Consider the following 112,687-nt stretch of genomic DNA (forward strand, 5'->3'; position numbering starts at 1 on the left):
GGCCGCGGCATGCGCGCAGCCTGAGCGGCCGCAGGTGCATGCCACGGCCGCCTTGGCCGTGGCTGCACCTGGCGAGCCCTCGGGCGCTTGCGCAGCCGGCAGTAGCCCGGCGAGCTCCTCGGACGCCGGGCCGCCGCGCAGCAGGGCGTACAGCGTCAGCGGGCGCTTGCGCAGCTGAGCCAGTACAGCCTCGCGCTGCGCTTCGCTTAGTCGCGCGGGCGTTCCCGTGACCGTGAACATGCCTGCGGCTGATCCGGTCTTGCCCTTAGCAGCGGAAGCGGAAACGGAAACTTCCTGATCCGCATCTGCTGCTGTATTTACTTCTGCTGTCCATCCACCGGGGGACATATGCAGCTCGATCTTCCATTTTTCGCTCACAATAATCCCCCTTTCTCATCATTTATATTCCTCTGAGTGTTCAAGGTCACAGCCACGTCTCACCCTGAAGAGAAATCAGGCCACGCAGCTCATCATCCGACATCTCGGTCAGCCAATTCTCACCCGAACCAACGACCTGCTCGGAGAGTGCCTTCTTACTTTCGATCAGCTCATCAATCCGTTCCTCCAGCGTTCCCTGACAGATCAACTTGTGCACCTGCACGTTGCGATTCTGTCCAATTCGGAATACACGGTCCGTCGCCTGGTTCTCAACCGCAGGATTCCACCACCGATCATAGTGAACAACATGACTCGCCCGTGTCAGATTCAGACCTACACCTCCAGCACGAAGAGATAGAACAAACATGGATGGTCCCTCTCCTTTTTGGAAAGTCTCCACCATATCGTCTCTTTGCGACTTCGATACACCGCCATGCAGGAAATAAGGTTCTTCCTCGTATCGCTGTTTCAACCTCGACACTAACAGATCTCCCATGGCAACATACTGAGTGAAGATCAGGGCAGATTCCCCGTTATCACGGATGGCGTCCAGCAGTTCAAGCAAACGCTCCATCTTACCAGATGCCTCAGCCTTGCCATGGTCTTTCCGAGTGCTGTCCGCCAGCACCGGATGATCACAGATCTGCTTGAGCTTGGTCAGAGAGGACAGAACAATTCCCTTACGGGCGATGCCATTTCTGCCATCCAGACCACCCATCAGATCGTCCACCACACGCTGATACAACACCGTCTGCTCCGGGGTCAGAGAACAATAGGATTTCAGTTCAAGCTTCTCTGGCAGATCCTTGCGAATATCCGGATCACTTTTCAGCCTGCGCAGCATGAATGGAGATACCAAACGATGAAGCTCACGCAAGGATGCGGCATTTTCTTCAGATGGTCCCAGTCCCGTATAACGCTGACGGAACGATGAAGCGGTGCCCAGATACCCCGGATTGAGGAACTGAAAAATGGACCAGAGTTCACTCAGTCGGTTCTCTACAGGCGTTCCTGTCATCGCAATACGATGAAGTGTAGACAGACGCATCACGCTTTGTGCTTGCTTGGTACGGTAGTTCTTAATATATTGTGCCTCATCCAGCACAATGGTGGACCAGTGCAACGAAGCCAGATCCGGGCCATCTCTGCCTGCCAGATGATAGGTCGTCAGTACAATGTCATGCGTCTGCGCTTCTGCCTGGAATTCGTTCCCGTGCAGCCGTTGTCCGCCATGATGAATATATAGCGACAGATCCGGGGCAAACCGCTTCAGCTCACGCTGCCAGTTGCCAAGCAGCGAGGTAGGACACACAATAAGTGCAGGCAGATGAACAGGCCGCTCATTCGTGTGCTGATCCGCCGGGAATGCATCATCTGATCCATTCAGCAGCTCATTCTCACGGGCTTCCTCTTCAGCCGCCTGGCGTTCCTCGTGTTTGTGGTCCAGCAGACAGGTAATTACCTGAATCGTCTTCCCAAGTCCCATATCGTCCGCCAGACATACGCCAAAGCCCAGCTCACGCATCGCGGATAACCATTGGTAACCTCGTTCCTGATAAGGTCTGAGTTCACCATGCAATTCTGCCGGAACCTGCCGAGGCTCAATGCTGCGAAGCACCTGTCCATCGAGCAGAAAAGCAAGCATCCCATCAGATTCGGCACCAAAGACGGAGAGGCCCTTCCATGCGGAATCCTCCCCTTCATCCGCTGCCAGATGCAGCCATTCGGAGAGAGGCATATATTGTTCTTCTTCTTTTTTCATATAACGCAGGACTTGGCGAATCTCTTTTGTATCCACTTCAATCCATTCGCCACGGAACATAACATACGGAACTGTGGATTCAGCCAGTGCTGCCAGTTCCTCCGCCGTGACCGGTTTCCCATCCAGCATAGGCTCCGCTTTGAAAGCAACCAATTGTTCCATGCCCAGTGCCGATGTGGCTCCAGGCAACCGCTCTGTTCCCCGATTCAACATCTGCAGACGCAGTCCCGCACGACGTTTCCCGGCACGACTCCACCTTGAAGGCATGAGAACGGTTATCCCAGCCTTCTGTAAACGTGGAACCGCATGCGTGAGAAACTCAAAGAAACCCTGCTGCTCCAGCTTAATTTCCTCCGGACGAGCGATAAGCAGCGCCGTCTCCAGTTCAGGTGCCATTTCTGCTGCTTGCCCGAGTGCCATCAATAATTGCTCTGCCGCCGAGGTATATAACACCTTCCCTCGGTCCAGATCTCGCTCTGGATGTGCCCAGATCGTCCGTGCAGGCAACCTCAAGCTTGGTTCCTGCTCACTGTCCGCCCAAAAGCTGATCCCCCAGATCGTTTCATGTTCGCCCAGCGGCGGCTCCAAACGGAGCACCAGCTTCAATTGGCCTTCAGCAGGCGCCAACTCTTCTGCTCCCACGATCGGCATCGACGTTCCACCAACTTCTTGCAGCGTATGAATAAACGCTGTCATATCGTCCGTCGGCCCTTGCACCGTCACAGGACGGAACATTGAGATCAGACTATTCCACCAGAGTTCGGCTACTGGCGAAGATCCGCGTCGATATGGCGTGCGGTAACGGGACAGTTCACTGTCCATGCTCTCCAGTTCACTTGTCACTACAGCATGAATCATGCCACTCATGAATGAAAATAATACCGCAGCCCCTGCTTCTTCACGCGTTTCCGGTTCCAATGAAGCATAAGCTCCAGGAGCAGAAAGTCCAATCGGAGGCATTGCTTCAGCAAGATCGCGGAAGCGTTCAATGTCCTCCTCCTGCTGCAAACGTGGCCGCCATACGCCTGTTAATGTCTCTTGCCCGGTCCGTCGCCGTGCTCCGGTTTTTGCTGCGAATTCAGCCGATGGAGCAATTGCTCCCCGCAACAGCAGCTCCTGTGTGAACTGCGCCGCCTTGATCCAGTAACGCATCTCTTCTCCAACCTGAATTCCGGCTGCATTTAACAAACGGTCATCCCATTGCAGCAGCAACCTGAAAGCATCCTTAGGCGAGACTGCTAATCCTTCCAATGTGCGCCCCAGCAGTTGACGCCGCTTCGTGTTCTTGGCTTCAGCCGTGTTCCTCAGCGGATTCGGCCAGCGCAGCTCCGCAAGACGCAGAGCGGCAGGCTGAAACAGACGACCCCCGTCGCCAAAATTCAACCTTCTTACCACGTGGCTCCATGCATCCACACGCGGTTCCGATGTTTCACCGGAAAAACAAAAAAATACGTCACCAAGCCATACTCCATACAGCGATTGCATCATTAAAGTCTCCCGTCATCCCTTCGCATTGTTACTCTCCATCATATACGAAAATGACCGGATTTAAAAACCTTTGCCCATAAAAAGTGGTTATTTCGAGGGTTAGGGCGTGTCTGAAAACGCCCTAGCGGCACAAAAAAATGTCCCTTCTCCCGAAAAGCGGATGAGGAACATTTGGGTAAACCGAAGGATAATACTGAATATTGAAAGAATTACGGATCGTTATCTTACTATGATCTGATCAAGCTCCCCAGCAATACATCCAGGTTCAAAATGCCTGCACGATGATCTTCACAGAACCCGATTTTGTCAAAAACGCCAAGCATGAAACGGCGGTGTTCCTCAGCTGGTTCCTCGAAACGATCGTAACTTACGACAGAATCGACCATATCCACGATCAGCGGTACAAATCCACCTTTGTAAGGCACCACAATAATACGTGTAGAAGAGGTATCCTCCTGGTCCGGCATGCCTAACAATACACGAAGACTCACCACCGAAACGACCTTACCGTACAGCGAAGCAAAACCTCTGATCTCCGGACTTCCAAATGGAACTGTTGTTACCTGTACCATTCTGATGATCTCATGAACTTCATCAATTCGAAGTGCAAAGATCTGGTCTCCTACCGAAAAATTAATATATTGCATTCCCTCGTCCATAGTTATCCCCATATCCTCTCATTCCGTATAATCAGATCATTATAAAATATTAAAACAAAACCATAAGAAGGGCACTTTATTGGGCTAAGTGACCTGCTTGTGGTTCGCATTCACCAAGTCACCACAGGTACTTTCGTCCCATTAGATGTTACTTTGGTGTATCGGTTATTTTTGATCAAATGTTTAGTCTTCAGATCAATTTTGCCAACTTCAACAGACGTTGCATTACGGTTGCTATCTCCGCTCTGCTCATTTGCCCTGTTGTGGAGGATGGTGGAAGTCAGTCGTTTTAGTATTGAGCGTAAGTAACCTGACATTGGATTGAAAAATTATATTCAAAAAAAATACCAAAGATCAGCTTTATGCCGATTTTTGGTATTTTTTATCCCCATATATTATGGATCTGTTTCTATGTTTTCAAATACTTGGAACAAAAAAGCGATATTCCTGTGGATAACTTGTTTCATTACTCCAAAACGACTGTTTTATCGCATGAAAACACGAGTTATACCTGATTTGTGGATAAGTTGTGCACATATTGCACACATGCTGTGGATATCTTTAGCATTTCATGTGGATATTCATTAATTTAATGTGGACATGTTGTGTATTTGTTTGTAAATCTGACGTAAAACCTTAATTTTCACTTCAGTTATCCAATACTGTGGACACGTTGTGGACATGCCCAATTTTCTTCACTGTATTTATTCGACCAATTCACCCTGACGCATGATCAGCTTGTCATCGATGTACACGTCCGGCTTTTGTACAACTGCATCAATATGAACACCCGCGGCAATCGTTCCACCAACTCTCCTGTCTTTGGTTCAGCTCTCAAAAGTCGACTTGACCCTTTCGACAATTGGCATGGGATTCCTGCATGTCCAAACCTGAACTCACCTCAAGGTATCGGCCCATTCGGCGAGGATTGCAGCTGTTTCCTTATACTGAAACGTCGGAAAGTAATGTCCATAGGGCACATCTATCCGTTTGACCTGTGAGTTCATATCCTGGGGATAGTGATATTCCTGATCTTGATTGGCCCATACCACTAATACATTCTTGGCATAATGCTGACTTTCCATTTTCGCCCACAACGTTGATCTGGCGCCTTTCCTCTGACCCGAGTGGATCCAGCGCAACAAGTCTGCATGTGCTCCTGCAATGCGAGGGGACTGGAGACTGGAGCGTATTCTCTTGCCCATGGTATCGGCCATAACACCGCTGTCGCCTACGCCGCTATGTGAAATGAACATTTGATTCCAACTTTTCTCCGATCTGCCACGCAGCAAGGAGCGCATCACCCCTCTTGGCAAACGGGAAACCCATCTTAGGACATTCGGATTCGAATTGTTGGCAACTGGCTGGAGCAATCCCAGCCGAATGTCTGTCCGCCCGCTACGCATCTGTGCCGCAGCTGCAATAGCAGCACCGATCGAATGACCAACCAGCTTCACCGGACCTTCAAACTCACCAAGAGCCGTAAGCAGTGCATCCACCTGACCTTCAAACGCTTCATCTCCCTGATGCACCGGGGACCGTCCGAATCCAGCTAGATCGATTAACCATACCGGGTTCCCGGTCCGGTCCCTAAGCTGTTTTCCTAACGGTAACATCTCATCTGCAGATTGAAGCAAACCATGTACAATAATCCAAGGCTCTCCCTCGCCCTCCCAACCAAGCATAGCCATATTTCCGCTCCGCGACCGAATATAATCTGTCGGAAAACCCTCAGGTAACGGCGTGTACCGAAAACGATAGTCCAGATCGGCTGTAACCAGCGGAAGCTGTTCCCGGATGTCCGGCCAGGATTGCCCCATACGTGTGAACAGAGCCTCCGTCTCTTCAACCGGGAATGACCTGTTGGTAATAAAAGCAACCGACTCCGCTGGAACACCACTGATGCGTGAACCACCTGATTTCATGATCCATTGAATCCATGGTAGTGGCACAGCCCCTTTGGGCTTGGGTACGTCCAATTGCTGCGCCAAGAGTTGCAGCAGTTCGTTCATATTGGGACTGTCTTCCCTCCGCGCCAACAGTGGATAAGTTCCTCCGACTGGAGCAGCTTCCCTGGATAGAAAAACAAGCGTCTGTGCAACAAGGTCATTCTCCACAAGCGGTAACCAATAGGATGAACCTCCCGGTACTACCGGCATAAGCCCTTTCTGAATCACCTGAATGAGCAGCCCAATCCCACCCGTTTGCTCGGTTTCACCTGTGGGACGTGGTCCAACCACTGTACTCGGATTTACAACGGATAAGGGATAGTGATGCTGTTCAGCATGCTCGCGAATATGCAGATCGGCATGAAACTTCATCTCTTCATACGCACTTTCATTGTTATCCACATGCTCAACCTGTAGATAATTCCCCTGTTCATTCCGCTCTCCATAAGGACTCATATAACCAACAACGTGGATAAAGTGTCTCAATCCATGAGTACGGTGGATTTCCTGTGCTAGCTGTGCCACTTCTCTGGCCCCGTTCATGAATATCTGCTCGGCTACTTTTCGTTCCAAAGTGACGTCCATCGTTCCACCCGCATGAATGATCACATTCGCTTCAAGAGCACTCTCCCGGTCCGCTGCGGTAAGTCCAAGACCCGACATGGACAAATCACCTGTAATAAAGGTAATTCGGTCGAAATCCTTCACTCCATAAGCCTTCAGCACAGTTCTGGCTCGCTGTTCCGAACGAACCAGCAAGAGCAATTGTGCGTCTCCCTGCGTGAGTTGTTTGACCGTTTCTTTGCCGATAAAACCTGTACTTCCTGTCATAAAAATGGTCGTGTCTGCAATATCAGACTTGCTTATTACCTGATTCATGTTTGTTGAATTTGCTGCTGTGTTTTCTTCATTGGATACACGGTTAGGATGTACAATCATTCTGTTACGGCTCCCTTTAGTACTATATAGTACTAGTTATATTCAAAAAAAGAGCTTCGATTAACGAAGCATCTGACAAAACGTGCGCGCCGATTGTTCTATAATCCCTACATCACGGGCAGTTCCCGCTAGGATTAGTGAACCCTCCAGTGCTGCAATAAACAACAACGCAGCCGGTCCTGGCTCAATCTCTTTGCGAAATTCACCGCGATCCAAACCTTGCTGAAACAACTTCTCCACCATAGGTCTAAGCTCACGAAAGAATCTGGATATGCTTTCCTTCACTTGGGGTGCACTGTCCGGTGTCTGCATATATAACGTAACAAAAGGACAGCTCCCTTCGTAATTTCGGCCCTCAATACCTGCCGACAGCAATGCCATAAATGAGTAAATACGCTCCTCCACTCCTCGCTCACGCTGACTGAGCAGCAGATACAGCTCCGACTCATACTGGGCAATCCAGTATTGTACCACCGCCTGGAGCAGTTCCTCCTTATTTTTAAAATGATAATAAATATTCGACTTCGATACCCCACTCACTCGCACGACCTCATCCATGCTGACATAGCTGTACCCGTGACGCAGAAATAATTGCGCTGCAACTTCGATCGCCTTGGTCCGGTTCACCGGATTGGAACTCTTGGATTTGGCGGGTCCCGTGTTCATTTTTGGATTTGTCATATTTAGAACTATACAGTACTAGTAAGTTGAAAACAAGTATTTCTGTTAACAAAAGAGGACCTCCCACTCCAACTACTCCATACTTGTCCACATTTAGAGTGTTATACACACAGGATATCCACATATAGTATTGACTCTGTGTTAAATACGTCATGAGATCGTTAAACTGCTTTGGGGTTATCCACATTTCAGGGATATAGCTGACTTTGAACTTTTCAGAGAGCGTTATTGGCTCCTCGGAAAAACAAAAACAGGCCAACCAGAATAAGATCTCTGGTTGGCCCGTTTCAATTAACTTATATATCCGATAGACTAACTTTTCTATCAGAAAATTTCTGAACAGTTTTCGGTAACCTGTGGATACCATCCATGATCCGGATTATTTTTTCAGACTATCCCAGTTCTGTTGCAATGCGTCGAGCAATCCGACTTTATCCGATTTGCCTGCAACGTAAGCTTGAATCGTGCTGCCATACTCTTGTGGAACCCCTTCAGGGAAACGGTTGAAGTTCCAGCTGAGTGTTTTGTTTTCCTGGCTATACTTCATGATCTCTGTGGCGAGGTCACCCAGATCCTCTTCGGATGCCGTGATGGAACTGAACGCTGGAATGAATTTGAATTCTTTTGTCATGTATTGTTTCCCGATATCCGAAGTTACGAGCCACTCCAGAAACTCTTTCGCTTCCGTTTTCACTTGGGAATTTTTGTTCACAACCCAGTAGTTCGGCACGCCGACAAACAATTTGTCATTCGGTTCATTGTTAATTGGCATCGGCAGGATACCCAGATTCAGATCCGGATCGATTCCATCGATCTGTACTTGAGTCCAGTTCCCTTGTTGCATCATCGCCGCTTCTCCACTCGCAAACAACGTAACTTGAGTATTGTAATCGGTTGTCAGCGGGTTTTTGTTGCTGTATTTCAACGTTAAGTCGAGCAAGTTGATCCAGTCGGCGAACACTTGGTTGCCAGGAATCTTCTCCGTACTTTCGTTGAGTCCTTGGATGAATTTCACCGGATCTGCCTGATTTGCAAATGCGACGTTTACATTATGATTACCCAGCACCCACCACTCCTGATAACCGTTCGAGAAAGGCGTAATACCTGCAGCCTGAAGTTTCTGTGCAGCTTGATCCAATTGTTCCAGTGTCGTTGGAATTTCGGTAATACCAGCTTTTTGGAAGAGGTCTTTGTTATAAATGAAACCATAACCCTCTAGCGCCAGCGGCTGTCCATAGAGCTTGCCGTCTTTGGTCATTGGCTCTTTGGCTACTTCAAGTGCATCCTTGGCCCATGATTCTCCAGACAGATCTTCCAGATATTCAAGCCATGTATCCAATTCACGATAACCACCTACGTTGAAAATGTCCGGTTGTTCTCCAGCCGCAAACTTGGCTTTTAATGCAGCACCGTAGTCACTGCCGCCACCTACGGTCTGAATGTCCAGTTTGATGCCTGGATGGGAGGATTCATATTCCGCTTTGAGACGATTGAGCGCTTCCGCAATTTCGACTTTGAATTGGAAGATTTTAATGGTTTTATCTCCAGCAGCAGCCTCGCCACCACCTTGAGCATCCGTATTGACCGGACTGCCACTCTTGTCTCCATTGCCACAACCCGCGAGCATTACCGAAAAAGCAATCAGCATAAGCAACGTCAACTTTGTCATTCTTTTCATACATACACTCTCCCTATAGTAGTTTCAGTATAACAGTTCCACTAAAGCATATTTACACTGGCACTCCGATGACAGAATAACCTTCCCTTGAAGCGTGTTTTCATTCTAACGAACCGAGCCCACGTTATTCACTCCTATTTGCACAGGTTTCCATTCTAACGAATCACAGAGACGCTATTTCGTTGTTTTGGTCGAATTTTAAGGCTCTGACGCCGTTTTGTACCCGAATAACGTTGCTGAGATTCGTTACAATTTGTATTCCTTGATTATCCACCTCTTAAGATGCGGTGGGTTCGTTAACGCTTTGAAAAAGGAGCTTACCATCACTTCACTCTGTAGAAGAATTCCCTGGCTATACAAGCTTCTTTCATGATCATTTCCCTTTATTAATCTTTTCCCCAGGAGTCATGCCCAGGCTATTCGAACTTCCCTAGGAGTTATGCCCAAGCTATGCGGGCATGACTCCCTTTGCACACCTCCATGCGAGGTGGGAGCAAAGGGATCAGGATGCGATGTAGGAGCGGAGCGTTCGCCTTTGATACTCGGTGGTTTCCTTGCCCTAATACATTCAGGCCACCGAGGAGCAACAGCGACCGAAAGCGCAACTTGATCCCGCAGCGACCTTGTGCTCGCACTCCGCCACAGCGACCCTTCCCTCGCACTTACCCTTTAACTGATCCAGCGGTAATCCCCTGAATGATATACTTCTGCATCAGCAGGAAGAAGATAATGATCGGCATGATGCCGAGCACAAGTGCCGGCAAAGCCAGATCCCATTGCTTCGTATATTGACCGAAGAGTGCAAAGGTCGCAATTGGGATCGTACGCAGGTTGGAGCTTTGCAGGATCAGGGATGGGAGAAGATAATCATTCCAGATCCAGAGTGTGTTCAGAATGATGACGGTTACATACATCGGTTTCATGAGTGGAAATACGATCCGGAAGAACACCCCGTAGGCAGAGCTTCCATCCACTCGGGCCGCTTCCTCAATCTCCAGTGGGACGGATTTTACGAATCCGTGGAACAGGAAGACAGACATGGGTGCCCCGAAACCGAGATAACAGATGATGAGTCCGCCAAGGCTATCGATCAGTCCAAGATTACTGGTTACAGTAACGAGTGGAATCATGATAGACTGGAACGGAATCACCATGGCGGCAATGAACATGCCGAACAAAATCCGGTTGAACCGGGTATTGCTGCGGACCATTCGGTACGCGGCCATGGAACTGATCAGCACAAGCAACAGATTGCTGACCACAGTAACGATAAGCGAGTTCATCAGCGCAGACGGGAAGTTAATTTTCTCCCAGGCATTCGCATAATTGCCCCACTGGAATACTTCCGGCCATGCAGCCGAATTGGTGAGCAGATCACCGAAAGTTTTGACCGAATTCACAAACAGGAAGTAAAACGGAACCAGGAATAAAAGACCAAGGAGTACCATGACAATCTCGGTTAAAATGGTACTGAAGCGGTAATTTTTTGACGTTTCCATCTATGCCTCCACCTCCTTGCTCTTCGTCAGACGTACCTGAATCATCGTGATAATGGCAACGATTACGAAGAACACGAGTGCTTTGGCGGTTCCGATGCCATATCTGTTATTCACAAAGGCTTCATTGTAAATATTAAGTGCAACCGACTCTGTTGATCCGAACGGTCCACCTTTGGTTAGCGACAGATTGAGATCGAACATTTTGAACGACCAGGAGATCGCCAGGAACAGACAGATTGTTACACCCGGCATAATGAGCGGAAGAATGATGCTCCGCAGTACCTGCCAGCGACTTGCGCCATCAATCTCGGCGGCTTCCAGCAGATCAGGGGATACATTTGTCAGAGATGAGATGTAGATGACCATCAGATATCCTGCGGTCTGCCATACAAACACAATCACGATTCCCCAGAAGGCGGTCGGTTCGTCTCCCAACCAAGGAAGGTTGAAGAAGGACCAGCCGGTTACATCGCCTACTGCTGAAAACCCTTTCACAAATATGAACTGCCAGATAAAGCCGAGCAACAACCCACCGATCACGTTAGGCATAAAAAAGATCGTACGCAGAATGTTTCTCGTCTTAAGCGGTTTGGTCAGGAAATACGCCAGGAAAAAGCCAATCACATTGGTCAGTACTACACCAACCACGGTGAAGCGCACCGTAAACCAAAACGCCGTTTGGAACTTGGGATCATTCACAAAAACATGCACGAAGTTATCAAACCCTACCCAATTAATGTTCTCGGATACCCCGTTCCAATCCGTGAATGAATACACCATGCCAAGCAGGAAAGGGACCACGATGATGAGAATAAAAAACACGATGGAGGGACCCACGAACACAAGCTGCTGTAACAGCTGTGAAGATTTGCGATGCTTCATATCGTTCTCCCCTTCTATAGATGGATGAAATTGGTCTCTTTTTCTATTAAACCCCATTATCGCCGAGGGAAACACCGACCCTTGTGAACAGTTGGGGGTAAAATATTGTCCTCTCTTAACCTGCAACCAGAAGGGGTGTTCCAATGTCCAAATACTACAGTATACGCACCAAATTGATTGCCTTTATGCTCATTTCTACCACCCTTCCGCTGCTCGCTTCAATCAGCATGACGTTTATTCAGACCAAGACGGCCTTGCGTGAACAGGCTGTTGAAGAAAACAAACGCCTGATCTACCAAGCGTCCACCAATCTCAACAATTATGTGGATAACGTGGCCAGAGCGTCGCTCGCTGTGTATAACGACCCGAACTTTCTGCGTAACTTAGCAAAAATTCCTGGTGATTATCGTGCGGTTGCCGAGGTGTATACCACTTTGCAGACCATCCGCGCGGCTGTGCCGGATGTATTCCAGCTGTATTTGCACTCTTTTGCCGCCAATCAATCCACCTTAATTACAAATCCCTTTCCGAAGCGGGAGGAACGCAAACAGGCCTATTCCGGCTCGCTCCATGGAAAAACAGGCGGTGACAGCCCGGACATCTGGGTGGAATCGGCACATATGAGTCACACGTACGGATTCAAGGCCGCCTCCCCCGATGACCCTGCCAGAACGGTCATTACCCTGCATCGGGTGATCAAGGATATTCCGTCCACCGAGCGTCTGGGTGTACTCGCCATTGACTTGAATATGAATACCATTGCAGCAATCTGTGGCAGGCTGTATGATCCGGCTAAGGAACAGATCTATGTGGTGGATGGTCAGAATCAGATCATTTACCAAGGACGTTCCGAGGTCAATCATACGGATGCACTACGAGAGGAAACCGCTAGTGAACTGAATATCGCGCGATCTAGCGAAGGTACAGCCCAGAATGTCGCAGGGCATTTTGAACAGGATCGATCCATGTATGTATACCAACAACTTGGCAGCACATACGCCGACTGGACCATCGTCAAACAGATCCCGAATGAGACGTTATATGCCAGAGCCACCACACTGACGTGGAATAATGCGATGATTGCCATTGCGGCACTTGTATTGGTCATTGTTGCAACCTTGTTCATCTCCATCCGAATCACCGGTCCACTCAAGCAACTCATGCGGTATATGAACCAGATTCAAGCCGGGCGTCTGCATGTGGATATCCATCTATCCAGCCGAGATGAATTCGGGGTACTCGCTCGTCATTTCCGGGATATGATGGATACGGTGAATAATCTGATTCTACGGGAATATCGACTGGAAATCGCCAATAAGACCAATCAACTCAAAGCGTTGCAAGCGCAGATTCATCCGCATTTTCTGTATAACACACTGCAATCCATCGGTACACTTGCCCTTCAACAGCAAGGACAGCGGGCGTATACCCTACTCTCTTCCCTATCGAAAATGCTGCGCTACAGCATGCGGGATCAGACCTGCGTGACCTTACGCGAAGAGGCGGAGCATGCCCGCTTATATCTGGAACTGCAACAGGAGCGGTTCGGAGACCGCCTTGAGGTCGATTTGGATTTTGCCGAAGATACCCTGTCTGTCGAAATGCCAAGAATGACGTTACAACCTTTAATTGAGAACTATTTCAAACATGGAGCAGATATTCAGCCAGGCAAAGGCCACATCTCCCTATCCAGCCGCCTGATCGATGATCATTGGATTGAAATAGAACTGAATAATAACGGACCTTCCATACCTGAAGATAAATTACTGGAGATCCGAGGATGGCTGCATCAAAGTCATACAACAACCGGGTTATCCACACAAGAATCCGATGAGTCCGAGTCCATCGGTCTACGAAATGTGATGCGCAGACTTCAATTAAACTCACATCCCGGTCACTCTGCCAGACTTGAGATCAGCAATCGGGAACCCCATGGTGTGAAGATCAGGGTTAAACTATACGCGGGAGAGTGAACAACATGAAGGCACTGCTTGTAGATGATGAAAAACCTGTCCGCGATGCCATAAGGTTGCTTGGTCATTGGGAAGACTTTGGTATTGATACATTACTTGAAGCAGAAGACGGGGATGAAGCTATCGCCGCCATCACGGCACATCAACCTCAAATCATACTCAGTGACATGCGTATGCCGGGCAAGGACGGTATGGCATTACTTGAATGGATATCGGCTCATGCCCCACACAGCAAGGTGCTGGTTATTAGTGGATATGACGATTTTGAACTCGTGAGGCATGCAATCAGGCATGGTGGCATGGACTACCTCCTGAAACCTGTGGAAGCAGATGAGCTGAATGCCTCTCTATTAAAGGCCGTTACAGCTTGGAAAGAGGAAGACGCCATTCGGATACAATCCACCAGACAATCCATTGTCGTTAATCGAATGCGCCCCCACTACCAGGATCGTCTGCTCACCGAACTGGCCGTCGGAAGAGGCAGCAGCCCATCACACATGCAGCGATTGCAGGATGAGTTAAATCTCCCCTGTCTAATCCCTGTCTGTAGTGTCGCTGTCACCAGCCTGTCCCATCTGGATGCAGATTGTCTGGCGAAATACCGCAGTCAACCGGACCTGCTTGTGTTCTCGGTGCTCAATATCTGTGCCGAGATGTTATCCACACCAGACGAAGGCGTAATGTTTCGCCAGTTGGATCAACCGGACGAGATTGTTCTGCTGCATTGGGGCCCATCCACTTCATTGGAACATATTCTGGACAAGGTCAATCATGGATTGGAGCAGACGATTCAGCGCCGGCTTCATTTTGGTATCTCCATCTGTGAGTCCTACCCTGGCGGAATCTCAGCGGCCTATCTGGAAGCAAGTTCAAGGTTGTGGCGACGTAATGCTGTGCAAATTAAACAGCGGACCCATGCTTCAGTGGAATCATCAAATGGGAATAAAATCAGGCGTTTAACCGCCCATGAAGAACCCCTGCGTATGGCAGCCATGAGTTGCCGGGCTTCCAGTGTAGCTGCTGCGGTCGCCGAGTGGCTTGACCCGATTACTGATCTTGAGGTTGTCAGTGCTGAGCAGATCCAGCAATGGATCGACGAGCTGGAATGGATGCTGAGCCGCTGGCTTGATGATACGGCAGGTTCGTCATTCAATGAGGAAGAAGTGACGGAGGAACAGTCTATTCCATTTGCCGAGTTACCTTTGGACTATGAAGGACTGTTATCCTTCCCCCTCCTTCGTTCATTATTGGAACAACGACTGCTTGCCGCAGGAAAGGCGCTCACCGCTCATCACCACGCCAATCCTGATCCCATGAGTGAGATTGCGCGTTACATGGACGCCCATTATCAGGAGGACCTGTCCTTGCAGCAGATTGCCGCGCGTTTCTACCTGAGCCGGGAGTATATTTCACGAAAATTCAAACAGCAATTTGGTCTGAACTGGTCGGAATATCTGGGCAAACTGCGAATTAACAACGCCAAGCTACTACTCCAAAATCCTTCTCTGCGAGTCGCCAAAATCTCAGAGATGGTTGGATTCCAGGATGAGAAGTATTTCAGCAAAGTGTTCAAAAAGATGGAAGGCATCACGCCAGCGGAATATCGTAAAACAGTATTGCAGGCTGGTACGTAATGGCTTCAACCCAAAAAGGACCCCTGATGGAGTCCTTTTTTTGCACTTTATTTACCACGAAGATAGCATAGGTCATGACGACTTGTTGGCTCTTTCTTTTCTAAGATAGAATACGATCCGAAAGATTGCGGCTACAGCTATCCCCAGGTAGAGATAATAAACTTTATTTCCCGTTGTATGAGCTGCTATGGGAAAAAAGACTACGATGAACAGAACCAGTGCAATATCCAGGTAGAACATGATCTTCCGATAAGTAAGAACTCTCATCTCCCCCCTTTGATTTACCAAAAATGGTTTTATTAATTATATTAAATCATAACATAGATACGTCCTAGTCCGCTCACCGATCCCGCAAAATCACCGCAGGTACAAGTCGAATGTAGATTAGCTCCCCTGCAAGCTCCACCATCGTCTGTGTAACGATGACTGCCGCAGCTATAGTTGCCCATTCTGGTGGGAGTGCCAGTGCTAGCGGCAGAACAACCAGCGAATTCCGTGTGGCTGAACTGAAAATCAACGCCCGCCCTGCACCCGGATTCAATCGAAATCCATTAGCAATGATCCGAGATAACCAGGGCATAATGATCAGAAAAGCGACGTAGATCGGGATCACGTTCACGATGATCGCCATATCATTGTAGACTTTGCCAATTTGGGAAGCGACAACCACGATCAGCGCGAGTGCCATCATCGGAACTGGCAGCCATACCGTCGCATTTATGACCCGCTCCCCGCTCGCTTTACCTCTAGAGAGAACTTGTGTAACAACAGCAAGCAGCAGTGGAATAACGATCAGGAACAGAAAAGCCTCTACAAACGGCCCTACCTGCATGATCTGTGCCATCTCGGTACCCAACAATAGCCATAAATAAAACGGCAACAGGATCATTTGTATAACAAATAAAAGAGGTGTTGCGGCGAGCATCAGTTTCTCATTGCCCCTGCCGAGCTGTGTGAACACAATGACGTAATCAATACAGGGCGTTAACAGTACCAGATAAACTCCAATCAGAACGCCTGGTGATTGTGGAAAGACCAGTGTAAGCAACCATACGACTATAGGGACAACGATAAAATTAGCCACTAGTAACGCGCCCATAAATCGCAGGTTGGACCAGGACTCTTTTAACTGTAGAAAGGGAATCTGTACGAACATGCTGTATAACAGAATGGCAAGTATCGGAGACACGGTGTAATGCAACATGTTTCCCCATGCCGGGCTGCTTAGTCCTATCGCTGCTCCTACGAACAGTGCAACTACATAGAACCAAGTCTGCTGTTGCTCCATCGTTTCTCTTGTGAGCATTCTCTTCCTCCTCTTCTAGTGGGACATCGTGGGCATGGACATATTTCTGCTTCGTTTCGCGTATATTGGGACAGAGTGCCGTTCCAACATAGCGGCTGAGCACAAGGATCTGAAAAATCAACTTGTGAATTTTTTGCGGCTGTTATTAGAATGTGCAAGAACTGGGTATATTCATTGTAGACTGACCCGTGGTTCATTCATTCGTTAAACCAAGGAGGAAACACAATGTCACGTAACAATCCGTACAAGTGGTTAAACGCCATTGGTTTTATCGCTGTAATTATCGTGAACTACCTCTCCAACGCTCTGCCGATCGGGGGCAAGACCAATAAAGAAGTATCGGATATGTATCCTGTGCTGCTCACACCTTCTGGATATGCCTTCTCTATATGGGGTCTGATCTACTTGCTGCTGGCAGGATTTGTGATCTATCAGTTCGTACCCGCTTCCTGGAAAAGGGATTCGATTACCCGTCTCGGGTATTGGTTTCTGGCAAGTTGTGCCTTCAACGTAGCCTGGATTTTTGCTTTTCAAAACTTGCAGACCGGTCTCGCTTTACTGATTATTGTACTGCTTCTGTTGTGCCTGATCATGCTGTATGTAAAAACACGTACCATTACGGTTCCAACCACTGCTGAGATCTGGCTTGTGAAGCTGCCATTCAGCATCTATCTTGGATGGATTAGCGTGGCAACGATTGTCAATGCAGCGGTACTATTATATAAAATAGGCTGGGATGGTTTTGGTATCAGCGAACCGACCTGGACGATCATTATGCTGATTGTCGGTATGGTGCTAGCTGTACTCGTTAGTTTCCGTTATCGGGATAGCATATACCCACTTGTATTCACATGGGCATATATCGCCATCGCACTTAAACAAAAGGATGTCACTTCCGTATATTATACGGCAATCATCATTGCAATCGTACTGGCCATCTATGCGGTATGGCTGTTCTTCGCCCGGAATCAGGATCGCGATTGAAATTTCCCCTTCTATATAGCGCTTAAATATTACGTAAAAATGCAAAAAGCCGATTCTGGTCATTCGACCTGAAATCGGCTTTTTATGTATACCCGAACGAATGAAGGTTGTCCTATTTCAGGGCAATAACTTCAATCTCCACCAGTGCATCTTTCGGCAAACGAGCAACTTCTACTGCACTTCGTGCAGGGTACGGCTGTTCAAAGAACGTGCTATACACTTCATTCACAGGAACAAAATCGTTCATGTCCTTCAGGAACACTGTCGTTTTCACGATTTTATCCATACTTGTACCTGCTGCTTCAAGAATAGCCTTCACATTGCTCAAGGACAGACGTGTCTGCTCTTGTACATCTGCACCGAATTCTCCCGTTTGAGGATTCAGGCCAAGCTGTCCGGAAGTGTAGATGAAATCGCCTGCATCAACGGCTTGACTGTATGGACCAATGGCGCCTGGCGCCTGATCGGTAGAGATTGGTTTTTTCATGGACGAGTTCTCCTTCATGTTCGTTATCCTGCTGCCGCATGGAGTCAGGGTTCGAACTCATTTTTGTTGCCTATTATACCACGATCTACCTCAAGCGAGAAACGCTCATCACTAGCCACATGAAGCAAACAGCTCGTTCAAAGGTTTCTTAGCCCCCGTCCACACCAAGGACATGAATGACTTCATTTGAATACACATGGTTTCCCTCGGCTTGCACCAGTGCAATATTTGTCATGGCCTGTGCAATGGTTGCGGCGTGGACCGCCCGGTATTTGTCCGCTCTGCCTTTCATCCAGCGATCCAGAAACTTCATGGCATAGGCAGCCATCTGCTCACCGAACCGCTTCTCGTTTCGATCTCCCAGAATTAAGGAAGGGCGGAAGATATGCAATGACGGAAAACCGATATCGGACAATGCACCCTCCATTTCCCCTTTGGTCCGACTGTAAAAGACACGGGAACCTGCACTCGCTCCCATGGAGGAGATCACCAGCATCTGTGATACTCCATGCTGCTTCGCAATGGTAGCTGCACGAACCGGGTAATGGTAATCCACCTGACGGAAACTCTCCTGACTGCCTGCTTTTTTGATCGTTGTACCCAAACAACAGTACAGGTCATCGATTCCATCGAATAATTGATCTTGGCTCTCCAGCTGTTCCCAGTCCACTACATGCTGTTCCAGTTTGGGATGTTGCAGCTCAAGTGGACGTCTAACCAAAACGCGAACCAGGCTGTATGCCGAGTGCTCCAGCAGATGATGAACCAGTAATCCGCCTACAAGCCCCGTGGCTCCAATCACCATGGCTTTCCGTTCGAGACGATTCATATACATCCCTCCACTTCGCCATCGTTATATTAAGTCATGCGTCATAGTTTCTATTTTAACAGTACACGACGTCCAAGGGTAAATGTAAGAATCAGCATTACTACACCAACCCCTACCTGAAATCCGTAGGCAGAGACCCAGGCCAATGCATCGGACCAGGTTTCCATCTTTTCATACAACCAGCCACCCATCAGCGGCCCAAGAAATGAGGTCACTCCCGTCAGAGCCGAATACACCGCGACAAACATCGGTCTTTCACTTTTGGGTGTATCTCCGATCGTAAAGTTAAATGCCAGCTGATTGAATCCACCTACACCGATCCCAAGGAAGATATGAGATAGAAATAGTGCGATCAATACGGGCATGAACGACATTAACCCCCACGACAGACAGGAGAGTGCAATGACTGGCAATGTCCAAAATAGGAGGGTTTTGTTGCTGAATCTGGCATTCAGATTGCCCCAGACATAGAAACCGACCATCATAACCAGCGTCTGGACTACCGTGATCAGGGATACAGTCTGATAATTAATGTTCAATAAGTCCAGCATAACATAGGAATAGAGCGGAACAATCAAGGTCTGGATCAATAACCAGACAGCCAGGAACAGCGTTGCTTTCAGGAAAGAACGATCCTGGAACGGCTTGATGAACATCCGCCAGAAAACCTTTTCGGTAGAACGTTCAAAGGGAACGTCCGGATAGAAAAAATAGATGACTGTATTGGCAATCGCACATATCCACACCGGAATAAACAGGATTAGAAAACCCATTTCTCCGGGGTAACGGTCCAAAACAATACCGCCTGCGAATAAGCATACGCTTCCAAGAGCATTCAGAATCGTATTTCGAATACCGAAATAGCGTCCCCTGACCTTGGCAGGTACAATGTCTCCAATCAATGAAGTCCAGATCATACCGCCGATGGTATTCGATATAAAAGCAACCGTATATACAGCAATATATACGCTTACCCACCACTCTTTGGGAAAAATAAACGGGATCAGTCCCGTTGCACTCCATAAGATGCGATGAGTGCCCACAAATAACAGCAGCATGCGTTTTCGGCTGCGAATACGCTGCATCCAGTAAGCTGCTCCGATCTGGGCAATGTTTACGAACGTCGTAATCGCGAGCACAAAGCCGATATGTCTCGACCCGGCCCCAAGGTACAGCAGAAACCCGGTTAAGAACGGGCCTCCCAGCAATGTCTGTAAAATAATTGCCGGTACACCCTCCCATGTTGCAATCGATAAGTTAGTGCGTTGTGTCGAACCCTTGCGCCGTGGTTTGCTATCTAACGGGGGAGGGTTAACGTTGACCGTCTTCTGTATGGGGATACACTCCTTAGACCGGGTTTCGAATGCCGGCCGATGCTAGTTGTCATCCCAAATTGTACTCACGGCGCGAAGGTTGTCAACTCATTTTTTCCCGGTTCAACGGGAGATAGAGATGGAAGGTGCTTCCTTTACCTTCAGTGCTCTCAAGTTCAATCGATCCCCCCAGTAATCTCGCTAAATCCCGACTGATCGACAGGCCTAGTCCGGTACCGCCAAATTTTCGACTAATCGACCCGTCAGCCTGCTGAAATGCTTCAAATATGGAATGATGCTTGTCCTCAGAAATGCCAATGCCTGTGTCCTGAACGGAGAAAATAAGCCATCGATTCTGAATACCTGCATTCTTAGTCTGCTTGGTGCTTACGGTCAGCGTGACCTTCCCCCGGTGAGTGAACTTGATGGCATTGGACATCAGATTCCGCAAAATCTGTTGAACCCGCTGGGGATCAGACCAGAGCGTCTCGGGCAGTCCCTGTTTTTTGTCCAGAACCAACTGAATTCCCTTTTTCTCAGCACCGAGCTGAAAGTGGCTCATGGCATCTTCTGTAAGTTGTGCGACACTGATATCCTCCAGTACAATATCCAGCCGCCCCGCTTCTACTTTGGAGAGATCCAGAATATCGTTAATGAGCGTGAGCAGTTCCTGCCCGGAGTGGTCGATCATATTGGCAAAACGTACAATATCCTCCTGATCCATCGTGTCAGCGTTCTCGCTGATCATCTGGGCAAAGTTAATGACACTGTTCAGTGGTGTACGCAGTTCATGGGACATATTGGCGAGAAATTCGGATTTGTACTGTGAGGCAATCATCAATTGTTTCGCTCGATCCTCCAGTACAATCTGGGCTTTCTGTAACTCTTCCTTTTGCACAGACAATAGCCGGTTTGTACTCTGGATCAGCAAAATTCGATTCTGTTCATTCTGAAAATCACGTAAAATAAATGCAAAAATAAGGCTTAATAGAATGCCTGTAGGGAGTGTATAAGGCATAATATGTGAAAAAAAGTATGTAGCCGGGATCACGCCAACGATAGCAATGTTTACACTATTGACCACATTGACGATAACTGTAACAAGGATTCCTTTAATAATCAGCCTGTAGTTGCTGCGTCTCATCCATATATTCAGACCTGCACATATCACGCCCAAAATAGACATGTTAAGTACTGCCGCCAATGTAGCATCCGTGATGCCAAAAGTCAGCCTCGACAGCCCAATTCCAATACCCACGATAATTACGCTATAGGGTTGTCTATACGTTAGAACAGCAACAATTAAAGGAACATATCGAAGATCAAAGACCACTTCATCGGTGAGTTGAAACCCAAAAACCGTACTGATCCAACCTGCAAAAATAAGGACAAGCACGGAACTGATCTGTTTCACTCGGGAAGAGGTACGTATTACGACATATTTATAGAACACACTAGCAAGATATGCAATGGTAATAAGCATCCCCATATTCAATACGAACATTTTTGAAAATTGCATTCACTCACTCCTGTTGTACCGACTTTACTGGCCAAATTGCCTTCGTCCGTATGTGTCTCTATCATATCATGCCCATTGAAGCTTCGGCATTCCTTCTTCGTCAAAAAAATACACAAAAATACACAAATCAGGATTCAATTTGTGCGCTGGTCGTAGTAGAATATATTGTTGTTTAAATTTAAACTACTATATAAATTGAACTAAAGAATAATTACACTTGCCACTCCGATGACAGAACAACCTTCTGATCGCTGTTATCCCCAGATTTTTTCGATTCCCTTTTCTGAAAGGGAAAATCCGTGGATAAAGGCGAACGCTCCGCTTCTTCAGGTTATTTCTGTCCTCTCCGTTCTCGTGTAAATGAATGTATAGTGCAACTTATATAGTTATTTGCTGGGGTCATGTTCGTCGGAACATGAATGAAAGGAGAAAAAATGTTGTGCAATTGTTAAAAAGCAAATCCTATTGGCTGTCACTGAGTTTAATGCTGTCTTTGGCCGTCATGGGGCTCTTCTATGATATTCTTAATAGTCCAGAACGCGGGTTCGTAGTACTTGATTCCCCGCTCGACCGGATTATTCCCTATGTACCCGCTATGTCCATTCCATATTTGGGTTGGTACCCGTTTGTATTCGGTGTGCTCGCTTACCTGTGTGCCAAGGATCGACTGACGTATTACCGTGTCTTGTTATCCATGAATATCTGTGTCTGGATATGTTATCTCATCTACTTCAACTTTCAGACCATGGTACCGCGCCCGGAACTGACGGGTACAGGCCTGGGAGCATCTGTTCTTGGATGGCTCTACAGCCAGGATCGCCCTTATAATTGTTTCCCAAGTATTCATTCTCTTCACTCTTATCTGGTTATGCGTGCCGTTCTCTCAATTCCAAGCATTCGCAAACCCGTCAAGCTGTTGGTGGTTGCCGGGGCAGCAACCATTATAGTATCCACGCTAATGATCAAACAACATGTGATCTATGACGCCTTGGGTGCAGTCATACTCGGCGAATGCGTTCTCACCATCATAACAGGCCTCGCTCTACACCGGAGACGCAGAAAAGAATCGAAGTGGACAGAGGGGATCAATTGAACCCTCACTTCGATCGTTTCTGAAGATGCTGTTGTCGTCTCCATTCATCAATAAACAAACCTGCAAAATAGGGGTCCCATTGGGTCCCTTTTCCTTCTTCCAAAATCATTAGCGCTTTCTCGTGACTCATCCCATTCCGATAGGGTCGATCCGACGTCATGGCATCAAAGGCATCCGCTACCGCAATGATGCGGCCAAAAAGGGGAATATCATCACCAGCCATCCCATCCGGGTATCCTTTGCCATCATATCTCTCATGGTGAGATCGTACACCTGGCAGAAAATCGGCCATGGCATCAATAGGCTCTATCTGTAACAAAATACTCTCTCCCTGCACGGGATGTGTACGAATAATCGCGAATTCCTCATCGCTTAGTTTGCCATCCTTCAGCAGTACCTCATCAGGTATGCCGATTTTCCCGATATCATGAAGCAGGGCTGATTTGTACAATAAATCCGCCTGTTCCTCATTCATTCCGCTCAGCTTACCAATCATCAGCGAATACTCTGCCACACGCATGGAATGTCCTGCCGTGTACTTATCTCGGGCGTCCAAAGCAGCAGCCAGTGTAGAAAAATAACTTTGCAACAGCTGTCGATTGCGTTCCTGTCTCATCTCCAGCCGATTAATCATCATATTAAAGCCGGAGATCAGTGCCGAAAACTCATCCGCATATAGATCCGGAGCTCGTCTGCCAAGATCTCCCCCCTGAATTCGGTTCATCTCATGCGTCAGTTCAGCAACTGGATCACGAACATCACGAATCAACAGCCAGCTTCCCACCAGCGCAAACCCCGCGCCCAGAACAACGATGAGAAGTCCCCACAGTATGTACTCTTTCGCAAATTCACTGTCCATATACTGAAGTCGGATATATGTAGCCAGGAAAAATAGAAATAGAGGAAATAAGCCAATCAGTGCCGTACTTAGCTGAAATTTACGCTGGATCGATACCAGGATGCGCCCTCCCAGTGAAGGTTCCATCCCGTATTGGACTTTGCCTCGTTGTCGAATCTCAAGTAACAGGGGTCTAATCGCCCGCACCGTTAGGTAATACTCTATCAGCGCATGCATGATGGCAATCAGAAAGGCACACGCAGCGGCCACGACAGTATAGAAGTAAGGAAATTCAAGCCACCCTGTGGATATCATCCATATTGTTAATCCGGCTGCCGGAAGTGAGAAACCAAGCATGTGTGGACCCATGATCCGATATATGGTCTGTCCCGGGAAACGATGAATTTTCTCATACATGTAGTTCAATTCGTCTCTCTCGTGATGCTCGGAAGTGAAAAATTGTCTTATGGGGCCAAGCTGTACCCACAGCGTAATTAATTCTGCAACCAGCATGAACAAGAGTGAAATCAGTACAATGAAGATGAGTCGAACAAATTGAATATTGGGTATTTGCAGAGTAGATACCATAACTACTGTACCGACAACAAAAACAGCTGCCAGTGAACCGATCAGATAATTGCGTATCAGGCGAAAGATAAATGAACGGTATGCTTCCAACTGAACCCCTCACTCTCTATGTGCAACCAGTTCTCCCTTGAGATACAGGGAGATTAAGGGTATTGCCTTCTATTTGTTTATCGGTTGCTCCGACTAAAAAAATTAATAAAATCCAATGGATGGGCATCAGAACTGGAAAACACAAAAAGGCTGCTCCACAACGGAGCAGCCTTTGGTGTTATGTCCTATATTTATCCTTTAATCTTGGCAGCCAGAATCATCGTACCGCGCGGCTCATCTCCCATTGCATCCGGTTCAAGCGTGATGGCAACCGTATCATAGTCGTTGGCCGAATCCAATGTGTAATATACCGCTCCCGTTCCGTCACGACTAAGGAAAGTACCCGCATTCTGAGGGGTATCTCCTTTGATCAACCAGACCTGAAAAGCCTCGTTGCCTTCCAGGTTCGGCAGGTTCTCAGCCTGCACAACCAGATGGGTGCCTTTGCTGTCAATAACGATGGTTGCGAGACCCTGAGCTACAATGTCCTGCGTTGCAGGATTCAGCTTCACTGCCTCGCCAGTCTGCATGCCCTGTGCAGGCTTCAGAGCTGATGCCAGCTGCTCTTGCAGCTGTGCATTCTGCGCCTGTGCCTGCACCAGTTGCTCTTGCGTAGCGGACGAGCCCGCCGCTTGCTGCGTCAGCGAGTCGATCTTGCTCTGCAGCTGCGCCGTGTACACGCCCAGTAACAGTGCCGCAGCCGCAAGGCCGGCACTGGCTATGCGCCAGGCGCTGCTGCTGCGCGCACGCGCGCGCGCTTGTGGCTGCCATGGCTGTGCCTGGGCAGCCTCTTCCACCCGGGCCGCAGGCACCGCCGTTACCGGCGGCAAGCCTGGCCCGGGCTGCGCCGCACGTTCGTGCTGCGGCGCAAGGTCCTCCTGAAGCACCACGGGTGCTTCAGGCTCTGCAGGAGCCGCCGGCTTCGCCTCGGCGCTCTCCTGCCCATGTCCGAGCACGTTGCCCAGCACACGTGCTCGCATGCCTGGCGGCGGTGCTACAGGTTCCGCCGCAAGTGGCAGGAAGCCAGTCACTTCCTGCAATTCCCTCACCTCCTGGCGACAAGGTTCGCAAGTTGCCATATGCGCTTCAAACGCCGCCACTTCCTCTGCTTCCAGTCCGCCCAGCACATACATCGGTGCCAGATCAGACCACTCCTCATGTCGTTCTATCATGGATGTATGCCCTCCCTTCCCGCGTCCGGATGCAATTCAGCATCGGCCAGCAACTTTTGGAGCTGTCGCATGGCAAGCCTGACACGGCTCTTTACGGTACCCAGCGGAATCCCGAATCGGCTGGATACTTCCTGCTGGGTTAATCCCGCATAATAAATCGATTCTATAACTTGTTGCTGATCACCGTTCAATTGGGACAACGCCTCTTTAATCCGGGTACCTTCCCATTTTCGCTGCACTTCTTCTTCCGTGTTCGTATGCTCATCGGCATAGGCCACCAGTGTCTCGTGTTCAACTGAAGTAACCGCTGCCCCTTTTGATTTCCGCCTCAGCATGTCCACTGCAATGTTACGCGTAATCGCAAACATCCATGTGGTCAGCTTCCCCTGTGAGGCATCGTAACGTTCAGCATTATTCCAGACCCGCATAAAAAGTTCCTGAACGGCCTCTTCTGCCGTCATGGGATCACCAACGATCCGATAGGCAAAAGAATACACAGCTCGCTCATAACGGTCATATAAAAGCTCCAGTGCGGAGGCATCACGTTCCGCGATCTGCCGCATTAACCTGCTGTCCTCCATCGATTCAGTCATGCGAGGGCCCCTTTCTGTTTCTTCCCTCTTATTATAACCTACGCAGAATCTTTTGAAGAGGATTACCCCTATGAAGAAATATTTTGAAAATATTTCTGTATCTTTCAAACTAACCTTTCACTTTTTAACATACAAACAGTCCGAATACATGTTGCTTTGGTCGCGCTTTCCTTTTTATTGCAGAAAAATACAACCTGTGGTATACTATAAAAGTTGTATTAAACAACCTCATATGATTTCTGTCTTCTTTAAACCCCGGAATATTTTCTTCATGCTGCGACCGCAGCAAACTTTAAGCACAATTAACCTATGAAGATTGAAGAACCTGAATCACAATAACCCGGTAGTACAGAGTTTCACAAGATGTTCCCATTCACACTGGCGCGGTCATCGGAGCCGCAAGGACAAAAGAGAGGTAGGGCTTTTGTTGTTTTGGATATCACTTATTCTTGAGAAGATTGAAAACATACACAAAGCACCCGGAATTGGGTTCCGGGTGTTTATCCATGTCTACATATCCAATTTAGCAACATCTACAGACAATCGCCGCCCCCACCAATGAGAAAAGTCTTCCTTTCACTTATCAGACTAACCAGATAAATTCGGCTCTGCTTTTAAAACTTTTCCGTTCTCCCACTGACTGCACTCCTGAATACGTACTTCCTTACTTCTCCAATTGTGCAAATAACCCCGGCTCTTAAAGCAAATGTTTACGCTCGCCAGACGCTAACGAATCCTGCACACCTTATATTGAGGATTTCTGTGCTATGTAAAATCTAACGAATCTCAGCCACGTTAATCCATGTCACTTCATGAATATAGGCTCCAAACATGCCCAGATTCAGATAATAAGATGTCTACGATTCGTTAAACTTTTGAAATGGCAGAAATGCATGGAATAGCGTCTGTGGAGTTCGTTAAAGAAAGTAATCCCGAAGTAAGAAAGGGACACCGCAGGATGGAACCCTACGCTGTCCCTTTCTGAATCATAGGTACGTTATGCCCCAACATCGAACTCAAACTCGGAGTTTATTTGGAGCACCTACTGTAACGATCCACGATCAGCAAAGTCTCCTTGCACTCACAAATACTTAGATAAACATCGTTTTGGAGATGATGACCAGCAAGATGAACAGTACAAGGATCGTACCCATGGAACCCCAGCTTCCGCCGCCATGACCATAGGATACTCCACAACCCTGTTGATAACCGTGCATCATTGGAGCCTGATTGGCATGGTGTCCGTATCCATAGCCATATCCCATTGGCATTGTTCCACAACCATATCCATACCCATGCATTTCATGACCTGTGTATTGGTATCCTTGCATATGCTCATACCCTCCCATATGTCCGTATACGTGTCCCTGTCCGTTCGGTGAATTCGGTTTTACTTCGCTCATTGTTCATTCCTCCTTAACATTTGCCTACACCCCTAAGCTATGTATTCAGCCTACCTCTGGACCGGGCTATCGCCCTCAATTTGACAAAATGGGCGTTTAGCCATTAGGTACCTTCCCCATTTTCGAAGCATACTCCGTCCCTCCATTTCTTAAATCCCACCAATTCTTCCGTTCAATCACAAGCTATCTCATCTCCCTGGCTCTCCACTACGCTTGTCCTCTAGAAAAAAAACCCCACCGGTTGCCCGGCAGAGCTCGCCATATTATACCCAGAAAGATTTAGTGATGATTACGAGAAGAATGAACAGAACCAGGATTGCTCCAGTCGATGTCCAGCCGCCGTATCCTACGCCTTCCACTACATTGCTCATGCAGAACCCTCCTTTACGAATATATTAGGGTCCAAGCGGTTTATTAGATCAAGAATGCTTTAGAGATGATGACCAACAAGATAAAGAGAACCAAGATCGCGCCAGTCGATGTCCATGCGCCGCCGTATCCACCTACTACTCCACTCATGTAAACCCCTCCTTTGATTTGAGGTACAGTTCACTATATGCACCAATCACACATGGGACCGGGCTCAGGTCGAAAAATGGGCTGTTTTTTTTACCGACTATTCGCTAATTGCACCTACATAAAGGGTTAGTTCTTAAGTCGGAATGTTATGTTCAAATATGTTTAAGTCATACATAAATCCCACGGTTATATGAACCAAATGTATGTACTATCGTTCAAAATGGATACCCATACGGTATATTATTAGTTTCTAACTTGTTAAATACAGATAAATTACCTTTTTAGTAATTATGAATACTGAAATCTTTATTTATGTTATTATTTTACTAATAAAGTAGAAAGGAGTTTCTATGCTCACCACCTAAACTAGATTATCCCAAACGAAATGATGACCTTAGAAAAAATCCCAACCGATGGGAAGCACATTAGGAGAAATTAGACATAATGAAGAAACTTATTACGATTTTGGCATTAGCCACATTGCTTACTGCTTGTGGTAATACAGAAACAAACACAACAACCAATAGCCAAGCGTCAGAAGCATCCAAGGCAACTGAAACTGTCTCAACAGAAGCAAAAGCTACGAAATACACTACATATAGTGGAGAAGGATTTTCTTTTGCATATCCTGAATCCTGGAAAAGCGTAGATACAAGTCAAATGAATGCTCCATCCATTAAAGCTGCTTTTTCAGACCAATCTTCATCAGTCACATTTGCAGATAATATGAATCTGACGATTGAGGCCAGTTCAACCGGTTCAATTAATCCTGAAGAATACGCCAATAATATAGTGGATTATTACACACAAAGCGGTTCAAGCATCGGCATTTCCGATTATAAAAAAACCAGCTACACAAACAAGTCTTATAAAGAATATAGCGCTGGTGTCTTGGAAGGAGCCTATAAGCATTCCTCGGGTACAGATGTTATCCTTGTGCAGTATCTGATTCCGACCAATACAGAACTCTATACCATGACGTTAACCTACGCCAAGGAAACTTATAATCAGGATGAGATCAAAGATATCCTTGATTCCCTAAGCATTACTGCTTCTCTGGAGCAAACAGCACCAACTGCAACGACTGGAAATTCATCTGTTACGGCATCAGCTGCGGATTTCTTTAATGAGTTAACTCCGTACATTACAGAAGACACAGCCTTTATGGAGCAGGCATCTTATGATTTCTTTGGTAAACATAACGATGTATTCCCGGCCATTACGGCAGAACTAAGCAAAAAGGTACAGGGGCTCGTTGACTCCAATGTAACGACCCGTCATCTGAATAAAAATGTAGCCAACTATTACAATACTTTCGTACAAGTTAACGGGGAAGTCATTTCCGTTGAAGAAGATAGCTCTCTCGGAGCAACTTTCTCTGTCGTTCATGTCATGGATGAGAACGGAAACGATATTATAGCGTTATATCCTGCAACGACCGGAGATTTGCTTGATGGTGATTATGCCACGGTTATCGGTGCTCCAATAACCAACTTCTCTTTTGAAAATGTTGGCGGTGGTTACACCAACGCCACGTTGATTGGAGCCTCATTGGTAGTTGCAGATTAATTAAAATGTTAAATGAGTATACAAAAAGACCAACTTAATGAACGTTAAGCTGGTCTTTTTTGTCTTTCTGTTTATAGATGTCAGAAATTCACGTTAACTACACAGACAGACACAATCTAACCTTTAATTAATGACTTATAACATACCGAATAACCGTATATACGGATGTTTATACTAAACCATCAATTAGGTCTTGCCTGAAGTGACGTCAGCTTATCCTGAACCGATTGTAACTTCTGTATACTTGAGGCATCCGGTTTATCACGACGGTCGTCAATCTTGACGGATGTGGAAACGCGCTGAGCTCCTGACAAAAACGGCGCTTCATGCAGAGCCGCAATTGCTGTAAAGATCTCGTTAAGCGGTCCCTCAATAATGGTGCTCATGGAAGTTAACTGATATGTAATGCCCCGTTGATGTTCCAATACCTTTTGCATGTCCGCCACATAACTGCTTAGACTGGTTGTACCCGTTCCGATTGGAATTACAGTCACTTCTGCTATTGCCATTTTGCTCCGCCTCCTCTGGGCCCCGTGAACAACCGCTGCCGCTTATTTTAGTCGATTTTTGACTATTTTTATTCTACCAGTTGAATGCGTTACAATTCAAACTGACGTGATGACGTCATTCAAATTAGTCAAAAAATTTTTTTGATAAATCTTCAAATCTTCCAGTCCTTTTCCTTTGCGGAATCCTGGCTTAAATGGTATACTCGGAATTACGTTTTACTGGTTCTACCCACTTTACAAACACAATATGTTGGGTTACAGTATGTTGACAGCTACAAAATGTAGTAACACTAGATTTCTCCGCTTCTAATAGTCACCTTCTGCAATCTCGCGAAAAACAGGATGAAATCACCTCCAAAGGCACGTCCCTGTAGGTGTAAATCGCTTTCTCGAAACAGAGTTGACACGGAGGTTAACGGGGCTGTTTGGACTGCATCCGGTATCCTCAATCTACAGGCACATCTGCAATAGACCAAAGCTTACATAAGCACCCTTTTCTGTCGATATCCTGAACCTCTAAGACAGTAAGGAAGCCAGAGCATCCATGGGCATTTTCAGCCGCGAGGCGGGAGAATGCTTTTTATATGAGCATGTTCTGCATTGTGCTGCTTTGTGCACCTCAAGTTGAGCGATTTAAGACATGAACTTGTCACCGCCGTTTCAGTCCGCAAAACGTAACCTATTTCTTTTTCTCACCGTAAGAAGACACTCAATTCTTTATATAAAGAATTTCTCCAATTTATCTCTTAAACATGCGAAAGCGAGGAATATTCATGCCACAAGTTGTGACCAAGCCGAACAACCGCCAGCTTGCCTTTGATGATATGCGCATCTCGGTATATGCCGACCGTATTCTGGAAGGACTGGACATGCTCGACAAGGAACGTCTGGTACGCGGGGTAAACAGCAAGCTCCGCCGTGATGAAGTTACCGGAGACGAAATCAGCAACGCTTTTATCATGAGCGCACTGGAACTGGTAACTAAAGAGGAGCCTAATTGGAAATTTGCAGCGGCACGCTCCCTGCTCACTTCCCTTTACAAAAAAGCGGCTACCAACCGCAGATACAAGTCTTACCCGGACGAGCCTTATGGCGCATTCCATCCCCTTCTTGTAGATCTCGTGAAGAAAGGTATCTACCGCGAAGAATTGCTGGAATGTTACACCAAAGAACAGATCGACGAACTTGCTGAGTGCATTGACTACCGCAACGATCTGCTCTTCGATTACATCGGCTTGCTCACACTGGCAGAACGTTACCTCGCACACGATTTTGATGGAAAAGTAATGGAATTGCCGCAAGAGCGTTATATGGTTATCGCCATGTTCCTAATGCACCAAGAGCCTGCCGAGAGACGTATGGATCTCGTCAAGGAAGCTTACTGGGCAATGAGCAACATGTACATGACCGCAGCTACCCCTACGATGTCCAATGCTGGTAAAAAAGTAGCCGGACAGCTCTCCAGCTGCTTCATTGATACGGTGGATGACTCACTCGAAGGCATCTTCGATTCCAACACGGATGTAGCTCGTCTGAGCAAAATGGGTGGCGGCATCGGCGTTTACCTCGGCAAAGTCAGAGCTCGTGGTTCGGATATCCGTGGTCACCAAAATACAAGTTCCGGTGTAATCCCTTGGATTCGCCAACTGAACAATACAGCGGTCAGCGTAGACCAGCTCGGTACGCGTAAAGGTGCCATTGCCGTGTACCTGGACGTTTTCCACAAAGACATCCTGGCCTTCCTCGATCTCAAGCTGAACAACGGTGACGAGCGTATGCGTGCGCATGACGTATTCCACGGCATCTGTCTGCCTGACTTGTTCATGGAGCGGGTATCCACTCGCGGCGAATGGAGCCTGTTCTGTCCGCACGAAACGAAGAAAGTGATGGGCTGGAAGGACGAGAATGGTCGTGCACTCGGACTGGAAGATTTCTATGATGAGTCCTTTGGCGCAGGTGCGTTCCGTGATAAATACGAAGAAGCAGTGAATCACCCGCTGCTGTCCCGGATTACAGTACAGGCGATTGACATCATGAAGCGCGTACTGAAATCCCAACTGGAGACAGGTACGCCATACATGTTCTACCGGGATACGGTTAACCGCTCGAATCCTAACCGTGCACACGGTATGGTATACTCCTCCAACCTGTGTACCGAAATTATGCAGAACCAGTCTGCCACTGTGATTGAAAAGGAAGAACTCGTAACCAAGGATGGACAAACTCGCATCGTGATTTCCAAAGTGCCTGGCGACTTTGTTGTCTGCAACCTGAACTCCATCCATCTGGCACGTGCTATACCTCATAATGTATTGGAGCGTCTCGTTCCAATTCAGGTGCGCATGCTGGACAACGTTATCGACATTAACAACATTGAAGTGTTGCAAGCCCAATATACCAACAGCCAATATCGCGCAGTCGGTCTGGGAACGTTTGGACTTCACCACCTGCTTGCTCTTGAAGGCATTCATTGGGAGTCTGACGAAGCGGTAACGTATAACGATAATCTTTATGAAAAAATTAACTACCTGCTCGTGAAATCCAGTATGGAGCTGTCCAAAGAAAAAGGACATTATCCGAAGTTCAAAGGTTCCGATTGGGAAAGTGGTCATTACTTCGACCAACGCGAGTACACATCAGGTGAGCGCGTAGGTGAATTCGTGACAACCGAACAGTGGAAAGAACTGCAAGCCGAAGTACGACAAAACGGTGTACGTAATGCCTGGTTGTTCGCCATTGCACCTAATGGTTCCACGTCCATCATAGCCGGTTCAACGGCTAGTATTGATCCGCTCTATGAGCTGTTATCTTATGAAGAGAAAACAACATACAAAATTGCCAATCCGGCTCCGGATCTGTCCGAAAAAACAAGCCCTTATTACCAAACGGCGTTCCAGGTGGACCAACATGCTTCCATTAATATGGCGGCTGCCCGTCAGCGCCACGTCGATCAGGGACAAAGTTTCAACTTCTACGTTCGACCAGATATTAAAGCAACAGAATTCCTGGAATTGCATCTGCACGCCTGGAGAGCCGGCATGAAATCAACTTATTATGTTCGTAGCCGGGCATTAACGATTGAAGAATCTTGATTTTTGCGCAAGTTACGTTTTATCCATGGTAGAGAAGATTTACTAGATTCGAGGTGACCACCAGGGCATCCTGTTTTGATTGCAAAATGGCGTTGCCCTGGTTCTTTTTTGCCTAAAACACGATCACAGCATCGCAAGATGTTGATATAGATGCCACATTATACAACCCTAATATATAAAAGAATTAATGATTACACGATAACGAAGAGGACAGAACAAAGCTGAAGAAGCGGAGCTAAAAGCTTTCTGAAAGAAAGCTACTTCGGAAGCATACACTTCGCCTTTATCACCGGATTTTCCCCTTTGAAAGAGGGAATCAAAAAAATCAGGGGATAACAGCGATCGGAAGGTTGTTCTGTCATCGTAGTTATACAGTGTAAATTCATTCAAGGAGTGAACGGAACAATGCAAGTACAGAAAATTTTCAACACCGAAGCCCCTAACCAATCGACCCGTATTATTGAAGGTGAATGCTCCGGTATCCTGAACTGGAACGACATTCGTATGCCTCATATGTACAAATTGTACAAAGTACTGCTGCTTAACCACTGGATCGCAGACGAGATTCCAATGTCCAAAGATGCTTCCCAGTTTGCCCAATTGGACGAGGAAGAACAACGTACGTTTAAAATCAACATCTCCCTGCTCGCGGTACTTGATTCCATGCAGACGATGTTTGTTGGTGACGTAAAACGTTACTTTACCGATTCTTCACTCGAAGCGATCTCGGCTATTATCGGACAACAGGAAGTCGTTCATAACCAATCCTACTCTTACGTCCTGTCTTCCATCGTATCTGATCGGGAGCAAAAGGAAATTTTCGAATACTGGAAACATGATCCAGTCCTGCTTGACCGTAACCGTTTCATCGCAGACATTTACCAAACATTCCGGGACGAGCCGTCTCCACAGACGTTCTTCCAGGCTATGGTAGCCGATCTGGTACTCGAAGGTATCTTCTTCTATAGTACGTTTGCCTTCTTCTACAATCTGGCCCGTGACCAGAAAATGATGGCAACCAGCCAGATGATCTCGTATATCCAGCGGGATGAAAACCAACACTGCTACTTCTTCGCTGAAGTGTACAAACAGTTGCTGGTAGACTTCCCTGAACTGAACACACCTGAGAACATGGACTACGTATACAAAACAATCCATCGTGCTGTTGAGCTTGAAACCAACTGGGCACATTACACACTCAGCAACGTGCGCGGTATTGACCTGAACGAGTTGGAAGATTACATCAAGTACATCGCCAACAAACGTCTGCGTCTGATGGGTATGGAAAAAGCATATGAAGGTGTGGATGTAAACTGCATGCCTTGGATCAAACCATTCTCTGATGATGCACTAAATGCAACAAAAACCGACTTCTTCGAAGCCAAATCCCGTAACTACGGTAAAGTTGGCGACGATAATGGATTTGACGATTTGTAAAAAAGAATAGACTATAAAAAAACAACACTCCCTGAATGGTGGCTATAATGCCTAAGTTCAGGGAGTGTTGTTTAATTCGTATGTACAAACATCATATCAGCGTTGAACTATTATAATTTAATAGAGATATTTCTTAATTTAATAAATTCAAGAATCGTATATAATTCTTGAAATTTTTCATTATTCAATCTTCTCTCATTTGCCGTATGAATATGAAACGGGTCATACATCGTGATATTAGCAGGTGTTTCATCAGGATGATAATGAGCATGGAATTTCATAATCAACTCTTTTTGATCATCATACCAATCATACCAATCATACCAATCATACCAATCATACCAATCATACCAATATAACTCGATGAATCCCCCGTTTCGATCTATCTCCTCTACACAGTACATCTTCGATAAATCATTAAAGACAATTGTTTTCCGAATAGTTCTAGCACTGCTTGGAAGACCCTGGGCACCATCTCGAATCTCCATAATAATATCTGAAAAATCATTCTCAATAAAACGAAAATTACTTTTCGGTATCTTTAAAGCCAAGACGCTGCCTCCCCAAATGGTGTTTCCAAACTTGTGCATCGGTTTCTTCTTCAGGTGTTAAGTTCAATTTAGTTCCGAGTGTCCGTTCGAATTCCCCTTTGTATTTATCTTCATATAAGGCAATTTGCCCCGTGTGGTAATCCAGGTCACTGACTTCTACTGTGGAGGGGTGTTCTGCCTCTTCCTTTTTCCACATAGTCACAATCTCTTTAATCGTCGTTCTCTTACCTGATCCATACACATATGTAGTAACGTCTGGGATGAGATTATGTTTGTTGGACCCGGCTCTTTGAATCCCCATAAAACGGCCTTGATCAATCCAGTTGAAAATCGTCGTAATACTTACTCCAAAAAATACAGATAATTCTTTAGGAGTATAAGAACTTACAGCTTCAATAGAAGGAACACCACTGTCTCTAATTCCTGTCGGTACATCCACTGCTTGACTTAACGCATGTTTGAGAAGAGTAACATACTTTTCTCTAAAAATATCAGCATCTTCAAAGATAGATTCATCCAGGCTACGAACAAATTCAGCATTATTTTTGACTGCAAGTGCCAGCACTTTGAACAGTAAAATACTATTATCCGAATTACTCAAGCTCTGAACTAACTCAGAAGCAATCTCATCCGTGTTCTGACTAAACATATTCTTCTCAACTCTTGTGATTCCCATATCCATCTCACCTCACACTCCTAGTATAGGATAGTAAAGTTTAACTTTCAACATCATACTTAAATAAAGTTAAACATAACTTAAACTTTATAGACTAAACTTAAAGTATACTTAAACAGTATGCTACGAAGAGCTTGATTTATACATTCTCCAACCAACACATACTTATTATATAATGAAAGAGATTCATACCCCTCCTACGGAAGTGAGGCCTATTCATGGAAAGAGAACTGCTGGAACAAATCAACTTGTGGCATGAGCAGGACCAATTCAGTCTCATTATTGAACATATTGAACGGATCCCCGTCTCAGAGCGGGATTATGATCTGATTGGTCAACTCGCTAGAGCCTATAACAATGACGCACGTTACCGCGAAGCCGTTCAACATTTATTGTCTGTACATGAGCAAGGAGCAAACGATCCCCTCTGGCAATACCGCTTGGGGTACGCCTACTGTTATATCGCCAACTATGAACAAGCACTTTTGGCTTTTGAAAGAGCGGACGAACTCATGCCGCACGATGAATCTACCTTGGAATTCCTTCGTCAGGTTCGTCCCGAAGCGGATAAGATGCGTCGAGATCGCCAGCGTCATGAAGAGGAGCTTGCCGCATTCGAGCAGAGCGGTATACAGAACCATCTAAGAGCCGCATCAGGCTCCTACGCCCCCGCAACGTTCTGGGTACAGAGTGATTATGCGCAGGACAATCATGTATCAGAACCTTTTGATGAAGAAGAGATTTTGACTATTGAGAAAGAACTAGGTTTCAAACTGCCCGCTTCCTATATTCAACTGATGAATACGCAAAATGGCGGTATCCCCGCGCTCACTGTATTTCCCACCAAAGAAGCGACTTCCTGGGCTGAGGATCACATTGCTATTTCAAGCATTATGGGGATTGGACACGATAAAATATACGCACTCGGTGGTGAGCTGGGAAGCCGGTTCATGATCGAAGATTGGGGATACCCCGACCTGGGGATTGTGATCTGTGATTGTCCATCCGCTGGTCATGATGTTGTTATGCTGGATTATCGTTTCTGTGGTCCTGAAGGCGAACCCTGCGTCGTTCATGTGGATCAGGAAAATGATTATGAGATTACATATCTTGCGCCGAATTTTGAAGCTTTCATCCGTGGATTGGTCGATGAGGATACGTATGACCTGTCTGACGAAGAGAATGAGGACTAAACCCCAGGAGGGCCCGGCCATATGACAACCCGTATATATTTTGGTTCCAATCAACTTGGCGAAGTGGCCGCAGTTCCATTGCAGGATGCGCTGAATGAGCTTGACCTGGGAACCCTTGAAGATTATCGACGAACAGATAAAGGTGTTATGGGTCAGACACTGCTCATTCGCTCTTCCCGTGGAGAGTATATTCTGAAAGGCAATCCGTTATATTCAGGACAGTTACAGGAAGAAAAGTTCTTTGTAGAACAACTGGCAAAACATACGTCCATTCCTGTCCCTGATCCATATTTATTACATGAAGATACCCATCTGCTAGGCTGGAGTTATGCCATAATGCCGCTCCTGCCCGGGAATCACCTGTATGATCCAGCATTCCAGGCTTCACTGTCACAGCAAGATCAGGAAGAGATCGCCTGTATGTTTGCCCATACTTTGGCTGAACTGCACCGCTGGAAGGTGCCTGATGCCGGGGAATATGATCCTGTAGCGCAGCAGATTGTTTCCTTTGCAGGCAATTATCTGGACTGGTTGTACGGAACCATTCGTCACTGGTTACACGATGCTGAACAGTACTCGGTGATTACGGATGAAGATGTTCAGTGGGTGGACGAGCAATTCAAGAATGCTGAACCGGCATTTCGGTCCAAAGCTGTTCCGTGTTTTGTCATGGGAGACTTCAAGGTCGAGAATATTCTGATTCAGAAAATGGATGACCCTTCTTCAGGCTGGCAAATTAGCGGTCTGTTCGATTTTACAACCGCCTATTTCGGAGACGGCATAGCCGACCTAACCAAAATATCCACCAGGTATGTTCGTGAGGGGCAACCAGAACTGGCCGCACAGTTTCTTCGCTGCTACCGGGATCTGGTCTGTGCAGCAGATGAGGAGAAATGCCAACACTTCCGTACACGTCTCAGTATGCATCTGCTCTATCAACGTATCTTGTGGTGGGGGGAAGCCAAAGCGACAGGACAAGTGACGTGGGCAGCCGACCTGCCTTTTGCACAGTGGGCGCAGCAGTCCATCGATTCGATTGTCGCATTGCTGGATTAGTAGATTAGTTATTAGATTTGGACAGGTCGCTCAATGGATAGCGGCCCTCCAAACTAACGTATATATCGTTCCATATATGTCGCCCAATATCCGGGCACACGCATAAAACCGCCAAAGATCAAGGATGATCTCTGGCGGTTTTCGTCATACCACGATATATTTCGACCAGCAATGGAACCTCGCTCAACTAAGCTTGTGCGACGGGTGACTCCTGATGTTTCTGCAAAAACTCCAGCATCCGGCGATACACGAGAATCTCGTTGGTCTTTCTGGAGAAGCCGTGGCCCTCATCATCCAGAACGATGTATTCCACATCCAGTCCCTTCGACTGAAGCGCAGCCACGATCTGATCGGATTCGGCCTTCACGACCCTTGGATCATTAGCACCCTGAATGACCAGCATTGGGTTGACCATCTGATCGAGATACGTAATCGGTGAATCCTTCGTTAAACGTTCGCGGTCACGGACCGGATCACCCAGCCAGTTATCCATCATCGGTTTCCAGTCTTCCGGTACGGATTCCAGGAATGTGAACAAGTTGCTCGGCCCAAAAATATCAACCGCAGCCCTGAACAGCTCTGGATGGCGCCCTGCTAGTAGCAGGGTCATGTATCCACCGTAACTTCCACCCACCACAAATAACCGCTCCGGCGAGGTAATTCCTTGATCAAATAGCCAGTTGATTCCGGCAACACAGTCCAGCCTTGGGCCTTCGCCCCAATCCCGCTCAACCAATTTGACGAATTCCGCACCATATCCGGTACTGCCACGGAAGTTCGGTGCAAAGATATGATAGCCCTGAGCGAGCATCATCTGGAACATCGGCCGGAAAAACTTCGCTTCGGAAGATTGCGGCCCACCATGCGGCCAAAATACCGTGTAACCATTGGCCTGCTCTGGTTTTGCTTTGAACAAGAGAGCTTCGATCTCCAGTCCGTCATAGGAGTTATACCGAATGACGTCAGGGTACACGAGATCACTTGGGTCCAGTCCGGTTACCCGATTGGCAGTCAGCGGCTCCCAGGACTCAGCACCTGCCATTTTGCGATAAATGTTATGCGGTTGGGTCGCTCCACGTCCGAGGATATACACATTGCCAGCCTTCGTAACGTTCACCTGCTCTATCGTATCCAGCGGCAGATCTATGCGCCGAGGTTCATCGGCATTTTTGCCCAATACGTACATACGATTCTCCGGCCCTGTAAGTGTCCAGAAATATAAGGTTTCGGAAGCCTGATGCCAGCGGATGAACTCCACATCTTCCCCTTCGATTCTGCACAAGAAACGGAATTCACGGGTATCGATACGGTACTCAGCCACATAGGCGTATGCGGAGTCATCATTGGTAATGAACAGAAGACGATTATCATCTGCAAAAATCAGATCAGATACCTGACTATGACGTTCTGAAGCTGGCAGAATCACCATTTCTTCATTGTTACGATACAGATGCGCCGTCTGATACGTATTTGAGTACATTTTTAAAATAACATAACTCTTCTCGTCAGGACTTACAGCAACCAGGCTGCTCGTAACCTCTTCTCCACTGTATAACAGTTCATCTTCGCCTGTCTCCAGATCGATGCGGCGTGAATTCAGATAGTTCGGATTACCCGCGCTAGTGACATAATAGAGACGTTGTCCATCCTCGGACAACTCAGAGAAGTAACAGCGATCATTTGGTTCCGCCGGAACCACAGGCAGTGGGACACCACCCTCGGGTGGAAGTGCATACAGATGATAGTTCTCATCCCCATCCCGATCAAACGCGGTAAGAAGATGACGTCCTTGCGGGTCTGCTTTGATAAATTGACTGCTCTGATTCAAGTACGTTAAAGGATACGGGTATCCTCCAGGCAAATCCATCGCCCAAATATTCGGCTGACCGTTCAGATTGCTGTCCATGAACAAACGTTTCTCGTCTGCCGATACGGCAAAATGCGAAATACGGTACGTCTGAAAATATTGCTCGACATCCGGTTTAGGGAACTGAATCATGACAAACCTCCTTGGAATTGAACCAATGAATTTAACATTGGTAAATTAAGGTACCATTTGTCCATATTATAGGTAATGCCAATGTTTAGACAATAGATATGTAAGATTTAAATACCAACTCCCTCATAGCTTTGTATATCATTATCCATATTCATCCAGCATATGAGTGGTATCTCCCTCCCTCTCACGCATAATGATGCGGAGTAGTATTTGCCCATTTTCAGAGACTGCAGCATATACTTCTGTCCGGCCCATTCCAGCACATGTTCATGATTACGTATAGCCTGTACCGTATTCAGATTTCTCCACTGCCCACATAAAGATTGACCTGAAGCCTTGATCCAGGCCTCCTTGCTTGTGAGGACTTTCCACAGCAGGGAAGAAGATTCCTCCCCGGAACATATGGCTTCCAGCACATGATCCCGCTCCTCTTCCGTCAGGAAACGTTGGATGATGGCTTGCTCTCGCAGTAGTGGACGTACCCATTCCACATCCACGCCAAGCTCGTTGTTAGTGGATGTAACCGCCAGTACACATAGCCCATTCGTATGCGAAAGGCTGAATTGCGGACCTCCCACGAGATAAGGCTTTCCGGAAGTGCCGTATTCAAATCGAATATCCCTTGGCTGAAGCTGCATGTACTGTGCCAGTACTCTTCGCAAGAAAACCCTTGAAATCATCCAGCAATGAGCCTGTAGCCGTGAGGTGGTGCTGATTCTGGCCATACGTTCATGTTCTTCTAAAGTCATTGCATCGAAGTCCATGGCAGCCGCTGTCTGCAGTTGATCCTCCCTTATGGGCAAAGTCTGTGTCCAAATATGGACCTCCCGTTCCCCTGAAAATGGCGTGAACGTATCATTCCCTTGTTCCCTCATTGCCAGAAGGCTACTGATTGTTCCGGTTCTGGAATCCATAAGGCCCTCCTCCCTATGCTGGGTTGCGTACATGCTATCGTATAACAACCATCCGCAGACGAGCAGACGTTGCAATAGTTCTAAGACCACTCCTAACCTCTTCTTCTGTCAATTCAAGTGCATACGTGCCGAGCTGCATATAATCCAGTCCGATCACCTCATATTCCGAGACGTGCATGCATCGCTGTTTTAACGAATCCATGTCTGCATAATACTTGCTTAACCACTTCATCCGTGCATAGTTCAAGTTGGATAGGGACAGCGTTCCGTTCTGAATATGCTCACACATCTCCTCAACCCGGTTATATAAAGAAACGGGATCTGCTGAATACCCACAAGCGTTCGAAAAGGCAAATTCCTTACGATAATAGTGGTCCCATTCTGCACCCTTATGAAGCAGACCCAACTCCATACATTCCGCGTGGAAATCGGAAGTTTCACCTAGTAAAGCTTCAATGCCGATCATGCAAGCGATTTGCTCCTTCAATTGCATCCCATCTTCGGCACGGAACCCATACCTTACAAGCGGCAAGGACAATCCGCATTCAATCTCCCGATATTGCTTATTGGAGTCCTCGCCCAAATAGTCGAGTGTAACCTCTGGTAGGTAAGAAGCATTCAGCGGTTCCATCGCAGGGAATTGTTCCAGCATATCCGCAATGAACTCCGCTTCAACCGGACCGGCCACCGCTACTGCCATTTTCCCTGTGGCATAGCGAGTATTGTAGGCATGATTCAGCTCATCCGTTGTCATTCGGTACAGAATATCCGGTGTGCCTGCAACATCCATCGTGATGGGGTGATTGCTGCCATACATCATCTGAGTCAACTGCTGCAAAGCTCGCCAGGAGGGCTGGTCTGCATACATGGACAGCTCCTGATGAATGGCGGCCCGTTCCTGTTCCAGATGCATCGGGGTGAAATATGGAGCAGCTAGCATGCCCGTGAACAACTCCAGACTTCTTTTCAAATCGCCTGTGCAGGCCATTTGATAAGTCGTTACATCGTAACGTGTCAATGCAGATGTCGAAGCCCCCAGAGTATGGAATAGTGACTTGACGGGCCGTTGATCCGGATTGTAGAACATCATATGCTCAAGGAAATGTGCTCTGCCAGGCAGGGCTGCATCATGGATTGAGCCATAGGACACGGACCACGATATAAAAGTATGGTGGAACTGGGGTTCGGGGAAAATGTGGACCGACAGACCATTGGACAAGCGCCTGCGGACAGGTGCGATATTCACAATACTATTCATGAGTCACCTCCTGCACTGGTGCGGAATATTCACTCTCAGGATACAAAATCCAGGTGACAGCCTTTTTCATGCCAGAGGCTACCTCGGCCACTTGTTCCCCAGTAACGCAAGATATGGCTTCCAGGAATTGCGGAGTGGTCATCTGGACCCGGTTGAGCAACCGATCGATATGAAGGGAGACCACCTGCTCAGGCAGATCGTAACCCACTTGCACATAATGCATCACATTCTGAATGGCTCTATTCAGCTCCACTTCAAGAATGTCTCCACTGCATATCCTCTGCCATTCAGCGTCTATCTCTTCAAGTACCTCTGTCACATATCCACTGCTTGTTCCCGTTGTCACATGAAGCGTCCCCCGATAATCATCCAGCGTACTGTAGATCTGATACACCCATTGCTTTCGTTCACGAAGCTCAGATTGAAGCCTGGAAGCAGGCGTAGCGCCAAACAGGGAATGAAAAAGAAACAGGGCAGGATAGTCCGACGATCCATACGTCACCCCGGTAGTGAAAGCCACATTGATCTTGCATTGCTGAACATCCATCAGTTCAAGCATCATCTCGCCTTCCTCCCGGCGCTCAGTAGGCTGACCACACCCGATCACAGATGGAGTTACTCCCACCTCAGCCGTAACAAGCAATGGCACAAAGGTCTCCATGACCTGAGCTATCATCACATCGGATTGGAAATCACCGATCACATGAATGTGGAGCGGGCTGCAAAGCACCTCCCGGTACCATTGCTGCAGTTCACCATCACGCACACAATGTTGCAGTTGCTCGAAGTCGGCATCCCTGCTTCGTCCTGCATATCCAAGCCATTCCAGACTGCGCCCTCGTACCACCTTGTCCCAATCGGAAACATCATAGCCAGCCTGATGTTCTGCCCAAGCAAGTTCCTCCTGAATCTGTGCATCATCAAAATCAAATCCGCCCTCAAGGCTCGATCCAAACAGCATGTCTGCGAGCAGCTTCAGCGCATCCAGCGTCCGTGCCTCGGTCCCGGGCAGCAACCCTGCAGGGATACGCAACCGGATGGATGCAAGCTGGGTATCCCCCTTCTGTTCCAATTCGCATCTTAGCTCATCGGCATACATGGACCATAGTTGCTGCTGCAGCTTTCTTTTGCCGAGTGAATCCTGCCTGAAAAGCAGACGCACAATGACTGCAAACACCGATGATGGAATTCTTCCCTGTTCGTTAACGATACCCAGATGGAGATAACAGTTGGCGTATTGGGTTGTTGGCATCACATGGACCGATAGACGATTATACTGCTCCGTAATGAAAGACTGCATCCTTGCCTCCCCCCTTATCTGACGGTTAACCCATATTGTAGATCATGCCACTCGCGGTGTTCAGTCCAAGCTGACCGAATCCCTCCAGTGGCTTGGAGAACCAGTCCACCTGACTCTCAGCTTCCGCTGAATGAAGATTAGTCTCATCCTCTTTCCAGTGAATCACTTGCTGATGGTGACGGTCCCAGAATCTCCATAATGCAGGCTGCTTCAGCAGTTGATTGCGAAACGGCTCATATACACGTCCTGCTGACTCCTGAATATCCCCTTCTAATATGAAAGGCGGCAAGAAGACAATTTTGGAACGAAAATCTTCAGTCAATGTCATGAAATAGGGGCATACAGGCTTGCGTGTCTTGGCTAAAATACGAAAAATACCGCTCCTCGTCCGGATGCGTGAACTCAGGAAAGGAAGCTCCACTGCGCGATTATCCGCGTTGAACCCGGTCTGACCATCTACGAAAAGGTTGAATGAACCTCCCTTCCGCAAATGAGAATATAATCGTATGCCAATCATCTCATCCTCGGCATTCAGCAGATCAGCACCTGCAAACTGCCGTAGGGTGTTCCAGGACGACAGCTTCTGCTCCTGCTCTACGGTACCTTGTTCAGCCACCAGATAGAAGGGTAATCCAGACTTCATGTGGCCTGCGCGAATCTCCTGTCCGATGGTGATCATGTTATGCCTGACGAATCCATAATGCCAGGTCAACAAGGCACCACCTTCCTGCAACGTCGCTTGCAAATGCTCAAGCCCCTCGACTTCATCCCAATCCATAAAGGAGTACGGGCTTTTTTTGTGTTCGTCAACGGTCCGCAAAAAAGCCAGATAATCCATCCAGATCGACTCCGGTGACGATTCCGGTTGAAGAGGTGCAAGCTCCTTAACAATATTCATTAGCGCATAGAAGAATCCCAGTTGAATTCCGTCTGTCTTTTCCCTATACAACTCCTCCCTGACCTGTTCCTTATGTAACGTATATAATGTATGAAAATCCTCCATCCTTACACCTCCTGTATGCCCTGATTCATGGATACTCCCGCTCCCGACAGCATTCCTTCCCTGGTTGCGCTAGTTCTAGAAGACAATTCAAACCGCCGACGATTCCAGTCGATACCATCCATCATATAGACCAACATTCGAAGCGCCAGCTCATATTGTCCAGGAATGTGCCGATCCGATTGCACACCCTGTCCTTCAACCATATCCATCCCTTCATAAGATAACGGGACTTCCAGCGCTGCAATAACGCAGTCTCGAATATTCTGCCACGTCGGTCCTGCAGCAATGGGAAAATCAACAAACGGAAAGCTTCCCGGATCAAGGGAATCCAAGTCAAAAGTTAAATAAGCCGAGTCGACATTGTACTTCTGCCTTACCTCGTTCAGAACATCGCTCACCCTCTCGGGTGTCATATGCTCTGCGGATATCTGAATCAACCCCGGATGGCTGTACATCTGATCTGCTGAGCGAAGACCACGCAGGCCGATCTGTACAACAGCAGCAACCGTACCCTGATCTAGCAGATGTCTTACAAAATTGGAGTGACTGGGATGCTCCTGATGAATGGCATCGATACCGCAATCATGATGGGCATCGAACTGTACCAGCACCCTTCGACTGCCCGGAGCCTTTGCCATCATCTGAAGCACTGCATGCGTAATGGAATGGTCTCCTCCAATGCAGCACAATAGTGCCTGTTGATCCAGCGCATGATCCAGTGCGGCCGCAAGCCCCTTTTGATAAGGAACAGCTGTATCCGCCTCCGCTTCATTCATAAGACAAGTACCCCAATCTTGCATGGCTACGCTCTCAAGCAATCGTCTCCCACTTCCAATATCGTACAAGCTCGAATTCCCGGACTCTTGCAACGATGGATAGATGACCTTTTTCCACGATTCTACACGTAACGCATGCGCAAGTCCGGCAACGGAGGAGTTTAACATGCTTGTCCCACCAGAATGGGGGATACCCAAGATCCCCAGTTGAGGAGCCCGATGACCGATGAGAGGCTCATACAAAAAAAAAGGCGCTTCCGCAGGTTCCACCCCCGGCAAATCCGGGGGGCGTTGTGGCTCCAGCTCTTTCGCAGGTTCCAGCTCATAAAACTGGCTGAACGTTTCATCCGCAGCGATCCACGCATCTGCAATGCGACGTACCAGATAAGCAGGTTCTGATGTTGTCATGCAAAAACCTCCTGTACGTAGTTAGAGTCAAGTCTGTGTGGAATAGCTCTTATTCGGCAACGTCGCTTCACCTTCTGTACTGATGTCCTTATCCGCAGACGATTCCACATATTCCCGCTTCAGCATTCGCATGAAAGGCAGGAAGAACGACGACATGCCGACCACATTCATGCCAGCAATCACCGCATAGAAGTAAGTAACCTCATTGAAGGCCCGAGTCAATCCCCAGCCAAGGACGATAATAATCAGAAAATACACCGCATTCAGGAGTATGGCCTGATATCCGCGCCCGCTCTGTTCCATCGTCAGCAGGGTTGTCATCATGGGACCCATGCCAATATAGGAAAGAGCTACGATGGACAGATACCGTGCTGCTTCTGCTCGGGTTGCCGCGTCTTCGATTAGGAATGCGATAAGCGGATCTCGCCAGATCCAGACGGCAACGGCAATGATTACGTATAGAGCAAAGGATTGCAGCAGACCTTGGCGATAGCTTGCATAGGCCCTTGGCCGGTGTGGTGACTGCAAATTATGATTGATGATAATGCCGATGGCCGATCCAATCACGATACCCGGCAGGATCGCCATCGTCTGAATTCGATAACCAACGCCAAAGCCAGCAACCGCCCCTTCGCCAAAGTGACTGACAATTTTATTGAAAAAAAATGTGCTCAGAAAAATCATGCAGTACGAGATGAACACAGGAATACCGACATGCCTGAGGGCCATCAGATGTTTTTGTGCAAAAGCAATGCGTTCAAAGATCATTTCCCGACGAATGAACAGAATCAGCAGGGAGATGGCCAAGGACAAGACGGAAGTGATCAGGTTAGCATAGATGATGCCCTTCAGATCCAACCCGAAGACCGACACAAATGTATACACAAGAGCAATGTTTAGCATCGCCATCCCAACCGCGTTCCACGAAGCTGCCTGTGCCCGGCCCAGTCCTCGTAACGCCGCACTGGTCACCGCCGCCAGGACAGCCGGGATGCTCACTGCCATCATGCCCCCTACGTACAGCGTAAACATGGGCCCAATGTCGGCAGGCACACGGTAAAACCATGAGAGCACAGGGGTCAGTAGCATCACAATGCCCCCGGTCAGAATGGCAAGCAGCATTGCACTGCCCATCATGTGCACGAACAGCTGGGTAAATGCACGTGAGCCCCCGGCACGACTGCGCGCTACCGCGACCTGAACAGACAGTTGCATCGCTTCGATGATGGCAATCATGACGAATGAGACAGGAATATACAATGAGAGCACATATAATACACTTTGACTCGTATGACCCAAGAAGAATACATTGGCCAGTTGTGTAATGACGTTAACCAGAGAAGCGAGCAGCATCGGAACGGCCGTACGGAATAACAAACGATGGATCGAGCCGGCCGTATAATCGATCCCCTGCATGGGGTTCACCTCCACAATTCATGAAGTCTTGATTTCTTGATTCATCGTAAGCCTGCTGAGGATCGGCAGACGTATCACATGCACGCAACAAGCCGATATCATCCGATCATCATCCCATGAAACCAGCATGACCCGATCATCTGGCCTAATGATACCCCGCTCTAGCTTATCTGCCAGCTGTATCCATACATCCCCGCTCTGATAATCGGTTCGTGGTACGCAGATGGTCTTAGAAGGAGAAATATGCAAAACAGAACTGCCATTGAGACGTAATCCCAGTCTCGACTGAAGAATGACGTGCTCAGCTGCATGACCATCCATCCATTCACGGATCATGCCGAGTACCTCGGATGCAAAAGCCGTGGCTTCATCCGATCTGATGATTCGTTTTCCCGCATAATGTACCTGCAACGCTCCTTGACCCAGACCTGACTCAAGCGCAACCGCCATGTCTCCCAGATCACCCTTAGGTTCGGATGGTTGACCATATCCAATCTGTCCATCGTCATGGAGAATTCGCTGTTCCACCAGCACAATCGCAGTTCGTTCGTTAGGAAGCATACTCCAAAGAGCGACCTGAATGGCCTCGGTGCCTGCGAGCGCACCCATATGGGTAATACCAAGTGGATGATTAACTCGCCACGGCGCCGTTTCAAGCATTCTGGCAAGCGGAGCATTCAATGCATGACGCTCGGGACAGGTCTGGGCAAGAATCAACCAATCCCAATTTGACTTCGTACACAACTGCTCCAGCACCTTAAGCGCAAGATCACCGGCTGTCACCCGTGTCCCATCTGCCATGAGGGAGCGAGTCAGCGTTCCCACGCGACCATAATAGTGATCCTCCATGTATATGTGCGGCGATACGTAAACATAATCATCCGGTGTTGGCCAATCCAGTGTATACAGATGATCCTCTGCAGTAAGCCAGCAAATATGATCCACATAGATTGGTGCGCCAATATCACCATGAAGTGAATCAGACATGCTGCATCTTCCCGTTGGCATACGCCTGAAAAACGTTTATCTTCTGAATGGACGTTGTGCCTTCCATGAACTCAAAGGCCCTTGCATCGCGATACCATTTGTTCAGCAGAGGATGCTCCAGTAAGGAACCTGGCCCCATCATCTCCAGTGCCCATTCCGTCGCTTCCTCGGCAACTGACGCAGCCCGTATTTTACTGAGGGAAGCCAGATATCCCTTATTCGCATCATGGTCAATCTCTGCTGCTGCATTCCGAATCATGCTGCGCAGCGCATGCAGACGCATCTCCAGTCGCTCCAGTTCTGTCTTTTCGCGTTCTGTAAAGATCGTTCTGTTCTCTACAACATAATCATATGCAGCCTGTGCAACACCAAGCGCCAAAGCCGCCACGCTAGGGCGCATCCGGTGGAATGTACGCAGTGCTCCCCACAGTCCACGCTTGGTTGGGCTTAGGTGACGACCCAGAATATCTTTCTCTTCCAGTGGGAAGGCCTCGAATTGCAGATGGCTGAGTTGCAGACCGCGAAGCCCCATCGTGTCCAGCGGGGTTGCTGTGAAACCCGGCAGGGAAGGATCAACTATAGCCACCTGAATGCCCAGAGGCGTACGATTGGTCTGGGCAAATACCAGTCCAATACTCGCCCGGTGTCCGTTCCCAATGTAGAATTTGTGTCCGGTTAGCTCCATTCCCCCATCCGGATGTCGCGTAATCCGCGTGCTGATCTCGGTTGCATCCGAACCCTTCTCCGGCTCTGACAAGGCAAAAACTGCCCAGGCCGGACCTTTCAGAAAGTGGCTATAGAAGCGCTCCTTCTGTTCCTCATCGCCCAAGTCAATCATGACGATGCTGGACATGGAAGGACCAGGTCCTCCCAGAAAAACCCCCGCATCTCCTGCGGACAACTGCTCGATCGTAATGACTCTTTCCAGCGAAGAGAGTCCATAATATCGATCCTGACCTATAGTTACAATCGGCTGACCGCCATACTCCGGGGGAATCATCATATGATTGATGGCCTGCAGGGCAGACGTGTGCAAGAACTCGGTGAGCCGGTCTGGCTCCCGGTCGATAATCAAGCCGATCTGACGAAGCTCCGCAGCATACTGCTTCATCACTTGCTCGAAAATCGCAATCGTAGATGGAGTAATCATCAATATCCCTCCCTAGCTGGCAACAGCATGTTCTTCACCAGTTGACCTGCATATGTATATGCAGATACGCCATGTCTCAAAAAACCGAAACCGCCGCCAAGGCGTTGAATCTGTCTGAAGGCTTCGTCCAATTCCTGATGTATCCACGCATGAACCCGGACCAATGGAAGACCGGGATTTGCTGAGAGGAAGCGGTCTTCAGGCAACGTTTCCGCCATGTAGAGCGTTGTCAGGATGTCAGCGACCATGCCTTTCACGAGCTGGTGCTGAAACGTGGATTGCCCGCCCGATATTCGCACCGATAAATGCCTGCGAACCTGCTCCAATCCAGCCTTGCACAGCTCTACGCGGAACTCAAGCAGGCGTGTTCTCAGCTCATTCGAGGTCACTTTCTCGCCTGATATCTCAGCCTTCTCACCCTCATTCGACTGTACCCGGTATAACAGTAGTCCGGAGGGCTCCAGCATCCGATCCTGTACATGAACGGCATGTAGTTGGTTCCAACGATACAGCCCAGCTGATTCTTCATGCCAAAGTAAAGCATCTTGTTCCATGAGATGAGCGGTCGCGAGCACGTATGGACCTGTTGCCAAAAGCACTGGACGATTGTTCACCAGCAAGGTTTTTGCCTCCAACATTTCCGATATCGGAGCAACGGGGTTGCCTGCTGCCTTTGATCCGACGGGCTTTGCATCTGGGCCCTGGAATTCAATAACGTGCATTGTCATTCCTCCTGTTCATTCTTCTTCGCATCCTCCATGCTCCACCAGTGCAAAACCAAAAAAACTGCCGAGCCCGATACTGACCATGATGGAGCGCCCCTTCCTGCACACCCAGTCCTGCTCCAATCCCGAACTCAGGTTAATGAACGGATCGGTGGAAAAGGTATGTCCGATTCGCTGAATGTTATCCAGATATATCCGTTCAAGTCCAACTCCCGTACGTCGCGAGAATTCCTTCCAGGTAGTCCAGTTCACATTATGGGGAAAAATATGATCCACATCTTCGAAACTCAGGCCTTGCGTTGACAGCAGCTCTTCCATCCCTTGAATGATATGGTCCACATACAATCGGTTAAATGCCGAGATCTCATCGGCGGTTGCATGATAACCAGTATGGAACCGGGTATCTCGCAGCACATGCGCCGCCTGAACGACATGCTGACAACTCTCTCTGCTCAATAGAACAGCTACGGCAGAATCACCCAGAATGGCCGATTTGCGCAGATAGCGCCATTCGGGAGGCAAAAAATTGAATTGATCCGCACAGATCAACAACACATTCCGAATGTGAGGCTGCGTTTGCGAGATTCGCTCAAGCCATTGAAGAGCGGCTATCGACGATGCACAGTTCATTTGGGATATGCCATAGAACGGTACATGTTCCAGCCCGAAGCGCTGGAGGACACGCTGCACAAGCCTGTAATCGCTCGGTGTCTGCACCTGGAAGGAATGGACATAGAGAACAAGGTCGATTCCGGAAAAGGCAGGTTTGGTCTGGAGCCGTTCCACAGCCTGTGCGATCGTATCGTCAAGCATCTGGCCCGATTCCGTTACAGGCACACCTTCCAGGCGGTGGTACTTGCGCAGAAACTGAAGCTCGCCTTTCCCAAGCTCCAGAGCAGCCAGCACCTCTTCCGGCTGCTGAATCTGTTCAGGCAAATAGACGCCAATATCCACAATACCAAACCCCAATGTTCTCCCTCCTTCTGCGATTAGTGTCCATCCATACTCCATTCACAAGTTCGGATCAGCAAGGCGTGAATAAACGAATCCGTCTGCTCCAGATGCATAAGACATATGTACTCGCCCCCGTCCTTCTCTTCCAGTAACTCCTGTAATGCGAAGAATGGCGCTGCACTCCAGCGCGATGGATCATAATAACTCTTCGATCCACATTCCCTGTACCAGGCAGCCTGATTGCACAGCTGCTCCAGATCAGGATGGATGAGCAGGTTAATCTGATTCTGGTGAATGGATGCCTGGGCACATAATCGATCCAATACCATTTCCGCAGTATCGACTACGGAATGCTCGGCATGTCGCATCTCTACACCAAGCAGGGAAGGTCCTACGCCTGTCATCCGATCAAGGTATATTGCTGCAGCCGTGTCCGGCCCAGGCGGTGAAACAAGTTCCATCGTTTCATAGGGGAGAGCCGTCTGGTCCATAACCAGCAGCATGCCTTTCATGTAACCTTCTCTGCCCAGATAATGCTGAAGCATGTGGAGCGCCGCAAAAGGAGCACCAAAACCAAGATCATTTACAGCAAAACTGATAAAACGGGCCTGATAACGATCCATCAAATAATTCACAATCGATATATCCGGGCGGGTATTCGGAAAATTGTATGCCAGCAGCAACACATCCACATCCTGCATGACCCGATCAAGTCCCGTCTCCTCCAGCAATTCCACACTCATCTCGTGATAGGCATTGTTGTTACGCCCCTGCAAAAGTTGAACATCGTACTTGATCGGAGTACCCGCGAGCATATCCTGATGAAATCGCAGCAGTTCTGGATGATCAAACGGAGGCTTCTTCTCCGAGAACAGCCTGACTCCCATCTCCCGTATGGCAACAGGCGAAGCCATCAGGCCGCAATGAGTTGCTTCTCAATATAGGCAGCCAGGGAGCCTACCGTATCAAATACATCGGGCTCCAGATCATCCGGGTCAATCTCCAGACCTTCAATCCGGTCTTCCAGCGTCATCAGCAGTTCCAGAACCGAGGTCGAATCCAGATAGAGTTCGTCAAATAAAGATGTGCTTAATTGAATATCCTGTCTGGCTTCCGTATTTAACACTTCAGCAAGGGCACCCTTGATCTCTTCAAGCAATACTGCAGTCGTCATGATCATCATCTCTCCTCATCAATTGGTTATTGCCGTGTGGGACACTTGAATCAAACGTTGCTTGGACAGTAGATCCTGCGGAGTATCTCGCTCACGGATCAAGTGAGCCTCCCCAGCGACAATCAGCACTTCCGCCGGACTTCCATGGCTCAAAAAGTGTGTGGGAGAAGCCGTTGGTCCGTAGGCTCCCGAATGAAAAACACCGATTAGATCGCCCCGTTCAACAGGAGGAAGCAATACCCGTTTTCCAACAACATCATTCGGCGTACATAAGGGACCCGTAATATTGTATTCGGCTACAGGGGACTCACCATAACGCGTCAGGGAGGCAATCGGAAAGTTACGCTTCACGTAAGAACCTGTTCCCACCGCCGCCATATGGCAGTTCGTTCCACCATCGGTTACAACAAAGTGCTCTCCATACGATTGCTTGACGTATAGGGCTCGACTGACCAACATACCGCAGGTGCCTACCAGATATCGCCCAAGCTCCATGAACAGCCGGGTGTTGGCATGACTATTCCGAAACGATTCGAACATTGGATTCAACTGTTCTGTCAGTGTGGCTATGGATAGGAACTGTTCGCCTTCATGGTAGGGCACGCCCAATCCCCCGCCTACATCGACCATACGCAGCGTGATATCCAGCTCGTTCTCGATTCGATCAGCCAATTCCAGAATATGACGGGTATTCTGAACAATCGGCTCTACATCCAACATGCGGGTTCCCATGTACACGTGAAGTCCCATAATCTCCACATGGGAGAAGCTCTCCAACTGCTCTTTCCCCTGAAGCACACTTTGCTCATCCATACCAAACTGACGTGGTTTGCCACCCATAGTCAGCCTGGAGCCTTTAACAGAAAAGGAAGGATTCACTCGCAGCGCCACCGGCACAATTCGTCCCTCACTTGCGGCGATAATCTCAATGCGCTCCAGCTCCTGAAACGATTCACACACGATTGCATATATGCCCAGACGTATGCATGCCGTAATCTCGTCATCGTTTTTTCCGGGTCCAAGGAAAATAATGCTTTCTGGCGCTACTCCAGCCTGTACAGCCGTATGTAATTCGGCCAGGGAACACACCTCTGCCCGTGCTCCCATCTCCCGAAGCATGTGTACGATCGAAATATTGGGATTGGCCTTCAATGAATAGAACAGCTCCACTTGAGGCGTAAGCAATCCCCGAAGCTCCTGATACACCTGCTGCAACACATCCCCGTCATATACATACAGCGGGGTACCGAATCTCTCGGCGATGTCCGAAACAGGCAACTGCTGAATCTGATATTCCTTAGACACTCACATCACCTCGTTAATGGAAGATAGGACGGCTTCTATCGCTTCGTCGATCACTCCCAGCCGTTCAGGGGAGGACGCAATAATCACGCCATACAGACGTCCGGAGAACAAGGTCCCCTCACTTCTGAATGCCGCATTGACTGTGGCAAAATTATTGATCAATAATCCTTCGCCACGTTCCGGTTCGAACATCAACGTACCCAACCGGGAACGGAGTACTCCGTATTCCAGCAGGTGATTGAGCCGGAGCGTATATTTTTTTGCCAGTCCACATTGATCTTCGGGCAACCATTGATGCTCAATGTTGGTCTGGTAGGTAGACATATTAAACCTGGCATTAATCTCAAGATTGGGCCAGATTGTACCGTCCTCGTCCAAAATGGCGTCCATGCCGGCAATGCCATAATATCCATCTCGATAAAGAGCTGCTCCAATCCGTATGGCCGCTTCGCGAATGACCTCAAGTTGAACATCGTTGAGCCGCGAAGGCATGAGATGCCCTTGATGCACGCCTTGCTCTACCAACGATTCCTTTACGCCGAGAAACTCAACTCCACCGGATCGATCGATGAGAATCTGATAATTCAGGTCACAGATTTTATCAATCCATTGCTCAAGCACGTAGTTGATTTGCCGAATTCCCTTTTTGCTTGCCTGTTTCTCCAGCATACTCATGCATTTGTGGAACCTGGCTTCATCGGCAATGACCATAATTCCCTTACCTGACACACCCATGGAATCCTTCAGCACAAGCCGTCCACCCTGCTCTAGCACGGCCTTCAACTGATCGAAACCGGACACCAGTTCATCCAAAGACGTGCATTCAACGCCTGGGATCTGACGAATACCCAGCTCTGCGTTGAGACGGCGGGAATACCCCTTGTCATTGACCTTGCGGAAGATATCTGAAGACGGAACAGCTAGCGGAATTCCGGTCAGCCGTGAGAATTCCTCTTCCTGATCCGAGGTACCAAAGGGAACCAGATAAGCATTTGTTCCAGCAGCCTGTGACAGCTCTCGCAGCTTGTCCACAGTTCTTGGACAATGCAGAAGATTCGCGGTAATATTCATCGCCGGATCATTGTGCTCCACCGTTATGCATCCGGAGCGGCCAAACCCAAGAGCCTGCGCATCTGCCATGAATTCCTGATTCGGCATATCCTTGAGCAGGATGATATCTTTCTCTCCGGCGAGGAAAACACCCAGTTCCTCCATCCGATTAACAACGTCCGCAGCCGAGCCTATGCTTAAGGAAGGCAGCTTGAGAATGCCCGAATCACTCCAGTACTCCTCCACTTCAAAATTGTTCAGATAGACAAAAGTAACATCATGCTGGCCCGTTAACGCCCACTTGAGCCTGCTCGAAAAATCCGTCAATACGGTGGTCACGGCCATCCCCTCCTATTCCTGCATATTGCATCACTGCTACGCTGAATGTAACCCCAAGTCCGACCGTAACAAGCAGATAATATTCCTCTGGTTGCAACAGCTTCTGCTCCAGAATGGCTTGCAGATTAATAAATGGGTCCGAACAGAAGCAATGTCCGATCTCCTGCACGTTGGACGTATATATGCGTTCAAGGGGATAGGATAAACGGATAGCCACCTTCTTCCACGAGGATAGATTCACATTGTGTGGGACGATGTATCGAATATCCTGCAACGTCAGGCCCGCCTGCTCCACGGCTGCAACAATGGCTTCACATAACCGAGGCGTGTAGATTTCCTGAAACTCCCTTAGAATCTGCGGGGTTCCCGTTAGTACATTACAGAATTGGCCCAGGGTAACACTCGTGAGTCCGACGACACGACTTCCGTTGCCCTTGTTGCCCACCAGCACGGCGGCTGATGCCTCTCCCATCACGGTGGTATTGGGGATCAATTGCACAACGGGACTAAATGTTTTTTCACCTGTCAAAATTAAAATATGATCATCCGCTTCCAATGAAGGCAGCAATGTCTCGGCAACGTTCAGGGCGATTAAGCCCGATGCACAGTTCTGCTGCGTAAGCGAAAACGCGATGGCATGCTGCAACCCGTAAGTCCGTTTCAGGACTTGCAAAACTTTCATAGGAAAGGGGAAATTTTCCTGAATTGTGTGGCAATAAATGATATACTTGATCGAGTTAGGAGCTACCTCAGGGTTATTCACCACCTGGGTTAATACACGCCCAAGCAACGAAGCCAGATCTCCATCCCTGTCTTGCCGAACCTGTTTCAAACCATGAATTTTTTCCAGTACCTTTGTCTGGGCATTATTGAGTCCCAGCACCTCGTTCAGTTCCCTGATCGGCACAATGTGTTCCGGAATGTAAGACCATATTTGCTTGATATGCATCGGCTTCAGACACCTCGTTATCACTAACGTACGAATCTCACTGAAATATAGGGAGATAAAGAGCTTCCGCAGAAGCTCTCATCTATGAATCTAGCGTAACGCAATAAGTAAGTAGGAAAAATCAGGCACGAGCCGCCGCTGCTGCACGAGCTGCTACAGCACGAGCCGCTACAGCACGGGCTTCAACTGCGCGAGCGGATACCGCGCGTGCACTGACTTCACGTGCCTCGCCCAGTACATTCGCTTCCAATTGTGCTGCTTCAACTTCTTTACGCTTCAGTTGCTCCAGTGTAATGGGAGTCGCTTTAATGACCATTCATATCTCCTCCTTTCATCTTGGATACTCTGATTCTATAATCTCCCAAATTGGATTTAAACTGTAAATGGAGGTAAATGAACCTCTCACTCTCCTTACCCCTGCTTCTGCACGTTCGATAGACCCAACATACCAATCAGATCTCCATTCCAATCAAACTATATCAAGGGACGGTGAACGATCATGCTCGGACTCAAAATCCGGCAAATCCGGGAGCAGCTTGGACTGTCTCAGAAACAACTGGCAGGTGAGGATATGACGCGTTCTTACATCAGCCTTATCGAAAAAGGCAGGGCCGTTCCATCGCAGCGTATGTTGAAAATCATTGCCAGAAGGCTCAATACACCCATGGAGTTTTTTTTGGGAGGAAGTGCATCGACAGATACGGATATTGGTGAAGCTGTATTGGACAAGGCCAAAGCCTATTATGCCGAGCAGAATGATTCTGCCTGTATCCGCATAGCCCATAAAGTGCTGACATTGACGGAGGATACATCGGCTCAGTCTGAAGCCTACCTGCTCATTTTGCGAAGTCACAACAGACTTGGGGATTATCGACAAGCCTTGGATGAAGGGGAAACTGCAGCATTTACGGTCATTCGAACGGGTGACAGGGAACGTATTGTTGAATATTATCTTGAAATGGGGAGAGCGGCTTTTCATGCAGAGCTGTTTCATGCTGCCCGTAAACATTACGAACAGGCGTATACGTACAGCAGCAGACTCAAACATCTACAGGAAGAACACATCCATTCGCTGACCTTTCTTGGCACAACCCATTTAAGGCTGGGCAATGTGAATGAGGGGTTGAACTACTATCTCAAAGCGGAGAAGGAAGCCCAGATGGCCGGACAACCGGAACTGTATGGCGAGATTACGCTGGGTTTGGGCAAAGCCTATTATATGTCCGAACAGGACGGACACATGCTGTTAAGTTATGACTGGACCAAGAGATCCGTACAGGCCTATAAACAGGCGAGCAGCGAATCCTACGTTCTGGCACTTCACAACCTCGCCGTGATCCAGCTTCATATGGGGCAAAAAAAAGAAGCCCTCCCCTTGCTGGATGAATGCGCACGAATTTACGATAAACGCAATCTTCCCCATAAGAAGGCTTCCATATTGGAGGAAATCAGTAAAATTTATCTGGAGCAACGCGAGCCAGAACAGGCAGAGGCCATCATCAAAGAAGCCCTTCAACTGCTGGATCAGCAAGATGAAGGGATGCTTCGTGCCAAACTGTATCGCTTGCTTGGTATTGTATTTCATGAGAAAAACAACAGCAATGAAGGTTATTATTTTCTAAGAATGAGTCACGATCTGCTTAAACGCATCTCTGCAAACCGCGAGGCTGACATCAGCCAACAACTTCTTCTGCTAAGCCTTCAGGATCGTAAAATGAACTACGACGACTATAAGTCATTGATCAAATAAAGCGGATGCGTTCTTCATCTAACAACTGAGGACACGGGAAAACAAAATGATGGAGTTCAGGGTCTCTTCAACAGAGGCCTTAATTCCGGGAATACATGGTGACAAGGCATAGGATCATCTTAAACCGCTCATCGAGTAGGAACAGGATCATTCAGATCAAGCAGCGTTTCCGTAGATACGGCATGTTTTTGTCCCTGCTGACCACTAAACTTAGCCGATCCTGCATATGCCTCCGAAACATGAAGCTGTCCTGCAATAAAAGGTAGAAGCATGATAGTAACCATGCAGAGTTCACTTGCCGTTGTAACGAATTTGCTTCCTTTACTCTCCATGCTCATCTCTCCTCATGTTTATAATTGGGCAGCATAATCCACCATCGATTCCTGGCAACCTAAGACGTATTTTACGGATAATCGCAATGACTTTAAACACGTTAATCCCCATTTACCTCCACTTGCACAACCATTTCACGGATAAAAGGTCATATGAGCTTTGTCTTCGCGATAATAATCAAGCCTTTGCTTCATCGTACCTGTATGCAGTTCGAACAGATGACCATCCGGATCGGTAAAATATACAGATGCTGCATCCCGCGGATCTCTTGGCCTTCCGGGAAGAATGTCCGCCCCAGCTGCTCGCAGCTGCTGCACAGACGCATCGAACTCCTCTTCTGTAACGGTAAATGCAATATGGGTATAGGTTCGTTCCGTATAGTTGCGAATAACATCCTCCTGATTCAGGGCAATCCACAGACCGGCAAGCTCAAAATAAGCCAGTTTGCGTCCTTTCACCTGAATTCGGGCACCGAGAGCCTGCTCATAAAAGGTAATGGCACGCTCCAGATTGGATACGGAAAAGCACAAATGATTGATTCCTTGAATATTCATGTGGCTCCTGACACCTCCATTGATTTGAGGACCTATCCTTATTATGGTATATTTTGCGCAAAAAACAACCGATCTACTGCCTCCCCTCGAACCTTCTTCTGGGCGAATGCATAGTTTATCCGTATCAATGAACGCTCGAGGAGGATGTTTAGCATATGAACCCTGTCTATCCTTTTTATGGTGAGAAAACGGTGTGCAAGGAGCAAAAGCTCGCATTCCCACCCCAGCATCAGGACCAGCAACCGGGTCTGGAAACCCTGATGGTGCCTGAACCAATCAGTGAAGATCCTGCCTATATCGGCAGCTGCAAACTCCAAGGCAAAGTTGCCATTATTACGGGTGGTGATAGCGGAATCGGCCGGGCAGCAGCCATCGCTTTTGCCAAGGAAGGTGCGGATATCGTCATCGCTTATCTATATGAACGGACAGATGCCGAAAGGACTCGTGAACGGATCGAAGAACTGGGACAGCGCTGTCTGTTAATCGAGATTGACCTCCGCTTAAAGAAAAACTGCGAAGCCGTCATTCGCACAACCATGGAAACCTACGGGAAGATCGATGTTCTGGTCAACAATCATGGCGTACAGTATGTGCAGCCAAGCATCGTTGATATTACAGAAGAACAGCTGTATCACACCTTTCAGACAAATGTGTTCGCCTATTTCTTTCTGATCCAGGCCGCGCTGCCGCATCTATGCAAAGGTGCCTCCATTATCAATACAGCTTCCATTACAGCTTATAAAGGCAACATCCAACTGATCGACTACTCTTCTACCAAAGGAGCCGTCGTATCGCTGACTCGTGTACTCTCCCAATCGCTCGCTGCACAGGGAATCCGTGTGAATTCCGTCGCCCCGGGACCCATCTGGACACCGCTCATCCCTGCCAGTTTCTCCGCTGAGGATGTACAGGTATTTGGAACAGATACGCCCATGGGTCGAGCTGGTCAGCCTTACGAACTGGCGGCAGCCTACGTTTATCTCGCTTCCCGCGATTCATCCTACGTCACAGGTGAATGTATTCATGTAAATGGCGGCGATATGGTAACGACTTAGGCTGATGTCAGGTTGGATTTGGCAGGTGTGGCAGGATATCGGTTGTCCAGTTGCGAAGAGGGTTAGGAGTATGATCCGGTTATACCGGAACCTGACATCTAGCGACAAGGAGCTGAACAACCTGATGAACTTCGATCCACTCTACCAACCGTATCCCTCTTACCGTGTGCCCGTGTATGCGAAACAAGGCATGGTCGCCACATCTCAGCCGCTGGCTGCACAAGCCGGTCTGGATGTTTTGAAAAAAGGCGGCAACGCCATTGATGCCGCCATTGCAACTGCGGCAGCACTCACGGTGCTGGAGCCTACGTCCAATGGCATTGGAGGCGATGCTTTTGCCCTCGTCTGGACCGAGGGCAAACTGCATGGCCTGAATGCCAGCGGCCCTGCGCCTCAGGGCATATCCATTGAGGCGCTTCAAGCGGCAGGCTATACGGAGATGCCGAAGCTTGGGGTTGTTCCGGTGACGGTACCTGGCGCACCGGCGGGGTGGGCTGAGCTGAGCCGCCGTTTCGGGCGGCTCACGCTGGCGGAAGCGCTGGAACCGGCCATCCGCTATGCGGAGGAAGGTTACCCGCTTGCGCCTGGGCTGGCCCGCCACTGGGCAAGGGCAGCCGAGATCTATGCACGCCAGGGTGATGCGAAGGCAGGGCGTGCGTGGTTTGAGACATTTGCTCCAGGCGGGCGTGTTCCCGCAGCTGGAGAGATGTGGCGCTCGCCGGATCACGCGGCGACTTTGCGCCAGATTGGCGAGAGCGAAGCGCGAGACTTTTACGAAGGAGAACTGGCGGAACACATTCATTCCTTTATGGCAGAGCACGGTGGTTATCTGACTCACGAAGATCTGAAGGCTTTCCAGCCGGAGTGGGTTGATCCCATCTCCGTCTCCTATCGTGGTTACGATGTATGGGAGATCCCGCCGAATGGACAAGGACTGATTGCTCTGGCGGCGCTTAATCTGCTGAAAGGATATGAATTTGAAGAGAAAGAATCTGTTCAGGCGTATCATCAGCAGCTCGAAGCCATGAAGCTGGCATTTGCCGATGGGGAGAGAAATATTACCGAAGAACGCAAAATGGGCGTGACCGTAGAGGAACTGCTGTCCGAGCCCTACGCGGCAGAACGGCGCAAACTCATTGGTGATACCGCACGTGCACCTGAGGCAGGCGATCCACGAGCAAGTGGAACGGTTTATCTGGCTACAGCGGATGGTGAAGGCAACATGGTTTCCTTTATCCAGAGTAACTATATGGGCTTCGGGTCTGGATTGGTTGTTCCGGGGACAGGCATTGCTCTGCAAAACCGCGGACATAATTTCTCACTGGACCCGAATCATGCAAATGCCCTGGAGCCGGGCAAACGGACGTATCACACGATCATTCCAGGGTTCCTCACCCGCGGCAGCGAAGCGGTCGGGCCATTCGGTGTCATGGGTGGTTTCATGCAGCCGCAAGGTCATGTGCAGGTGGTCATGAATACGGTCGATTATCACCTGAACCCACAGGCCGCCTTGGATTCTCCGCGCTGGCAATGGACGAAGGACAAAACCATTCTCGTGGAACCGGGTTTCCCGCAGCATATCGCTCAGGCACTCGCCCGCAAAGGACATGATATTCAAGTGGCACTCGATCCATCCCAGTTTGGACGCGGTCAGATCATCTGGCGCAACCCGGACAATGGCGTATTATGCGGGGGTACGGAAACCCGAGCCGACGGCTCGATTGCGGCTTGGTAAAACTCGCGTAATTTTTATAATAGGACTCTATTCTATGGCACAAGAGAGATGATTCATGTCATCTCTCTTGTGCCTTTTTCCGACTTCTAACATCAGTAAACAACATATTGTAGATATTTATGTACCCTTTTAACCAGAGAAATGTAAAAATAATGTGTAATTCATGAAAAATATTTATTTTTTCGTAAATTTTCACTACATACCATAAATCACAGTGCCTTTCTGACCGATATAGATAAAGGGAAATCCTCACCATACGTGTCATCATATACACGTCATTCCCTGGAGCTAAGGAACCATGCAAAACAGAAAAATGCGACTACAGAAATGAGGGTGCCAACACATGAAAACAAACAAGAACAGACGCGCAGGTCTAGGTCTCACCATAATGATGATCCTGACGGTACTGATCCTGGGGGCATGTTCAGCCAACAATACAACAACGGCAACAGACACAAGAACAAAGGTTGGGATCGTGCTTACGGAAGTGGGTCTGGGTGACCGTTCTTTTAATGATGCTGCTTTTGATGGACTGGTTCAGGCCAGAAATGAGAAAAGCATTGTCTTTGACTATCGTGAACCGGGTGACAATGCCGAAGCTGCATTTGAAGAGTTTGCGGAAGCCAAATTTGATCTGATTATCGGCCTGAGTGATGCTGTCCAAGCGGATATGGAGAAAGTTGCAGCCAAATATCCTGACCAGCAGTTCCTCATGATTGACAGTCAGTCCGAACTGCCTAACATTGCCTCCTTTTCATTCCGGGCGGAAGAAGGAAGTTATCTGGCAGGTGTTATTGCCGCTATGGCTTCAACGGAAGATCATGTTGGCTTCCTTGGTGGAATAGAGATACCGGTCCTTCGTAATTTCGAGCAAGGTTTTAAGCAAGGTGTTCTGGCTGTCAAGCCGGATGCAACCGTTGATGCCGTCTACGCAGGGGACTTTGGTAATGCCGATCTGGGTGAACAACTGGCTGCACAGATGATTCAGGAAAAGGGGGCTGACGTGATCTATGTGGCTGCCGGTCTCACAGGCGTGGGCGCACTGACGGAGATTCAGAAATTAGGGAAATACGCCATCGGTGTAGATACCGATCAATTCTTTTTGGCGGAAAAAGCCATTCTGACGTCCATGCTGAAAAATGTAGATGTCTCTATCTATAATGCCGTTAACACGTTTATTCAAAACAATCATACCTTCCCTCAAAAAGAAATCATGGAGGGGCTGGCGGAGAACGCCGTGGGTCTGACTGCTCTACATAATATCACGCTCAGTGATGAACAACAGCAAACCTTCGAAGATCTGAAGGCAAAGATCTCTTCCGGTCAAATCAAAATTACGCTTGATCAATAACCCATCGGATACGAGGAGGTACGCACATGAAACTACAGGGAAAACTGATACTTAATGCTCTAATTTCACTACTTCTATGCCTTGTGCTAGTCGCTTATATTATCATGCAATTGCTCAACATGAATGCCAAAAATCAAAATCTGGTACCAGCCATGCTCAAGGTGAGTGAACTGAACGCCAATCAGATTCAGACCCAGCAGGCGCTGGATGTCTATTCGTTCTCCATGACAGCAGGAAACCAGGACGCCGTGCTTCGCTTGCTGGCTGAAGGCCAAACGATGATTCAGGAGCTTACGGACGGATTGCTCGAAACAGATCAGCAGTTACAACTTATTCAGTCCATCGAGACAAAATTACAAGCTCTCAACCAGGGAGCCACCGAAGCGATGAGCGCGATGAACAGTGCGGAAGCGAAACGTTACAGCACTCGGGTTCGGGGCATACAGAATGATATCTATTCGTTAGATGAGATGACTCGGGATCGTTATGATCAATATACCGTCGATTTGGAACATGACATTCAGCAAACGTGGCAAACCGCTCTGGTAGGAGCCATCGTATTGCTCGTCGCCGTGATGCTGTTTAATATGTATACTTCACGGCAGATCGCCCGACGTATTCGTACGCTGAAAGACGCCGCAGGACAAATTGCAGACGGTGACCTGACCGGACAATTACCGGAATCTCGGGGCAAAGATGAACTCGATGACCTGAGTCGCTCCTTCGGTATCATGATTCATAATATCCGCGGCATTATTCAATCCATTGGTGAAGCGGGTCATCGTGTCGATCTGATGGCGCAAGACATTGACCGCGGCAATGATACGGCCCAAGCGATTGTGCAGCAAGTATCCCGTACCACGGAGGAACTATCGATTGGCAGTCAAAAGATTGCGGAGGATCTGAGTGAAACGGTGATGGTTGTGGACAAAATGCAGTCTACCTTCAATAGCAATCTGGAGGCCACTTCCCAATCGGTGATCGATGGTCGTGAAGTATTAACTACCGTTGAGGAAGGCCATAAGGCTGTAGCGGAGCAACTCCGCCTGGCCGAAGTGAATCGTCTGGCGATGTCCGAGGTGGAACAAACGGTGCGGGAACTGGAAGAAAGCGCGGTTCGAATCACTACGATGACTGCATATGTATCGGAGATTGCCAAACAAACGACCATGCTCTCGTTAAATGCCTCCATAGAGGCTGCTCGCGCTGGAGAAGCCGGACGTGGCTTCGCTGTTGTAGCGGGCGAGGTGAATAAACTCGCCGAACAATCTGCACAATCGGTCAAACATATCTATGCGGCTGTGGGCGAGATCACAACCTCTATGGACAAGGTGAAGAACTCTGTAGCACAAAGCATGCAGTTATTCGGCGAACAGGAACAAGCCACTGGCCAGACTCGCGAATCCTTCTCTGCTATTCGTGATAGTGTGGAGCGCATTAGTACCGGCATCCATCAGCTTGCTGATGACATGCAACAATCCAATGAACTCAGTACACAGGTGCAACAGGCCATCGAAAATATCAGTGCCATCACCGAGCAGTCGGCTGCCAGCAGTGAAGAGATCACCGCCTCCACGTCGGAACAACAACGTTCCTTCGCTGATGCAAGTATCAAGGTGAAGTCATTGCGTGATATCAGCGCAGAGATGCATCAGGAACTGCTGCGATTCCGGCTGTAAGCAGGATGCCGGAGAATTCGGCCCGGACGTAATTCGGATGTCGTTTAGATGCAGATTATAGGCAGATTATAGGTTGGATATAGGCGATCAGGTAGCGTGAACATACAAACAAATAAAGGGGAGCCTCCGTCATGAATCATGACAGGGCTCCCCTTTTCAGTAACTAATCGTTGTTCCATCTAACCATTGTTCCCAAGACACGCGCAAGTCGGTAACCAGACATGAAAGTTGATAACAAGGCATCAGCGTTTCAGATCCAAACGTTTAACGAACCGTGCAAACCTTATCGGGCCACTAATTGCAGATTATAAAATCTAACGAATCCCAGGCACTCTATTCCCTAATTTAGTCCGGTTTTTCAGGTGTTTTATCTAAAAAACATAGAAATAACGTGGATGAGGTTCGTTAGCTTTTGCTCCTCGATGTAAACCGTGGCATAAGGTGTATCAGGTTCGTTAGGCATTGGGCATTGAGTACTGTTCATAGAACAATGGACAATGAGCAACGTGCACTCATCTACTTTTGGTGCGCTGGTTTGTTGAATCACTTGTAGTTTGACGATGATTAGTCATGGTCAGTAGCCAAAATCGCGAGCTTCCTCCACTGCCCCATCCTCACAGTGCGTCGATGATGTCGGTTCAACCTTCCCAATCCCTGCTACGCTTAATAACCGACCGTAAACCGTGATTGGATAAACTGCGGATCGTCCAGTTCGTCCACCAAAGCCGCTGCAAAATCGCCAACCGAAATCGAGCTTTCCCCGATATCATCCGTAATCACACGGTTCATGCCAACCCGGAACTGGCCTGTGCGACGTCCTGTTGTGATTGTCGCAGCAGGGCTCATGTAGGTCCAGTGAATACCCGATGCTTCAATCAGGTCATATGCTTCAGCATGTGCTTTTGCCAGTGGTTTGACTTCTTCCGGGAATCCCGGCGTATCCATCAGCATATCCCCGGAATCGGTTAGCAAGCTTCCCGCTCCACCAACTACAACCAGACGTCCTGCTTTTGCCCGGCGCACACCCTCGATCAACGAACGTGTCACTTCCAGCATCTCTTCTTCTCCACCGAACTTCGGTCCATATGCACTCACAACCACTTCTTGACCCGCTGCAAAATCAGCCACCTGATCCGGGTTAAGCAGATCTCCCTGTTCTACACGCAAACGCTCATGAACCATCTCAACCTTCGAAGGGTCACGCACCACCGCTGTCACTTCATGCCCACGATCCATCAGCTCCCACAGTATCATCTTGCCAATCGCTCCGGTTGCTCCAAAAATGGCTACTTTCATATGAATTCCCTCTTTTCTGTAGATATCATCTTGTCAACTTACCGTTATTTTAATACTTAATCCTATTGTTATATACCTTAAACGGCTCACGCCATCTTAAACCGGATGTGACATCTTGTAAACGTTAATGTTCATTCGCTTAACCTCTCCAACTATGCACCAGACCACGGACAACACTTCCCCCACCGCTTTTCCTTTCCATATCATTACCTTAAATATCGCCAAAAAAGCCGCATTTGCGGCTTCAACATCACGTATTTATCTTACGTGGATACTCTACTGTAGGTTAGAAAATCAACAGCCTTCTGCGCCCAGATTCGCTCCGAATAAGCCTCATGCGCCATATCCTGTACAATATGAAGCTCAATCCTGCCTACAGCTCCAGACATTTGCTTGTTTTCCATGATGTTCAGATACAACCTCTCCGTCTGTTCTACGGGACACAGTTGATCAGCCTGACCGTGAATGAGTTGAATATCCACCTCACTGAGTCCGGATACATAAGCTATTGGGCTTCTATCCCGCAGGGCAGATTGATCATGCAAAAGCTCACCGATTTCAGTTTCCAAGAATGATTTCAGCTTCGCTCCTCCGCCTGCGTACAGTCCTTCCAGATCCGTAAACGGTGCACAGGCAACCACAGTACTCCATAACGCCGGACTTTTACCTGCTACCAGCAATGCAAGATAAGCCCCATAGCTCACCCCATAGAGAGATACGTGTGAATAGGAAGATAACATCTGCTCCCGTATGAACTGGATGACATCTGCATCTACGCCGCCCCAGTCGTTCTGAATGCGTATCCTGTAATCTGTACCGAACCCCGAACTGCCGGGATAGTTCAGCCCGATAACCCGCACTCCTGCCTGATATAATCCGCTGATGACCGGACTAAAGCTGTCAAACAGGCAATTATGAGGCCCGCCATGAAGATAGATGACCACCTGTTCTGCGCCCTCTGGGTGCATGTCCATGTACGGAATCTTTTCATGTCCATAACGAACCCATCCATAGATTACACCGGGTTCCTTGTCAGGATGGTTGCCAATCCTCTCATCTCGCTCAACCGGGAAACGGGTAATCGTACGCGTTTGTTCCGAAAACCGGTATATCCCCGGCACCGGAGGACATATGATAGATTCATATTTTCCGATCAATCCCTGCTTGTCCCTGCTCAGGACAGCCTGTGTCAAGATTCCCGGATAATCATACAGCTCATACCTCTTCTCTCTGTCCAATGTATATTGAACATATTGCCACCTGCCGCAGGTTATCCCTTCGCAGAGGACTAGCTGTTGATGTGGATCGAGTTGCATTCTAATCAGTTCAGAAAAAGGTTGGCTTTCTGTTGAACATTCATGCACCCGATCCTCTCCCTGCCTGATCCATCCAGGCTGGAAGCCATCTTCCACAGGAATAGAAACGGCTATCAGATCCCCCTTCTTATCCATCACAGGGTAGGCGTACTCCGTGTAGGGTATTTCGGATGATGGAAGGATATCTTCGGAATATGAATACACTCTTCCGAATCCACCAACGTTTACACCAACCTCTCGTGTTGATGCAGACCAGAATACAAATTGCGGGTTGTCCAGATCAGGAGTAACCCATCGCGCCTCATCCTTCTCGGGATCGTAAAGACCTATACGGACAGCTCCTGAACGATGTCTAATGGAAAATAGCAGAATTAATTGCCCCTCTTGCCAAGCGGCCTGCATCACAGGAAATGGAAACTTCACAAACAGGGTCTGAATCAGCCTTGCTTGCTCCTCATCCTCGTATAGATGAAGCCATTTCCCCACCTTGTCCTGTGTAATCACCAGAACCTGGTTACTGCCTATAAACTGAATATGCTGCGTATGCTGCTCTGACTCTGTCCCATGTTCAGAAAGGCTCTGCCGACTATCAATCCGGCCTGTATCATCAAGACTGCACCATTCACATGTATTGTCATCATAGCCCAAGAGCATACTCGTTCGTTCCTTATTAACACTCATTCGTGTCAAGAATGGATAGCCCAACCGGATTTCCTCCTCTCATTCCAGTGTTTTAACTGCTCCCATCCCTCCAACTGCGATTCCAGTTTATCAATATACTGGTCCTGCGTGTATGCATCTAGGGGCGTAACGGTCCCCAGTCTGCCTAATGTTTCCCGAATCAATCTGATCTGCGGCAGACTGGCAACCGGCAGCCCCATCATCAATAGACGGTACACCCGGGATGCCCGTTCCTCTGATCCTTGAGTAATCAGCGCGCCAGCGATTTCCACGGCACGACCAAGCAGCTTGGAATGGATAGTGTTTGTCTTCATGCGTAACAATTGAATCAATAGTTCATATTCCTGCTCCTGCTCACCAAGCTGTTGATGCAGTACCATTTTTAATTGCAGTACATGCCCCAGCCAATCTACATACGCATCAACACATAACTTCTCCGCAGCCAGCAACGTCCTATCTGCCTCTGCATAGTGACCTGCCCGGAGCTGCAAGCCCGCAATGTTTAGTAGTGTCTGAATCTGAAAAACTCGCTTATCCGGTCCATCAGGAAGCTGGCGTATACGCTGACCCGCCTGTTGCTCCAACGTAATTGCGCGTTCTACATTGCCCTCCTGCATCTCAATTAATGCTTCACCATTATCAAGTGCAGCCCATTTCCCAATACGATACGTTTCAGTTAGCTCTTCTTGGGCAATGATTTCACGAGCTTTCGAATAACAGTGTCGTGCTTCAGCATAATGCTTCCCGTTTTTGGTCAACAGCTGACCCAACTCAAACCAGAGTACTGCCTGTTGTGTTGCCGACAAACGTTGAAATAACGAATTATGGTCGAAAAAATGAAAACAGGACCTGTAGCGGGCCGAATCAGCCGATTTGGATAACAAAACCCAGGCCAGCCTATTGTAAAGCGCCAATGCTGCCTCTTTTTCCTTCCCTTTATCCTTGTTTACCATTTGTAGATGTTCTTCCAACAAACGTCGGGTCTGATCAGGTGTATCCCTGACAAGGGATACCGGAAGTTTGGGTATGTCCTCAGGATTACTAGCCATGGTTGGATATCGATGAAAAAAAAGCACTACACTTACTCCCCTTAGCTTCTGTCGATACAGGATATAGTGGATGGCTCCCAGATCCGCAGGGTGAAGGTAGGAAGATACTTCAACCAGAACCCATTTCCGATTACCAGGCGTCCACCCTGATCTTTGGAATCTCAATAACGCATTTTTACATGCCACAAGATCATCTATTGGCTGAAATGGATTTAGTTGATAGATCAGCGGGAGAGTAGCATACGGATCACCAACCACGATTTGTATAACCTTATCCTGCCAATGCGTTCTCAGTTTGTGAATTTCATGCTTCACCGCATCGGATGTTCCTTCAACGACAAACAATCCAGGTTCATGACTCACACGAAACCATTTACTTCTCAGATCATGATAATCCGTACTTTCCAGTGAGACAGGCATCATGAAAGTTCACTCTCTTTCGTGATTCGGCATACGTGTATAAGTTCAGGCACCTGTTGTAAATTCAGCGCCGTCATCAATTGATAACTACCCCGGTTGTTTGCATCAAGTGCAGCTTTAATCCGCTGATCCGGGTCTGAACTGCACCGATGGAGACCATATGCAGCAAGCCATCGGGCCCATCCTTGACGTTTCGCTTCTGGTATTGTGAATATATGAGCAAGGAGTACACTCCCAAACTCATCGCTTAACAAGCAGCCCCCAATCTTACTTCCCTCCAGTTCCACAAGCCCGGAACCTTTCAGCAACTTGCCATATACCCCCTGATAAATATCCCCGATAGCTTGACGAGCAGCTTCCCAACCTGGACAGGTAGGATCACTGGCCTGGAGCAAGTGTGCAAGGGAATCCTCCTGCCCCTCCGAAGACATCCAAACCGCGTCTTCATGTGGCATAGCCGGCACCGGAACGTCCTTCAACTTGCCGAAAAATCGATACCGATGGGCAAGAACGTCCGCCCGGTATCCAAGCTTCTCCCACGGAAATGAGGCAGGAGCAGTTGCATATAGAGAGGACCATGTGATTTTATCCAAAACGGATGACATCCGATCTTCCCAATAAGGATTGGAATGTGCTTCACTCCATAAATCCAAAGTATACTGCCCTTCACCCTGATCAATTACCATGAACGAAGATAGGTTTTCGTCGTTTCCAGGTTCAACTGCATAATAGCGATCACCCGCCTTCCCCGATTCGTGCTGGCATTGCGGCAGGATATCAGATATGGATGTTAGCATCATACGCTTTTCCCTCCCTGTTATAATCGAAACCTGAATAAACCAGTGGTTCGGATGCAACAGACGGATAAAACCGGCGTAGCAGGAATGTATAGATCCCCATATAACCGGTCATATAATCCGGGGAGAAGGACTCCATGTCCTCCAGAGGCCACATCCACATGTCTTCCTGTGAATCACTTCGCAATACATACAAGCTCTGTGTATACTCCGCTAGTTTAGCTTCATATCTACCTGGGAACTTGCGGTTAGCCAAGAGTAGAAAATCTCCATTGCCTGCAATTCCGTGACACTGCCCAAAAGAAGCAAATACCGTTGCCTGTGCCACTGCATCCGCTGCTTGAAGTCCAAGTCTGGTACAGAGGGGATCTTGCAAAATATCAGCCGCTGCCATCAAAAATCGACCAATACCCGCCGATCCATTACACCAATGTACCCAGAGTGTATCCGGTTTTTCGGGGGATGCAGGCCACAGGCTCACGCCATTCTGTCCTCCATGACTCGTACGATCGAGTGTATCTACAATTCGCTTCACAGCAGAATAGTTCGCTTCCTTTCCTGTACGCTCCGCCAAGGCAAGCAGATAATATCCTATACCTGCGATGCCATGAGAGAACCCAAGGGAGTGGTGGCCTTTTTTGTCCGATTTATCTTTCACTTTCCACAAACTCAATGATTCATCTGTCTGCTCTTCTTGTTCCAAAATATAAACACCCAGTTCTTCTGCTCTTGCCAGAAGTTCAGGGCGGCCGCCAATACGGTATATTTCAAGCAGCATCAATCCCAACCCCGCCGCTCCATGACTAATATTGGTCTGTACTGGCTCATGCCGGGTGATTTCCAATGCCAGATCCTCTGCACGTCGAAGCAACGATGGATCATTTATTCGTTCAGCCGTCTCTGCCATTGCCCAGGGAACAGCGCCATATCCAAAGTATAATGCTACAGGTGTCTCATCTGGAACGTAAGGGTGATTCGTCAAAATCCATTCCAATACTTCACGTGCATATTGATGGTATTGTCTGTTTTGTGTAATCTGACCAAGCTGATTAAAACCAAAGATCATCCCTGTCCAGCCAAAGTTGAAATTCGCCGCATGAAACATCTTGCTCATGCTGTTTTCCGGGAACAGTTGCAAGGGGCTATTAAAATCAAGAGAAGTATACAGTGTGTTTACCATACGCTCGGCCTGACGGAGTACTTCTTCTGGCTCCATATTGCATTCATCCTTCTCTATTACATCCCTGCTTCCTCCTGAATTGACCTCTTGTTGTTCCAGCAATGCAACCAGTGTTTCACGAATTTCTGATAACTCCACATGTCCGCCTGACATGATCTCGATGCCCAGACTCCCCAAGCCACGAAGCTGTGTATTACTCTGATGATCCAGATAAGCCTGTGCAGCTTCCAGATGGGATTGCTGGTATTTCAGATAGGGGTCGATGGATGAAGCCATGTAATAGAAGACACCTCCCAGTGCATACAGATCATCCGCATAACTGGATCGCCTGCTGTGCTCACGTCCCCGTGGCACATAGCCCGGAGTATGACCGGTCAATGGATCGGCCTGACCCTCATCACTTCTGACATAAGCCAGTTCAAGATCAATCAGGCGTACACTTCCGTCCGTCAGCACAACAATATTGTTGGGCGTCAGATCATTGATCACAATTCCTTTATCGTGACATTGCTGCACCATATCGATAATATGTATACCCATCCGATGCATATCCGCCCGGTTGTAATCTGCGGCTACATGTCTGCGATGGATATATTCACGCAAGCTGATGCTTTCAAAATACTCCAGGATCAGATAGCGGTTATTTTCAGTACTAAACAGATCAAGCGGCCTTGGGGTAACCCCCGTATCCTTCATCAGATCAAGCACGCGATATTCATTATCCAGATAGTTATGAGCAGACCGCCCACCACCGTCTACACGCATGCGGTAGACCGCTTCTTTCATGACAGCCTGTTCATAGGATGTGCCAGTGATGAGAAATACTCCCCCCTTACCGGACTTCTTGAGTACACGTCTCACACGAATATTTCGTATACCAAACTCATTGTTATTGGAATCGGTATGACGAGAATCAGCCCGATTCTTCTCCATCGCCTGAACCCCCAGTAACTCCTCAGGTTCATTCACCCACTCCGGTTTATACCTGCCAGGTGTTCTTCGATCCTCCTCCAGCTTACCTTCTGGATTCTGGATGGCATACACTTTTGCACCCGAGTACCGGTCATAGTAGAAACGATCAGTGAATGCACCATAACGATAAAATACACACTGGCTACCGAGGTATGCCCAATCTGTCGGGATAGCTGGTCCTTTCAGATCGCTTGTACATGAATGCATTAGCTCAAGTAACTTCAAGAATTGCTCTTCGTCTCGTGCGTAGATGGTGACACATTTCCCCGTCTGAGGGAGAGGTATGGAACCGTTAGATGTTTCAATCAGTTTCAGCCCGCTGCTCACTACTTTCCATTGCACATCATTTTCTGTTAGCACTGGTGCAATGCGTCGCAGCAATTCAGCTCCTTCCACAGGGATAACCGATAAATGGATTTTCCAGCCTTGTGCGGGAAGCCTTAATTCTTCCGGTCTAAAACAAATCCAATGGCCGTCATTCGACCATTGGATGGATTGGGGAAGTTCCCGGATTATATGTTCCAAAGCGTTCTCAAAGGCGTCCTTCTTGGGGGTTACGCTTGCGAATTTCAATGAGAATCACTCCTTTTTGAATAAAATAAGAGGGGGAGGTACAATTATTTTAGTAATGCGCGAAAATCAAAGACTTATCTTTCAAATGATTCAGTGAATAGAGCATATAAAGAAGTTCCTAGCTCTCGACAACGATCGTGGTTGAGCTAGTCCAGCTGCACACTGTACACAAGCTTGTTTCCTCAAACATGTTGTTATCCTCTTCAACCTCTAGTGCCATCAAATCCTGTACAGATAAAATTTCCTTGTTTTCCATGATATATTACCTCCCATTTGTCTCCCCCTCTTATAAACCAAATTCTACATAAAATTTGATATTCCTTCTTTTTAATTGAATTATTTTACATAAATTATTCATTAAACCCATTTATTTCGCCTGATCATGTCAAATTATTGATTCCTCGGACTAAAAAGAGGCACAATATGACATCAAATTCCAGACTACATCGAGGTCGTTTGTTGCCGGGTACGCTTGCTCCGTTCTTCACGGAAAGGTCGGACAAATAGGCTTGCCATGCCCATACAAATAACAAATGTACCAATCCCCATGTACACCCATGAAGGATTGTACGTTTCAATGAACCACCCTCCCAGTAACAACCCAAGCGGATTACTAATGCCACTCATCAAGACACCCATACTGTTCATGACACGTCCTCTCTTTTCTTCCGGGGTGGATAAAAGAATGGAAGTCACCAGCGGTACATTCACAAGAGCAAGTCCCATCATCAACAAAAATGAACACGCAATTGCAATATACAGGTTAGGAAACATCGGCATGAGCAGCAAGCTTGTGCCTGAGATGAGGTAACTGATCAAAAACCAGTGAGCGAGTGAGAGTCGTTTGGCATATTTGCCACTGAGCAGAGAGCCTGCAATACTGCCAGCGGCAAAGGCTGACTGAAGCAGACCGTAGCCTTGTGGTCCGGCTTGCAGCACCATATTGGCAAAAATCGGCGTAAAAATGTGCAGTGGCGCACCTGCAAAATTGATAATGGCTCCAAAGATAATGCAGCAGGCCAAAATTTTACGGGAGAACAGGAATGTAATTCCCTGCATGCTATCTTTGACAAAACCAGAGACTCCTTTTTGTTTCACTACTTTGGTTACAGGGATGCGGATAAAGAAAATGGATATGGCGGATAGCAGAAACGTAACTGCATAGATGAACAGGATGGACTGAACGGAGATGAACGCGATCAATATGCCCCCCATGGCGTATCCAAGTAATTCAATCGTTTTGGAGGATGAGTTCAGTAGTGCATGGGCTGGAGCTAATTGTTTTGCAGGTTCTGGCAAAATCGCGGGGATGACTGTCTGGGTTGCCGGATTGAACAAAAAACCAAGGATTGCAATGAGCAGATTGGCTGCGTATATATGCCACGGAAGCATGGATCCTGTCATGAACAAAAGAGCCAATATGCAAGCTACGCCTGCGCGCAATATATCTGTCCAGATCAAAAGTTGCTTTTTGGGAAGACGATCACTGATCGTCGCCAGGGGAATGCCCAGAAATGCATAGATCAAGTATGGCAACATCGGAATCAGTGCGGCAGCAAGTGCCGACTCCGTTAATTGGAGAATGTACCACATCGTCGCCATAGAAAATAAAATCTGACCTGCGCCAGAAATCAATCTACCAACAAGAAGCACAACAAAAGAAGGAAGGCGCAAAACCGCTCGATAGCTGTCGCCGCGGATTTCATTTTTCATCTTTTTCACGCACCTCTCCCTCGTACGTAACAGATTCACCATCATTAACATGATGCAGACGCGTAACCAAACCTGAATCTCGAATCGTCTGTTGTATCTTGGCTTTTACCCGTTCCAGTTCAGCCGTATACTCGCGTATCTCGTTCAATAAGGTCTGATGGGTTCGGATGCCTTCCCTAATCAACATTGCAGTCGCATCAGAACGGTTTTTGGCTAATTCAAGAAATACTAGCTGATCAATGATATCAATCTCTTCCTGACTTAATCGAACGGAAACAACTCCCTTGGCTCCCGAAAGGTTTTTGTTCGCCTGCTCCACAGATCGTTCCACCATCTGGTTAAACTGAGCTTTCTGGTCATTGTACATATTCATTTCCTCCATTCTCACGAGTGTATGCGTATATCGTAATTTGTAAATTGTAAATTGGTTTTAATTTACATTATACCTGTAAATAAATGGTTGTAAAGCAAAAAACCTTTGGATATCCAAAGGTTCGCCGAATATGTTATTTAACTAGTTCACTACTCTCCCTGCCTCCACCACATGCCCTCCGATTTTGGGCTGGTGTATTCAAATCCAAATTGAGCATAAAGTTGATCAGCCGGAACATCCGCCAGCAGACTGACCAAACCACGGGCAGGTACTGCTTCACGCAGATAATTCATAATCTCGCTCATGATCAGTTTTCCATACCCCATTCCCTGAACATCCGGGTGTACAGCAATATCGACGACCTGAAAGAAACAACCTCCATCTCCAATCACTCGCCCCATGCCTATCAGCATATCCTCTTCACGCAGACATACGGCAAACAGGCTATTAGGTAATCCAATCTCCGCCCCTTCCCTGCTCATCGGGCTAAGACCCGAAACCTCCCGTAAGGCAAGATACTCCACTGCTGCGGGTGGTGTGTGTTCAATACTCACATGATCCATAAATTGTGCCCCTTTCTGCTTGAATTCATCTACTTCCTGTGTAATAGTGAGAGAAAGCTTACGTGAAGCGTTTTTCTTGATACTTGAAGTTGGTGCAAAGGAGGAACAAGTGTGTTTCAACGTTGGATTGAAGATCTAACATCGCGCCCAGGCGCTGTGGCTGTGCTGTTTGGAGTCATGGCTTTGCTTCTGGGGATATACATATGGTCTGCCACTGAAGTTCGCCGCAGCCACGAAAGGCGAATGAGAAGGATACGAGATACATTATACATAAGTACAGCCCTCTTGGGACAACTTACCATCCAGGAAAATCGGAATTATGAACGATCGGAACACGAACATGACGATCTGATAACAGCAATGTTAGCCTGCAAAGCTGCATCTTATCTATCCCCTCAGCTACAGGACCAGATCCGTGACTGTATTAAGGAACATGATCCTGCCAGAATCGGACTGATGCACAGAGCACTGGAACGAGAATGCACCGTATTATCGGATGAACTCAGCCAGGAGACTCATGCAGATCATTGGGGCACTGCGGTATGGACCATCCTTCGGCCCGCAGCCGAACCATTGGCACTAGCAGCCACAGGGTTTCTAGTTACAGATCTGATATTTCGTCAGCGGATGTTGGACGTCCATGTAGACTCATGGGACAGCATCTTGCCATGGATTCGCGCAATTTCCCTGATGATCACCATAATATATGGTTACCTGCTCTGGGCCAGCCCACGACGGGATAGGTCAAGTACAGTAACCAAAATGCTCTCCTTGCTGATCGCTCTATGCTCCTTGCTCCATCTGATTGGACCTGTTGCTGCACCCTATACACTGGGACTACAGCTGATTATATTCACTTCGGGTTTCGGGTTGACTGGGACGCGCTCTCGAAGTGATCGCCCCTACGCAGGACATACGGATCTGGAACCAACGAAGCAAGTCTCTACGGAACTGGAAGGGAATACACGTCGTACCTCTGGTAACAACACCGACGAATAACCTACGCATCCAGCCGCTTCCATATGATTAAACTTAGATACCCACCTCGATGATACGAGACTCGGCCCTCCCTCCGCTGGATTTTCACAGATCAGGTCGTGTCTCCTTACTCGGCATGCTATACGATGATGGATGTCAGTGTCCCAAAATTATCGAGCTCCCGTCTGGTTGATCCTATTGAGTAGCCAGTCGATTTTCTAAGGAACACAGGACGTCTTATATTACCTCTACGTCCTCTTTCAAAATTGTAAAGAACCTCAGACACGTTATTTCCCAAAATCGCTCGATAAAAACGCTCTAAAACGCCGTACATTCCGATATAACGTGTCTCAGATTCTTTAGATTTCTGCGGGTGCTTCAAATCCTTGAATACGACGCCTCAGATTCGTTAGCGCTCAATCCCTGCTCATGCTCTGTTCCAAGCACGAGCGAGCGGACAACCTCTAAATTCTTCAAGTCTGTACGCAAAAAGGGCTGAAACTACATTGTAGCTTCAGCCCTTTTCTATATTACTAATTTTGTCTTGCGAAGAATGATCGGAAAGTTATTCTGTCTTCGAAGTCGCATGTATAACATTCTTTAGTTCACTTTATATCATGGATAATTACTTCACTTATTTGGCTACAACATGTGCAATGACGCGGCCCTTTTCGTACGTGACAGTCACGTCATAACCATCTGCCGTTACACTGTCGAATTCACCTGTAATTCCATTAGCCGTGATTAACGTAATATCTTTGGAACCTTCAATCTTATGGTTGGACAAGTCGAGTTTGAGACTTCCTCCATCAATATAGAACTTTCTGCCAACATTCAGCTGACTGTTGTTGTCAGCCACAACCAATTCCAGCGTACCCTTATCCATGGTAAAGTTTCTATTTAAGTTGAGTGCTCCGTTGACATCAACGACAACTGTTCCATTTTCTACATACAGATCACCTGTACCAAAAGCAGTTGCAGATTCAGCTACCAGCGTTCCTGCTTGCAGCAATGTTCCGCCAGTGTAGCTATTTTTCCCTGTCAGTGTAAGGGTTCCTGTTCCCTTTTTCGTGAGCATTCCACTACCGGTGATATCATTTCTCCACCAATCTTCTGCATTGAAGCGCCCTTTGGAAGCGTCCATATCCACAGTTACATTGTTCAAGAATGCGCCGTAGCCATCCGCAGCCGTGACCAGATCAATTCTACCCCAGCCCTTGGATTCATCCAGTACAGGATATCCAGAGTCAATGGATGTTGTATACAATACTTGTCTGCGTTGCTCATCTGTTAAATACGGTTGACGTGTTTCTAACAGGGCCTCTGCTCCTTGCGGTACAACTGGAGCCAAACCTTTGGTTCCTGTTTGTGGTAGACCGTAAGTCATCTTTTCTCTATAGAAGGCTTTATTGGCATCATGATCTTCCCATTTGTGTTCATCGTAAGCACTCTTGAACGTGTAATCTTCGGTTACGGTGTGTGCATACTCATACAGACTCATATTGTTTTCCTTGGCTGCAGCTCCAAATACTTTTCCTGCATTCTCATAACCTTTATCTAACACATCTTTGTTCTCAGCCTTATTAAGTGCATATGCAGCCATGGCTGTGGATTGTATTCTTCCTCCTATAACATCAAGCGGTGAGTGCATCCCCGTTACGATTCGATTCTCGCCCAACTGAGCTGCTCTCGTTAACAATTCAGTGAATCGTTCTGGTGTAGCGTATGCCAAAGGAAATACGGATAAGTAAGCTGCACTGGTATGTCCGCTCGGAAATCCGCCATCTTTTCCTCTTCCATCCTCAGCGATTCGTTTGACATAAGTTAACGCAGGAATAAGCTTAACGTTGGTTTCGTATTGCTGGTAATGTTTTTCTCCTGTTGATTTGGTGCCGCCTGAAGCCAAAGGTACTTCTTTTTTCTCACCTTCGCCCAAGGTTTCCCATACAGGCAGTCCTTTGCTGTCAACAACTTCTTTCACTTCTCCATTGGAATTCATTCTCCACGGTCTAGGGGAAGAGTAGAAATATTTAGAGGGATTAGATGAGGCAGGAATTTTGAATCGAACCAGATCAACTAAATGAACCAAGTCTGCAAGTTCCGTCTTTGCTTCCCAATCTCCAATGCCTTGGCTTTCATCTTCCACTGTTTCTTCGGTCAATACCACATTCATCTCGTCCACCGTTCGTTCAACGTTTGTCTGTGGCTTGATGATATCTACATACGTGTTAGCCAACGGACCAAAGCCCTCCATCACGCTATAGATCTTATCTCTTTGGTCATCATAATAGGCTGCCAATGTCTCTTCATCCGTGCGATTTTGCGTGACCTTTTCTACATATTTGATATTGGCTTCCCAAGTCGCTTTGTTCCGGATCTCTTCATTTGCATATGTTTTCTGATCAGCGACAGCTACGGTTGGATCGTTTTTAAATCCGTCATAATAAGGGGACGGTCCATCTCCATACTTTGCATTCTTTCCGTCAGCTCCAATTTTAGTTGCCGCTGTTCCATCTCTCCAATCCGCTTGGTTCATGGACCATACTTGATCAAAACCGTCCAAAATATCAATAAACGGATTGGTTTCCGCAATATTTTTCAAGGTGTCGTCTCCGGCATTGGCTCCGTGCTTCACGGCGGACAACCGAGCTTCATCTGACGGGGGATTAACATTCAGTACGGTTGCCGTTCCTTTTGGCTTAGCTGGTTTGGCAGCTGTAGTAGCATCTGTTTCCACAGCCTTAACGAGCGCAGACACCGCTTCGGCACGAGTAATGGAATGAAGCGGTTTGAAGCTTCCATCTGCATATCCGGAGATAATTTTCGCTGCTGCCGCTCCACCTACAGCTCCCTTGCTCCACGCCGCAATAGACGATGAATCGCTAAATACATTCGCTGCTGTTTCATTTAACTCCAGATTCAAAATGCCAGCGATCACTTTAGCTGCTTCTTGACGGGTGATCGGATCTTGCGGCTTCATTGTGCCATCGGTGTATCCTTCTATATATCCATTCGCATTTGCAATAGAAATTGCTTCGTAATACCATGCACTCTCAGACACATCGTTAAAGGTAATTTTAGCTTGTCCGGAATATCCAAAGGCACCGTTTACCAAATTCATAAATTCTGCTCTGGTAATATACGTGTTCGGTTTAAATGAACGATCCAGGTAGCCTCGAATTAATCCTTCATCACCCCATGCTTGAATATTTGCTTCCGCCCAGTGTCCCTTAATATCAGAGAACTGAATCTTCTGATCGGCTGCAAAACTCTTCTCTGCAAATGTCGGACCTACCATAGACAACATTAGAAGTAATGCCAGTGACTTTTTAAGTAGTTTTCTCATGGCTTGCAAATACACGCTCCCATTATGGTAAATTTTTTTTTTTTGCTTCTGCATCTGCAAATGAGTAAGAAAGACTCTATACAGATGTCTGATCTGACGTTACTGTAGCATTAGGGAGCGTTTCACATCTATAGAACAAATTCCGTTTTATATCAAAATCGTACGTTCCGGAGCTTATATGCCAAGAAAATGGAGTTAGATACTACATTTATCAATTAAAATACCTACTTTTGTAAACGCTTTATTAACTAAAAGTAAATTATGGAGTGGGAGTATGTTAAATTTCGATCAACATGATTTCTAGTCCTCGGCCTGCTATATAATGATGAAGTTGTTTAGAAAAGAGAGATGAAGGGGGAAAAAGAATGCATAAGCCATTTCAGTCTGTGAGATCCAAGATGGTTCTTTCCTACCTTGCTGTCGTTCTTGTCATTGCGCTTCTTTTCGGCTCCATTCTATACCTCTTCTTCTCCCGTCAATACAGCAAAGAGATTCGAATCAATAATCAACTGTCGCTGAAAAGCACTGTCAATACTATTGAGAGCTCCGTGATCCAGAAGGTGAATCAGGTCTATCTGTCCCTGGCACTCGGTAACGCCGCTAGTATCGATTTAGATAGCTTAAAAGGAAACCATAGCAAAATCCTGGACATCGAACAGTCCCTCAAAAATATGGTGCAAAATTATTCCGATCTTATTGAAGCTATTCATGTGTACGATACGAAGAACCACTTCATCGTCTCATCTGTATATGGGCTATTGCTCTATGAGGACACGCCTTCGAGTGTGGATCATACGACGGATTGGATTGCTGCAATGAAAGAGACTCCAGAAAGCTCCTTATGGATGAAGACTCGCATGGTGCCTCAGGATGTTTATATCGAATCACGGGAACAGGGCAAGATGAGTCCTCTAATTTCCTATGTCCATAGTTACCCGTTTCAATCGTCTGGACAAGACAGTAAGGCCATGATTGCGATTGATATCAAAGAATCAGCGATCAGTCAGATCATTAAAAATATGCTCCCTGCTGACTATGCAAATACATTAATCATCGATCAGGACGGAACTGTCATATCTGCCGCAGACAAAACGTTGATAGGCAGCTCCACGGAGGAGAATCTGACGCAGTCGCTGCTTACCTTTCATTCTTCAGATGCGAGCTTCACACCTGTATTTAACTATGACTCTCATGTCGTTACCCAAGATCAATTTAAAGGAAATACATGGAGAATCTACACAACCACACCTAATGAAAGCTTCTATTATAAGTTGGATAGCTTGAAGGAGATTTCGGTTCTTCTTGGCTTGTTGGCTGTCGCGGTTGGGATCGTAATGTCCTCCATCTTTACTAGGGCCAATTATATTCCTCTTAAACGAATCATGAATAACATCAAGAGCCGGATGGATAGCCCAACCAGCTTAAAGCAGGACGAATATCGGTTCATCGATACAACGTTTAACAATCTGTCCAATAAAGTTGATAGTCTTGAAGAAACCTTACAGGCCAATCACAAAATGATTAAGCATAGTATTATGCTCAATATGTTAAATAATCGATTTACACCCGAGGAACTTACGGAACAGCTCCAGTCTGTTCACATTTCAATGGCCTACTCTCGCTTCCGTTGCATCGTCATTGACCCTGTCAATGAGAAGTGGAAGGATCTGCAGCCACGACAGTTGCAGCATACGTTGTATACGATGATCCAGCAACTGGAGATCGCAGAAATGGATGGAACTCAACTGCTGGCAGAGGAATTGCAGGATCACAAAATAGCAGTGATCATCTGTACCAACCAACCCGAAGAACCGCTCTCTGATCACATTGTAGACTTTATTCACGCTGAGGCGAGCAGCAGATTTGGTCTGGAATTTGTACTATCGTTAGGCGGGTGGGTAGAGCACTTCACGAAGATTCACACAAGCTATCATCAGGCGAATACCCTGATTCGATACAGCTACTTCTTCCCCGAGCAGTCTGCCATTCAGGATCTTGATCTTCTGAACAGGGAAGCCAGCAGTCTGGAGATCCCGGATTCATACCTCGTAAACTTTGAAAAGAAATTGCAGACTCGGGATGTGCAAGGTACGGCTCAGGCCATTCAGGAATTGGTCGCGACAATAAAGGAAGGCCCCTATTCAGCCGAATACAGTCGGATCATATTATTAAAAACGGTATCTATTTACGCTGAGTGTATTCATCAGGTGCGCCTACAACCCGCCGAGGCGAGTTCATTGAATATGTACAAGCAATTTTCATTGTTCTACAATATCAACCGCTATTCGGAGTGGATGATTCATCTCGTGACCGAATTTGTGATGCAGATGGAGAAGCGCAGCGAGGTACGAAGTGTGGATACCATCTCGGCTGTCAAAGCCTATATTCAAGAGCACTTATCGGGCGATCTCACGCTGGATCATGTCTCAGAGCAAGTATTCATCAGCCCTAAATATCTCAGTAAACTTTTCAAGGAAGAAACCGGGATTGTTTATTCCGAATATGTTACGAATCAGAGAATGGAACGCGCACGGGAACTCATGACACAGCGTGAAATCACGGTTGAGCAGGTCGCAAGTACGGTCGGTTACCGTACCCCTGCTTATTTCATTAAGAAGTTCAAAGAAATTCACGGCTGTACACCGAAAAATTTCATGCGCAGTCTAATGGAACAAGGATCTATATAGGTTCAATCTAACATTTACACAAGAACGGAGAGGACAGAAAGAACCTGAAGAAGCGTAGCGTTCGCCTTTATTCCCGGATTTCTCCCTTTAGAAAAGGGATCAAAAGAAATCTGGGAATAACAGCGATCGGAAGGTTGTTCTGTCATCGGAGTGTCCATGTAAATATTCATTAATTGACCCTATATAGAATTTAAAATCAGGAAAGGAGCTGCTATGAACCTTAACCTTTCAAGAAAGCTATGGCTATATTCCGCAACGCTTCTCCTGCTCGTATTTACAAGTGGGTGTACCTTTTTAGGGAGAGAAACAGCACAAGTGCAACAGCAGGACCATCTAGCAAGCGCTGAGAAAGATACAGCACCGCAGTACACGATATCCTGGACTATGCATCAAAATATCCCTGTTCCTGAAGACGCTGAGATGATTGCATATATTGAGGATCGGTTTGATGTCGATCTGGAGGTATGGAACCTTGAGAACAAGCGGTACGAGGAACTGCTTGATCTGGAGCTTGCTCAAGGGAAAATACCCGATCTGTTCCGGATCAGACAACCGCATGATCTGCTTAAGTATCAGATGCAAGGGGTTTTAGCGGAAATCCCCCCGGATGTCCTTGAACAATCTGCGCCAAATATCGTACAGCGAATTCGCGATTATGATTCACGTTACTTAGAGTATGGAAAAATAAACGGCTCCTTATATGGAATTCCGGCTATTAATCAGACCAACATCTATCGAACCCCTGTTGTATACCGAGAGGACTGGCTTAAAAAGCTTGGTCTGGAGGTGCCAAAGACATTAGATGAATTTGAAACGGTTATGTATGCTTTTGCCAAAGATGATCCGGACGGGAATGGTAAACAGGATACGTATGGCCTATCCAGAGAGGGCTTAAATGTCGTGTTTGGCGCTTTTGGACAGTCCGTTTTCACCGAGCAACTGTATTTTAATGAAAAAAACAACCAACTCGTGATCGGTGCTTTGCAGCCTGAGATGAAAAAAGCCCTGACTTATATGCAAAAGTGGTATCGGGACGGGATTATCGACCCTGAGTTCATAACCGGTGAAAATAAAGGCGGCTATAAACATCTATCCCATGCTTTTATTAATGGAAAAATTGGGATGACCTCGATGGGCAACTATTATCATTGGAATCAAGAGGGAGATTACAGTGTCCTTAATGAAAATGGCCAAGAAACCCCTGTGGGAGCCTCGTTCAATGTTAATGAGCTACTACAGAAGAACGCAACTGCAGAGGTTGTATTTGGTTCTCCTGTTATTGGTCCTGAAGGACATAGCGGTTCAAAAGGGAACAATCTGCTGATGAATTTTATTGCTATAGGTGCTGAGGCTGCGAAAGAGCCGGGAAAACTGGAGAAAATTCTGGAGATTCTCGATTATGTAAGTGCCAACCCCGATCCGGAGGAGCAGATCAAAATGGAGTATGGCCTTCCAGGAAAACACTGGAATTGGAGTACCGATGCTTCAAGATCGTTTCATTTACTTTACCCATACAATAGAATGGAGAATTATATTAATAGGATCGGCTCAAGTATCGGCATGACGGTTCCAGGTACACCCTCGGACAAACGTGAACAGTGGGCTGCATCTGCAGGGTTGACGGAGAATGGTATCTATAATGGCCTGGAGGTTGCAACCCCTGCCCTGATTCAATATTCATCTGAATTGATTCGTATGAGAGACAGAGCGTACATCTCCATCATCACTGGCGATCAGCCTGTGGGGTATTTCGATACCTTTGTGGAAGAATTCATGGATGCAGGTGGGCAACAGGTGCTGCTTGAAGCGAATCATTGGTATAAGGAGCATATGGAGACAAGTCGTGCACAATAGGTAGGATGGTTTGGAACATGCATTTCCCATGAGTTTCTGGATTTTACATGTGTGCTTATGCACCTATCTTCGCTTCCCTCACGCCACGTCACTCTCTATCCCTTAGCACTCGCATTTGATCCGCGTAGTGAACGGGCTGAACTGCTTCGTGCCGTGCTTCCGGATTTGGAGGCGCTGCCTGAGGGTGTGTTCTCAAAACGCTTGCGTTCGGTTCGGTCCATCTGCACAATCTGACCTTCGTGCACCACGATATGCAATGAACCAAACTCCATGTCATTCAGCTGTCCGGCAATTCGGTCCAACCATACCTCATCCACTTTTAACGGCTTAGCCATAGAGCCGCCTCCTCTTCTCGGGCTATCGCCCGCCATATTCCTAAGTACGCTATCATCCAACGGATTTATAAATCATTCTTATCCAACCTATATACTTGGTTTATACATTAGCAGGGCTTCCAGTAGCTGTCAATCTGTATTTTCTTCTTCTCATAATCACTTTTCTGAAACGGCTTTATGTCCAAGCCAGCTCTTGAGCAGCAACGTGGCGAGAGCCAGAATCAGGAGCAGGGAAGCTACGGCAAACGAAGCCGAGAATTGATATTCGTTATACAAAATCTCGACATGAAGTGGTAACGTATTGGTCTCTCCGCGGATATGCCCGGACACCACAGATACGGCTCCGAACTCGCCCATAGCGCGGGCATTACACAGAATAATGCCATATAGCAGCCCCCATTTGATGTTGGGCAAGGTTACACTCCAGAAGATTCGCCACCCAGAAGCACCTAGCGTAACCGCCGCTTCTTCTTCCCGGATTCCCTGGTCCTCCATCAGCGGAATCAGTTCTCTCGCTACGAACGGGAAGGTAATAAACAACGTTGCAATCACAATGCCTGGCAGCGCAAAAATGATTTTGATATCATGCTCGGACAGCCACGGCCCAAACCACCCATTCGAACCAAAGACCAATACAAAGATCAACCCGCCCACCACAGGCGAAATTGAAAAAGGAAGATCAATCAGGGTGATCATAAGTCCCTTGCCCTTGAACTGGAACTTGGTAATGACCCATGCAGCGGCCACACCAAATATCGTATTCAGCGGTACGGTAATCGCCGCAACCAATAACGTGAGTTTCAGTGCAGACATGGCATCCGGCTCGGTAAGAGCCGCGATGTACACACCCCAGCCCTGCTTCAACGCCTCCATGAGCACAATGGCCAGTGGCAAAATAAGCAGCCATATGAGTACCAGGCTTGCCAGTCCAATCAACAACCATTTGACCCATGGAGCTTCCGTTGTTGCACGGTTAGTTCCACGCCCGGTCTTTACGGGTGGAACAGGGCTCAGTGGGATAGAACCCGCCATATGCTGCACCTCCTTTGGTTTGGGTGAGTGACATCTGATTGTATCCATATTCCACCATGCTTCATTGTCATGCTCTGCCCGCCTTCCGACTCCAACGTTGCAAGGAATTAATGATCAGCAGCAGGATGAAAGAAACCAGAAGCAGCAGCAAAGCTACAGCTGTAGCGCCTGCATAATCGAACTGCTCCAGCTTGGCCATGATCAGCAAGGGGGCAATCTCCGTTTTCATCGGCATATTACCTGAGATAAACACAACCGAGCCATATTCGCCAATGCCCCGGGCAAAAGCCAGAGCAAAACCCGTCAGCAGCGGTGGAATCAGATCCGGCAGCAGAATCGTGCGGAATATCCGCCATCTTCCTGCCCCCAGTGTGGCAGCCGCCTCTTCCACCTCAGCCTCCAGCTCCTCCAACACCGGTTGCACCGTGCGAACTACAAACGGAATTCCGATAAACATCAGCGCCAGCGTAATCCCGGCCTGTGAATAGGCGAGCTTGATGCCCAAAGGCTCTACAAACTGACCAATCCAGCCATTGCCGGCATAGATCGCCGTAAGAGCAACCCCTGCTACCGCTGTCGGCAAGGCAAAAGGCAGATCAATGACCGCATCAAACAACCTTTTGCCCGGAAATTCATACCGAACAAGCACCCATGCCAGGAGTAACCCCAGCACGAGATCAATCAGGGCTGCTGCACCTGCGGTCAGGAAGCTGACCTGGAAGGAAGCCAGCACCCTGGGATTGGTCGCAACCTCAATCATGGTTGCCCACGTCAGCCCTGTTGAGTTAAATAACAGCGCAGCCAGTGGAATAAGTACAACCAGGCTCAGGTAGAACACACTGTAACCCATCGTTAATCCGAATCCGGGCAATGTGCGTCTCCGTGCCACCATCACCTTGCTCATGCACGTTCATCCTCTCTGCCTTCAGCCGGTCGGGCTGGTTGGCCGCTCACGGCGCGATTGATCGGGTGTTCATTGAACAGAGCAACCTTAGCTGCCTGGAACATAGATCTGGTCGAAGATACCGCCGTCATTAAAATGTTTGGCCTGAGTATCCCGCCATGTACCGAATACATCTTTCAACGTGAACAGTTCAAGCGACGGGAACTGATCCTTGAATTTTTCCTCCACGCTGTCCAGCGTTGGGCGGTAATAATTTTCAGCGGCAATCGTCTGTCCTTCTTCACTGTACAAATATTTCAGATAGGCATCCGCCACGTCGCGGCTTCCTTTTTTGTCTGCATTTTTGTCCACAATCGCAACCGGTGGTTCAGCCAAGATACTAACCGAAGGCACGACAATATCGAATTTGTCGGGACCCAACTCTTTTACCGATAGGAAAGCTTCATTTTCCCAAGCAAGTAGCACATCACCGATGCCACGTTCAACAAACGTTGTCGTAGAACCGCGAGCACCCGAATCCAGCACAGGCGCATGTTTGAACAATTCTCCAACGAAAGCCTTCGCCTTCTCTTCATCATTGTTATTATGCTTAAGGGCATATCCCCATGCCGCCAGATAGTTCCAGCGCGCCCCACCGGACGTTTTGGGATTTGGTGTGATGACTTGGGTATCCCCTTTGATCAGATCATCCCAGTCCTTGATGCCTTTTGGATTGCCTTTACGTACAAGGAATACAATCGTAGAGGTATACGGAGAGCTGTTATGCTCGTATTTGTCCTGCCAACCTTCGTTAATCAAGCCTTTATCTTCAATCGCATCAATATCGTATCCCAATGCCAGCGTCACCACGTCTGCATCCAGTCCGTCAATAACAGAACGACTCTGTTTGCCCGATCCCCCATGGGACTGCTTGATAGTTACTTCCTGGCCCTTCTCTTTCAACCAATGCGCCGCAAACGCTTTGTTATATTGCTCATAGAGTTCCCGCGTTGGATCGTAGGAAACATTCAGCAGTTCGATGGCCTTGGCCCCTTCCTTGCCGCCTTCCGCTCCCCCCGATGTTCCTGCCGCACTGGACCCGCCGCTATCCGATCCGCATGCTGCCAGTACCCCTGTTAACACCAGTGCCAGACCAACCAAAATACCCTTGTGAACTCTCTTTTTCATGAATAACACTCCCCCCGATATAGATCTGCATGACTACCTCAGGCCGGCTGGACAGGAACGAACGCCCCGTGAAAAACAAGAAGACGGAGGAACCCCCGCGCATATCTCCCCATAAAGTCATGCCGGCCCAGGGCCGTGTATGCTTTCATCCGGAAAGGATGCGCTGCGGTGTTCCTCCGTCTATACGGTGAGAACGTTATTCTGTTCAGGTTGCATGGTTGCATCTGTCTGTAAAATGACCGTTTTCACAATGAAAACAGATTCATTTTTATTATTCCTACCTGTTTAGTAAGTTATATACGTATAATAAAGGCAGTCTATATACCTGTCAAACGTTTTTTCCGATTTTTACCGTATTTCTGGGCTATTGGCAAAAAAAGAGGAACAACGAACCAACGTCCGTTGTTCCCTTCAGCGAATCCCATGCTTCGCTGGCTATTGTAAACATAAACGGAATTGGACGGCAACACCTTGTCCATTCCTCATCTGCCCGCATACCGGATATTGGGTACCGGTGGTGTGCTCATGCCTTCTCCCAGATAAAAGCCGGTGTGTGGCGGTTGATTGTAGGCTACATTTTGCCAAGCGACGCCAAGACGGTACACCGGATCATGCATCAGCGTGTAGATGCGTTTGTCCGTAACTGCTGTTGTGGTATAGATCCGCAGCGCCGAACTGTCATTCGTCCGCCATACCACTTCTTCTCTCCAGTCCCCGAACAGATCGGCCTGCAGATTCGGCGTAGACTTGGTTCCGTTGTTGGAAGAAACGCCGGATGCAGTGAGCAGATTCACCGTTGTGTTATTGGCATAGTTCCACTTGTCGATTCGGTTACTGTCCAGCAGTTCACGGAGCAAATCACCATCCCACCAGATTCCAAAATTCGTGGAGGAAGGTAGGGTTGTCCCGAGTTTCTGCCCTTTGGCTGTGTACAGACTGCCGTCTGCCCATACTTCGGCACCTTTATATCTTGGATCGATATCTGCCGCCATGCCGCGTCCAATATCCTTCGTTGTTTTGACTCCCCAGATTAACTGGCCTGTACCTGCATCCCGGAACTCCACTCCGGCATTAGACGGTGTCTCATGAACCTGAAATACCTCAAGTCCAGGGCGGTCCGGGTCGAGGTCACTCAGGTGCATGGCATCGCCATGATGGAGTCCTGTCGTGTACAATCCTTTGCCGTTGTCATCCACCGCCATGGCACCATAGACGATCTCGTCCTTCCCATCTCCATCCACATCAGCCACACTCAGATTATGATTTCCCTGTCCGGCATAACCCGAATTGCCCGAGGTATTGGAATCAAATGTCCATTGTTTGGTCAGCTGTCCATTCCGCCAGTTATAAGCTACCAGTACGGTACGGGTGTAGTATCCACGCGCCATGACCAGACTTGGGCGCTCCCCATCCAGATAAGCAATGGCGGCAAGGAATCGGTCCACCCGGTTGCCGTAGTTGTCTCCCCAGTCAGACACATTGCCACGCGCCGGTTCGTAGTTCACTGTGGAGAGCGCCTTGCCAGTCTGCCCATTGAAGACCGTCAGGAATTCGGGTCCAGACAACACATAACCGCTGGAATTGCGGTAATCCTTGCTTGCATCCCCGATGACCACGCCAGTGCCATCCTTGGTGCCATCGGCTGTTTTCATCGCAACTTCGGCTTTGCCATCACCGTCGAGATCGTACACCATGAATTGGGTGTAGTGAGCGCCGGCACGGATATTTTTGCCCAGACTAATTCGCCAGAGGCGTGTTCCGTTTAATTTGTAGGCATCGATAAACACTTCCCCGGTATAACCGCTCTGAGAGTTATCCTTGGAGTTGGAAGGGTCCCACTTCACGATCAATTCATACTGACCATCACCGTCCAGGTCACCTGCACTGGCATCGTTGGCACTGTAGGTGTAGGCTACTCCATCAGGCGTTGTCCCACCTGCGGGCACACTAAGCGGTACGGATAGATAGTTGTTGCCCCACACGCTCGCTGCCGCTGAAGCAGCCTGCTCCGTTCCACTCACTACAGGGCGAACCGTGTATTTGGAACTGCTTGTCCCGCTTGCATCCTGAAGGTTAGTGCTGTTCGTTATGGGCGTAGCGTTCACCTTGGTTCCATCCCGATAAACGTTAAACGATACATTCGAACCTTCCGTACCCAAGAGTCGCCAACTGACAAACACACCTGTCCCAGTCTTTACAGCCACCACACCGCGATCCAGATATTCCATCTGCCTTGCACCCGCTGCATGTGTTACCGGCGTATTGCCAAGGCCAAGCGAAGTAACCAGTAACGCGGAACTCAGCAGGGTTACTCCCGCTGTACGTAGTGTGCGCTTCCACAATGATGAACGATTTCCCATAAACAATTGCCTCCCCCATTGTATTGGTAAGCCCGATGCCCTTGTAGCGCCATCTTTTTATGTAAGCGCTTTAATATATTCATTTTAAATTAAACATATAATTCCATCTATAGGTCTAATTTAGTAATTAAATGGTTCGTATATAAAAAAGCCGAAGGATTGCTCCTTCGGTTAGCCGTTGCCCATTCTTCGAATTGCTTCAGTCGACTGGAATCGCAATCAACTGACTCACGGATATGGGACGATTCCCATGTTCTCATAAAAAGACTAAAAAAACTGTAAAACCATGTGTTTCTCCATGATTTCACAGCTTATAGACGACCACTTTTTAGATGTAATATTCCACGTTTACTTCACCGTATTACAACTTTTATACCACAGGCGCAATACATACCGGACGAGGCAGTTCCAGCTTGAACCCGTTATGCGTCAGACGTCCGTCTTCTTCACTGATCTGGAAACCTACGAGGTTATTGCTGTCCTGATTCGCCACAACCAGAATCCCACCTGGAAAAATATTAAAGTTACGCGGTGTCTGCCCAATCGTGGATGTCCACTCTACAGCTTCCAGCTCACCGCTCTCCTGGTCAATATAATAGAGTACGATGCTGTCATCTCCCCGATTGGATGCATACAGGAAACGACCACATGGAGATACACGGATGTCTGCAGCCGTACCCTCTCCTTTATGCCCTTCTGGAAGTGTGGAAATGTGCTGCACCGTAGTGAACTCCCCTCTGCGCTCATCGTACAGGAATGCCGTAACCGTGTTATCCAATTCGTTGATCACATAAGCCCACTTCGAGTTGGGATGGAACACAAGATGCCTTGGCCCTGCGCCCGGTGGCTGATCCATCTCACGATGGGTAACCAGACGTCCCTCTTCCAAGCGATACACAATGATCTGATCCAGACCGAGGTCACATACGACAGCATACTGCCCGGACGGATCGGGTTGAATGGAGTGTGCATGCGGCCCTTCTTGGCGTTCTTCGTTGATTCCACTTCCCGTGTGCTCCACCCATGCACTCATCTCACCAAGCGTCCCCTGCTCGCCTACCGGGAATACATTGACACTGCCACTGCTATAGTTGGATGAGAACACCCACTGACCATCCTTGGAGACAGACACATAACATGGAGAAGCCCCTCTGGTCTGTTTTCGATCCATCAGGTGCAGCTCACTCGTTGCCGCATCTCTCCGATAGACCAACACCTCTCCCTCGTCCGTCTCACTCGCCACATACAGACAGTTTCCATCCGGGGATAGCGCCAGATAAGACGGATTATCCACACCATCCATGTGATTGACGATTCGCATCTCTCCTGAATCCGCATTCAACGCACATAGGAATATTCCGGGTTCATCCGCTGACGCATACGTACCTGTATAGAAAAGCGTTTCCTGTGTTGTGACTGGTTCCATAACTAAATCTCTCCCTTATCTTGTATATTCACTGTTCTGATTCTTCCCACTGGTATGTACTTACCCAATTCATGGGCAACTGCTTCACTTCCTGTAACGTGGCTTTCTAAATCGAGAATACCTCCGGTGAGCGCTCTCATATCTGGCATTGACTCCCTTATCGCCTCTCACCATAATACAAAGTATGAGACTTAACAACAGACCACCCCTACAGCGTAAATCTGACGGATTTCGTATGCAAAAACTCATTGTGCTTCCGGACTCCCTGCTGCAAGAAACCGCAGCTTATCCGGTCACGTCCGGATTATATGTTACCGATATCGGTTACTTTCACGAAGCGGAGCATCATTACCGTGACCGTCCCAATGGTTGTGAATCACACATTCTGATGTACTGTGCCCAAGGCACAGGCTGGTATACAATGGATGGCAGCAAGACATATGATGTCCGCCCGGGAAACCTCGTCATATTGCCTGCACATGTTCCTCATGTGTATGGTGCCAACACAGCTGAACCATGGAGTATCTTCTGGATTCATCTGCGCGGGGAACACGCTTTAACCTACATAGAACCCTTGTTAACCCATTATATTACTACCATGCCACCGGCCAAGGCTCAGAAATGGCTTGAGCTGTTCAATGAATGTTACGGCGCGTTAGAAACGGGTTACTCCATGCAGACGATGACATATGCCTCCCAGATTATCGGTTATATGCTTGGTATGCTCGCTTATGGACCGGAGACAACAGGGACAAATGGTGCGATTGTGAGCAGCAAACGTGCGGCTGAACAATCCGTTCAATATATGCTGGAGCACCTGGAGAACGGAATCACCCTCAAGGAACTGGCGGCACACGCCCGGCTCTCTGTCCCCCATTATTCTCAGTTGTTCAAACAAGCTACCGGGCATTCGCCCATCGATTATTTCCTGCGGCTTAAGATTCAGCATTCCTGCCGTTATCTGGATTTTACGGATTGGACCGTGAAGCAGATCAGTTCCGAGCTTGGATTCAAGGACCCGTACTACTTCTCCCGTCTGTTTAGCAAAATGATGGGCCGTTCCCCCACGGATTATCGAAATAAATCCAAAGGATAGATGCAGTGAACTCACAGTGCTTCACTTATATCTTTCAGAATTGTGTCGTCAATTCAATTGGCAAATTCCAGCAACCTTTTGAACAGAAGGGGCGTCTATAGGGGCAAATAACTTTTATATAAAGGGATCATCCCTGGAAAAGTGAGGCGAACCTATTATGAAAAAAAATATACTTGCTACATTAACTGCGGGAGCTCTGCTCACGCTGTCTCTAAGTGCAGGCCCGATCAACGCTGCGCAGGCCCAATTCACGGATATTCAAGGTATCGCAGGAGCAGACAAAATCGAATCTCTCCATCAGGATGGATTCATCAAAGGCGTGAGTGACAGCTTGTTCAAACCTGAACTGGAGTTAAATACCGCTCAGGGCATTCAACTGATTGCGGACGGCCTGAATCTGAATCTGGACACGATTCGTTTTATCAAAATGCCAGTACCAAGTGACTACTTCTCTGCTGTAAAAGATGGCGTATGGTACAGTGATGCATTTATCCGCGCCCAATATAATGGCATTCAGATGTCACAGGGTATCGATCCGTCCAAAACGCTTACTCGTGAACAATTCACACTGTTCCTGATGCAAGGTATCGAGGCCAAGGGAGGTCTGCCGATGATTAATATCCAACCTGTGGACATTACCGACGAACAGGAACTTACGCCAGAGTATCAAGGTGCCATTCAGCGTTCACTCGTTCTCAAAATCAATGAACTGGATGCCGACGGAAACTTCAATCCCAAACAAACGATTACTCGCGCTGAAGCAGCAGTGATGATGTATAACGCAATCGAGTACATGGAATCGTTCCACGCACCACAAATCCCGGAAACACCTGAGAAGTAATCATTTCATGGTGGAAGCAGTATGCCAAACAGCCGCACCTTCCCTCAGCAGGAAAGTGCGGCTGTTTTTATTGTATCTATGTCACTGATGCAATCATCAGATTTAACTTTCTAACTTAGAAAGAACCTTTAACAACAACCTCAGACAACGGTAAACGTCCTGACGGGCGAGCTGGCTGTGCAGCTTTACCTACAGTGATCAACAACGTTGGCAGAAATCGTGCAGGAATATTGAATGTTTCCATCAGTTTTTGTGGATTATATCCACCGATTGGACATGTATCGTAACCCAGGGAGCGTGCAGCAAGCATAATATTTTGGGAAGCAAAGGATGCATTGCGGATCGCTTCATCGCGTGCGATTTGCGGGCTTTGGTAAGCACCGTTGATCTGTCCAACCAATGCGTCACGAACCTCAGCAGTCAGTGCGCCTGCTTCAACAGCTTGATCGTAGATTACGGTGTTACGGTTTGCTTCCAAATCTCCAAGAACAGCAATCGTAACTGAACTTTCCACGATCTGACTTTGACCATAAGCAACTGGCAGCAATTTCGCTTTGTCTGCTTCGGATTCAATCACGAGGAATCTCCAGTGTTGCAGGTTCCAAGAAGATGGTGCTTCAGCAGCTGCTGTCAAAATCGCATTGAGATCAGCTTCAGGCAATTCAAAACCTTTTTCGTACTTTTTGACAGCATGGCGTTCGCTAATAACGCGAAGTGTTTCATTTTTTTCAATGCCTGACATGTGTTCCACTCCCCAGAATCTAGTTTGTTTATTCTTCTTTACTTTCGCAAGGTGATCTCGAAGTTTACTCTACCAGGGATTTTCCTTCCGAAAATAACATCAGCGCAGACGATTTCTCCTCATCTGTGTTCAGGTTATGCCCGGAATCGCTTGAGAACATCAATGGATCTTTCACCGGAGCATACGCCAATGCCATAACTTGTCCACCATGCCTGACTAAACCAAGGCCATGTCATGAAGAACCAATCGTTGTGGACTCCGTCAGGACTTCTCCTGTGCAGACGATCCATTCAGCGACAAGGTTATCGCTTCCCCATGACTTATGCGCTCTTTCACATCCTCAATGGATATACGATCAAAATAAGCGCTGAGCGCCTCTTCGCCACCATTATAAATGTTCCCCATCACATCCTGCATATTGGAAGATACCACGCACGATGAACCGGACTCCCCTGAGCACCAGCTGGGACCGAGTGAACCACCAGCTACCAGTCTGTACAATTCTCCCAGCTTGATCTCTTCACTTGGACGGCTAAGCAAGTACCCACCATGAGCACCTTCCTTGGTCGTCAGGTAACCATGCTTGCGCAGAACACTAAGTACCTTACGGACTCTGGCCGGGTGTGTACCCACACTCTGGGACAAATCTTCACTATTGGCCATACACTCATTTCTCATCGACAGAAAAACAAGACAATGCACCGCTATGGTAAATTCGCTGTTCATAACTTACTCCCTTCCCGGCTTACAACACCGATGAACTCCAACCCAAGGTAAGTATAACTGTCATTATATGAATAACAGTTATGTTTGTCAACTTTCACCCAGAATGGAGATCAAACGTGATTTTTCCTGTTATACCAATACTTACAGCTCTTCAACACAATTAAGCTAGGATTAACATCCCGTCTTCATTTTAATCCAAAAAGACAAAAAAGTGAGCCTTTCGCTACGCGAAGGGCTCCAATAAGATAGACATATGAAAGGGCTTACGTGTTTATTATAATCGGTAATCTTCAATTTGAAAACGCTTTTTTTGTAAAGTGCATCATTATTTAAATTTTTTTTATTTGAATAAAATGAACAACAGGTATTGCTAAAACTAATGCCATTAGTTATTATACTAATATCATTAGTTTTAAGGAGGGTTTAACGATGCGTATTACCCGAGAATTTGATGTCGTTCAAGTTACGTTTTTTCCAAGACTCTTCCCTGTGAACGTATACCTGGTTGAAGAGGAAGATGGTTTAACCCTGATTGATGCCGGAATACCGCTCAGTCTTAAGGGGATTTTGGCAACTGCCCAGTCCCTTGGGAAGCCCATTACCAAGATCATTCTGACTCACGCTCATAGCGACCATATTGGTGCATTGGATCGTCTCAAAGAGGCACTGCCCCAAGCCGAGGTCTTCATCTCCCGACGGGATGCCCGGCTATTGGCGGGTGATACTTCCCTTCTTCCCGGTGAGCCACAAACTCCGGTACGCGGCGGGGTGCCTAAGCCCAAAGCGGTGCACACCCAGCCAAACCACTTGCTGGATGACGGTGACCAGATTGGGTCTCTGGTCGCCATTGCCTCACCAGGACATACGCCGGGGCATATGTCCTTCATGGATACGCGCAGCCGCGTGCTCATCGCTGGCGACGCGTACCAGCTGCACGGTGGCCTTGCCGTATCCGGCCGCATGCGCCCGCTCTTCCCGTTCCCCGCGCTGGCGACGTGGAACCGCGAAGCGGCTCTGACCAGCGCGAAGCGCCTGGCGGAGCTGGAACCGTCCGTGCTGGCTGTAGGCCACGGACGGATGCTGCGCCAGCCAGCGGCCGCCATGCGCGCGGCAACCGCTGATGCACAGCAGCGGTTCGGTCTTGCCGGGGGTCAACTATGAGCCCCCGGCAAGGGCTGGATCGCGGCGCTCTGCTCAGCGCCGCCACCCAGCTTGCTGACAGCGACGGCTTTCAGGCGCTGACACTGGCCGCACTCGCCCAGCGGCTGGATGTGCGCTCGCCGTCGCTCTATAACCACATCAGCGGACTGCCCGGGCTTCGCCAGGAAATGGCGCTGATGTCTGTACAACAGCTTAGCCGCGCATTAACCACGGCTACGGCTGACCACACAGGCGACGATGCCATCCAGGCCATCGCTGCGGCATACATTGGCTTCGTTCGCGAACACCCCGGGCTGTACGAAGCCTCATTTCATGCCCCGGATCGCGAGGAGCCACAGCTCGCCGCGGCCAGCACAGCTACGCTGGAGTTGCTGCTGCACAGCTTGCAGCCCTACCCGCTAACCGAAGCGGAAGCATTGCACGCCGTTCGTGGTTTGCGCAGCCTCTGCCATGGATTTGCCTCCATTGAGGCTCAAGGTGGCTTCGGCATGGACTTTGATCCGGACGAAAGTCTGCGTCTGACCGTATCCGCCTTCCTGCACGGACTCCGGCATCTTCACCAGGACTAGTATGGCACGCATTGTATCATGAAAAAGGACTGCAGAAGATCTGCAGTCCTTTTTACGTTACCTTTCCACATCATTGCCCTCTGACCAAAATCTAACGAACCGAGGACACGCTAAAACGGTAATTAGAGCGAATAGCAACAACTAACGAACTCCACACGTCCTATTTCGCAGAAAACTGGCAGCGGGACAGGAATAATGAGTATATTCCGTCATTTAACGTGTCTGTGATTCGTTACATTTACCAACGTACCAAATTAGGCCAAATAAGATGTGCTGAGTTCGTTAAAACGCGCTACGTACGGTGCTTCAGATCACGATGTTATAGATACTCGTCCACTCATCATATTGGCGCATAAGTCCAGACACACATTGTGTTATGGAGCTAAATACGGAGCGATCATGCTCCAAATTGCATTGATCATGCGGGTACACGGCTAGATAAGGATCTTACCTTGCTCATAATGCACATAGTAGTACATGTTTTATTACTATTCATGTATAGATCACGCTATAGTTCAGTGCACACATTGGGGCGATTCTAGATACGGAGCTTACCCTGGTCGTGATGCACACTTTTAGTACTTGTTTTAATACGTGTTTTAATAGGAATCATTTAATAGATCACACTACATGTACGCCGCAATGGGATGGTTCTTGTTGAGGATCTAGCTACAACTCCCATTGTTCATGGTGGAAAGGGTCTGAAACGTATTCGAGCTACCCAGTCCCATTGCACAAGGCAAAGTCGATTCTTCCCAATACACATCTCGCTTCAACCACACCTTTGCCACTCACAACGACGCACTTCTCTAATATGTACATCTCCGTTCCTCTCCAAAGGTGGAATGGACTTTCTCTTCCCTCTTTCCATCGAAACGGTTCTCGATAGCCTATCTATGGCCATTGCTGCCGTCCATCCTGCACTTCATTTAAAATATGCTTCATCACGGGCACGTACACCTTCCAGTAGAACATGTCCGGAATATCTTTCTGGTCTGGCGTAAGCTTGGACCGGACAACCTCCCATCCCCGGATTCGGCGCCAGAAGGAATAATGCTTCATCTCTCCGAATGACCCTGCCATGTAATACGATCGATTATAGTCATCGTAGCGGACAAGTGCAGCAAATTCCGTAGGTATTCCTGCATTCCCCAGTTTCTGCTCGCCTGTCTTCGTCAAATCAGTCTTATACCAAGCCAATATGTAATCCTGCTGCTGCGGCAGAATGATATCGAACCAGCCACTGTAATGAATATCCTGGGTTATGCCGCTCCAATCCCTGCCTTCCTGTGTGAATGCAACCTGTATATTCCCTGTCTTTACATCCGGGCCTTTTTCCAGCACTATGACCTGCCCATCTACATCAACTAGCAGAATACCCGCTCCGGAATACGGCCATTTCTTCTTCTCCCGCTGCTCATAATTCGCCCGAACCCACCGGGGGACTTCTTCCATGCTTTGCAGATTAGATACCGATTTCCCTTGCCATCCACTGCTGTTCACTCCCAAGATGGAATACAGCTGCTCCCTGGTCATCTTCGAAGCCGTATTCGCCAATGCACTGTATTCGGCGACAATCGTTACACCTTTATACGCAGCCTCGCGGATCTTTTGCACATCATATATCGTTAATCCTTCATAGATTCCGCCTTGTTTCCCTTCACTCTTCTGTGCAGACAGACTACTGCGATTCGCCGTCAGATAGATCAGATCCGTGTCTGTCACCTCATCAGGCAGCAGTCGCTTCATCCGTGGAAGCCCCTCCTGAAGATCATAGCCGTAATAATCCTCTTCATACGAGTAGTATTCCCCTGTGTGCTGTACAATCTTCTGTTGATTCAAAAGCCAGACCAACCCCTTGTGCCCCTGATAGGACAAGTCCGGTCTGCTCTTGTCAATAATCATGATGTTCAGTGGAACCGGGGCCTGAGATTGCCACATAATCCAGGGGACAACCAGCACCACCGATACCACTGTACAACAAGCCAACGTCCACATTGTGGCTGGCCTGTAACTTTTTTTCATGAAGCGTATTCCTCCTTGCTCTGTTCCAAGGTGTTACCAGGATTACCGTTAGATTACCCCAATCCATTCCTGATCTCCTTCTCCTTCTCCTTTCTCAATCCCACAGCCTGCAAAATGCCAAACATACGGAATATATTGTTCAGCGGTCTGAACCAGAACGTCTCCGAACAAGCATACAATAACAGACGCGTCACCTCTGTGGACGTGTACGCTTTGCGTGAACACCATACTTCGAACATTACCATACCTGCGGACAACATTGAACCATAGAGCGTCAGCAGCAGAGCGAGAATGATGCATAGGTTGATATCCACCAACTGTAGCCCTATGCCTGAGATGAACAGCAAAATCGCTCCCAGTTCCATCACAGGTCCCAGCAATTCGATCAGAATAAAATACGGGATGGATACCATCCCCATCCAGCCATAGGCTGGATTAAAAATCATGCTCCGTTGGGCCCATAGACTGCTCGCAAGCTGCATATACCAGCGGGTACGCTGTGTACGCAGCTGACGCCATGTACCGGGAACTTCTACCCTGCAGATCGGATCGGGAATATATATAATACGACCACGTTCCCGAGTTCGCTTCATATGTTTCTGCAACCGCATCACCAGTTCCATGTGAGCAACCTGGTCATTGCGCTTGTACCCACCAACTTCCATCACCCGGTTCTTTTTGAATACACCGAATACTTGGGCCGTAAATAAAAGCACATTAATATTGTAACGAACAAGTCCCACACCACCAATTAAAAAAGCACGCACGTATTCAATGGTCTGCATTACATACAACGTACTGCCCATAAGTCGTGTGCTATTATCCGTTAAATCTGTATGATCCGTATTTCTGGGGGGTATGAGATCTACTCGTCCACTACAAGCAACGACCTCTTCTCCTGGGAGAGCATCCATAACGGGTTTCATAATCTTCACCAATGCATCCCGTTCCAGAACTGTCCAAGGGCCAACAGAGGCGATATAAGGATATTGCGAGATATTCAGACCTGCATTCAGGGAGTCCATTCGTCCTCCATACTCCTTGTCGATTACAATCAGACGATGATGCAACCTGGACATTGTTCCATCCTCTGATTCATCATTAATGATAATAACTTCATAGCGTGCATATTGAATATCCAGCAGACAGCTAATTCGCTGTACGATCGTATTCTCGCTATTACGCATCGAGACAAGCAGGGATACCGCCGGAGCCACTTCTTCATCCAACATCTCATGATATTGCAGCGGGTCCAAATCTCTCCGGCGGATCAATTACCTGATAAGGTACATCCTTGAAATGATCCTTCAGACGAGTCCAGGATGAATCGGTAAGCAACAGCAGAATCTGCAGATACTGCGAATCGGACCATACATATTGCTCACGCATCAATTCCTTAACAATTCTGAAATAACCGGTTCTGGCACATATGCGCAATATGATGAAGCGTTCAAGCGGCGTACAGGAAATAACCCGCAACATATCCTCTAACCTGGGCAGAAGCTCTATCATATGAAACTGTTCAATATATAACAACGTGTTGACCCGTTCACTCCACTTTCCCGTCTTCAGAACCAATCGGTATGAGCTTCCAAAGACTTGCCAAGATAACAGACGAATTCGCAAAATCTCATGCTCTGCGGGACCTTGAGCGAGCCGTTGCAATAACAATTGCTGCAAAACGATCTGTTGATCTCCACTCATATTCAATAAGTCTACGCCAATTTCTCCCTCGTTCAGGTACCGCTGTAGAAATGAACCTTCTGCAAGTAATTCATGCATCAGTGCCGTCTTAACCTTTTCCCTGCGCCTACTGCTATATTCCATCCATAAGATGTAACTGTAGATAACCAGCAAAAAAGCTAGTACACTTGCACATATGAGGCTGACCACATGTACTAACCAATCTGTATTGCCTACAAGCCACCCTCTATGATGTGAGCCGATAAGCTTGATATACATCCATTGTTGTCCAATCATTGCATGATTTCCCCTTAATCGAATAAACAGCCTTACAACGGGCACAATAATACAAAATTTTCAAATACACCCTGTGAATACATATCGGGTATATGATACACTAAGCTTTCTATCGGCTTTCTGCGTTTGTGATATAATAGGAACTGAAAATCCCGGCAATTCGTATTAGGTTCCGGATCTCCGGATAACATATTATTCCAGAAAGAGGGAGTTCTACGTGGCTCAAATCAGTCCGTACTACCTGCAAATCGGAGCAACCGTGGGCATGCTTGTCATGGCACTGCTTGCCATCTTCATCCGCATGAAAGCCAGTCACAGACCGGTGACCATTCGCAAAATCCTTATTCCTCCGCTCGGCATGAGCACAGGATTTCTCATGTTTGTTGTACCGGAAACTCATGTTCCTCTACTCTGGGCATTCTTTGCGTTTCTGGTGGGCTGGTTCCTCTTCTCCTATCCCCTCATTCGCAGTACACGGTTTGAACGAGTAGGTGAAGAAATTTTTGCCACACGTTCTCGCAGCTTTGCTTTTATCTTGCTTGGATTGCTGGCCGTACGCCTGATCCTGCATGAAGTCATTCAGCGATATGTAAGTATTCCGCAAACAGGCGGATTGTTCTTCCTGCTGGCTTTTGGCATGATTGTACGCTGGCGTGTATATATGTACAAACACTACAAAGAAGTGCTGGTCGCCGAACACTAGTCACCCTACATAGACCACGCACAGATTTACAGATAAAAAAGACACGTTCTGCTGCACCCTCGGTGTGCAGAACGTGTCTTTTCGTTTTCAACCTAATTGTACATGTAAACCATTCAATATCTATTCAGGATCTGCAACCTTAACCAGTTGCTTGCCCAGATTATCTCCCGAGAAGAGACCCATGAATGCTTCCGGCGTCTGTTCGAACCCGTCCACAATGTTTTCTTCATACTGGATATGACCTTCCTTGATCCATTTCGCCAACTTGGCGCGGCCTTCCTTGAAGGATTTCGTATAGTCACCCAGCAGGAAACCTTTCATTAATGCTGTATTTGTTAACAGCAATGTCTGTGGTCGCATCCCGATATCCGGCTTCTCCAGATTATAAGACGAGATCTGACCGCATAACGGAATACGTGCATTCCGATTGATGTGGCGCAAGACTGCATCCGAGATGTCACCACCCACATTGTCAAAGTAGACATCTACACCATCCGGGCAAGCCCGTTCAATGGCCGCTGACATATCCTGCTCCTTCTTGTAGTTCAACACCACGTCGAAGCCCAGCTTATCTTTCAAATAAGCGCATTTCTCATCAGAGCCTGCAATACCAACCACGCGTGCTCCCACAATTTTACCAATCTGACCTGCAATCATGCCTACCGCTCCGGCTGCTCCCGATACAACAACCGTTTCGCCGTCCTTCGGTTTGCCGATATCCTCCATACCAAAATAAGCCGTCAGACCCGTCAGGCCCAGCGCACCCAGGTAAGCCGTGATTGGTGCTTCTTCGGTATCAATTAGCGAAAGATCAGCCGTATTCACTGCGGCATATTGCTGCCAGCCCCACATACCGGATACGAGGTCACCTTTGCGCAGATTCGGTTCCGAAGATTCCACAACCTGTCCAATGGCTCCACCCTTAATCACTTCATTTAACGCGTACGGTGCAGCATAGGATTTTGTATCTTTCATGCGGCCCCGCATGTATGGATCAACCGACAAATATAATGTACGTACCAGGACTTGCCCAGCTTCCGGTTCAGGAAGAGGTGCATCAATGAAGTTGAAATTCTCTCTGGATGGGGCACCTTCGGGACGAGAAGCAAGTACGATCTGTTTATTTAAAGACACCAAAATTACCTCCTTGTTGCCAAGTGGACGCAAGGTTACCCCTTGTCAGCTGAGATCACTTACCACTGGCTCTGTGTTATCACTTCTTAATAGTTTAAACCGAAACAGGCGGTTCACAAACGTGGGCCGCCTTGAAATATGCAAATATCGTCACATTGTAGCTGCTTTTGGCTATTATTGTGCTGTCAAAATCACTGGACCATCCGCCGTAATCGCAATCGTATGTTCATACTGGGCAGACAGACTTCCATCCATAGTACGAGCAGTCCATCCATCTGAATCCAGCTTACTTCGGAACGTACCAATATTCAGCATCGGTTCGATCGTAATAACCATGCCTTCCTTGAGACGCGGACCCCGATGAGGCGGACCATAGTGAGGGACTTGTGGTTCCTCATGCATCTTCTCACCAATGCCGTGTCCGATAAACTCACGCACAACCGATAGGCCTTCACCTTCAGCATACACTTGAATCGCATTGGAGATATCTCCAATCCGGTTGCCCACCACGGCAAGTTCAATGCCTTTGTACAGAGAGTTTTTGGTTACGTCCAGCAGATGTTGTGCTTCCGGTGTCACTTCACCTACGGCATAAGACCAGGCGGAATCGGCCAACCAGCCATTCAGATTAACCACCATGTCGATTGTAACGATATCGCCGTCTTTCAGTGCATATTTTCCCGGAAACCCGTGACAGATCACATCATTAACCGACGCACATGTCGCATATTGGTATCCGTTATATCCCTTTTGTTCCGGCGTAGCGCCATTTTTCTTCATAAAAGCTTCTGCAAACTGGTCAATCTCCTGTGTCGTAATGCCTGGACGAATCATCTTTGCAATTTCTCTATGGCATGCGGCGAGAATTTCTCCGGCTTTTTGCATATATTCAATCTGTTCTTTGGTCTTCAATGTAATCATAATAACTACTCCTGTCCGTTAAAATCTTATCCTGTCCTCTATTGTAACGCTAAACGTTCAAAATAAAAAATTACGTGCAATCAGCAACTTCCTATTATACGCCAAGCGCCTGTCCAATGAATACAATTATCCATGAAAAACTCGAAACCCTTCCATATCCGACCACGTATATGGTTAAAACAGTTGAAGTCGAAAGGGTGAAAGCTCATGTTCAAAAAGATTATCGGCAAACTTATCGATTCCAAATCTTCATCTCACCGCAAACGTTACAGCTCCTCGGACAGGCGCTCATATAAACGTCACAGCAGTTCCTCAGGCAAGCGTTCCTACAAACGCTATTCTTCTTCGGATGTGAAATACCGGGATAGCCGCAGTGGTTCCGGGTATTACAAAAGCAGGAAATACAGCTCCAGCTAAGCTGCTTTCACAACTGCTTTTAAAGAGTAATGATCACGCCAGCTTATTGGATGCTACCATAAATGAATATGTAATAAAGGGGTGCTCGCTAGCCATACAAACGGCTAACAGAACACCCCTTTATTGTTTCTATATCAGTATGTATCAATTTTGCTGATTTTGATGTCTTAATGCTTCAATGTAGCAAATTCGCTTGTCCATGGAGAACGAATAATACACTTTAAATTTATCAACTAATATCCGGTACGTCCCTTGCCAGGATGGTTCCTGAGCTGGCATGGATTCCACTATGACAGCCACTTTCATTTCAATTCTTCGAACTAGTTCAATCTTATAGAGCTTTGTCTCTTCCTGAGTGAAACGAATACTTCCAATTTGAGCGAGAATCTGTCTTGCTGAAGGTGTCCACTGGATCAACATCTATAAATTCCCTTTTTCAATTGCGTCAATTATATCATCTGTAGAGTAGACCCTACCCGAAGAAATATCTTTTTTGGCTTGCATAATTAAAGTTTTGAGCTCCAGATCACTTTCTATCTCTTCCTGAACCACGTTTTCCAGCGGCTTGATTAAATAATGCTTACCTTCAATATCCACAATGGTGTCTTTTTTGCTATGAAACCACGTTTTGAATAATTCGGCATGATCGCCTTCCAGTTTTTTAAGCATAAGATGAATCGCCTCCTTAACGTGTAATTGTTATCCATTATATCATTCAACCCACTGTTTTGATACGTTTTGCATTTATCAGCAAAAAGGAAAAAGACCCCTACAGGTATCATACGAAGAGGTCACGGATAACAAATGCAGGTCCGCCTATAGAGCTTATTTCATTGTAATTTCAGCAACACATTCTCAATTTCTGCCTGTAACTCCGTCGCTCCACCCTCATAACTTGGACGGAGTCCAAGGAGTCGCTCCAGCATCTGGTGCAATTCCGGCGTAAGCTTAAGTTCCTCCTGCCAGCTGGCAGGTTCACGGCCCTTCTCTGGCTCATAAGCCGAATACAGCATAAAGAGAAGAAAGTGGCCGATATCCTGCAGATCATGATCCGGTGTAGCCGGTTCATCTTCAGGCTCAGGCACTTCTCGCATACGTCGCTTCAGCTCCGGCAACAACGGCTCCCCCAAGCGTCTCGCCAGGCCAAAGTCAATCAGATGTACCATCCCTTCACGTAAAATAACATTGGGAATCCGCACATCTCCATGAATATATCCCTGCTCATGCACATGAGCCACCGGAGCCAGCAGTTGACCTGCCAGTTCCAGACATTCGTGCTCCGTATATCGAAGACCTTGCTCAAATATGCAATCTTCCAGCGTCTGTCCACGAATATACTCGGTAACGATATAACTTCGTCTCCCGGATGTGAACACATCCAATAGATCAGGGATCGCCGGATGATGCAGACGTCTCATCACTTCCGCCTCCCGCCCCAACAGGTACGCAGAGAGTCTGCCCTTGCTAGGCTTGGACTCCTTCAACGCCACTTCCCTGCCATTCTGGTCATCTGTACACAGGTATGTCAGCCCATAGCTCCCCATACCCAGCAATTCCTGTATTGTATAACGCTCAGCAATGGTCGTGCCTTCCCGCTGAGGACGATCCGTCCATAGTCCGAGCACTCTTTGAAAGCTTCGTCGCAGCTCCACAGATCCTCCCACGCCAGCTTCCTGATCCACTCAGTCTTTATCTATACTGAGCAGTCCGTTGCCAGTCTTCATGTTGTATGGAGCTTATTATATCAGGCCGATACTGTAAAATCACGATGGATAAATGCCTGTTGCTCAAGCTTCCTTATGCTTCTTGGGCAGGAACCCGAACAACATACGCAGGGATACTCCTTTGGATTTGCGTTTTCTTCCCTGGAAACTGCGCAGATTGGTTACGAGTTCACGATCCCGCTCCTCTTCCAGCTTCTCGTTCATCCATAGACGCTGTTTTTCCATCTGTTCCTGGAGAGCCATATGTGTCTCTGCCAGATGCTGAAAGGTCAGCTCCAGTTCATCGACCCGCTGTTGTAGCAGCTGTACCCGATCATCCTGCTGTTGTTCCACGGCACCATAAGTCACCTCACTTACCAGTTGCCCCAGACCTTCATAAGATCTCAGATTACCCGTTACTTCAGGTTCTTCAGGGAATACGGATGACATGACTGTCGCTGCACATTCCGTCTCTGACAGACCTTCAATTCCCAACACTGGTACATCTACTTCTACTACAGCTACAGGTACTTCTGGAGCCAATACAGTCACCACAGCATCAGCCAGGGGTAGATTATGCTCTCTGAGTTCAGTCATCAGACGTTCAATGCACTCGATGTCGTCGGACTTGAATAATCTGGATTTGTTGGCGGAACGTTCGAACCGGTATCCCTGCTCTTCCAGTGCCGCTGCATATTTACGAAGAGTACTGGCACCTATGCCCAGGCTCTTGGCCGTTTCCGTCGTTGCTCCTGCTTCTTCAATCATCATTAATTCCCTCCCGGAATGAAGTCTTTTGGGAATCAATTTCATAATACCTTTAGTGAGTTATGAAATTGATTCTTGGATAAAAACATTATGGCTTCAGCGTTCCTTTTTTGGAACCGTCATCGGATCGGGGCAACCTGTCTCATGGATCAAGTATGCTTATTTTTTGCTTGTCCGTATGTATTCGTCAGCTTCTCGGCAGATCCCTTTGGCGGTTTTGTTCTGTTTCTGCGGATTCCTAAGAAGTTTTGTCAGGTATATGATCCGCACAAATAACCCCCAATCCGACAACGAGCATGAATGCTGTCATGTCGAATGACACAGGTGCAAACGCCGTCAAATCATATGATTATGAATTAATCATGTCAATTTTGTTAACTCCTTTACTCCAATACGCTCCCGCGATAGCGGATATCATTGCTGCACAGCTTTTCCATGTGTTATCTTATGTAACGTAGAAGTGCATTCCAGCATAAAATAAAGGACTATACTTAACATAGGACGCGTAAGTGACGGATAAATATCAATCTAAATGGGGGCTGAAAGGCAGTGTTAGGCAAATCAGGCAAAGTAGCGGTGATCGGGGCGGGTCTTGTCGGTTCGAGTTGTGCGTATTCCATGATTAATCAATCGATATGCAGGGAAATTATGATGGTGGACCGGACGTATGACCGTGCTGTAGCACAGGCATTGGATTTTTCCCATTGTATGGACTTCACACATAACCGCACCAAGGTATATGCAGGCACGTACGCCGATTGTGGCAATATGGATGTTATTATCTTAACAGCCGGGGCGAATCCCAAGCCAGGACAGACACGGCTGGATATTCTGGAGGAAGCGGAATCGATTGCCAAAGACATCGTGGTCCCGATTATGAACAGTGGATTTAACGGGATTTTTGTCGTCGCTGCCAACCCGGTTGACATAGTAACTTATATGGTATGGAAATTATCCGGCCTCCCGCGCGAACACGTCATCGGTACAGGCACGTCCATTGACTCTTCACGACTCAAAACGCTGCTATCTGAAGTCTTCTCCATCGATCCACGCAGTGTGCATGGTTATGCTCTCGGAGAGCATGGAGAATCCCAGTTCGTGGCCTGGTCCCATGTGACCATCGGTGGCAAACCGATTATGCACATTATGGATCAGCACAAGGAGCGCTTTAAACATCTGGACCTGGAGGATATTGCACGCAAAACAAAGGATGCCGGCTGGGAGATCTTTACCCGTAAAGGTTCTACTCAATTCGGAATCGGGAACGCCCTCGCGCATATCACTCGTTCAATCCTCAATGATGAACACAAGATCATCGCTGTATCAGCTATTCTGGACGGAGAGTACGAGCAACATAACGTCTGCGTCGGTGTTCCTGCAATCATCGGTGGCAATGGTATTCAAGAGATTATCGAATTGAATCTGGATGCAACGGAACGTGAGAAATTCAACAATTCCTGTAAAATCCTATCAGGTAACATCAATCGTCTGACACTGGTATAAGCCATTCGTGTACAACTCCACACTGTATGCTTCGGCTCAACTTCAAAAGCCTGCCAACGCAAACATGCCAATAATACTCCATGCGAGGAGTCTTATTGGCATGTTTGCGTTTATTATTTTTCACAGCCAGATGAATCAATTTCATAATACCTTCAGCTGCTTCAATCAAGGCTAGATATAGATCAAAACGGTTCATTTTGTCTATATTTAGTTACAGAAATCTATTTTAGTGAGTTATGAAATTGATTTGAGTAGTTGTTCAATTCGGTGCAAGTTGAGGTTCGTCCCTTGGTCCCCATTGCTGTAACACCCGCTTCAACTCACTCAGCATAACCGGTTTGCTAATAAAGTCACGCATACCAATCTCCAGACAAGCTTCCTTATCTTCACGTTTGGCATTGGCTGTAACTGCGATGATTGGAGGTATGCGATCCTGTGGAATTAGGCGGTGTAACAGGTCTGTCGCCTTCAGTCCATCCATCACAGGCATATGAATATCCATCAGGACTATATCATAAGCATTCTGAGAGATGGCATCAATCGCCTCCACGCCATTAGTACACACATCTGCCTGGTATCCGAGCTTCTCCAGATATTCTCGCAAAATCTTTCGGTTCACCGGATGATCCTCCGCCACCAGAATACGCATGGCTACCTTGTCACTTTGACGTGTGCGATCATGATGGAACTGACTTGCTGTCCGTTCTGCTGAAGCATCTACACTCGCCGCAGGAACAGCAAACCGGAAGGTTGAGCCTTCCCCTTCTATACTCTCGACACTGATGCTGCCTCCCATGATCTCCACGAGTCGCTTGGAGATCACCAGTCCCAGTCCGGTACCACCATACTTCCGGTTAATCACCGGATGCAGTTGAGAGAAGGACTGAAACAACTGATCCAGCTTGTCAGCCGGGATGCCAATTCCCGTATCTTGCACCGCAAAATCAAGAACGCTGTCTTCAGGCTTTCTGCCCTTGATAATATCCACGGTAACATCAATGCTTCCCTGATCTGTGAACTTGAGCGCATTGCCAACCAAGTTCACCAGAATCTGCCGGATACGTATGGCGTCACCGACCATGAACTCAGGGATGCTTGGATTGAGACGATACCTGATCTCCAGATGTTTTTCATCTGCACGGGGTTTAAACAGTTCGGCAACCTGTTCCAGCATCTTGCGTAATGCAAATGGTTCATAAGCCAGTGCCATTTTCCCGGATTCCAGCTTACTGAAGTCCAAAATATCATTAAGGATGTTCAGCAGAGCATCTCCGCTGTCTTGAATAATCTCGGCATATTCACGCTGTTCTTCCGATAAATCAGTACCGATCAACAATTCTGTCATCCCCACGATCCCGTTCATCGGTGTCCGGATCTCATGGCTAACCATCGACAGAAATTCTGACTTGGCCTGAGCTGCCAGCTCAGCTGTCTCTTTGGCACGTACAATTTCACGTTCGCCAGTCACATCATTGAACACAACCACCGCGCCCTGAATCTGTCCCTGTTCGATAATCGGCGTCACCTGATACTGCACCAGAAAACTGCTGCCATCTTTACGCCAGAATACATCTTCCTTGATTGAACGTCTCTGTCCATCCAACACGGTCATGTGGATCGGGCACTCTTCTTGTGGCAAATGACTTCCGTCTGCACGGGTGTGATGGATAATGGGATGTGAGTCTTTGCCAATGAATTCTTTCGCCTCATAACCGAACATCGAAGCTGCTGCAGGATTCATAAACATGGTGATTCCATCCGCATCCAAACCATATATTCCTTCCGTAACCGTGTTGAGGATCAGCTCATGTTGCTTGCTGAGCTCCTGAATCCGTTCCGTATATTCCTTGCGCTCGGTAATATCGGACACGATCCCATAGACGCCTACCATTTCCTTATCCACAATAATGGGCACATTCGTAACAGATACTTCAATCTTCCGACCACTTGAATTGACGATTCGGGTCTCATAATATTGCGGTTCGCCTTGCTTCACCATTTCAAAGTAATGTTTGCCGTATTGCACTTCGCATTTATCCAGATTGGATAAAAAAGATTGGCCAATAAGCTTATTGCGCGGAATATCCAACATTTGCACCAGTTTGCTGTTCACTGCGCTGTATTTACCTTCCAGATTCAATGAATACACAGCTGCCGGGTTATGTTCGAACAACGATCTGTATCGCTGACGGCTTTCCCGAAGACGTCTTTCCGCATCCTTATGCTGGGTAATATCCCTGCTGATGCTTACAATCTGGACACTCTTGCCACGCTCTCCAGCCACAGGTTTCGCCAATGTCTCCATCCAGATATAGTGTCCCTTCTTGTGCAACACACGCATCTTGCAGCCATTGCCGATCTTAGAAAGATCCATAGGGTCCTGATAATCTCCCGGATAACAATAATCCTTGAAGGACTTTCCTATGACTTCCTCCGGCTTATAACCCAGCAAGGTGTACACGGAAGGGGAAACGTATAACAACTCGCCATCCGTAGCACAAGTTGTAATCAGATCTTGTGCATGGTCAGCCAGCACCTGATATTTCTCCTGTGCCTCCTTAAGCTCACGTTGCACTTCCAGGATATCGGTAACATCTTTGGCAATGCCGTAGATGCCAACAACTTCTTCATCCTCTGTTATGGGCACATACGTTATCTCGGCGTGTTTCAGGGAACCATCTTTATGATAAAAAGTTATGGAATTACTGACTGAACGTCCAGCCAGTACCTCTTTAATATATTCTTTGCGTGAATCTTCACTGTCCGGAGGACAGAGTTGAGTCCGATTCAAACGAATCAAGCCATCCAGTGTATACCCTGACATCCGCTCAACCGAGGGATTAGCATCAATATAGTTTCCATGGATGTCCATCACATAAATGGCATCCGGATGGTTAAAAAACAGTGATTGGTAAGAACTTCCCTCAGAAATAATGCGCTTCAGGGTTTCCGTTTTATTAATATCCAAGGCTTACCCCTCTTTTCTCAGCCAATATCTTCATCTAACAGCAGGGATTAATTATCCCTTACAGAAATGGGCCTACCCTCGAATAACCATGTAAGCCTGCCTAGAAACAGCTTTTTTTATTTTACCAGAATCTCTTCTCATGTTACTTACAATCTATGATTCAATTCACATGTTGTGTGATGTAATACTTGGAATTTTGATTTTACGTAGGAGACGTCTTCAAAGGCAGACAAGTTATACAAGGATCAATGTAAGCCTCTAACAAGCTTGAAGTTGAAGCCAGCTGATTCTGGCGAATGGGTAAACGATTTTCTAAAGAACTCAGGACATCTTATTTGACGTCCATGTGCCCTTTTGAAATTTTAAAGAACATCAAACACGTTAATCCCCATAATCTCCTGACAAAAACGCTGCAAACAGTTGTTTAATTGGATATAACATGTCTCAGGTCTAAGCTTGACCCACAATACTTTCCAGAAAAATGGAATATAGCTAAAAGTGTTCAAACCGAAATGAAGACGGTATGATGAGAGGAAACGAAACTAAGGGTAGGCGATTAGGCATGTCCACAACACGATTAACTTCCTCTTTACTCCAACCAAATTTTCAATTCTTTCGAAATATGCGCATCCGATGTGGAAGAACGTTAAATCGGTTCATCCGAACGATGCAGACGTTGTTTAGTCATCCAGAGGCATCCATTGCTGAAGCCAGTAAGAATGCAGCGGAAGCGAAAGCCATCTACCGTTTATTACAGAATCCGCAGTTGACCGAGGAAAACGTGCTGGAATCGTATCGGACAGAGACGCTACGTCAGATGAAACAAACGGAAGAGTCCGTGTTTTTGTGCGTCCAGGATACCACTGAAATTAAATACGGTAATCGAGAAAAAACGCCAGGACTTGGCGCCTACAATCGCAAGCAAACCAAAGGCTTGCTTGCGCATTCCGCATTGGTGCTTACCCCGTCCGGCCTCCCGCTTGGCCTCTTACATCAAAAAATTTGGGCACGGGATCTGGCGCTCAAAGCGGAACGGAAGGTCAGCCGCCCTTACGAACAGAAGGAAAGCTACAAGTGGACTGAGGCCGCAAAAGCCAGTGTGCTCGGCCTCCCAGCAGATATGAAGCTCATTCACATAGGGGACCGGGAAGCCGATTTCTTTGAATTTTTATACCACTTGCATGTTGATGAACAGTCCTATGTCGTAAGATCCATGCAAAATCGGATCACCGAAGCAGAAGGACTTTTCATGCAGGACGAAGTGCGTAAACAGCCTTCCTCCGGGCAGATTACCGTTTCCCTCCCGCGAGATACGCGAAGTAGTGAAGCCGCTCGGGATACGACGCTGGAGATTCGTTTTCTGACGGATACGGTACATGTACCGGCACACCTGAAACAAAAAGGGGCTGCGTATTCGCCTCTTCCCTGCACCCTGATTCATGCGTTGGAAACCACACCGCTGGAAGGCGAAACACCGATTGAATGGTTTCTGCTCACGAATCTTACCGTGGCTACGGTAGACGATGCTCGTGAAAAAGTGGCATGGTACGTCCAACGTTGGAAAATTGAGCGGTTCCATTACATTTTAAAAAGTGGTTGCGAGATCGAAAAATTACAGGAGCGTGACGGTGAACGATTGCGTAAACTCATCCTGTTCTATTCCATAATCGCTGTACAACTCCAACAGATGACCTATCTCGTTCGGCAAAAGCCTGACGCTCCATGTACTTCGTTCATGGGTGACGAGGAATGGAAGGTTCTTTACCGTGTGGCCAACAAAACGAAAACACTCCCGTCCAAACCACCTACCCTGCGAGAAAGTGTGATCGCACTCGCCAAACTCGGTGGCTTTTTTGGGACGCAAAAGTGATGGCGATCCAGGAGCGAAGGTTCTTTGGAGGGGCC

General features: G+C 47.7%; 95 protein-coding genes and 2 pseudogenes. 25 read left to right on the forward strand and 72 right to left on the reverse strand.

All coding sequences use genetic code 11. From position 1 onward, the window contains the following. The 9 genes and pseudogenes from D829_RS31640 to D829_RS0120825 all read right to left on the reverse strand — a co-directional run. Positions 1–378 (reverse strand): annotated as a pseudogene (locus D829_RS31640) (hypothetical protein); the annotation flags it as partial. Positions 379–424: 46 nt separating this feature from the next. Continuing rightward, entirely contained in the window at positions 425–3,628 is a 3,204-nt protein-coding gene (locus tag D829_RS0120795) for a DEAD/DEAH box helicase (protein ID WP_026081316.1), read from the reverse strand. Positions 3,629–3,855: 227 nt separating this feature from the next. Next, positions 3,856–4,287, reverse strand: a complete 432-nt coding sequence (locus D829_RS0120800; RefSeq protein ID WP_017690859.1) for a chemotaxis protein CheW — start codon at positions 4,285–4,287, stop codon at positions 3,856–3,858. A gap of 704 nt (positions 4,288–4,991) precedes the next feature. Then, positions 4,992–5,096 (reverse strand): annotated as a pseudogene (locus tag D829_RS34115) (aminopeptidase); the annotation flags it as partial. A gap of 87 nt (positions 5,097–5,183) precedes the next feature. Then, the gene (locus tag D829_RS0120805; protein WP_017690860.1) at positions 5,184–7,175 is read right to left on the reverse strand and encodes an alpha/beta fold hydrolase; all 1,992 of its coding nucleotides are present in this window, start codon (positions 7,173–7,175) and stop codon (positions 5,184–5,186) included. Positions 7,176–7,235: 60 nt separating this feature from the next. Beyond that, positions 7,236–7,802, reverse strand: a complete 567-nt coding sequence (locus D829_RS0120810; RefSeq protein ID WP_017690861.1) for a TetR/AcrR family transcriptional regulator — start codon at positions 7,800–7,802, stop codon at positions 7,236–7,238. A gap of 433 nt (positions 7,803–8,235) precedes the next feature. Then, the gene (locus tag D829_RS0120815) at positions 8,236–9,534 is read right to left on the reverse strand and encodes an ABC transporter substrate-binding protein (protein WP_017690862.1); all 1,299 of its coding nucleotides are present in this window, start codon (positions 9,532–9,534) and stop codon (positions 8,236–8,238) included. Between the two features lie 662 nt (positions 9,535–10,196). Further along, a complete protein-coding gene (locus D829_RS0120820) occupies positions 10,197–11,033 on the reverse strand; it encodes a carbohydrate ABC transporter permease (protein WP_017690863.1) in 837 nt (278 codons plus the stop codon). Next, on the reverse strand, positions 11,034–11,915 hold the full coding sequence (locus D829_RS0120825; RefSeq protein ID WP_017690864.1) for a sugar ABC transporter permease: 882 nt from the start codon (positions 11,913–11,915) through the stop codon (positions 11,034–11,036). A gap of 143 nt (positions 11,916–12,058) precedes the next feature. Between D829_RS0120825 and D829_RS0120830 the strand changes: the two genes are divergently transcribed. Both D829_RS0120830 and D829_RS0120835 read left to right on the forward strand, forming a co-directional pair. Further along, the gene (locus D829_RS0120830; RefSeq protein WP_017690865.1) at positions 12,059–13,888 is read left to right on the forward strand and encodes a sensor histidine kinase; all 1,830 of its coding nucleotides are present in this window, start codon (positions 12,059–12,061) and stop codon (positions 13,886–13,888) included. 5 nt (positions 13,889–13,893) lie between these two features. Continuing rightward, positions 13,894–15,522: a response regulator gene (locus tag D829_RS0120835; protein WP_017690866.1), complete on the forward strand. Its 1,629-nt coding sequence runs from the start codon at positions 13,894–13,896 to the stop codon at positions 15,520–15,522. Positions 15,523–15,594: 72 nt separating this feature from the next. Here the strand turns inward: D829_RS0120835 and D829_RS0120840 are convergent, their stop codons facing one another. After that, a complete protein-coding gene (locus D829_RS0120840; RefSeq protein ID WP_017690867.1) occupies positions 15,595–15,789 on the reverse strand; it encodes a hypothetical protein in 195 nt (64 codons plus the stop codon). A gap of 73 nt (positions 15,790–15,862) precedes the next feature. Then, positions 15,863–16,828 (reverse strand): arsenic resistance protein, encoded by a 966-nt coding sequence (locus D829_RS0120845; protein WP_017690868.1) that lies wholly within the window; start codon positions 16,826–16,828, stop codon positions 15,863–15,865. A gap of 225 nt (positions 16,829–17,053) precedes the next feature. Between D829_RS0120845 and D829_RS0120850 the strand changes: the two genes are divergently transcribed. After that, a complete protein-coding gene (locus tag D829_RS0120850) occupies positions 17,054–17,812 on the forward strand; it encodes a tryptophan-rich sensory protein (RefSeq protein ID WP_017690869.1) in 759 nt (252 codons plus the stop codon). Between the two features lie 112 nt (positions 17,813–17,924). On the opposite strand, the gene D829_RS0120855 is transcribed toward D829_RS0120850, so the two are convergent. The 4 genes from D829_RS0120855 to D829_RS0120870 all read right to left on the reverse strand — a co-directional run bounded on the left by D829_RS0120855 (position 17,925) and on the right by D829_RS0120870 (position 21,960). Then, complete coding sequence (locus tag D829_RS0120855; RefSeq protein WP_017690870.1) at positions 17,925–18,299, reverse strand: RidA family protein; 375 nt, start codon at positions 18,297–18,299, stop codon at positions 17,925–17,927. Positions 18,300–18,447: 148 nt separating this feature from the next. After that, positions 18,448–19,128 carry an oxidoreductase gene (locus D829_RS0120860; RefSeq protein ID WP_017690871.1) on the reverse strand — a complete coding sequence of 227 codons (681 nt, stop codon included), beginning with the start codon at positions 19,126–19,128 and terminating at the stop codon, positions 18,448–18,450. Between the two features lie 50 nt (positions 19,129–19,178). Further along, positions 19,179–20,213 carry an MFS transporter gene (locus D829_RS0120865; protein ID WP_241230803.1) on the reverse strand — a complete coding sequence of 345 codons (1,035 nt, stop codon included), beginning with the start codon at positions 20,211–20,213 and terminating at the stop codon, positions 19,179–19,181. A gap of 331 nt (positions 20,214–20,544) precedes the next feature. Next, complete coding sequence (locus tag D829_RS0120870) at positions 20,545–21,960, reverse strand: ATP-binding protein (RefSeq protein ID WP_017690873.1); 1,416 nt, start codon at positions 21,958–21,960, stop codon at positions 20,545–20,547. A gap of 439 nt (positions 21,961–22,399) precedes the next feature. Between D829_RS0120870 and D829_RS31645 the strand changes: the two genes are divergently transcribed. Next, complete coding sequence (locus D829_RS31645) at positions 22,400–23,053, forward strand: phosphatase PAP2 family protein (protein ID WP_017690874.1); 654 nt, start codon at positions 22,400–22,402, stop codon at positions 23,051–23,053. Between the two features lie 4 nt (positions 23,054–23,057). On the opposite strand, the gene D829_RS0120880 is transcribed toward D829_RS31645, so the two are convergent. The 6 genes from D829_RS0120880 to D829_RS33930 form a co-directional block, all read right to left on the reverse strand. Continuing rightward, complete coding sequence (locus D829_RS0120880; RefSeq protein ID WP_017690875.1) at positions 23,058–24,569, reverse strand: HD domain-containing phosphohydrolase; 1,512 nt, start codon at positions 24,567–24,569, stop codon at positions 23,058–23,060. A 191-nt stretch (positions 24,570–24,760) separates the two neighbouring features. After that, a complete protein-coding gene (locus D829_RS0120885) occupies positions 24,761–25,741 on the reverse strand; it encodes an anti-sigma factor (protein WP_017690876.1) in 981 nt (326 codons plus the stop codon). Then, complete coding sequence (locus tag D829_RS0120890) at positions 25,738–26,334, reverse strand: sigma-70 family RNA polymerase sigma factor (RefSeq protein ID WP_036661800.1); 597 nt, start codon at positions 26,332–26,334, stop codon at positions 25,738–25,740. The genes D829_RS0120885 and D829_RS0120890 overlap by 4 nt, the downstream gene beginning before the upstream one ends. 1,091 nt (positions 26,335–27,425) lie before the next feature. Then, positions 27,426–27,737, reverse strand: coding sequence for a hypothetical protein (locus D829_RS34120; protein WP_017690878.1), 312 nt, complete (start codon positions 27,735–27,737; stop codon positions 27,426–27,428). Positions 27,738–28,000: 263 nt separating this feature from the next. Continuing rightward, positions 28,001–28,108, reverse strand: a complete 108-nt coding sequence (locus D829_RS33790; protein WP_017690879.1) for a hypothetical protein — start codon at positions 28,106–28,108, stop codon at positions 28,001–28,003. A 43-nt stretch (positions 28,109–28,151) separates the two neighbouring features. After that, entirely contained in the window at positions 28,152–28,256 is a 105-nt protein-coding gene (locus D829_RS33930; RefSeq protein ID WP_017690880.1) for a hypothetical protein, read from the reverse strand. A gap of 444 nt (positions 28,257–28,700) precedes the next feature. Between D829_RS33930 and D829_RS0120910 the strand changes: the two genes are divergently transcribed. Next, positions 28,701–29,825, forward strand: a complete 1,125-nt coding sequence (locus D829_RS0120910) for a PsbP-related protein (RefSeq protein WP_017690881.1) — start codon at positions 28,701–28,703, stop codon at positions 29,823–29,825. 182 nt (positions 29,826–30,007) lie between these two features. Here the strand turns inward: D829_RS0120910 and D829_RS0120915 are convergent, their stop codons facing one another. Continuing rightward, positions 30,008–30,334 (reverse strand): MTH1187 family thiamine-binding protein, encoded by a 327-nt coding sequence (locus D829_RS0120915; RefSeq protein WP_017690882.1) that lies wholly within the window; start codon positions 30,332–30,334, stop codon positions 30,008–30,010. Positions 30,335–31,107: 773 nt separating this feature from the next. Between D829_RS0120915 and D829_RS0120920 the strand changes: the two genes are divergently transcribed. Further along, positions 31,108–33,426 carry a ribonucleoside-diphosphate reductase subunit alpha gene (locus D829_RS0120920; RefSeq protein WP_017690883.1) on the forward strand — a complete coding sequence of 773 codons (2,319 nt, stop codon included), beginning with the start codon at positions 31,108–31,110 and terminating at the stop codon, positions 33,424–33,426. A gap of 405 nt (positions 33,427–33,831) precedes the next feature. Further along, on the forward strand, positions 33,832–34,863 hold the full coding sequence (locus D829_RS0120925; protein ID WP_017690884.1) for a ribonucleotide-diphosphate reductase subunit beta: 1,032 nt from the start codon (positions 33,832–33,834) through the stop codon (positions 34,861–34,863). Positions 34,864–34,973: 110 nt separating this feature from the next. Here the strand turns inward: D829_RS0120925 and D829_RS33795 are convergent, their stop codons facing one another. Both D829_RS33795 and D829_RS0120935 read right to left on the reverse strand, forming a co-directional pair. Next, on the reverse strand, positions 34,974–35,414 hold the full coding sequence (locus D829_RS33795; RefSeq protein WP_017690885.1) for a DUF6516 family protein: 441 nt from the start codon (positions 35,412–35,414) through the stop codon (positions 34,974–34,976). After that, positions 35,389–36,096 carry a helix-turn-helix domain-containing protein gene (locus D829_RS0120935; protein ID WP_017690886.1) on the reverse strand — a complete coding sequence of 236 codons (708 nt, stop codon included), beginning with the start codon at positions 36,094–36,096 and terminating at the stop codon, positions 35,389–35,391. Before D829_RS0120935 ends, D829_RS33795 begins: the two co-directional genes overlap by 26 nt. 212 nt (positions 36,097–36,308) lie before the next feature. On the opposite strand from D829_RS0120935, the gene D829_RS0120940 reads away from it, so the two are divergent. Beyond that, positions 36,309–37,283: an SMI1/KNR4 family protein gene (locus D829_RS0120940; RefSeq protein ID WP_017690887.1), complete on the forward strand. Its 975-nt coding sequence runs from the start codon at positions 36,309–36,311 to the stop codon at positions 37,281–37,283. A 21-nt stretch (positions 37,284–37,304) separates the two neighbouring features. Next, a complete protein-coding gene (locus D829_RS0120945) occupies positions 37,305–38,339 on the forward strand; it encodes an aminoglycoside phosphotransferase family protein (RefSeq protein WP_017690888.1) in 1,035 nt (344 codons plus the stop codon). Between the two features lie 187 nt (positions 38,340–38,526). Here D829_RS0120945 and D829_RS0120950 read toward each other — a convergent pair whose 3' ends face one another. From D829_RS0120950 to D829_RS0121030, 17 genes are all read right to left on the reverse strand, one after another. After that, positions 38,527–40,338 carry a S9 family peptidase gene (locus tag D829_RS0120950; RefSeq protein WP_017690889.1) on the reverse strand — a complete coding sequence of 604 codons (1,812 nt, stop codon included), beginning with the start codon at positions 40,336–40,338 and terminating at the stop codon, positions 38,527–38,529. Positions 40,339–40,445: 107 nt separating this feature from the next. Continuing rightward, positions 40,446–41,252 carry a 4'-phosphopantetheinyl transferase superfamily protein gene (locus tag D829_RS0120955; RefSeq protein ID WP_017690890.1) on the reverse strand — a complete coding sequence of 269 codons (807 nt, stop codon included), beginning with the start codon at positions 41,250–41,252 and terminating at the stop codon, positions 40,446–40,448. A gap of 34 nt (positions 41,253–41,286) precedes the next feature. Then, positions 41,287–42,510, reverse strand: coding sequence for a pitrilysin family protein (locus D829_RS0120960; protein ID WP_017690891.1), 1,224 nt, complete (start codon positions 42,508–42,510; stop codon positions 41,287–41,289). Next, entirely contained in the window at positions 42,503–43,810 is a 1,308-nt protein-coding gene (locus D829_RS0120965; protein ID WP_017690892.1) for an insulinase family protein, read from the reverse strand. Before D829_RS0120965 ends, D829_RS0120960 begins: the two co-directional genes overlap by 8 nt. A gap of 25 nt (positions 43,811–43,835) precedes the next feature. Then, positions 43,836–44,813 (reverse strand): hypothetical protein, encoded by a 978-nt coding sequence (locus D829_RS0120970; RefSeq protein ID WP_017690893.1) that lies wholly within the window; start codon positions 44,811–44,813, stop codon positions 43,836–43,838. Between the two features lie 2 nt (positions 44,814–44,815). Next, on the reverse strand, positions 44,816–45,997 hold the full coding sequence (locus D829_RS0120975; protein WP_017690894.1) for an arginase family protein: 1,182 nt from the start codon (positions 45,995–45,997) through the stop codon (positions 44,816–44,818). Positions 45,998–46,024: 27 nt separating this feature from the next. Then, complete coding sequence (locus D829_RS0120980) at positions 46,025–47,413, reverse strand: MATE family efflux transporter (RefSeq protein ID WP_017690895.1); 1,389 nt, start codon at positions 47,411–47,413, stop codon at positions 46,025–46,027. Between the two features lie 18 nt (positions 47,414–47,431). Beyond that, positions 47,432–48,400 carry a hypothetical protein gene (locus D829_RS0120985; RefSeq protein WP_017690896.1) on the reverse strand — a complete coding sequence of 323 codons (969 nt, stop codon included), beginning with the start codon at positions 48,398–48,400 and terminating at the stop codon, positions 47,432–47,434. After that, positions 48,393–49,550 (reverse strand): acyl-CoA dehydrogenase family protein, encoded by a 1,158-nt coding sequence (locus tag D829_RS0120990; RefSeq protein WP_017690897.1) that lies wholly within the window; start codon positions 49,548–49,550, stop codon positions 48,393–48,395. The genes D829_RS0120985 and D829_RS0120990 overlap by 8 nt, the downstream gene beginning before the upstream one ends. Next, entirely contained in the window at positions 49,550–50,272 is a 723-nt protein-coding gene (locus D829_RS0120995; protein ID WP_017690898.1) for a hypothetical protein, read from the reverse strand. The genes D829_RS0120990 and D829_RS0120995 overlap by 1 nt, the downstream gene beginning before the upstream one ends. 15 nt (positions 50,273–50,287) lie before the next feature. Continuing rightward, positions 50,288–51,244: a 3-oxoacyl-[acyl-carrier-protein] synthase III C-terminal domain-containing protein gene (locus tag D829_RS0121000; RefSeq protein WP_017690899.1), complete on the reverse strand. Its 957-nt coding sequence runs from the start codon at positions 51,242–51,244 to the stop codon at positions 50,288–50,290. A gap of 20 nt (positions 51,245–51,264) precedes the next feature. Then, a complete protein-coding gene (locus D829_RS0121005) occupies positions 51,265–52,143 on the reverse strand; it encodes a hypothetical protein (protein WP_017690900.1) in 879 nt (292 codons plus the stop codon). Further along, the gene (locus tag D829_RS0121010; protein ID WP_017690901.1) at positions 52,143–52,403 is read right to left on the reverse strand and encodes an acyl carrier protein; all 261 of its coding nucleotides are present in this window, start codon (positions 52,401–52,403) and stop codon (positions 52,143–52,145) included. The genes D829_RS0121005 and D829_RS0121010 overlap by 1 nt, the downstream gene beginning before the upstream one ends. An 18-nt stretch (positions 52,404–52,421) precedes the next feature. Next, positions 52,422–53,708, reverse strand: a complete 1,287-nt coding sequence (gene lysA / locus D829_RS0121015; RefSeq protein WP_017690902.1) for a diaminopimelate decarboxylase — start codon at positions 53,706–53,708, stop codon at positions 52,422–52,424. After that, positions 53,709–55,097 (reverse strand): ATP-grasp domain-containing protein, encoded by a 1,389-nt coding sequence (locus D829_RS0121020; protein WP_017690903.1) that lies wholly within the window; start codon positions 55,095–55,097, stop codon positions 53,709–53,711. Next, positions 55,036–56,046 (reverse strand): 3-oxoacyl-[acyl-carrier-protein] synthase III C-terminal domain-containing protein, encoded by a 1,011-nt coding sequence (locus tag D829_RS31655; protein WP_017690904.1) that lies wholly within the window; start codon positions 56,044–56,046, stop codon positions 55,036–55,038. Before D829_RS31655 ends, D829_RS0121020 begins: the two co-directional genes overlap by 62 nt. Positions 56,047–56,167: 121 nt before the next feature. Next, positions 56,168–56,362 carry a hypothetical protein gene (locus tag D829_RS0121030; RefSeq protein WP_017690905.1) on the reverse strand — a complete coding sequence of 65 codons (195 nt, stop codon included), beginning with the start codon at positions 56,360–56,362 and terminating at the stop codon, positions 56,168–56,170. Positions 56,363–56,545: 183 nt separating this feature from the next. On the opposite strand from D829_RS0121030, the gene D829_RS0121035 reads away from it, so the two are divergent. After that, on the forward strand, positions 56,546–57,796 hold the full coding sequence (locus D829_RS0121035; RefSeq protein WP_017690906.1) for a helix-turn-helix transcriptional regulator: 1,251 nt from the start codon (positions 56,546–56,548) through the stop codon (positions 57,794–57,796). 128 nt (positions 57,797–57,924) lie between these two features. On the opposite strand, the gene D829_RS0121040 is transcribed toward D829_RS0121035, so the two are convergent. Both D829_RS0121040 and fosB read right to left on the reverse strand, forming a co-directional pair. Beyond that, a complete protein-coding gene (locus D829_RS0121040; RefSeq protein ID WP_017690907.1) occupies positions 57,925–58,128 on the reverse strand; it encodes a hypothetical protein in 204 nt (67 codons plus the stop codon). A gap of 135 nt (positions 58,129–58,263) precedes the next feature. After that, positions 58,264–58,683, reverse strand: coding sequence for a metallothiol transferase FosB (gene fosB, locus D829_RS0121045; protein ID WP_017690908.1), 420 nt, complete (start codon positions 58,681–58,683; stop codon positions 58,264–58,266). A 155-nt stretch (positions 58,684–58,838) separates the two neighbouring features. Here fosB and D829_RS0121050 point away from each other — a divergent pair, with 155 nt between their 5' ends. The 4 genes from D829_RS0121050 (at position 58,839) to D829_RS0121065 (ending at position 64,503) form a co-directional block, all read left to right on the forward strand. Continuing rightward, complete coding sequence (locus D829_RS0121050) at positions 58,839–59,738, forward strand: glucose 1-dehydrogenase (protein ID WP_017690909.1); 900 nt, start codon at positions 58,839–58,841, stop codon at positions 59,736–59,738. A gap of 124 nt (positions 59,739–59,862) precedes the next feature. Then, complete coding sequence (locus D829_RS0121055) at positions 59,863–61,473, forward strand: gamma-glutamyltransferase family protein (protein ID WP_026081321.1); 1,611 nt, start codon at positions 59,863–59,865, stop codon at positions 61,471–61,473. A 343-nt stretch (positions 61,474–61,816) separates the two neighbouring features. Continuing rightward, positions 61,817–62,824, forward strand: coding sequence for a BMP family ABC transporter substrate-binding protein (locus tag D829_RS0121060; RefSeq protein ID WP_017690911.1), 1,008 nt, complete (start codon positions 61,817–61,819; stop codon positions 62,822–62,824). 26 nt (positions 62,825–62,850) lie between these two features. Further along, positions 62,851–64,503, forward strand: a complete 1,653-nt coding sequence (locus tag D829_RS0121065; RefSeq protein WP_017690912.1) for a methyl-accepting chemotaxis protein — start codon at positions 62,851–62,853, stop codon at positions 64,501–64,503. A 663-nt stretch (positions 64,504–65,166) separates the two neighbouring features. On the opposite strand, the gene D829_RS0121070 is transcribed toward D829_RS0121065, so the two are convergent. The 9 genes from D829_RS0121070 to D829_RS0121110 form a co-directional block, all read right to left on the reverse strand. After that, positions 65,167–65,799: an NAD(P)H-binding protein gene (locus D829_RS0121070; protein WP_017690913.1), complete on the reverse strand. Its 633-nt coding sequence runs from the start codon at positions 65,797–65,799 to the stop codon at positions 65,167–65,169. 263 nt (positions 65,800–66,062) lie between these two features. Further along, entirely contained in the window at positions 66,063–67,820 is a 1,758-nt protein-coding gene (locus tag D829_RS0121075; RefSeq protein ID WP_017690914.1) for a prolyl oligopeptidase family serine peptidase, read from the reverse strand. Further along, positions 67,802–69,268, reverse strand: a complete 1,467-nt coding sequence (locus tag D829_RS0121080; protein WP_017690915.1) for a hypothetical protein — start codon at positions 69,266–69,268, stop codon at positions 67,802–67,804. Before D829_RS0121080 ends, D829_RS0121075 begins: the two co-directional genes overlap by 19 nt. Continuing rightward, complete coding sequence (locus tag D829_RS0121085; RefSeq protein ID WP_017690916.1) at positions 69,265–70,065, reverse strand: hypothetical protein; 801 nt, start codon at positions 70,063–70,065, stop codon at positions 69,265–69,267. Before D829_RS0121085 ends, D829_RS0121080 begins: the two co-directional genes overlap by 4 nt. Beyond that, entirely contained in the window at positions 70,043–72,787 is a 2,745-nt protein-coding gene (locus tag D829_RS0121090; RefSeq protein WP_017690917.1) for a lanthionine synthetase LanC family protein, read from the reverse strand. Before D829_RS0121090 ends, D829_RS0121085 begins: the two co-directional genes overlap by 23 nt. 118 nt (positions 72,788–72,905) lie before the next feature. Further along, positions 72,906–73,043: a hypothetical protein gene (locus D829_RS33800; protein WP_017690918.1), complete on the reverse strand. Its 138-nt coding sequence runs from the start codon at positions 73,041–73,043 to the stop codon at positions 72,906–72,908. A 185-nt stretch (positions 73,044–73,228) separates the two neighbouring features. Then, complete coding sequence (locus D829_RS0121100; RefSeq protein ID WP_017690919.1) at positions 73,229–74,500, reverse strand: MFS transporter; 1,272 nt, start codon at positions 74,498–74,500, stop codon at positions 73,229–73,231. Then, a complete protein-coding gene (locus D829_RS0121105) occupies positions 74,490–74,867 on the reverse strand; it encodes a hypothetical protein (protein ID WP_017690920.1) in 378 nt (125 codons plus the stop codon). Before D829_RS0121105 ends, D829_RS0121100 begins: the two co-directional genes overlap by 11 nt. A gap of 155 nt (positions 74,868–75,022) precedes the next feature. Then, positions 75,023–75,436, reverse strand: coding sequence for a GNAT family N-acetyltransferase (locus D829_RS0121110; RefSeq protein ID WP_017690921.1), 414 nt, complete (start codon positions 75,434–75,436; stop codon positions 75,023–75,025). A gap of 111 nt (positions 75,437–75,547) precedes the next feature. Between D829_RS0121110 and D829_RS0121115 the strand changes: the two genes are divergently transcribed. After that, positions 75,548–76,435 carry a hypothetical protein gene (locus D829_RS0121115; RefSeq protein ID WP_017690922.1) on the forward strand — a complete coding sequence of 296 codons (888 nt, stop codon included), beginning with the start codon at positions 75,548–75,550 and terminating at the stop codon, positions 76,433–76,435. Between the two features lie 613 nt (positions 76,436–77,048). On the opposite strand, the gene D829_RS0121120 is transcribed toward D829_RS0121115, so the two are convergent. Continuing rightward, positions 77,049–79,760: an S-layer homology domain-containing protein gene (locus D829_RS0121120; protein WP_036661826.1), complete on the reverse strand. Its 2,712-nt coding sequence runs from the start codon at positions 79,758–79,760 to the stop codon at positions 77,049–77,051. A 365-nt stretch (positions 79,761–80,125) separates the two neighbouring features. Here D829_RS0121120 and D829_RS0121125 point away from each other — a divergent pair, with 365 nt between their 5' ends. Beyond that, the gene (locus tag D829_RS0121125) at positions 80,126–82,447 is read left to right on the forward strand and encodes a helix-turn-helix domain-containing protein (RefSeq protein WP_017690924.1); all 2,322 of its coding nucleotides are present in this window, start codon (positions 80,126–80,128) and stop codon (positions 82,445–82,447) included. Positions 82,448–82,762: 315 nt separating this feature from the next. Then, positions 82,763–84,301: an extracellular solute-binding protein gene (locus D829_RS0121130; protein WP_017690925.1), complete on the forward strand. Its 1,539-nt coding sequence runs from the start codon at positions 82,763–82,765 to the stop codon at positions 84,299–84,301. A 95-nt stretch (positions 84,302–84,396) separates the two neighbouring features. On the opposite strand, the gene D829_RS0121135 is transcribed toward D829_RS0121130, so the two are convergent. The 6 genes from D829_RS0121135 to D829_RS0121160 all read right to left on the reverse strand — a co-directional run bounded on the left by D829_RS0121135 (position 84,397) and on the right by D829_RS0121160 (position 91,525). Then, positions 84,397–84,636: a YezD family protein gene (locus D829_RS0121135; RefSeq protein ID WP_017690926.1), complete on the reverse strand. Its 240-nt coding sequence runs from the start codon at positions 84,634–84,636 to the stop codon at positions 84,397–84,399. 156 nt (positions 84,637–84,792) lie between these two features. Continuing rightward, a complete protein-coding gene (gene cysW, locus D829_RS0121140; protein ID WP_017690927.1) occupies positions 84,793–85,668 on the reverse strand; it encodes a sulfate ABC transporter permease subunit CysW in 876 nt (291 codons plus the stop codon). Between the two features lie 67 nt (positions 85,669–85,735). Then, positions 85,736–86,572, reverse strand: coding sequence for a sulfate ABC transporter permease subunit CysT (gene cysT, locus D829_RS0121145; RefSeq protein WP_017690928.1), 837 nt, complete (start codon positions 86,570–86,572; stop codon positions 85,736–85,738). An 87-nt stretch (positions 86,573–86,659) separates the two neighbouring features. Next, positions 86,660–87,739: a sulfate ABC transporter substrate-binding protein gene (locus tag D829_RS0121150; RefSeq protein WP_017690929.1), complete on the reverse strand. Its 1,080-nt coding sequence runs from the start codon at positions 87,737–87,739 to the stop codon at positions 86,660–86,662. A 482-nt stretch (positions 87,740–88,221) separates the two neighbouring features. Then, a complete protein-coding gene (locus D829_RS0121155) occupies positions 88,222–90,099 on the reverse strand; it encodes a rhamnogalacturonan lyase (RefSeq protein WP_017690930.1) in 1,878 nt (625 codons plus the stop codon). Positions 90,100–90,469: 370 nt separating this feature from the next. Continuing rightward, positions 90,470–91,525, reverse strand: a complete 1,056-nt coding sequence (locus tag D829_RS0121160; protein WP_017690931.1) for a lactonase family protein — start codon at positions 91,523–91,525, stop codon at positions 90,470–90,472. A 235-nt stretch (positions 91,526–91,760) separates the two neighbouring features. On the opposite strand from D829_RS0121160, the gene D829_RS0121170 reads away from it, so the two are divergent. Together D829_RS0121170 and D829_RS0121175 are read left to right on the forward strand one after the other, a co-directional pair. Continuing rightward, the gene (locus D829_RS0121170; RefSeq protein WP_017690933.1) at positions 91,761–92,621 is read left to right on the forward strand and encodes an AraC family transcriptional regulator; all 861 of its coding nucleotides are present in this window, start codon (positions 91,761–91,763) and stop codon (positions 92,619–92,621) included. A gap of 157 nt (positions 92,622–92,778) precedes the next feature. After that, positions 92,779–93,462: an S-layer homology domain-containing protein gene (locus tag D829_RS0121175; RefSeq protein ID WP_017690934.1), complete on the forward strand. Its 684-nt coding sequence runs from the start codon at positions 92,779–92,781 to the stop codon at positions 93,460–93,462. A 115-nt stretch (positions 93,463–93,577) separates the two neighbouring features. Here the strand turns inward: D829_RS0121175 and D829_RS0121180 are convergent, their stop codons facing one another. The 3 genes from D829_RS0121180 to D829_RS31660 form a co-directional block, all read right to left on the reverse strand. Next, complete coding sequence (locus D829_RS0121180) at positions 93,578–94,204, reverse strand: nitroreductase family protein (protein WP_017690935.1); 627 nt, start codon at positions 94,202–94,204, stop codon at positions 93,578–93,580. A gap of 64 nt (positions 94,205–94,268) precedes the next feature. Then, positions 94,269–94,400 carry a hypothetical protein gene (locus tag D829_RS34295; protein ID WP_017690936.1) on the reverse strand — a complete coding sequence of 44 codons (132 nt, stop codon included), beginning with the start codon at positions 94,398–94,400 and terminating at the stop codon, positions 94,269–94,271. Between the two features lie 65 nt (positions 94,401–94,465). Continuing rightward, complete coding sequence (locus D829_RS31660) at positions 94,466–94,930, reverse strand: Rrf2 family transcriptional regulator (RefSeq protein WP_051154041.1); 465 nt, start codon at positions 94,928–94,930, stop codon at positions 94,466–94,468. Positions 94,931–95,359: 429 nt separating this feature from the next. Here D829_RS31660 and D829_RS0121195 point away from each other — a divergent pair, with 429 nt between their 5' ends. Together D829_RS0121195 and D829_RS0121200 are read left to right on the forward strand one after the other, a co-directional pair. Then, entirely contained in the window at positions 95,360–96,091 is a 732-nt protein-coding gene (locus D829_RS0121195) for an MBL fold metallo-hydrolase (protein WP_017690938.1), read from the forward strand. Next, positions 96,088–96,660, forward strand: a complete 573-nt coding sequence (locus D829_RS0121200; RefSeq protein ID WP_017690939.1) for a TetR-like C-terminal domain-containing protein — start codon at positions 96,088–96,090, stop codon at positions 96,658–96,660. The genes D829_RS0121195 and D829_RS0121200 overlap by 4 nt, the downstream gene beginning before the upstream one ends. A gap of 894 nt (positions 96,661–97,554) precedes the next feature. Here D829_RS0121200 and D829_RS0121205 read toward each other — a convergent pair. From D829_RS0121205 to D829_RS0121215, 3 genes are read right to left on the reverse strand one after another with little or no spacing between them, the layout of a single operon-like run. Next, a complete protein-coding gene (locus D829_RS0121205) occupies positions 97,555–98,685 on the reverse strand; it encodes a hypothetical protein (protein WP_017690940.1) in 1,131 nt (376 codons plus the stop codon). A 53-nt stretch (positions 98,686–98,738) separates the two neighbouring features. After that, positions 98,739–99,941: a glycosyltransferase gene (locus tag D829_RS31665; RefSeq protein WP_017690941.1), complete on the reverse strand. Its 1,203-nt coding sequence runs from the start codon at positions 99,939–99,941 to the stop codon at positions 98,739–98,741. Continuing rightward, positions 99,919–100,665, reverse strand: a complete 747-nt coding sequence (locus tag D829_RS0121215; protein ID WP_017690942.1) for a hypothetical protein — start codon at positions 100,663–100,665, stop codon at positions 99,919–99,921. Before D829_RS0121215 ends, D829_RS31665 begins: the two co-directional genes overlap by 23 nt. 217 nt (positions 100,666–100,882) lie before the next feature. Here D829_RS0121215 and D829_RS0121220 point away from each other — a divergent pair, with 217 nt between their 5' ends. Continuing rightward, positions 100,883–101,368 (forward strand): cytochrome c biogenesis protein CcdC, encoded by a 486-nt coding sequence (locus D829_RS0121220; protein ID WP_017690943.1) that lies wholly within the window; start codon positions 100,883–100,885, stop codon positions 101,366–101,368. A 120-nt stretch (positions 101,369–101,488) separates the two neighbouring features. On the opposite strand, the gene D829_RS0121225 is transcribed toward D829_RS0121220, so the two are convergent. After that, positions 101,489–102,502, reverse strand: coding sequence for an NADP-dependent oxidoreductase (locus tag D829_RS0121225; protein WP_017690944.1), 1,014 nt, complete (start codon positions 102,500–102,502; stop codon positions 101,489–101,491). 174 nt (positions 102,503–102,676) lie between these two features. Then, on the reverse strand, positions 102,677–103,423 hold the full coding sequence (map, locus tag D829_RS0121230; RefSeq protein ID WP_017690945.1) for a type I methionyl aminopeptidase: 747 nt from the start codon (positions 103,421–103,423) through the stop codon (positions 102,677–102,679). 207 nt (positions 103,424–103,630) lie between these two features. Here map and D829_RS0121235 point away from each other — a divergent pair, with 207 nt between their 5' ends. Continuing rightward, on the forward strand, positions 103,631–103,840 hold the full coding sequence (locus D829_RS0121235; protein ID WP_017690946.1) for a hypothetical protein: 210 nt from the start codon (positions 103,631–103,633) through the stop codon (positions 103,838–103,840). A 144-nt stretch (positions 103,841–103,984) separates the two neighbouring features. On the opposite strand, the gene D829_RS0121240 is transcribed toward D829_RS0121235, so the two are convergent. The 4 genes from D829_RS0121240 to D829_RS0121255 form a co-directional block, all read right to left on the reverse strand. Beyond that, positions 103,985–104,260 carry a hypothetical protein gene (locus tag D829_RS0121240; protein WP_017690947.1) on the reverse strand — a complete coding sequence of 92 codons (276 nt, stop codon included), beginning with the start codon at positions 104,258–104,260 and terminating at the stop codon, positions 103,985–103,987. Beyond that, positions 104,261–104,509 (reverse strand): hypothetical protein, encoded by a 249-nt coding sequence (locus D829_RS0121245; protein ID WP_017690948.1) that lies wholly within the window; start codon positions 104,507–104,509, stop codon positions 104,261–104,263. Between the two features lie 161 nt (positions 104,510–104,670). Continuing rightward, positions 104,671–105,492 (reverse strand): protein kinase, encoded by an 822-nt coding sequence (locus D829_RS0121250; RefSeq protein WP_193748495.1) that lies wholly within the window; start codon positions 105,490–105,492, stop codon positions 104,671–104,673. Positions 105,493–105,627: 135 nt separating this feature from the next. After that, a complete protein-coding gene (locus D829_RS0121255) occupies positions 105,628–106,314 on the reverse strand; it encodes a hypothetical protein (protein WP_017690950.1) in 687 nt (228 codons plus the stop codon). A 546-nt stretch (positions 106,315–106,860) separates the two neighbouring features. On the opposite strand from D829_RS0121255, the gene D829_RS0121260 reads away from it, so the two are divergent. Continuing rightward, positions 106,861–107,814, forward strand: a complete 954-nt coding sequence (locus D829_RS0121260; protein ID WP_017690951.1) for an L-lactate dehydrogenase — start codon at positions 106,861–106,863, stop codon at positions 107,812–107,814. Between the two features lie 259 nt (positions 107,815–108,073). On the opposite strand, the gene D829_RS0121265 is transcribed toward D829_RS0121260, so the two are convergent. Then, a complete protein-coding gene (locus tag D829_RS0121265) occupies positions 108,074–110,782 on the reverse strand; it encodes a PAS domain S-box protein (protein ID WP_017690952.1) in 2,709 nt (902 codons plus the stop codon). A 622-nt stretch (positions 110,783–111,404) separates the two neighbouring features. On the opposite strand from D829_RS0121265, the gene D829_RS0121270 reads away from it, so the two are divergent. After that, on the forward strand, positions 111,405–112,652 hold the full coding sequence (locus D829_RS0121270; protein ID WP_081594918.1) for an IS4 family transposase: 1,248 nt from the start codon (positions 111,405–111,407) through the stop codon (positions 112,650–112,652). Positions 112,653–112,687 lie beyond the last annotated feature (35 nt).

Origin of the sequence: Paenibacillus sp. PAMC 26794, assembly GCF_000316035.1 — a bacterium.
Lineage (GTDB): Bacteria > Bacillota > Bacilli > Paenibacillales > Paenibacillaceae > Paenibacillus.

Excerpts from the sequence above, each read along its gene's own strand:
- D829_RS0120795 (WP_026081316.1), bottom strand. The coding sequence starts at position 3,628 with ATGATGCAATCGCTGTATGGAGTATGGCTTGGTGACGTATTTTTTTGT.
- D829_RS0120800 (WP_017690859.1), bottom strand. The coding sequence starts at position 4,287 with ATGGACGAGGGAATGCAATATATTAATTTTTCGGTAGGAGACCAGATC.
- D829_RS0120805 (WP_017690860.1), bottom strand. The coding sequence starts at position 7,175 with ATGATTGTACATCCTAACCGTGTATCCAATGAAGAAAACACAGCAGCA.
- D829_RS0120815 (WP_017690862.1), bottom strand. The coding sequence starts at position 9,534 with ATGAAAAGAATGACAAAGTTGACGTTGCTTATGCTGATTGCTTTTTCG.
- D829_RS0120820 (WP_017690863.1), bottom strand. The coding sequence starts at position 11,033 with ATGGAAACGTCAAAAAATTACCGCTTCAGTACCATTTTAACCGAGATT.
- D829_RS0120825 (WP_017690864.1), bottom strand. The coding sequence starts at position 11,915 with ATGAAGCATCGCAAATCTTCACAGCTGTTACAGCAGCTTGTGTTCGTG.
- D829_RS0120830 (WP_017690865.1), top strand. The coding sequence starts at position 12,059 with ATGTCCAAATACTACAGTATACGCACCAAATTGATTGCCTTTATGCTC.
- D829_RS0120835 (WP_017690866.1), top strand. The coding sequence starts at position 13,894 with ATGAAGGCACTGCTTGTAGATGATGAAAAACCTGTCCGCGATGCCATA.
- D829_RS0120840 (WP_017690867.1), bottom strand. The coding sequence starts at position 15,789 with ATGAGAGTTCTTACTTATCGGAAGATCATGTTCTACCTGGATATTGCA.
- D829_RS0120845 (WP_017690868.1), bottom strand. The coding sequence starts at position 16,828 with ATGCTCACAAGAGAAACGATGGAGCAACAGCAGACTTGGTTCTATGTA.
- D829_RS0120850 (WP_017690869.1), top strand. The coding sequence starts at position 17,054 with ATGTCACGTAACAATCCGTACAAGTGGTTAAACGCCATTGGTTTTATC.
- D829_RS0120855 (WP_017690870.1), bottom strand. The coding sequence starts at position 18,299 with ATGAAAAAACCAATCTCTACCGATCAGGCGCCAGGCGCCATTGGTCCA.
- D829_RS0120860 (WP_017690871.1), bottom strand. The coding sequence starts at position 19,128 with ATGAATCGTCTCGAACGGAAAGCCATGGTGATTGGAGCCACGGGGCTT.
- D829_RS0120865 (WP_241230803.1), bottom strand. The coding sequence starts at position 20,213 with ATGCAGCGTATTCGCAGCCGAAAACGCATGCTGCTGTTATTTGTGGGC.
- D829_RS0120870 (WP_017690873.1), bottom strand. The coding sequence starts at position 21,960 with ATGCAATTTTCAAAAATGTTCGTATTGAATATGGGGATGCTTATTACC.
- D829_RS0120885 (WP_017690876.1), bottom strand. The coding sequence starts at position 25,741 with ATGATAGAACGACATGAGGAGTGGTCTGATCTGGCACCGATGTATGTG.
- D829_RS0120890 (WP_036661800.1), bottom strand. The coding sequence starts at position 26,334 with ATGACTGAATCGATGGAGGACAGCAGGTTAATGCGGCAGATCGCGGAA.
- D829_RS34120 (WP_017690878.1), bottom strand. The coding sequence starts at position 27,737 with ATGAGCGAAGTAAAACCGAATTCACCGAACGGACAGGGACACGTATAC.
- D829_RS33790 (WP_017690879.1), bottom strand. The coding sequence starts at position 28,108 with ATGAGCAATGTAGTGGAAGGCGTAGGATACGGCGGCTGGACATCGACT.
- D829_RS33930 (WP_017690880.1), bottom strand. The coding sequence starts at position 28,256 with ATGAGTGGAGTAGTAGGTGGATACGGCGGCGCATGGACATCGACTGGC.
- D829_RS0120910 (WP_017690881.1), top strand. The coding sequence starts at position 28,701 with ATGAAGAAACTTATTACGATTTTGGCATTAGCCACATTGCTTACTGCT.
- D829_RS0120915 (WP_017690882.1), bottom strand. The coding sequence starts at position 30,334 with ATGGCAATAGCAGAAGTGACTGTAATTCCAATCGGAACGGGTACAACC.
- D829_RS0120920 (WP_017690883.1), top strand. The coding sequence starts at position 31,108 with ATGCCACAAGTTGTGACCAAGCCGAACAACCGCCAGCTTGCCTTTGAT.
- D829_RS0120925 (WP_017690884.1), top strand. The coding sequence starts at position 33,832 with ATGCAAGTACAGAAAATTTTCAACACCGAAGCCCCTAACCAATCGACC.
- D829_RS0120935 (WP_017690886.1), bottom strand. The coding sequence starts at position 36,096 with ATGGATATGGGAATCACAAGAGTTGAGAAGAATATGTTTAGTCAGAAC.
- D829_RS0120940 (WP_017690887.1), top strand. The coding sequence starts at position 36,309 with ATGGAAAGAGAACTGCTGGAACAAATCAACTTGTGGCATGAGCAGGAC.
- D829_RS0120945 (WP_017690888.1), top strand. The coding sequence starts at position 37,305 with ATGACAACCCGTATATATTTTGGTTCCAATCAACTTGGCGAAGTGGCC.
- D829_RS0120950 (WP_017690889.1), bottom strand. The coding sequence starts at position 40,338 with ATGATTCAGTTCCCTAAACCGGATGTCGAGCAATATTTTCAGACGTAC.
- D829_RS0120955 (WP_017690890.1), bottom strand. The coding sequence starts at position 41,252 with ATGGATTCCAGAACCGGAACAATCAGTAGCCTTCTGGCAATGAGGGAA.
- D829_RS0120960 (WP_017690891.1), bottom strand. The coding sequence starts at position 42,510 with ATGAATAGTATTGTGAATATCGCACCTGTCCGCAGGCGCTTGTCCAAT.
- D829_RS0120965 (WP_017690892.1), bottom strand. The coding sequence starts at position 43,810 with ATGCAGTCTTTCATTACGGAGCAGTATAATCGTCTATCGGTCCATGTG.
- D829_RS0120970 (WP_017690893.1), bottom strand. The coding sequence starts at position 44,813 with ATGGAGGATTTTCATACATTATATACGTTACATAAGGAACAGGTCAGG.
- D829_RS0120975 (WP_017690894.1), bottom strand. The coding sequence starts at position 45,997 with ATGACAACATCAGAACCTGCTTATCTGGTACGTCGCATTGCAGATGCG.
- D829_RS0120980 (WP_017690895.1), bottom strand. The coding sequence starts at position 47,413 with ATGCAGGGGATCGATTATACGGCCGGCTCGATCCATCGTTTGTTATTC.
- D829_RS0120985 (WP_017690896.1), bottom strand. The coding sequence starts at position 48,400 with ATGTCTGATTCACTTCATGGTGATATTGGCGCACCAATCTATGTGGAT.
- D829_RS0120990 (WP_017690897.1), bottom strand. The coding sequence starts at position 49,550 with ATGATTACTCCATCTACGATTGCGATTTTCGAGCAAGTGATGAAGCAG.
- D829_RS0120995 (WP_017690898.1), bottom strand. The coding sequence starts at position 50,272 with ATGCACGTTATTGAATTCCAGGGCCCAGATGCAAAGCCCGTCGGATCA.
- D829_RS0121005 (WP_017690900.1), bottom strand. The coding sequence starts at position 52,143 with ATGGCTTCGCCTGTTGCCATACGGGAGATGGGAGTCAGGCTGTTCTCG.
- D829_RS0121010 (WP_017690901.1), bottom strand. The coding sequence starts at position 52,403 with ATGACGACTGCAGTATTGCTTGAAGAGATCAAGGGTGCCCTTGCTGAA.
- D829_RS31655 (WP_017690904.1), bottom strand. The coding sequence starts at position 56,046 with ATGCATATCAAGCAAATATGGTCTTACATTCCGGAACACATTGTGCCG.
- D829_RS0121030 (WP_017690905.1), bottom strand. The coding sequence starts at position 56,362 with ATGGTCATTAAAGCGACTCCCATTACACTGGAGCAACTGAAGCGTAAA.
- D829_RS0121035 (WP_017690906.1), top strand. The coding sequence starts at position 56,546 with ATGCTCGGACTCAAAATCCGGCAAATCCGGGAGCAGCTTGGACTGTCT.
- D829_RS0121040 (WP_017690907.1), bottom strand. The coding sequence starts at position 58,128 with ATGGAGAGTAAAGGAAGCAAATTCGTTACAACGGCAAGTGAACTCTGC.
- fosB (WP_017690908.1), bottom strand. The coding sequence starts at position 58,683 with ATGAATATTCAAGGAATCAATCATTTGTGCTTTTCCGTATCCAATCTG.
- D829_RS0121050 (WP_017690909.1), top strand. The coding sequence starts at position 58,839 with ATGAACCCTGTCTATCCTTTTTATGGTGAGAAAACGGTGTGCAAGGAG.
- D829_RS0121055 (WP_026081321.1), top strand. The coding sequence starts at position 59,863 with ATGAACTTCGATCCACTCTACCAACCGTATCCCTCTTACCGTGTGCCC.
- D829_RS0121060 (WP_017690911.1), top strand. The coding sequence starts at position 61,817 with ATGAAAACAAACAAGAACAGACGCGCAGGTCTAGGTCTCACCATAATG.
- D829_RS0121065 (WP_017690912.1), top strand. The coding sequence starts at position 62,851 with ATGAAACTACAGGGAAAACTGATACTTAATGCTCTAATTTCACTACTT.
- D829_RS0121070 (WP_017690913.1), bottom strand. The coding sequence starts at position 65,799 with ATGAAAGTAGCCATTTTTGGAGCAACCGGAGCGATTGGCAAGATGATA.
- D829_RS0121080 (WP_017690915.1), bottom strand. The coding sequence starts at position 69,268 with ATGATGCCTGTCTCACTGGAAAGTACGGATTATCATGATCTGAGAAGT.
- D829_RS0121085 (WP_017690916.1), bottom strand. The coding sequence starts at position 70,065 with ATGATGCTAACATCCATATCTGATATCCTGCCGCAATGCCAGCACGAA.
- D829_RS33800 (WP_017690918.1), bottom strand. The coding sequence starts at position 73,043 with ATGGAAAACAAGGAAATTTTATCTGTACAGGATTTGATGGCACTAGAG.
- D829_RS0121100 (WP_017690919.1), bottom strand. The coding sequence starts at position 74,500 with ATGAAAAATGAAATCCGCGGCGACAGCTATCGAGCGGTTTTGCGCCTT.
- D829_RS0121105 (WP_017690920.1), bottom strand. The coding sequence starts at position 74,867 with ATGTACAATGACCAGAAAGCTCAGTTTAACCAGATGGTGGAACGATCT.
- D829_RS0121110 (WP_017690921.1), bottom strand. The coding sequence starts at position 75,436 with ATGGATCATGTGAGTATTGAACACACACCACCCGCAGCAGTGGAGTAT.
- D829_RS0121120 (WP_036661826.1), bottom strand. The coding sequence starts at position 79,760 with ATGAGAAAACTACTTAAAAAGTCACTGGCATTACTTCTAATGTTGTCT.
- D829_RS0121125 (WP_017690924.1), top strand. The coding sequence starts at position 80,126 with ATGCATAAGCCATTTCAGTCTGTGAGATCCAAGATGGTTCTTTCCTAC.
- D829_RS0121135 (WP_017690926.1), bottom strand. The coding sequence starts at position 84,636 with ATGGCTAAGCCGTTAAAAGTGGATGAGGTATGGTTGGACCGAATTGCC.
- cysW (WP_017690927.1), bottom strand. The coding sequence starts at position 85,668 with ATGGCGGGTTCTATCCCACTGAGCCCTGTTCCACCCGTAAAGACCGGG.
- cysT (WP_017690928.1), bottom strand. The coding sequence starts at position 86,572 with ATGAGCAAGGTGATGGTGGCACGGAGACGCACATTGCCCGGATTCGGA.
- D829_RS0121150 (WP_017690929.1), bottom strand. The coding sequence starts at position 87,739 with ATGAAAAAGAGAGTTCACAAGGGTATTTTGGTTGGTCTGGCACTGGTG.
- D829_RS0121155 (WP_017690930.1), bottom strand. The coding sequence starts at position 90,099 with ATGGGAAATCGTTCATCATTGTGGAAGCGCACACTACGTACAGCGGGA.
- D829_RS0121160 (WP_017690931.1), bottom strand. The coding sequence starts at position 91,525 with ATGGAACCAGTCACAACACAGGAAACGCTTTTCTATACAGGTACGTAT.
- D829_RS0121170 (WP_017690933.1), top strand. The coding sequence starts at position 91,761 with ATGCAAAAACTCATTGTGCTTCCGGACTCCCTGCTGCAAGAAACCGCA.
- D829_RS0121175 (WP_017690934.1), top strand. The coding sequence starts at position 92,779 with ATGAAAAAAAATATACTTGCTACATTAACTGCGGGAGCTCTGCTCACG.
- D829_RS0121180 (WP_017690935.1), bottom strand. The coding sequence starts at position 94,204 with ATGTCAGGCATTGAAAAAAATGAAACACTTCGCGTTATTAGCGAACGC.
- D829_RS34295 (WP_017690936.1), bottom strand. The coding sequence starts at position 94,400 with ATGGCATTGGCGTATGCTCCGGTGAAAGATCCATTGATGTTCTCAAGC.
- D829_RS31660 (WP_051154041.1), bottom strand. The coding sequence starts at position 94,930 with ATGAACAGCGAATTTACCATAGCGGTGCATTGTCTTGTTTTTCTGTCG.
- D829_RS0121195 (WP_017690938.1), top strand. The coding sequence starts at position 95,360 with ATGCGTATTACCCGAGAATTTGATGTCGTTCAAGTTACGTTTTTTCCA.
- D829_RS0121200 (WP_017690939.1), top strand. The coding sequence starts at position 96,088 with ATGAGCCCCCGGCAAGGGCTGGATCGCGGCGCTCTGCTCAGCGCCGCC.
- D829_RS0121205 (WP_017690940.1), bottom strand. The coding sequence starts at position 98,685 with ATGAAAAAAAGTTACAGGCCAGCCACAATGTGGACGTTGGCTTGTTGT.
- D829_RS0121215 (WP_017690942.1), bottom strand. The coding sequence starts at position 100,665 with ATGATTGGACAACAATGGATGTATATCAAGCTTATCGGCTCACATCAT.
- map (WP_017690945.1), bottom strand. The coding sequence starts at position 103,423 with ATGATTACATTGAAGACCAAAGAACAGATTGAATATATGCAAAAAGCC.
- D829_RS0121235 (WP_017690946.1), top strand. The coding sequence starts at position 103,631 with ATGTTCAAAAAGATTATCGGCAAACTTATCGATTCCAAATCTTCATCT.
- D829_RS0121240 (WP_017690947.1), bottom strand. The coding sequence starts at position 104,260 with ATGTTGATCCAGTGGACACCTTCAGCAAGACAGATTCTCGCTCAAATT.
- D829_RS0121245 (WP_017690948.1), bottom strand. The coding sequence starts at position 104,509 with ATGCTTAAAAAACTGGAAGGCGATCATGCCGAATTATTCAAAACGTGG.
- D829_RS0121255 (WP_017690950.1), bottom strand. The coding sequence starts at position 106,314 with ATGATGATTGAAGAAGCAGGAGCAACGACGGAAACGGCCAAGAGCCTG.
- D829_RS0121270 (WP_081594918.1), top strand. The coding sequence starts at position 111,405 with ATGCGCATCCGATGTGGAAGAACGTTAAATCGGTTCATCCGAACGATG.